Origin of the sequence: Achromobacter sp. NFACC18-2 (genome assembly GCF_900108985.1) — a bacterium.
Lineage (GTDB): Bacteria > Pseudomonadota > Gammaproteobacteria > Burkholderiales > Burkholderiaceae_B > Achromobacter.
Window position 1 is genome coordinate 53810 of the sequence record NZ_FNYM01000015.1, and the last position, 115343, is coordinate 169152.

The following is a 115343-nucleotide window of genomic DNA, read 5'->3' on the forward strand; positions in this document are numbered from 1 at the left end:
TAATAGCGGTGCCGGTGCAGAAAGCCGCGCGGGATGTCGTCGTGGTCCTGCAGGCGCACGAGATCGAAGTAGAAGGAACCCTCTCCCGAGAAATCGGACGATTCAAAGGTGGGAAACGTCTCCGGGGAGGGCGAATGCGTACCTGCGGACAAGCGGAGTCTCCTTGACGGCGCGCGGGGCGGCTCTGTTTTTCGCCATCATATAGGCAATCTCCGCCGTCACCGCGCGGCGCGCAGCAGCCGCAGGCCGTTGGCCACCACCAGCAGGCTGGCGCCCACGTCCGCAAACACCGCCATCCACAGCGTCGCGTGCCCGGTCACCGCCAGGGCCAGGAATACCGCCTTGATGCCCAGGGCCAGCGCGATGTTCTGGACCAGCACGCGATGCGTGGCGCGGGACAGGCGCAGGAAGGTGCCGATCTTGCGCAGGTCGTCGTCCATGAGGGCCACGTCGGCGGTCTCGATCGCCGTGCCGGTGCCGGCCGCGCCCATGGCAAAGCCGATGTCGGCACGGGCCAGCGCGGGCGCGTCGTTGATGCCGTCGCCCACCATGCCGACGCGGATCTCCGGCGCCAGCTTGCTTTCGATGGCGGCCAGCTTGTCTTCGGGCAACTGGTCGCCGCGCGCTTCGTCGATGCCGACCTGGCGCGCGATGGCCTGCGCGGTCGGCGTGTTGTCGCCGGTCAGCATCAGCGTGCGCACGCCCAGTCCGTGCAGGTCCGCGATGGCCTGGGCGCTGGTGGGCTTGACCGTGTCGGCCACGGCGGCCAGCGCCAGCACGCGGCGGCCATCGGTCAGCGCGATGGCGCTCTTGCCCTGGCTTTCCAGTTCATCCAGGCGGGCTTCCAGCCGGTCGCTGGACACGCCCAGTTCGCGCATCAGGCGGCGGTTGCCCAACTGGTACGTCACGCCGTCGAGCCGCGCGCTGACGCCGCGGCCGGGCAGGGCGGTGAAGGCGTCCACGTCCCGCAGTGCGCTGCCAGCCTCGCGCGCGGCGGTGGCCACCGCGAGCGACACGGGGTGATCCGACCGGGCGGCCAGGCTGGCCGCGACCAGGGCGGCGGGGGGGCGGCCCGGTTCGGCGGCCTCCCAGTCCTGGATGTCAGTCTGCACCGGCTTGCCATGCGTCAGCGTGCCGGTCTTGTCCAGCGCCAGCCATTTCAGGTTGCGGCCTTCTTCGAGATACACGCCGCCCTTGACCAGGATGCCGCGGCGCGAGGCCGCGGTCAGGCCGCTGACGATGCTGACGGGCGTGGAGATCACCAGGGCGCAGGGGCAGGCGATGATCAGCAGCGCCAGCGCGCGGTAGATGGCGTCGAACCAGGGCTGTGCCCACAGCAGCGGCGGCAGCACCGCCACCGCCAGCGCGACGGCGACTACGGCGGGCGTGTAGACGCGCGAGAAGCGGTCGATGAAGCGCTGGGTCGGCGCACGCGCGCCCTGCGCCTGCTCCACGGCGTGGATGATGCGCGCCAGCGTGGTGTTGCCCGCCGCGGCGGTCACGCGATAGTCGAAGGAGCCGGCCGCGTTGACGGTGGCGGCGAAGACGGGGTCGTCCTGGGCCTTTTCGACGGGCAGGCTTTCGCCGGTGATGGGGGACTGGTCCACGGCCGAGCTGCCGCTGACGATGATGCCGTCCGCCGCGATGCGCTCGCCGGGACGCACACGCACGATGTCGCCCGGTTGCAGGGAGGCGGCGGGCACCTCGGTCCAATTGCCGTCGGGCTGGCGCACCGTGGCGGTTTCGGGGGCGAGGTCCAGCAGGCCGCGCACGGCGTTGCGCGCCCGGTCCAGCGACCGCGCTTCGATCAGCTCGGCCACGTTAAACAGGAACATCACCATGGCGGCCTCGGGCCATTGGCCGATCAGGACCGCGCCGGTGACGGCGATGCTCATGAGGGCATTGATGTTCAGGTTGCCGTTGCGCACCGCGATCCAGCCCTTGCGGTAGGTGCTGACACCGCATGCCAGGATGGCCGCCACGGCCAGCGCCGCGGTCAGCAGCAGGGGGCCGCCGGCGAAGTGCGAGAACTCGGACAGCGCGGCCAGCACGCCTGCGCCGCCGATCAGCCACCAGTTCACCGCCTTGGCGGCGGGCGCGGGGGAGGGCGCCGCGCCGTCGGCCAGCGCCTCGGGCGTCATGTCGAGTGACTTGATGGCGGTGACGATGCGGTCCAGCGCGCCGTCGGCGTGGACCACCGTCAGCACGCGCTGCATCAGGTTGAAGTCCAGCGCATGCACCCCGTCCACGCCGGCCAGCTTTTTGCGGATCAGCGTTTCCTCGGTGGGGCAGTCCATCTGGCCGATGCGCAGGCGCGCCAGCCGCTGGCCGGGGCCGGCCGACAGGGCGCTGGGGCCGGGGTCGGCGGCGTCCAGGCTGGCGGGGGGATGGTCGTGGCCGCAGCACGGCGCGGCGGCGTGCGCGTGACGGTGCCCGGCGTCAGGCGCCGGGTCGTGGCGTTGTCCGCCGCCGCAGCCGGCGTGGCCATGATCATGGCCGTGGTCGGGCGCAGGGCCGTCCGCGCGGCGCTGCGTTTCGCACGCCTTCGGTTCCCGCGTGTGCCCGGCGCAGCAGGCGCCGCCGCGCTCGGCGGGCTGATGTTCGCGTTGTTTGACCGACGGTAAAGACATCTGCTTGACCCTTCAAATAAGCTGGTGACGCAATTCCACACCTTGGAGTTACTATAGGGTCAACCCCCTAACCATCGGATTTGATCCGGGAGGCAGCCATGCGTATCGGAGAATTGGCCACGGCGGCCGGCACCACGGTCGAAACCGTCAGGTACTACGAAAAGGAAGGGCTGCTGCCCGCGCCGGAGCGGGGACTGAACAATTACCGCAGCTACGGCCAGACGCACCTGGAGCGCCTGCGGCTGATCCGCAATTGCCGGGCGCTGGACATGACGCAGGACGAAATCCGCGCCATCCTGTCCGTGGCCGACAACCACCGGACCGGATGCGGCCCCATCAATGAACTGTTCGACGCGCACATCTCGCACGTCGATGCGCGCATCTCCGAACTGATGCAGTTGAAAGCCCAGTTGACCGAATTGCGCCAGCGCTGCGTGGCGGCGCGGCCCGACACGGACGATTGCGGCATCCTGCACGGCCTGAGCGAAATGCAGGTCGAAGAGCGGCAGGAGCGGCATACGCACCTGGGGTGAGGGCGCGGCGTCGATATCCTTGCTGCAGGCCGGGGGATGGCCGCCCCGGCCGGCCTCATCGCTTAATATGAGAATCTGTTTCTTTCCCATTTGCGCACGAATCCATGACCGAAAATCAGACCGCCGCCCCGATCCACGCCCTGACCACGCGCCGCTCCACCAAGTTCCTGCGCGCGCCCGCGCCCAAGCCCGACGAACTCCAGCAGATCCTGCAGGCCGCCATGTCGGCGCCCGATCACGGCGCGCTGCGCCCGTGGCGCTTCGTGGTGATCCAGGGCGAGGCCATCGGCAAGCTGGCGGACGTGGCGCTGGAGGCCGTCAAGCGCAGCGGCGATCCGCGCATGACGCCGGAAAAGGAAAAATCGGTGCGGGCATGGATGGCCGATGTGCCGCTGTTCATCGGCGTGGCGCAGAAGATCGCCCACGACAACACCAAGATCCCCGAGCAGGAGCAACTGCTGGCCACCGGTTGCTCGGTGATGAACATCCTGAACGCGGTGCACATGCTGGGCTACGGTGCCTTCTGGAGCACCGGCGTGGGCACGTACGTCGAAGACGTCCAGAACGCGCTGGGCTTTGACTCGCTGGATTACCGCTTCCTGGGCTTTTTGGCCGTGGGCACGCCTGCGTGCGCGGTCCCGCCCGCCAAGCGCCCGGACTACCGTGAATTCGTCACGGAGTGGACCGGCCCCGCCTAAGGAAAACCCGTAGTGCCACAAGGGCCCGCCAGCCCGCCGGGCCCGCTCATCCGCCCTGTCCCCTGTGCTACTCTCGTCAACGGCCGCGCCCAAGTATCCCCGGGCAACGGCCGACGACGGCAGCGTCCGAGGTCACACGCCTCTGGCAACGCCTTGGTAGGAAGAAAACGCATGACACGATCAAGCGTGGAGACAATACATGAGCCAATATGGGCCGCTGAAGTTGCACGTCCCCGAGCCGACAGGGCGACCGGGTTGCAAGACAGACTTTTCCTATCTGCATCTTTCGCCGCCCGGCGAGGTGCCCAAACCCCCCATTGATGTTGCCGCCGTTGACACCGGCCCCCTGGCGTACAGCCTGGTCCGGGTGATCGACGACGACGGCCGCGCGGTCGGGCCCTGGGCGCCCGAGATCAGCCACGAGATGCTGCGCGCCGGCATGCGGGCGATGCTCAAGACGCGCATCTTCGACGGGCGCATGCTGACTGCGCAGCGCAAGAAGAAGATTTCGTTCTACATGCAGAGCCTGGGCGAGGAAGCCATCGGCACCGCCCACGCCATGGCGCTGGAGAAGGGGGACATGTGCTTTCCCACCTATCGCCAGCAAAGCATCCTGCTGTCGCGCGACGTGTCGCTAGTCACCATGATGTGCCAGCTCATGTCCAACGAGCGCGACCCGCTCAAGGGCCGCCAGCTTCCGGTCATGTATTCCGACCGCAAAAATGGCTTTTTCACGATTTCGGGCAATCTGGCCACGCAGTTCATCCAGGCGGTGGGCTGGGCCATGGCCTCGGCCATCAAGGGCGATACCCGCATCGCGTCCGCCTGGATCGGCGACGGTGCCACCGCCGAAGCCGACTTCCATACCGCGCTGACCTTCGCGCACGTCTACCGCGCGCCGGTCATCCTGAACGTGGTCAACAACCAGTGGGCCATTTCCACCTTCCAGGCAATCGCCGGCGGCGAGGGCGCGACCTTCGCGGGCCGTGGCGTGGGCTGCGGCATTGCGTCGCTGCGGGTGGACGGCAACGATTTCCTGGCGGTCTATTCCGCCTCGCGCTGGGCCGCCGAGCGCGCCCGCCGCAACCTCGGTCCGACGCTGATCGAATGGGTGACCTACCGCGCCGGCCCGCACTCCACGTCGGACGACCCCTCCAAGTACCGCCCCGGCGATGACTGGAGCCACTTCCCGCTGGGCGATCCCATCGAGCGCTTCAAGAAACACCTCATCCTGTTGGGCATCTGGTCCGACGCCGAGCACGACGCGGTCCGCGCCGAGCTCGACGCCGAGATCCTGGCGGCCCAGAAGGAAGCAGAGAGCTACGGCACCCTGGTGGACGGCCACGTCCCCAGCGCCGCCAGCATTTTTGAGGACGTCTACAAGGACATGCCGGAGCACCTGCGCCGGCAGCGCCAGCAGCTCGGAGTCTGACCATGGCAATCGATAACAACGCTGGTCCGGCCTCGGCGCCGATGACCATGATCCAGGCATTGCGCTCGGCCATGGATGTAATGCTGGAGCGCGACAACAACGTGGTGGTGTTCGGGCAGGACGTCGGCTACTTCGGCGGCGTGTTCCGCTGCACCGAGGGCCTGCAGGCCAAGTACGGCAGCTCGCGCGTGTTCGACACGCCCATTTCCGAAGGCGGCATCGTCGGCGTGGCGGTCGGCATGGGCGCGTATGGCTTGCGCCCCGTGTGCGAGATCCAGTTCGCCGACTACTTCTATCCGGCTTCCGACCAGATCGTGTCCGAGGCGGCGCGCCTGCGCTACCGCTCGGTGGGCGAATTCATCGCGCCCATGACGATTCGCATGCCTTGCGGCGGCGGCATCTACGGCGGGCAGACGCACAGCCAGAGCCCCGAGGCGATGTTCACGCAGGTCTGCGGGCTGCGCACGGTGATGCCGTCCAACCCGTACGACGCGAAGGGCCTCTTGATCGCCGCCATCGAAAACGACGACCCGGTGATCTTCCTGGAGCCCAAGCGGCTCTACAACGGGCCGTTCGACGGGCACCATGACCGGCCCGTCACGCCCTGGACGGGCCGGCCGGGCAGCGTCGTGCCCACCGGCTACTACACCGTGCCGCTGGAATCGGCCGCCATCGTGCGGCCAGGGTCGGAACTGACGGTGCTGACCTACGGCACCACGGTGCACGTGTCGCTGACCGCGGCCGAAGAGACCGGCATCGACGCCGAGGTCATCGACCTGCGCAGCCTGTGGCCGCTGGATCTGGACGCCATCGTCAACTCCGTGAAGAAGACGGGGCGCTGCGTGGTGGTCCACGAGGCCACCCGCACCTGCGGCTTCGGGGCGGAGCTGATCGCCCTGGTGCAGGAACACTGCTTCCATCATCTGGAGGCGCCCGTCGAGCGCGTGACCGGCTGGGACACGCCGTATCCGCATGCGCAGGAATGGGCGTACTTCCCCGGCCCGCGCCGGGTCGGCGAAGCGTTCAAACGCGCGATGGAGGCATGACATGGGGATTCATATCATCAAGATGCCCGATATCGGCGAAGGCATCGCGGAAGTCGAACTGGTGGGCTGGCACGTCAAGGTGGGCGACACGGTCGCCGAGGACCAGCCGCTGGCCGACGTGATGACCGACAAGGCCACGGTCGAGATCCCGTCGCCGGTGGTCGGCAAGGTGATTTCGCTGGGCGGCGACGTCGGCCAAGTCATGGCGGTGGGCGGAGAGCTGATCCGCCTGGAGGTCGAGGGCGAGGGCAATGTGAAGGCGGGGGCGGCGGCGCCCGCGCCGGCCGCGCCCGGAAAGGCGGCTGAAAAGGCGGCTGAAAAGGCGGCGCCCGAAACGGCGGCGCCTGAAAAGGCAGGTTTCGAAAAGGCGCCATCCGAAAAGGCCGCACCGGCGGTATCCGCGCCGCAGCCGGCCGCGGCGTCGGCGCCGTCCCGGACGCCGGCCTCGCGCCAGTCGGGCGGCGCGCCCGCCGCGTCCCGCCAGCCGGGCGAAAAGCCGCTGGCTTCGCCCGCCGTGCGCAAGCGCGCGTGGGACCTGGGCGTGGAACTGCGCTTTGTGCAGGGCAGCGGCCCGGCCGGGCGCATCCTGCACGAGGACCTGGATGCCTGGCTGCAAGGGCAGGGCTCGGCCAGCAATGCGCGCGCCGGCTCGGCCTACGCCGAACGCAACGATGAAGACGCCGTGCCCGTCATCGGACTGCGCCGGAAAATCGCGCAGAAGATGGCCGAGTCCAAGCGCCGCATCCCGCATTTCAGCTACGTCGAGGAAATCGACGTGACCGAACTGGAAGACCTGCGCGTGCAGCTCAACGCCAAGTGGGGCGAGTCGCGCGGCAAGCTCACGCTGCTGCCGCTGCTGGCCCGGGCCATGGTGGTGGCGCTGCGCGACTTTCCGCAGATCAACGCGCGCTACGACGACGAGGCCGGCGTGGTGACGCGCTACGGCGCGGTGCACATCGGCATCGCCACGCAGAGCGACGGCGGGCTGATGGTGCCGGTGATGCGCCACGCCGAGGCGCGCGACGTATGGTCCATGGCGGCCGAGATCGCGCGGCTGGCGCAGGCGGTGCGCAGCGGGTCGGCCGGGCGCGACGATCTGTCCGGTTCGACCATCACCATCACCAGCCTGGGCCCCCTGGGCGGCATCGTCACCACGCCGGTGATCAACCATCCCGAGGTCGGCATCGTGGGCGTGAACCGCATCGTCGAGCGGCCCGCCTTCCGCAATGGCGCCGTGGTGGCGCGCAAGCTGATGAATCTGTCTTCGTCCTTCGACCACCGCGTGGTGGACGGCATGGACGCGGCGCGCTTCATCCAGGCCGTGCGCGCGCTGCTGGAACAACCCGCGCTGCTTTTCGTGGAGTAAGCATGAGCCAGATCACAAAGACAACGACATTGCTGGTGATCGGCGGCGGCCCCGGCGGCTACGTGGCCGCCATCCGCGCCGGGCAGCTTGGCGTACCGACCATCCTGGTCGAGGGCGCGCAGTTGGGCGGCACCTGCCTGAACATCGGCTGCATCCCGTCCAAGGCCCTGATCCATGCGGCCGAGGAATTCGACAAGGCGCGCCACTACGCGGGCGAGTCCGCACTGGGCATCGCCGTGGACGCGCCGCGCATCGACATCGCCAAGACCGTGGCCTGGAAGGACGGCATCGTCGGCAGGCTGACGGGCGGCGTGGGCGCGCTGCTCAAGAAGAACGGCGTGGAAGTCGTGCGCGGCTGGGCCACGCTGCTGGATGGCAAGACGGCGGAAGTCGACACGCCCGATGCGGGCCGCATCCGCATCCAGTGCGAGCACCTGCTGCTGGCGGCGGGCTCCGAGCCCACGCCGCTGCCGTCCATGCCGTTCGGCGGGAAGGTGGTGTCCTCCACCGAGGCGTTGTCGCCCGACAGCATCCCGAAGCAGCTCGTGGTGGTGGGCGGCGGCTACATCGGCCTGGAGCTGGGCACCGTGTACCGCAAGCTGGGCGCCGAGGTCGCCGTGGTCGAGGCGCAGGACCGCATCCTGCCCACCTACGACGCCGAGCTCACCAAGCCCGTGGCCGCCGCGCTGGCAAAGATGGGGGTGGCGCTGCACCTGGGCCGCAAGGTGCTGGGCCTCAATGGCAAAGGCGATGCGGTCCGGGTGCAGGACGCCAGCGGGGCCGAGACGCTCCTGCCGGCGGACCGCGTGCTGATCTCGGTGGGGCGCCGTCCGCGCACGCAGGGCTGGGGGCTGGAAAGCCTGCAGCTCGACCGCAAGGGCAACGCGCTGCGCATCGACGACCAATGCCGCACCTCGATGCGCGATGTCTGGGCCATCGGCGACATTGCGGGCGAGCCCATGCTGGCGCATCGGGCGATGGCGCAGGGCGAGATGGTGGCCGAACTGGTGGCGGGCAAGCGCCGCCATTTCCAGCCGGCTTCCATCCCCGCCGTCTGCTTCACCGATCCCGAGGTCGTGGTGGCGGGGCTTTCGCCTGGGGAGGCCGAAGGGGCCGGCCTGGACTGCGTCACGGCATCCTTCCCGTTCGCAGCCAACGGCCGCGCCATGACGCTGGAATCCACCGACGGATTCGTGCGCGTGGTGGCCCGGCGCGACAACCACCTGATCGTGGGTTGGCAGGCGGTGGGGCGCACGGTGTCGGAGCTGTCGACGGCGTTCGGCCAATCGCTGGAAATGGGCGCGACGCTGGAAGACGTGGCGGGCACCATCCACGCCCATCCCACGCTGGGCGAGGCCGTGCAGGAAGCGGCGCTCAAGGCGCTGGGGCACGCGCTGCATATCTAACGCGCGCAAGGGGTTGGCGCCTACCGGCGCACGCCGGAGTGCGCCAGCGCCGCCGTGAATCCCTCCAGGGCAGGGTTGCCCTGGTCCCGCAGCGCGGCCAGCACGATCTGCGCTTTTTCGCCTGCGATGTCGCGCAGCGGCAAAAAACGCAGCGAGTCCGGACGCATCCGGCTCAAGGACTGCGGCACGATCGCCGGCCCGACGCCGGCCTCCACCAGCGTCAGCAGGGTGGGGATGACGCTTTCCTGCGCGATCGATGGCTTTAGCTGCGCGCGCGCGAAAAGCCGCTGGATCATGCTGCGGAAGTAGGGAGAGATGTCCTGCCGGTATCCCACCATGGGGTACTCCAGAAGCTCCTGCAGCGACACGTCGCGCTGGTTCGACAGCGGGTGGTCGTGGCGCAGCGCCACGCACAGGGGCTCTTCATGGACAACCACCGTCTGGATGTCAGCGTCCAGCGGGTGCGGGCGCATCAGGGCAACCTCCACGACGCGCGAGCGCAGGGCGGGGTCCATGTCCACCGAGTTCATTTCGCGCAGATCGATCCGGACTTCCGGGTGCGCGTCGCGGTAATGGCTGAGAGCCGACACCAGCGGCGAACTGGCGGCGCTGGGCGTGATGCCGATGACCAGGGAACCGGTTTCGCCGCGCGCCGTGCGGCGCGCCTGGCGCAGCATTAACTGGGTGTCCGCGGAAATCCGCCGCGCCCGTTCGTACATGATCTCGCCGGCGGGCGTCAATTTGACCGAGCGCGTGGTGCGCTCGAACAAGGGCACGCCGACCAGCGTTTCCAGCCGCTTGATCTGCTGCGTGAGCGGCGGCTGCGTCATGAACAGGCGTGCCGCAGCCCGGGCGAAATGCAGTTCCTCGGCCAGCGTGCAAAACAGCACCAGCAGCCGGCCGTCCAGAAAGATTAATTCTGATTTCGACATAATTGATGCGAAATTACAAATTGGACGTGGATTAATTGTATTCCTAAGATTCGGCATCGAAGTTGTTCAGCCGTTTGCCGGAATACGTCATGCCTGTCGCGCCTTTTCCCCTGTCTGTCCACGAGATCTCCCGGCGCGTGCGTGCGGGCGCGGCCGCTCCGCTGGCTGCCGCCCGCGCCAGCCTGGCGGCTATCGACGAGATGGACAGCGTCATCCGGGCATGGAGCCATGTCGTGGGTCCGGACGCGCTGGAGGCGCCAGAAGAAGGGACGGGGGGCCGGCTGGCTGGCGTGCCGATCGGGGTCAAGGACGTGATCGATGTCGCGGGCATGCCCACGGGCTTCGGCGTGCCCGCGCTGACTGGCGGCGCTGCCCGGTTCGACGCGTGTTGCGTGGGTATGCTGCGCGCCGCCGGCGCAGTGCCGGTGGGCAAGACGGTAACGGCGGAGTTCGCCTTCAGGACGCCGGGAGCCACGCGCAATCCGCATGCCCTGGACCATACGCCGGGCGGTTCTTCCAGCGGCTCGGCGGCGGCGGTCGCCGCCGGCATGGTGCCTGCCGCGCTGGGCACACAGACCGGCGGCTCGATGATCCGGCCTGCGGCGTTCTGCGGCGTCGTGGGCTTCAAGCCCGGCTTCGGCCAGGTGTTCCGCGATGGCATGAAGCTGACCTGCGAATCACTGGACACCATCGGCTGGTATTCAAACACCGTCGAGGATGCGCAGGCGATCGCGCAGGTGCTGATCGCGGACGATGGCGACGACAACCGGGCGTCCGACCGGCCGCTGACGATCGCGGTGCAACTGGGCAATCCCAACGCCGCGCTGTGCCCGGAAAGCCAGCGGGAGATCGCACGGGCATGCGAGGCCTGGCGTGCACAGGGAGTGCGCTGCGAGTCGGTCGAGGCGGCCGCGGAAACGGGTCTGCTGCTGCGGGCGCACGACGTGATCATGCACTATGAATTCGCGCGCAGCCTGATGCCGGTGGTGGCGCGGCATGGCGATTGCCTGAGTCCGGTCCTGCGGCGGGCCGTGGCGCATGGGCTGGCCATCGGGGCGGGCGAGTACCGCGAGATGCTAGCGGTGCAGGCGTCGCTGCGGCATGCCTGGGGCCCGCGCTATGGGGGCGCGGACCTGATCCTGACGCCCAGCACGCCGGGGCCGGCGCCGCGGGGGCTCAGCCACACAGGCGACGGCGTCTTCAACAAGATCTGGTCGGTGTTGGGATGGCCATGCCTGCACCTGCCGACCGCGTTCAATCAGGCAGGCCTGCCCATAGGCATGCAACTGGTCGGCAATTGGGGAGACGACCGCAGGTTGCTCGCCATGGGCCGCAAACTACATCATCTGCTGACGCAGCAAGGGGAATGACATGGAGTTCAAGTTACTGAAGCAAGGTCTGCTGGGGCTGTTCGTGGCGGCAGCCGTCACGGGCGGCGCGCAGGCTGCGGGCGAATATCCCAACCGGCCGGTCAACGTGATCGTGCCCACGGCCGCGGGCGGCACCGTGGATATCGTGGCCCGCATCATGGCCGAAAAGCTGGGCCCCGAACTGGGCCAGCCCGTGGTCGTGATCAACAAGCCGGGCGCGGGCGGCGTGGTGGGCACCCAGGCGTTTCTGCGCGAGCCTCAGGACGGCTACACCGTGCTGTTCACCGCGAACAGCAACCAGCTGATCGTTCCCTGGGTCTACAAGGACGCGAAGTTCGATCCCATCAAGGATTTCGCGCCGATTGCGGCGGTGGGCGAGGTGCCCAATGTGCTGTGCGTGAATCCGGCGTTCCCGGCGAAGGACATGAATGAATTCATGGCGCTGGTCAAAGCCAATCCGGACACGTACCCGTACGCCTCGGCGGGTGCGGGCACCCTGAATCATTTGCTGGGCGTGATGCTGAACGAACTGGGCGGCCTGCGCATGCAGCATGTTCCGTATCGCGGTGTGTCGCCGGCGATGGCCGACGTCATGGGCAACCAGGTGCCGATGCTGTTCGCCAGCCTGCCGTCCGCATTGGAGAGCATCAAGGCTGGCAAGCTGCGTGCGCTGGGCGTCAGCAGCGCGGCAAGAAATTCCCTGTTGCCCGATGTCCCCGCCATCAATGAGTTCATTCCGGGCTTCACCGGTGACCTGTGGGTGGCGTTCTATGGCGCGAAGGATGTGCCCGAGGCCTCCGTTGCCCGGCTGCACCAGGCGATCCGCAAGGTCATGGTCGATCCCGCGCTGAAAGCGAAGTTCGATCAGTTGGGCGTCACGATGATGCAGGATGGTCCCGCAGAACTGGCTGCGCGCCAGCAGGTCGAATTCATGCAATGGAAGCAGATCGTGCAGGCATCGGGTGCCGCGCCGGACTGATCCCGTTTTCGCGATGCCTTACCGGCTGCCGTCGATATAGGGCCGCGCCTGCAGGATCAGGACCTTGTCCCCCTGCACGGCCCATTCGATGTCCTGGTCCCCATTTCCCAGCCGCTTCTTGACCTGCCGCCCCACGGCGGCCAGGCGTGCGACCAGCGCGTCGTCCAGCACCTGGCGGGCGCCGTCGATCGGCACTTCGCGCACGCCGCCGCCGGACGCGGCCACCAACTGCGTGTCTTCGGCCGAGCGGCTGAGCACCTGCACGGCCTTGGACCAGCTCGAATACATCACCTGTTCAGCCTGGCGTTTGCCTTCCACCACCTTGATGCCCAGCCCGCGCTTGGCCGACAGGTAGGTCACGTGGCGGCGCGAGGCGTCGAACGGGTCGCGCGTGATCATGACGCCGGAATTGTCCGAGGCCGCCGCCTGCTGCACCAGCACCGCCATCACCACGCCGGCCGCGCCGATGCCGGCCGCGCGGCGCGCCTCGTAGGCCTCGAAGTTGTAGACCGAGGCCCAGACCGTCTGCACCGCCCGCGCCAGCGCGTCGGCATGCGTGACGTTCGGCACGGTGGTGTACAGCCCCGCGCCGCTGAACCCGGGCAGGTCTTCGGAGTTGGACGAGCTGCGCACGAAGACGCCGCAGCCCTGCAGCTGCGTCTGCCAGTGGTCGCGCCACGCGGCGGCCTGCGCCGGGTCGGGCTGCGCGTCGATGATCTGCTGGCGCAAGGCGGCCAGTTCGGCGCGGCGCACGTTGGCGTCGCTGGCGAAGTCGGGGCGTCGCTCCAGCGCCGCCACGCGCGCGGGCACGTCCAACCGGTCCATGAACGCCGCGTACTGGGCGAACGGAATGCAAAAGCCGTCGGGCACGCTGGCCGCCGGTGGCAGGACGGCCTTCAGCGCGCCCAGGTTGGCCGCCTTCACGCCGCAATGGCGGCTGTCGCGCGTTGTCATGCCGGTCAGCGGCTTGATGGCGCGCACCGACAGGTCGGGCTTGGGCAGCGGCGCGCCGGCCGCCTTGGGCGCGGTCGCCGCGGGCTGGGCGATGCGCTGCACCTGGTAGCCGTTGCTGGAGACAGTCAGCTCGACCCACTGCCCGTCATGCTCGCGCAGGGTCGCCACCGCGTCGCGCACGTAGGCATTGGGAATGCGCCAGCCCTTGGCCAGCAGGTTCACGTGCGACAGCAGGGTGGATGGCCGCTGCGTGACCAGGCCCGCGACGGGCGTCAGCGCCACGGGCACTTCGTCCAGCACCACGATATCGGTGGGCGACAGGTCCGGCGTGTCGTCCACGGACTTCACGATGCGCAGCCGGCCTTGCGCGCGTCCAGTGTTCAGCGGCAGGAAGGCCTGTTCGCGCAGCAGCGCTTCCTGGGTGACGAAGTCGATGCCGGCGTTGCGCGCCGTCTGTTCCTGCAGTGTGGAATTGCTCTTGAAGCGCAGCGGCTCGTAGAAGGTGGCGGCCAGCCTGTCGCGGGTCAGCGCCAGCAGTTCCGGCGTCAGCAGGTCGCCTTCCCAGAATTCATAGGTATAGCCCGGCAGGCCGTTCTGCCAGCTCAGCGTGCCGAACAGCAGGCGCCGGTCCGGGGCCTTGTACTGGGCGATCAGCGCGGCCTTGTCGCCGGACAGCAGTCGCCGCTCGCGCGCGAAGGTCTCGTGCAGCGCGTAGCGCGGCGTGTGAAGGTAATAGATGCGGTTGGCGCGTTGGCGGTCGATCACGAACAGCACGTGCGGAATCTCCAGCGGGGTGCCGGCGTTGTAGACGCGGGCTAGTTGCTGGAATTCTGCCTGGGTGCGGATCTGCTCCAGGAAGCGGGGGCCGCCCCAGCGCGTGTCCTCGGTCTTGGGCGCTTCGACCTCGTCAGGGCGCAGGGGGCGGCCGTTTTCGTAGGGCGAAGGCTTGCGGGCACTCTGTGCCTGGGCCACCGGAGAGATTGCGCCCGCCAGAAGGCAAGACGCGGACACGGCGGCAAGGGACATGCACAGCGGTGCAAGGGGCTTGAGCGACGCGCGCATGAGGGACATGGTTTTGGGGACAGGTCCGTAAAGGCGCAATGATATCGGACCTTGCCCCTTGCCCGACGGCTCCTATCGGCCCATGACGGCGCTGGCGAACGCCTCGGGCGAGGGGCTTTCGGGCCAGCTGGGCACATCAGGCGGCACTTCCAGCCAGGCGTGCTTGCGGCGGGTCCAGATGTGCGCCACGGGCGCCAGCGCGGCCGCCTCGTCCAGCGTGCCCGCGCGCAGCACGCGCATGCCGGGCGCGGCGTCCGTCGTGTTGAAGATGCGGGTATGGCACTGCGCGCAGAGGTACTGGCGCGATTGCAGGCCGGCGTGTTCATGGCGGTACTCGGCTAGCGCACCGGTTATGCTCATCGCCGTTTCCGACAGCAGCATGTGCAGCCCGAAGGCGCTGCCGCTCCAGCGCTGGCAGTTCAGGCAGTGGCAGGCGTAGACGCGCGGCTTGCCGGCCGGCTCGACGGTATAGCGCAAGGCGGCGCAGCGGCATTGGCCAGTGAGGGTCATGGATGGGTTCCTTGAAGGGGGCGCCACAGGATGCGCTGGATGCCGGCCGCCGGGAACCGCCAGAATGAACCATCCGTTAGCAGGTTTTGTATGAGCATCGATTCTCTTGAATGGGAAAGCCAGCGCGTTTTTCTTGCCGTCCTGCGTAGCGGCAGCCTGTCCGGGGCGGCGCGGCTGTTGAACATCGCCCAGGCGACGGCGCGCCGTCGCATCGAAAAGCTGGAGGCCAGTGTAGGCGTGAGCCTGTTCCTGCGCACGCCCGCCGGCCTGCAGCCCACGGACGCGGCCCGCGAACTGAGCGACCACGTCGAAGCCATGGATGTGGCGGCTCGCGCCTTCAGCCGGCGGGCGGGGACTGGCGCGGACGCGGCCGAAGGGGTGGTGCGCGTCACCAGCAGTGAACTGCTGGGCGTCGAGGTGCTGCCGACGATGCTCCTGGGGGTCCGCCAGGCCATGCCCGGGGTGCGGCTGGAATTGAGCGTGCAGGACCGGCTGGAGGCCTTGCCCCGGCAGGAGGCCGACATCGCGGTAAGGCTGCAGCGCCCCAGCGAAGCGAACGTGGTCGCGCGGCGCACCGGCGCCTTGCGGGTGGGGCTGTACGCCGCGCCCGGCTGCATCCGCGCCTATGGGCTGCCGCAATCGCGCGCGCAGCTTCGCGGTCTGCCGATGATCGGACCGGATCGTCGCCTCTCTGACCGCCGCATGCTGGCCGAGCACGGCGTGATCGATCCCGACCAGGCCTTTGCCGTGGCCTGCGACCACCACGTGGCACAGTTCGCCGCCCTGAAGGCGGGGCTGGGCTTCGGTGTCTGTCCGGGCCAGCTTGCGCGGCCGTTGGGGCTGGTGCCCGTCCTGGAGCAGGAAATCGGCTTTGACGTCGACGTGTGGATTGCCATGCACGGAGACCTGCGGCGGGTGAAGCGGGTGGCGGGTGTATTCGATGCGCTGGCCCGGGAGCTGGACGCCTATTTGGCGGGCTAGAAACAACGAGGCCCCCGGAAAGGGGGCCTTGCAGGAGCGGCGCGCACCAAGGACGGAATCAGCCTTCGGCCGTCTCCGCCAGCACGCGGCGGGCTTCCTCGGCCACGCGCTCGGGGGCGGTGCCGCCCACGTGCTTGCGCGCGGCGACCGAGCCTTCCAGGGTCAGCACCTGGTGGACGTCTTCGCCGATGCTGGCGTGGTAGGCGGTCAGTTCGGCGGTGGACAGGTCGGCCAGGTCGCAGCCGCGCTGTTCGCAGTCGCGCACGGCGTGGGCCACGACTTCGTGGGCGTCGCGGAAGGGCACGCCGCGCTTGACCAGGTAGTCGGCCAGGTCGGTGGCGGTGGCAAAGCCCTGCAAGGCGGCGGCGCGCATGTTGTCGGCCTTGACCTTGATGCCGCCGGCCATGTCCGCGAAGATCGTGAGCGTGTCGCGCAGCGTGTCGGCCGTGTCGAACAGGCCTTCCTTGTCTTCCTGGTTGTCCTTGTTGTAGGCCAGCGGCTGGCCTTTCATCAGGGTCAGCAGGGCGACGAGGTTGCCGTTGACCCGGCCGGTCTTGCCGCGGGCCAGTTCGGGCACGTCGGGGTTCTTCTTTTGCGGCATGATCGAGCTGCCGGTGCAGAAGCGGTCGGCCAGGTCGATGAAGCCCACGCGCGGGCTCATCCAGAGCACCAGCTCTTCGGACAGGCGCGAGACGTGCGTCATGATCAGCGCGCCGGCGGCGCAGAATTCGATGGCGAAGTCGCGGTCGGACACGGCGTCCAGCGAGTTGCGGCACACGCCTTCAAAACCCAGGGTCTTGGCGACGCGCTCGCGGTCGATGGGGAACGACGTGCCGGCCAGGGCGGCGGCGCCCAGCGGCAGGCGGTTCACGCGGCGGCGGCAGTCGGCCAGGCGCTCGGCGTCGCGGCCGAACATTTCGGCGTAGGCCAGCAGGTGGTGGCCGAAAGTGACGGGTTGGGCCACCTGCAGGTGCGTGAAGCCGGGCATGATGGTGGCGGCGTTTTCCAGCGCCACCGTGGCCAGCGCGTGGCGCAGTTGGCGCAAGAGCACCTGCAGGGTGTCGATCTCGTCGCGCAGCCACAGGCGGATGTCGGTGGCGACCTGGTCGTTGCGCGAACGGCCGGTGTGCAGGCGCTTGCCCGCGTCGCCCACCAGTTCCACGAGACGCTTTTCGATGTTCAGGTGGACGTCTTCGAGGTCGAGCAGCCACTGGAAGCTGCCGGCGTCGATTTCAGACAGGATCTGGGTCATGCCGCGCTGGATGTCGGCCAGGTCCTGGGCGCCGATGATGCCCTGGGCGGCCAGCATGTCCGCGTGCGCGAGCGAGCCCTGGATGTCGTGGCGCGCCAGGCGCTTGTCGAAATCCACGGACGCCGTGTAGCGTTTGACGAGTTCGGAAACCGGCTCGGAGAACCGGGCGGACCAGGCCTGCGCCTTGTTGGCGAACTGGTTTTGATCGGGGGAGGGAGTCTTTGCCATGATGGGCGGGATTATAGGGCCTCGCGGCGCACCGGGCGCAGGCGGCCCCGGTTTCCCGGGGCCGGAACCCGCAGCCGGGGCGAGTTGGCGGATAATCCCCGCTTGGTTTCAATGATCTGAGAAGCGAGTACGGATCCATGCCCCTGGAATGGGAAGAGCTAGTCACCCAATTTGATGCCCACCTGCCGCGCGAGATCTGGGCGCAGACGCTGATCGGCATCGGCGCGCTCATCCTGGCCGCGCTGTTCGTGCAGTGGGTCGTGGCCCGGGTCGTGCTGCTGCTGGCGCACCGGCTGCTGGTCGTCAGCGGGCACGGGGACTGGGACAAGGCGCTGCAGCGCCGCCGCGCGTACCAGAACCTCTGGTACGCGGTGCCGTTCGCGGTGGTGTCGATGGGCATCGGCCTGGTGCCCCACGCGGAAAGCGTGGTCACCATCGTGGGCCGCCTGGCGCACGCGGGCGCCTGGATCTGCGTGTTCGTGGCGGTTTCGGGGGTGCTGAGCGCCTGGCAGGACACCTATTCGGCCACCACCCGCGCGCAGACCCGCTCCATCAAGGGCTACATCCAGATCGGCAAGCTGGTCCTGGCGGCGGTCTGCACCGTCCTGGTGCTGTCCATCCTGATCGACCGCTCGCCGCTGTGGATGATCTCCGGCCTGGGCGCGCTGTCGGCGGTGTTGCTGCTGGTGTTCAAGGACACGCTGCTGTCGCTGGTGGCCAGCACCCAGCTCACCAGCAACGACATGCTGCGCATCGGCGACTGGATCGAGATGCCGCAGTGCAACGCCGACGGCTTCGTCAAGGACATCGCGTTGCACACCGTGAAGGTGCAGAACTGGGACAACACCGTGACCACGGTGCCGACCTACAAGCTGTTCTCGGAAAGCTACCGCAACTACCGCCACATGTTCGAATCGGGCGGCCGGCGCATCAAGCGCACCATCCGCATCGACGCCGCCAGCGTGCGCTTCCTGACCGACGACGAGGCGCAGCGCCTGATGAAGTTCCGGCTGCTGCACGATTACCTGCAGACCAAGACGCAGGACATCGTGCAGGCCAACCAGACCTTGGGCGAGCTGGCCAGCGTGCCGGCCAACCGGCGCCGCCTGACCAACATCGGCACCCTGCGCGCCTACGCGCTGGCCTTTCTGAAGCAGAACCCGGAGATCCGCCAGGATATGGCGATGATGGTGCGCATGATGGAGCCCACCTCCGAGGGCATTCCGGTCGAGGTCTATTGCTTTACCGCCGTGACCGCGTGGGTCGAGTACGAACGCATCCAGGGCGACGTCTTCGACCACCTGCTCGCGATCCTGCCGGAGCTGGGCCTGCGCCTGTACCAGCAGCCGTCGGGGGCGGACATCGGCGCGATGGGCAGCTACCTGCGCGACAGCGCCATCCAGGCCGCGCTGACGGCCGAGCGCGACAGGCAAGGCCATGACGTGGACGGCGACCCGGCGCTGCCGTTCGAGCGGGGCCTGACCGACAGCAAGATGCCGCGCTAGGCGGGCAGGCAAGGCCGCGGCCCGGAGCCCGTGAGATAATCCGGCGGTTGATTCCAGGGCCTCTTAACACCAGGCAAACACCCCGCGAACCCCCAGGCGAAAACCCGATGTCGAACCCGTTCTTCAACCTGTATTCCCACGGCTTCGCCCGGGTCGCGGTCGGCGTGCCCGAGTGCCGGGTCGCCGATCCCGCGTTCAACGCCGCGCAGACCATCGCGCTGGCGCAGCAGGCCGCCCAGGGCGGCGCGGTGCTGGCGGCCTTCCCCGAGCTGGGCCTGTCGGCCTACACCTGCGACGACCTCTTTCACCAGAAGGCCCTGCTGGACGCCTGCGAGGCCGCGCTGGCCCGCGTGGTCGAGGCCACGGCCGAACTGGACATCGCCCTCATCGTGGGAGCGCCGCTGCGCGTGTCCCACCAGTTGTTCAACTGCGCCGTGGTCGCGGCGGGCGGGCGCATCCTGGGCGTGGTGCCCAAGACCTACCTGCCCAATTACGGCGAGTTCTACGAAGCCCGCCAGTTCAGCGCCGCCGATTGCGCCATCGATGCCGAGATCACCCTGCTGGGCCAGACCGTGCCCTTCGGCGCGGAGCTGCTGTTCCAGATGGAAAAGCTGCCGCTGTTCCAGTTCCACGTCGAAATCTGCGAAGACGTCTGGGTGCCCATTCCCCCGTCGTCCTATGCCGCGCTGGCGGGGGCCACGGTGCTGGTCAACCTGTCCGCCTCCAATATCGTCGTGGGCAAGGCCGAATACCGCCACCAGCTCGTCTCGCAGCAGTCGGCGCGCTGCCTGTCGGCCTACATGTACACGTCGGCCGGTCGGGGCGAATCGTCGACCGACCTGGCCTGGGACGGCCAGGCCCTCATCTACGAAAACGGCGAGCTGCTGGCCGAATCCGAACGCTTCCTGAGTCACTCCCATCTGCTGTTCTCGGATGTGGACCTGGAACGCCTGTCGCGCGAGCGCATGCGCCAGAGCACCTTCGGCCAGTCCGTGCGCCGTCACCAGGACGAGGTGCGCCGGTTCCGCCGCGTGGCGGTGCCGGTGAATCCCCCGCTGGAAGACGCCGAGCTGCCGCTTGAGCGGCGCGTGGCGCGCTTTCCGTATGTGCCGGCCGACCCGCAGCGCCGCGACGCGCGCTGCAAAGAGGTCTACAACATCCAGGTGCAGGCGCTGGCGCAGCGCCTGTCGGCCAGCGGCATGAAGAAGGTGGTCATCGGCATCTCGGGCGGGCTCGATTCCACGCATGCGCTGCTGGTCTGCGCCAAGGCCATGGACGCCCTGGACCTGCCGCGTTCCAACATCCTGGCGGTCACGATGCCGGGCTTTGCCACCAGCACCCGCACCCTGCAGCAGGCGCGCCGCCTGATGGCGGTGGTGGGCTGCACCGCGTCCGAAATCGACATCCGGCCGAGCTGCCTGCAGATGCTCAAGGACCTGGGCCATCCGTATGCGGACGGCGAGCCGGTCTACGACATCACTTTTGAAAACGTGCAGGCCGGCGAGCGCACCAATCACCTGTTCCGCCTGGCCAATTTCAGCAACGCCATCGTCATCGGCACCGGCGACCTCAGCGAGCTTGCACTGGGTTGGTGCACGTACGGCGTGGGCGATCACATGTCGCACTACAGCGTCAACGCGAGCGTGCCCAAGACGCTGATCACGCATCTGGTGCGCTGGGTGGCCGAATCCGGCCGCCTGGGCGACGACGGCGCGCAGGTGCTGCTGGACGTGCTGGGCACGGACGTCAGCCCGGAACTCGTGCCCGGTGGGGCGGACGACAAGCCCGAGCAGAAGAGCGAAGCCTCCATCGGCCCGTACGAACTGCAGGACTTCAACCTGTACTACACGCTGCGCTATGGCTTTGCGCCGAGCAAGGTCGCCTTCCTGTCCTGGACGGCCTGGCGCGACCGCGAGGCCGGCGCCTGGCCCGAGGGCGGCCACGTCGCCCGCAACCAGTACGACCTGGCCGCCATCAAGCGCAACCTGAAGATCTTCCTGGACAAGTTCTTCCGCCTCAGCCAGTTCAAGCGTACCTGCATCCCGAACGCGCCCAAGGTCGGTTCGGGCGGCTCGCTCTCGCCGCGCGGCGACTGGCGCGCGCCCAGCGATTCGGAATCGGTGGTGTGGATGCGCGAGGCCGACGGCATTCCCGACGAGGCGCCCAACACCTGACCGGCGGCGCCGCGCACCAAGTTGGGGCGGCCGCGTGAATGCGCGCCGCAGGCAGGCGCGGCGCGCGTTTCCCCGTAGCCGCGTCCGCCGCTGTGCGGTGTTATTCTCTTATCCATTGCGCCCGGCGCCCGTCCGGCAGGACTGCGGGCGGCGCGGCAGGGCGACGCAACACATTAAAAACCCAGGACGACCAACGTGAAACAAGTCACCGCCATCATCAAACCCTTCAAGCTCGACGAAGTCCGCGAGGCGCTGGCGGAAGTCGGCGTCAGCGGCCTGACGGTCACCGAAGTCAAGGGTTTCGGCCGCCAGAAGGGCCACACCGAACTCTATCGCGGCGCGGAATACGTCGTGGACTTCCTGCCCAAGATCCGCGTCGAAGTGGTCCTGCCCGATGACCAGGTTGAAGCCGCCATCGAGGCCGTCGTCAAGGCCGCCCGCACCGGCAAGATCGGCGACGGCAAGATCTTCGTGACGCCGGTCGAACAGGCCATCCGCATCCGCACCGGCGAGAGCGACGAAGAGGCGCTCTGATCCTCGCTTTCCGCGGGCCGCCGTCCAACGCGGTCCGCGCGCCTACCTGATCAACTGGTTCATCTCCAGGATCGGCATCATCACGGCCAGCACGATCAGCAGGACGAATCCCCCCATCAGCAATATCAGCGCCGGCTCCAAGAGGGCCGTCATGGCCATCGCGCGCCGCTCCAGGTCGCGCGAGAGGTTCTGCGCGCCCCGGTCCAGCAGCTCGGGCAGGCGCCCGGTCTTTTCGCCGCTGGCGATCAGGTGCACCAGCAGCGACGGAAAGACCTTTTGCGCGCCCAGCGACGCCGATAGCGCCGCGCCTTCGCGCACGCGGGCCGCGGCCTCGTCCACCGCCAGGCGCAGCACGTCGTTGCCGAGCGTGCGGCGCGCCGCCTCCAGGGCGGTCAGCAGCGCCACGCCGCTGCCGCACAGAATCGCCAGCGTGGACGCAAAGCGCGCGGCGTTCACGCCCAGCACAAAGCGTCCGGCCAGCGGCAGCCGCAGCACGCGCGCATGCCAGGCGCGGCGGGCGGCCGGCGCGCGCAGCGTGTAGCGCCACAGCGCAATCGCCGCCACCACGCCTGCGCCCGTCACCGCGCCCCATTCGCGCACATAGTCCGACAGCCCCAGCATGATCTGCGTCAGCATTGGCAGTTCCTGCTTGGCCTGGCTGAACGCCGACACTACCTGCGGCACGACATAGCCCAGCAGGAAGATGACGATGATGACCGAGACGCTCGCCACCACCGCCGGATAGATGAACGCGGTCATGACCTTGCTGCGCAAGGTGTTGCGTTCCTCGATGTAGTCCGCCAGCTTTTCCATCACCTGCGCCAGGTCGCCCGATTCCTCGCCCGCGCCGATCAGCGCGCGATAGATCTCGGGAAAGTCGCGCGGCCGCGAGGCCAGCGCGGCGGACAGCCGATGGCCGGCGCGCACGTCGTCGCGCACGCCGCCCAGCGTGGCCGCGATGTGTTTTTTCTCGGCCTGTTCCAACGTGGCGCTGAGCGCGGCATCCAGCGGCAGGCGCGCGGCGAGCAGGCTGGCAAGCTGGCGCGTCAGCCACGCGAGATCGGCATCCGACAGGCGCGTGCGCAGTGCAGCGCCCATGCCTTCGGCACGCGCCGCCAGGGAGGTCGACAGCGGCAGCAGGCCCCGTCCACGCAACTGGTTTCTGGCGCCGCGCTCGGAGTCGGCGTCGATCGTGCCGCGCACGATTTTCCCGAGCGCGTCGGTGGCTTCATAACGGAAGGAAGGCATGACTGTAATAAAGCGGAAGCACCTGCCGAAATCGCCAGGAGCCCCGAATTTAAAGGGTTTCCAGGGCGTTACCTTGCCTTGGAAATATGACCGGGATGTTGCAGTCACACCCCGTATACTCCGACGCGCTTTCACGTTTTTTCATACGACTTCACGTCTCGGGCACCTATCTCGTCATGCGTCACATCGCGCGTTTCAGTCTTGCATTCCTGCTTGCCGCAACCCAACTCGGACCGGCCGCCAGCACGGCCCACGCACAACAGGCGGACAACCGCGTCAGCCTGAATTTCGTCGACACGGACATTCCCGCCGTGCTGCGTGCGCTGTCCCTGTTCACGCAGCGCAACTTCCTGGTGGATCCTCGCGTCAAGGGCAAGCTCACGCTCGTCTCGGACCGTCCCGTCGATAGCGCGCAGGCGCTGTCCATGTTGACGGGCGCGCTGCGGCTGCAGGGCTTTGCGATCGTCGACGTGGACGGCGTGACGCGCGTGGTGCCCGAAGCCGACGCCAAACTGCAAGGCAGCGCGGTGGTGGGCGGGGCCAGGCCCGCATCCGGCGCGACGGCCGCGAGCTGGGCGCCCGTGCCGGTGTCGGCCTTCGCCAAAAATGGCGGCGGCAACAGCGGCGAGATGCTGACGCGCGTGTTCCCGCTCAAGTACGAAAACGCCGCGAATCTCGTGCCGGTGCTGCGCCCCATGGTGCCGCCCAACAATCCAATCAACGCCTATCCCGGCAACAACACGCTGGTCGTCACGGACTATGCGGACAACCTGGAGCGCATCGCGGCCGTCATCGCGCGCATCGACGTGCCCAGTTCGATGGACACGGACGTGGTGCCGGTGCAGTCCGGCATCGCGACCGACATCGCCATCCTGGCCTCGCAGTTGCTCGACACGCAGAGCAGCGATCCGACCCAGCGCATCGCAGTCGTCGCCGACCCGCGCAGCAACAGCGTGCTGGTGCGGTCGGGCAGCCCCGCGCGCACGCGCCTGGCCCGCGACCTGATCCAGAAGCTGGACGCCCAGCAGAACCGCGCCGGCAATCTGCACGTGGTCTACATGCGCAACGCGCAGGCCACGCGCATCGCCGAGGTGCTGGGCGGGCTGCTGACGGGCCAGGCCAATTCCGCGCCCGGCGCGGCGCCGGGCGCAAGCAGCAGCGGCACGACGCAAGGCGGCGCGCGCACGCAGAACACCGCCAACAGCACCAGCAACAAGGCCGGGCTGGGCATGTCCAGTTCGTCGGGGTCGTCGAGCGGCGGCCTGTCCGGCGAGCAGGAGCGCATCGCGCGCGAAGACAATTCCTCGCAGGCGGTGTCGTACTCCGCGGGCGGCGCCACCATCCAGGCCGACCCGTCGACCAATTCGCTCATCATCTCCGCGCCCGAGCCGCTGTACCGCAGCCTGCGCGAAGTGATCGACCAGCTCGACCAGCGCCGCGCGCAGGTGCTGGTCGAAAGCCTGATCGTGGAGGTCAGCGAAGAAAAGGCCGCCGAGTTCGGCATCCAGTGGATGACGGGCGCGGGCAGCCTCAACGGCAATGGCAGCAGCTTTGTCGGCGGCACCAACCTGGGCGGCAGCGGCATTACCGGCAACGGACCGACCTCGATCGACGCGCTGGGCGGCGGCCTGAGCCTGGGCGTGGTCAAGGGCACGGTGGACGTGCTGGGCAACGAGGTCATCAACCTGGGCGTGCTGGCGCGCGCCATGCAGAACACCGGCGAAGCCAACATCCTGTCCACGCCCAACCTGCTGACCCTGGACAACCAATCGGCCAGCATCCTGGTCGGCAAGACCGTGCCGTTCGTGACCGGGCAGTACGTGACCTCGGGCAGCAACGGCAGCTCCAACCCGTTCCAGACCATCGAACGCGAGGACGTCGGCCTGAAGCTGAACATCCGCCCGCAGATTTCCGAGGGCGGGGCGGTCAAGCTCGACATCTACCAGGAAGTCAGCAGCATCGACGAAAGCCGCTCGAACTCCACCACCGGCATCGTCACCAACAAGCGCGCCATCGACACCAGCGTGCTGATCGACGACGGCCAGATCATCGTGCTGGGCGGCCTGCTGGAAGACAACGTGACGCTCACCTCCAATAGCGTGCCGGGCCTGGGCTCGCTGCCGGTAATTGGCTCGCTGTTCCGCTACGACACCCGCAAGCGCACCAAGACCAACCTGATGGTGTTCCTGCGCCCCTACGTCGTGCGCGACGCGAATCGCAGCGCCAGCGTCACCATGGACCGCTACGATTACATGCGCCGCGCGCAGGGCGTGGTGCAGCCGGGCGAGCATTGGGCGTTGCCGGACATGCAGGCGCCCATGCTGCCGCTGCCGGGATCGGCCCCGTCGGTGTCCAACAACGCCTATGACCTGCGGCCCGAACAGCAGGCGGCCACGCTGCGCCGCCCGGCCCCCGCGACGGTGGAGACCTTTGCCGTGCGCCAGTATCCCGGCATGGCGCCCGCGCCCGCGCAGCAGCCCATCCGCGCGCCGCATCCCGTGATGATGACGGTGGCGGTGGACCCCGAGAAACTGCGATGAGCGCCCACCCGTTGCCCTATGCCTGGGCCCGCGCGCAGCGCGCGGTGCTGTCGCTGCGCGGCGGGCAGGCACAGTTGACGGTCAGCCCGCGCACGCCCGACTGGGCCGTGCGCGAGATCCGCCGCTGCCACGGCGACATCGCGCTCGCGCAGGTCGACGACGAGCAACTCGAAACGCTGCTGACCGCGGCCTACAGCCATTCGGAGGATGCAGCGTCGGTGATGGGTGTGGCCGAAAACGAAATCGACCTGGACCGGCTGCTGCAGGACATGCCCGAGGTGGCGGACCTGCTGGAAGCCCAGGACGACGCGCCCGTGATCCGCATGATCAATGCGCTCTTCGCCCAGGCCGCGCGCGACGGCGCCAGCGACATCCACATCGAACCCTTCGAAACCCATTCCGTGGTGCGCTACCGCGTGGACGGCACGCTGCGCGACGTGGTGTCCCCGCGCAAGGCGCTGCATGCGGCGCTGATCTCGCGCATCAAGATCATGGCGCACCTGGATATCGCCGAAAAGCGGCTGCCGCAGGACGGCCGCATCGCGCTGCGCGTGGGCGGTCGACCCATCGACGTGCGCGTGTCCACCTTGCCGACCGGTCACGGCGAGCGCGCCGTGCTGCGCCTGCTGGACAAGGAGGCCGGCCGCCTGCAGCTTGAAAAGCTGGGCATGAGCCCCGGCGTGCTGGAACGGCTGGATCGCCTGATCCGCCAGCCGCACGGCATCGTGCTGGTGACCGGGCCCACCGGCAGCGGCAAGACCACCACGCTGTACGCGGCGCTGAGCCGCCTGGATGCCTCCACCAGCAACATCCTCACCGTGGAAGACCCCATCGAATACGACCTGCCCGGCATCAGCCAGACGCAGGTCAACGCCAAGATCGACATGAGCTTCGCCCTGGCCCTGCGCGCCATCCTGCGCCAGGACCCGGACGTGATCATGATCGGCGAAATCCGCGACCTGGAAACCGCGCAGATCGCGGTGCAGGCGTCGCTGACCGGCCACCTGGTGCTCGCCACGCTGCACACCAACGATTCGGTGTCCGCGGTCACGCGCCTGACGGACATGGGCGTCGAACCCTTCCTGCTGGCCTCGTCCTTGCTGGGCGTGCTGGCGCAGCGCCTGGTGCGCAAGCTGTGCCCGGCCTGCAAGGCGCCGTCGATGCTGGACGGCGTGCAGGTGTTCCATCCCGTGGGCTGCGAGGCATGCAACCACACCGGGTACAGCGGCCGCTCGGGCATCCATGAGTTGTTCACGGTGGACGACGAGGCGCGCCGGCTGATCCACGAAGGGCGTGATGAGCGCGAACTGCGCCGGGCAGCGGCTGCGTCGGGCATGCGGAGCATGCGCGAGGATGGGCAGCGCTGGGTGGATGGCGGGCAGACCTCGCCGGAGGAAATCCTGAGGGTGACGCGGGACGCGTAGGGCGCATGGCGTCAGCGGGGCGGCCGACGTCGGCGCTCAAGGCGCCGGTCTCCGTCACGCTCATCATGCCCGCGACACCGCAGTTTCGAAATCATGAACAATTGCAATTTGTATGGCCTGCCCCTTGTTCTACAGGGGCAGCACAGGCCGTTAGAATATTCGGAACCACCGTTTGCGGGCCGACAACGGCTCTAAAGTGCACGGGGACATAGGTCCGAAAAATGGCTCGACATACGCACCATCCACGGGCTGCTGAGGCCCACCAGCCTGCACCGGCTCATCTGGCGGAAATGCTTGACAGCCTTAGCGACGGATTCATGTCGCTAGACAAGTCTTGGCGCTTCACGTATCTCAACAATACCGCCGAGCGGTATTTGCAGCAGGCGCGGAAAAACCTCCTCGGACGCGAAATCTGGCAGTGTTACCCGGACTTGGTGAACTCCGGCTACTACCAAATCTACCGGCACACAGCGGCGACAGGGCGTCCCGGCTGCCACACAGGCTATTACGCCCCGCTTCGAACTTGGTTTGAAGCCCGCTCATTTCGCCACGATGAAGGCATTACGGTACTTTTTCGCGACGTCACGCGCGAACACGAGCACGCCGCCCAGTTAGCGTTTGAAGCGAGTCACGATTATCTGACGGGGTTGGCGAATCGACGCAGTTGCATGGAAGCGCTGTCTCGTGCAGTAGCAGACGCTGCCTTGCCAAGCGGGCCGGATGGCGTCTCTGTCGCGGTGCTGTTTATCGACTTGGACCATCTCAAGGAAGTCAATGACGCGTTCGGCCATGTTGCCGGTGACGAACTGCTGCGTAGTTTCTCGGTAAGGCTGAAGGCAAGTCTCGGGCCTGCCTTTTTTGCAGCCCGCGTCGGCGGCGACGAGTTTGTTCTGCTGTTGCGCAACACCACAAAAAGCGCGGTGGAAGCGTGCGCATCTGCGGTGCTCAACGCGCTTGCGATGCCGTTTGAAATTTGCGGCCGAGCGATCTCTCTGTCCGCCAGCATTGGCATTGCGCTAATGGGAGAAGACCCCGAAACCGCCGAGACACTGCTGAGTCAGGCCGATACGGCCATGTACGCAGCCAAGTCTGCTGGCGGGCTTCAAGTACGTACGTATGACGTGATCCTGGACAGGGGCGTGCGCAACCGTGTCGCGTTGCGCTCCGACCTCCGTGCGGCGTTTGCGCAGAACCAGTTCGAGCTCCATTTCCAGCCCCAGATATCACTCGCGGATGCCTCCCTGATCGGTGCTGAGGCGCTTCTTCGCTGGCGTCATCCCGACCGGGGCCTGCTGACACCTGACGCATTCCTGGCTCTGCTGCTTGAGTCGCCCTATGAAGGCGCGCTGGTCGAATGGCTGCTCAATGCGGTTTGCCTGCAGATCGCCTCATGGCAACGGATGGGCGTCGCCGTACCGCGTATCAGCCTGAACCTATCGGCTCGGCAACTTCTCGATATGGGGCTCGTGGATCGGATTCACTCTGCCGTCAGTAAACACGACATCTCCGCCGCGATGCTCGATGTGGAAATCACGGAAGACTGCCTGGTAAGCGATATAGATAGGGCGACGTCAGTCCTCGCCACCCTGAAACGCGCCGGGCTATCCACGTCGCTCGACGACTTCGGTGCGGGATACTCAAGTTTGAGCTATTTAGTCCGACTGCCTATCGACACGCTCAAGATCGACAGGTCCTTTGTCCGCGGGCTGGCGGCGTCGGAGAAGGCCTCGGCGGTAATTCGAGGCGTCGTTGGTCTTGCTCGTTCGCTGGGCATGAAAACGATCGCCGAAGGTGTCGAGCACCAACATCAGGCCGACGAGTTAAAGGACGCCGGCTGCGACTCCATTCAGGGTTATCTGGTTAGCCGCCCGTTGAGCGCAGAGGCTTTCGAGGAGTTTGTGCGACAAGCGTGACGGCAGAGAACGGTAGTGAGGCTGTCCCGCCTATCGCGCGGAGGCACCCGTCCCGAACGTCACCGTGTCGCCTGACCGCCGGCCCAGCGTGGACATCAGGCCGTCCAGGGCGGCGCGATCGGCTTCGCTCGCCGACTTGGCGAACGTCGCTTCCCCCTGAAAGCTCAACCCACGGCCGCCCGCGCTGCCCTGGCCCTTCACATCCAGCAGTCCGCTCTCCGTGCTGAGGACCAGCGTGGCGCCGGCCTTGCCGCCGCCCTGCACGCGCAGCAGGTAAGTCCCTACCGGCGTCACCGGCGTGAGCGCGGTGCCGGCGTTGCGCCAGCGCAGGTCCACGGCCGGTCCCGGCGGCAGCGGGGCGCCCAGGCGCAGCGGCTGCCAGTTGATTTCCAGCATGCCCTGCGGGGCCAGCGTGTTCCACGGCGCGCCCAGCGCGGGCAGCACCGTGGCGGGCACGCGCAGGGATTGCGCCGGGACCGCTAGCCCGTTCCATCCGGGCCGCGCGCGCAGCGTGCCTTGCAGCCAGGGGTGGGAAAGGTCCAGCGCCATGGCGTCCCAGCGCCATTGCCATTGCACGGGCTGCGGCAGCACCCGGCGGGTGCCGGGCGGGCCGAGCGCGATCCACGCGCTGCCGCGCCACAGGGTGCCGCTGGCGTCGGCCAGCGTGACCGGCGCGTCGTCGGGCAGCAGCGCCAGCACCCAGCGCGCGGGCAGCACGGCCGCGCCCGCCGCCGCGGCGCATAGCGCTCCGGCCAGCCACAGCCCGGCGCTGCGCGGGAAGGGAAGTCTCCAGCGCATCAGCGGCTCCCTGCCGCCTGAGGCGGCAAGAGGACGACCTTGCCGTTGACCAGGCCCGGCAGCGGGCGTCCATTGGGGTTGGCGGCCCGCGTCAGGTCCACCTGCGCAATGGCCAGGCCCCAGTCGCGTCCCGCGCCGTCCAGCCAGCGCATGAGCGCCGACGACGGCGCCTGGTCCAGGGTCAGTTCCACGCCGCCCGCCTCGCCATCCGACAGGGTCCACAGCCCCGCGGGCAAGCCCGCGCGTTCCAGGCTGGCCGCCAGTTCCGTCCGGGCGGGCATGGACGCGGCGGGCGCGGCGCTGCGCTGGCGCAGGACCGTGGCCTGCGCCGTCAGGTCGGCGACGGTGGCGGCCTGCGCGCGCAGCCCGGGCAACTCTGCCTGCAGCGTGCGCATCGTCTTCAGGGCGGGTTCGATGAGGCCGACGAAGACGATCGCCGCGCCCAGCAGCAGCGCGGCGCCGGTGACGAGGCGGCGTTCGCGCGGCGCCATCGCGCCGTAGCGCTGCCGGGCGCGCGCCAGCGCGGGGTCCAGGGGTTTGCGGGCGGCTTGCCACGCGTTGTGCAGTCGGTCGAGCGGTTTCATGGTTGGCTGCGCACGATGCGCCAGGTGTTGTCGGTGTCGCCGCGTTCCAGCTTCAGCCCCAAAGCGGCGGCCTGCTGGATCAGCGCGGGGGTTTCGGCGACGCGCTGCGCTTGCGGGCCGGCGTCGGCGAGCTGCAGCGTGAGCGCCTGGTCGGCGTAGGTCAGGTGCGCGACCTTGTCGGCGGCGAAGGGCAGGGCCTGGGCCGTCGCGCGCGCGAGCGGCAGGAAGTCGCCGGCGCTGGCCGCGCCGCGATTGGCCAGCAGCGCGTCCAGGCCCTGCTGCGCCTGGCGTGCCGGGTCCAGCACGACGGGCAGGTTGGGAAAGGCGGCCAGCACCTGGTCGCGCATGCCGTTCTTCAGGGCATCGGCTTCGCTACGCAGTTGCGCGGCATGCAGGTTCAGGCCCGCGATCCACACGACGGCGGCCAGCGCGCCCCAGCGCCAGACCGGCCGCCAGCGCGACACGCTGGCCGGCGCAAGCTGCGGCATGGCCAGCGACCAGGGGGGCGAGGGCGCAAGCCAGCGCGGATCGGCCGGATCGCGCAAGGGCGCGTCCGTCGCCGGCGCCAGCGTCTGGGGCGCGATCAGCGCGCGCACGCGCAGGCCCTGGGCGTTGAGCAGGCTCCAGGCGCGCCGCACGGGCTCGCGCGGGGACCAGGCCAGCGCCACGGATCCATCGGCCGCGCGCGTGCCGTGGCCTACCGCCAATCCTTCCAGATCGCTCAGCACCAGCGGTTCCAGGGCGCCGCGCACGGCGGCGCCGAAATGCGCGCGCGCCACCGCCGGAATCTGCACGGTGGCCGCGATGACGTCGGCGGGGTGCAGCACGGCTTCGCACAGGGCCTGCGGCCAGGCGTGGCCGAGGGCGCGCAGCGCCAGCTCGCCTTGCCGCACGCAGCGCCCGCGCCGGTCGAACCAGGCATAGGGCAGGGGCGAATCGGCGCCAAATTCCTCAAGCAGGGGCAACGCGATGCGGAGGGTGTTTTTCACGGTGAGTCTCTTGTCCAGATCGTTTCGGGAGCGGCCGGCGGGACGCTGCGCAGCAGCGCCTGCATGGAGACGCGCGCCCGTTCGTAGACCACGGTGCCGCTGGCCAGGAACCAGCCGCTGTTGGTGGCGACCGACGGCGCGGGCGTCTTGATGCCCGTGCCCGTCAGCCGGTTGGCGAAGTCGCCGGGGTTGTTGAACCAGTTGCCGCGGTCGCGCTCGCCCGCCATGGCGCGCGCCTGTGCCAGCGACAGACCGGGCACCAGCGCGGCGATGACCTCTGCGGGCGCCGTGTTGACGTTGACGTTGGTGGCCGCCGGCAACAGCGTCATCGTGCGGCGCAGCGCATTGCGCATCGGCGGCTCCAGCGCCAGCAGCGCAGCCACTTCGTCCACGCCGCGCGGCAGCGGCGCGCGGGCCTGGGGCGCGGGGCGCGCCGGATTGGTCGGTGCGTCCGCCGCCAGGGCGGGCGGCTGCGCGGACGCGACGATGTCGACGATGCGGGCGGCCAGCGTATCGGGCAGCTCCAGCGTGGCCAGCAGGCGGCGCAGGATCTCTTCCTGCTCGGGCTGGGGCACGCCATTGCGCGCGAGGTTATAGAGGTTGTATTTGCCCTGTTCGTCCTGCACGGCGCCTGAAAACACCGCCACGCGGTCGTCGTCCGGGCGCTCGATGCGGGTGTCCAGCACGGGCGTGGCCCAGATCTGGTCGCCGCGCGTGATGGGTTCGCGCCGGCCGTGGTCGCGCACGACCAGCCGGGCCCAGTCGATGCCGCCCGCCAGCATCGCGCGCGCCTGCACGCGGGCCATTTCGTTCTCCACGCGCCGGGTGCTGGCGGTCTGCCGTTGGAAGAGGCTGGTGGTCAGCGCGGCCACGATCGCCACGATGATGAGCGCGCTGACCACGGCGGCGCCGCGTTCGCGGGGCGTGTGTCCAGGCGCGGTGGGCGCGCGGGCGAGGGCCGGCCTCATGGCAGCTCCAGGATGCGCGTGTAGCGCCGCAGGTCGCCCGGCACGCCGCGTTCGAAGGCGATTTCCAGGCCCGTGGGCGCCGCCGCGAACGAGGCGTTGGCGTCCACCCAGCCCACGCCCGGCACCCACGCGCGCAGCGCAAGGGTGCGCACGCCGGGCAGCAGCAGCACGCCCGCGTTGGCCGCGGGCAGGGGACTGCGCGGCGCGGACGGTCCGCTGGCGCGCCACAGGCCGTCTGCCCGCACCTGCCAGTGGACGCGCTGCCACAGGCCGTTGCCGTCGGGGTCGGGACGCAGGATTTCCAGGGTCTGGCCGCCCGCCGCGCGTGGCAGCAGGCGCAGCCCGGTCGTGAACGCCACCGCATCCAGGCCCGGGGAATCGAAGGCCGGGCCGGTGTAGGACAGCTCCACGTCGCGCGCCATCTGGCCCAGCGTGCGGACGATGGCGTCGGTGTCCTCGGCCTGCGCGGCGATGAGGTCGCGCGCGCCCGACACGCTGGCCAGGCCGCGCCAGGCCATCAGGCTGACCAGCGCCATCAGGGCCAACGCGACCAGCACTTCGATCAGCGTGAAGCCGGCCTGGGATCTGGGGGAACGGCGCATCGTCATCGCAGGCTGGACAGCAGCCCGTCGAGCTGCAGCAGGATCGCGCCTTCGCGCGCGGACGCCGCGTCGTGGACCTTGACGGCCACCTGGCGAAAGCTGCGGTTCATGGAGTTGGTGAAGACCAGTTCGCATTGCAGGGCCAGGCCGCCTTGCGGACAGGGCACGGTCTGCGAGCCGGCGCGCGGCAAGGCCTGTTCCAGCCGCAGCTGCGTCAGCGCGTTCTGCGCGGCCAGCAGCGCCAGCGTCTTGTCCTGCAGGGCCCGGTTGTTCGCGGCCATGACGCCCGTGGCCCGCAGGGCCGCGCCCATCGCCACGGCGATGATGGCAAGCGCCACCAGCACTTCGATCAGCGTGAAGCCGCGCTCGCGCCGGGACGCCGCGGGGAACGCGTTGATGGAATCGTCCGGGGATGCCTCAGCGGATGTCATAGCGTCCGGCGGCGTCGCGCTGCAGCGTGACGTGCGCGTCTCCCGCGCTCAGGTTCAGTGTCATGGGCGCGGCGACCCACTCCGTGTTGAATACCAGCGGCCGGTCGGGGTCCAGCCGCCACTGCACGGGGGCTGCCGACCACGCTTGCGGCCGCAGCACCTCGTCATGGTCGAACCGGTCGGCGGCCACGGGGATGTCGTCCTGCGCCGTGGGGCCGGGCGGTCGGCCCGCGCGCTCGAACGACCAGCCCTGGCCGTTGGCCAGCCAGCGGATGGATCGTCCGTCGCTGCGCGCCTCGCTCTGCGCCACGGTGAACGCGTCGGCCAGGCGCTCGGCGTCGCCGCGCAGGCGGTTGTCGCCGCGGCCGATGGACAGGCTCACCATGCTGGCGGCGATGGCCACGATCACCAGCACCACCAGGACTTCGACCAGCGTGAAGCCGCGCTCAGAGTTCCCACGAACCGATGTCGGCATCGCCGTTTTCTCCGCCGGGCTTGGTGTCGGCGCCGAACGAGAACACGTCGACGTCGCCTTTGACGCCGGGGCTCAGGTATTGATAGGGGTGGCCCCACGGATCGTTGGGCAGCTTGTCCAGGTAGCCGCGCCAGTTGGCGACGCCGTCGGGCTTTTGCGCCAGCGCGCGCAGGCCCTGGGCCGTGGTGGGATAGCGGCCGTTGTCCAGGCGGTAGAGCTTGAGCGCCTGCATGATGCCGCCGATGTCCTGGCGCGCCGCGGCCTGACGGGCCTGGTCGGGGCGGTCCAGGACGCGCGGCACCACCAGCGCGGCCAGGATGCCCATGATCACAATGACCACCATGATCTCGATCAGGGTGAAGCCCTGCTGGCGGGCAAGCCCGCGCGGTAACTGACGCACTTTCCGACTCCGGTCATTCTGTAGAAGCCCGGGATTGTGGACATGAAATATGACAGTAATGCGCACGCAGCCGGACGCCTGCGCAACGCGCGGGGCGCGCGCCTTCCTACTTTTCGCGGGTGATGCCGCCCGGCGCGTCCTGCGCCGCCGGCGCCGCCAGGCGGCTTGCGCGGCCCGACTGCTCGACCGTGACGGCATCGGCCGCGATGTCGCGCAGCACGATGCCCGGCGCCACTTCCGCGCCGGTGCGCCAGGCCAGCGGCGGACCGCCGTCCACGCTCAGTACCGCCGCGCCGTCGGGGCCGGCCGCGATCACGCCCAGCACGGTGATCTGCGTGCGCATGGTTTCGTCTTTGCCGAACCACTGCGCGACCGGCGTGTTGTCGGCCGCGCGCGGCGCGGCGGCCGAGACGGCGGGTGGCAACGGGCCGGGCCGTGGCGCGAGGAGGACCGAGGCCCACACGCCCACGCCTGCCGCAAAGGCCAGCACGGCAAGGACGCGCAACGCGGTGGGTGCGGAGGGCAGGGGCAGGCGCAGGGACAGGGGCATGGCAATCGATGGCGAACGAAACGACGCGGCCGACTATAGCGGCCTTTCATGACAGCCTTGCAATGGCGGGCCGCCGCGTGGCAAGCGCGCTCGCGGGCCTGCCCGGACAAGCGCTTCACCGCGCCCGCTGCCTAGCGTTGCGCGCAAACGGATCGCGCGTGCGGCGTCCCGGCCTTGCGTCTTGCGCAAAAGAATCCTGATCCAACGATCAAGGTTTCTCTTCTTTGTTTCACGGGTCTTTCACCTTGGACCGCCACCATGTCGGCCAGCGCAAGACCCCCTTCATAAACCGAGAAGAGAAGCAATGCAGACATTGAATTGGAGAAGATGGTGCGCCATGTTGCTGGCGACCAGCGCATTGGCCGGCTGTGGAGGCGGCGATGACGACGACGAGGAGCCCGTGGCCCCGCCGACGCAGCCGCCCGTGACTTCGCCCGGCGAGGCGAGCGTCGACAAAGTGCTGTTCGTGGGCGTCGACGGCCTGACTTACGACGCACTGCGCCGCGGCATGACCGACAAGACCCTGCCCAACATCGGCCAGCTCACCGCCACGCGCGCCTGGACGGGCGGGGTGACGGGCACGGTGACGCAGCAGCCCACGCTGGCCGCGCCGGGCTGGGCCACCTTGCTGACCGGGCAATGGGCCGACGTGCATGGCGTGCGCTCCAACGCGCAGGGCCAGGCCATGAAGGCGCCCAGCCTGTTCCAGCGCGTCAAGACCGCGCAGCCTGAGGCGCACATTGCCGGCGCCTTCAACTCGCCGCTGCTGGCCGGCCTGCTGGGCGTGGACCGCGACGCGGGCTACGTGCAGGTGGTGACGGACTGCGCCGGCGTGGACGACTGCGTCGCCTCGCAGGCCCGGGACCGCATCGCCGAGGGCTATGACGTGGTGGTGGCGCAGTTCGGCGCGCCGGAACGCGCCGCCGCCGAGAGCGGCTTCGGCACGACCTACGAAGCCGTCATCCGCCAGACCGACGCCGCGATCGGCGTGCTGGCCAAGCAGCTTGCCGACCGCCGCGCCGATCATCCCGGCGAAAACTGGCTGATGGTGGTGGCGTCCAGCCACGGGCTGGACAAGACCGGCGGCAGCGACGGCCTGCCGTTCTCGACCAACAAGACCATCCTGCTGGCGGCCAATCAGCCCGCCTTGTTGGGCGGCAGCGCCGACGACGCGTCGTTCGACGGCTTGTGGGACACCAACTGGTACGCGCTGCCCAGCGCCGCCGACGTGGCGCCCACGGTCCTGGCGCACCTGGGCGCGCTGCCCGCTGCCGACGCCTACGACATGGCCGGCACCTCGCTCAGCGAACCGCTGGCGCTGCGCCGCGTCGCCACCACCACGTCCATGGACAACAAGAGCGTGACCGTGACCTGGGTGCGCGTCGGCGAGCCCGAGGGCGACATCGTGGTCAGCCGCGACGGCGTGGAAGTGGCGCGCCTGCCCGGCACCGCCACGGAATACGTCGACACCGGCTTCACGTTCGACACCGAAGGCGTGCACGCGCTGCATTACAGCGTGTCGGCCGGCCGGGCGGTCAGCGCCGCGCGCGCCACGGTGGTCTACGCCAAGCCCGTGCCGCTGCTGGCCTCGCTGCGCACCGGCCTGACGATGTTCTTCCCGTTCGAGGGCGACGTGGCCGACAAGGCCGCGGGCGGCGGCGCGATCACGCCGTACGACGGCACGCAGGCGCCGGCCTATGCCGACCCCGGCGTGTTCGGCAAGAGCTTCCAGAACGAGCGCAGCGCGGCCGCCCTGGGCGCGTTCAAGCTGGACTATCCGGCGGGCCTGCTGGACAGCGTTCAGGCGTTCACCATCGGCTTCTGGTATCAGTCCGACGGCACGGCGAACGACCGCTCCATCGTGGGCAACAAGGACTACAACTCCGGCGGCAACCCCGGCATCACCATCGCCCAGTGGGCCGGCCCCGAGCTGCGTTTCAACATCGCGGGCGGCGGCAAGCGGGCGGATATCAACGGCGTGAAGTTCACGGCCAACAAGCCGGTCTACATCGCGATGACCATCGACAAGACGGCCAAGACGATGACGGCCTACCGCTACGACAGCGAGCTGGGCTTCGTGCGCACCGTCACGTCCACGGCCACGCCGGGCGTCGACCTGACCGCGGTGGCGGGCATCTTCGGTCCGCACATCGGCCTGAACGAAGACGGCAAGGGCACCTACGGCATCTGCTGCGCCGGCACCAGGGGCCCCTACACGATGATTTTTGATGACCTGGCGTTCTGGTCGCGAGCCTTGACCGAGGAAGAAGTGAAGTCCCTGGCCATGTCCGGCAAGTCCGTCTCCGAACTGTTTCCCTGATGTCCAAGGATAGACACCCCATGAGCAAGTCCATGATTCTGCGCGGTTTCCTGCGCGCCGGCGCGGTGCTGATGCTGACCGCCACCCTGGCCGCCTGCGGCGGCGACGACGGCGGCGACGATGACGCCGGCACCCCGGGCAACCCCACCCAGCCCGAGACGCCCACGACGCCGCCCACGCCGGCCAAGCCCGAACTGCGTTGCGCGCCCTGAGCCGCGCCCTCTGTAGACCCATAGGAAAACAATCCGTGAAGTCCGAAAAAGACACGATCCACGCCGGCAAACGCCGCTTCCTGCGCAACGCCGCCGCCTCCACCGCGGGGCTGACCGCGCTGTCGATGTTCCCGCCGGCCATCCGCCGCGCGCTGGCCATTCCGGCCAACAACCGCACCGGCACCATCAACGACGTCGAGCACGTGGTCATCCTGATGCAGGAAAACCGCTCGTTCGACATGTACTTCGGCACGTTCAAGGGCGTGCGCGGCTTTGGCGACCGCTTCACCATCCCGCTGCCGGACAATCGCTCGGTCTGGGAGCAGACGAACGGCACCCGCGTCGTGATGCCGTACCACCTGGACAGCACGCAGGGCAACGCCCAGCGCGTGGCCGGCACGCCCCACGATTACGTGGACGCGCAGATGGCCTGGGACGGCGGCCGCATGGACCAGTGGCCGCGCTACAAGCAGAACCAGTCCATGGGCTATTACCGCCAGAAGGAAGTGGACTTCCAGTTCAAGCTGGCCGACGCCTTCACGTTGTGCGACGCCTATCACTGTTCCACCCACGGCGGCACCAACACCAACCGCCTGTTCCTCTGGACTGGCACCAACGATCCGCTGGCACAGGGCAACGGCCCGTCCACCCGCAACCAGTGGGACAGCCTGGGCGCCTCGTCCACCGGCTGGACCTGGAAGACGTATCCGGAACGCCTGCAGGAAAACGGCGTCACCTGGAAGGTCTACCAGAACCTGCCGGAGAACTTCGGCGACAACTCGCTGGCCGGCTTCCAGCAGTACCGCCGCGCCAATGAACTGGCGGGCAACGCGAGCAATGGTTCGCCGTACCCGGCCTGGACGCCCAGCATGGACGCCGCCAACCCGCTGTACAAGGGCACGGCCAACACCATGCCGGACGGCGGCTTCCTGCAGGCCCTGCGCGACGACGCGTTGAACGGCACGCTGCCGCAGGTGTCGTGGATCGTGGCGCCCGCGACGTATTCGGAACACCCCGGCCCGTCCAGCCCCGTGCAGGGCGCCTGGTACATCCAGGAAACGCTGGACGCACTGACGGCCAACCCGGACGTCTGGAGCAAGACGGTCCTGCTCATCAACTTCGACGAGAACGACGGCTACTTCGACCACGTGCCGCCGCCCGCCGCGCCGTCGCTGAATGCCGATGGGTCGATGGCCGGCGCCTCCACCGTCAATACCGACCTGGAGCGCCACACCCACGCGTCCGCCCAGGATGCCGCCGACAACCGCGTCTACGGTCCGGGCCCGCGCGTGCCCATGTATGTGGTGTCGCCGTGGAGCCGCGGCGGCTGGGTCAATTCCCAGGCGTTCGACCACACGTCGGTGCTGCGTTTCCTGGAAGCGCGCTTCGGTGTGAAGGAAGAGAACATCAGCCCGTGGCGCCGCGCGGTGCTGGGCGACCTCACCTCGGCCTTCAACTTCGCCACGCCGAACGACGAGACGCTGCCGGACCTGAACCTGCTGACCCGATCCGGCGCTGATCAGGAACGCGCCGCGCAGCAAGCGCTGACCGCGGTGCCGCTGCCCGATCCGTCCACGCAGGCCAAGGGCGTGCAGGAGAAGGGCGTGCGCTATTCGCGTCCCCTGCCGTACGAACTGCACACGAGCGGCCGCAGCCAGCCCGAGACCGGCAACATGTGGCTGGTGTTTTCCAACACGGGCAAGCAGGCCGCGGTGTTCCACGTCTATGACCGCCTGCACCTGGACCGCCTGCCGCGCCGCTACACGGTGGAACCCGACAAGCAGCTCGAGGGCAGTTGGGACACGGCGGCCGACGGCGGCAAGTACGACCTGTGGGTGCTGGGTCCCAACGGCTGGCACCGCCACTTCGCGGGCGACCTGGCGCAGGACCGCACGGCGCAGCAGGATGCCGAGATCCGCGTCTGCTACGACATCGCCAACGGCGACGTCTACGTCAGCTTCATCAACGCCGGCAAGACGCCGTGCACCTTTGAAGTGACACCCAACGCCTACTACGCCAACCACGAACGCTGGACGTTCACGGTGCCGGCGGGCGGCCAGGTCGAGCAGCACTGGGCGCTGGCGGCCAGCCATGCGTGGTACGACTTCACGGTGCGGCTGGCCGAGGATCCGTCGTGGCTGCGCCGCTTTGCCGGCCGCGTCGAAACCGGCAAGGCGTCGGTGACCGACCCGGCGATGGCCGAGTAAGCCTCAGGCGGCGGCCTGCGGTTCGCGTGCGCGGAAGGCTTTCGCGCACGCCTCGCAGATCGCCGCCGTGATGCCCTGGCGGGCATGTTCACGCCGTTCCAGCATGCCGATGGAGCGCGACAGCGGTCCCAGGTCCGCAGGCAGGTGCAGGATCCGCAATTCCGGGCTGTGCTGCCAGTTCGCGCCGTTGATGAGCGGCAGCAGGGTCACGCCGACCTCCTGGCGCACCAGCTCCACCAGCGTCTCGATGGCGTTCAATTCCAGGAAATCGTTTACCGGCACCGCCATGCGGCGCAGCAGCCGGTCGATCTGCAGGCCGGTGCGCTGGGTGCGGTCAAAGCGCAGGAAGGGATTGCCTGCCAGCACCTGACGGGCGTCATCGCCGGCCGCCGAGCGCGGCGCGATCACCACCATCTGTTCTTCATAGAGCGGGGTCCAGCGCGTGCTGGCCATCTTGCGGCCGGCCTCCACCAGGAAGGCCGCGTCCAGCTCGCCGTCTTCCACCTTGCCCGCCAGCTCGCTGGCCTTGCCCGACAGGATGCGCACGTCCAGCTTGGGATGGGCTTTCTTCAGGCCCGAGATCACCTTGGACAGCGTGCCCATGCAGGACACGATGCTGCCGACCGAGACCGAGCCCGCCAGTTCGCCGGGCGCCGTGCTTGGCCGCCTCAGTTTGTCGTATAAATCCAGCAAGTGCTTGATTTCAGGAAGCAATTCGCGGCCGGCTGCGTTCAGCATGGCCAGGCGCCCGCTGCGGTCGAACAGTTCGCGTCCCAGCTCGGCCTCCAGCGACCGCATCTGGAAGCTCACGGCCGCCTGTGTCAGCGCCACCTGCTCGGCGGCTTCGGAGAAGGAGCCGTGGTGCGCGACCGCCAGAAAGGTGCGCATGAAGCGGATCGTACTCATAAAAAATTCTTTTATGACGGAACAAAAAATCAAATTGATTTAATTAAAGCACGAGAGTAACTTCGCCCGCTTAACCCTATGCCTTAAGAGCCTTAAGAGACCCGCCACATGAAATCCTTCGACTGGGGCAACCCGTATCCTTCCGTTCGCATCCCGCTGTTTGCCCGCAACGTGGTCTCCACGTCGCATCCGCTGGCGGCCCAGGCGGGGCTGCGCATGCTGCTCAAGGGCGGCAACGCCGTGGACGCCGCCATTGCGGCCGCGGCCACCATCGTCCTGGTCGAACCGGTTTCCTGCGGCCTGGGCGGCGACTGCTTCGCCATCGTCTGGGACGGCAAGGAACTGCACGGGCTGAATTCGTCGGGCGTCGCGCCCGCGGCCTGGAGCACCGAATACTTCAAGCGCAAGTACGGCACGGGCCCCGACGGCCTGGCCATCCAGCCCAAGCGCGGCTGGGACGCGGTCACCGTGCCCGGCGTGGTCGCCGGCTGGGCCGCGCTGCATGAAAAGCTGGGCAAGCTGCCGTTCGAGCAACTGTTCGAGGCCGCCATCGAGATCGCCGAGCGCGGCTATGCCGTGCCGCCCGTGGTGGCGCACAAGTGGGCCGCCGCCGCCGACGAACTGAAGTCGCAGCCGGGCTACGCCCAGGCCTTCCTGCCCGAGGGCCGCGCGCCCAAGGTGGGCGAACACTTCCGCTTCCCCGACGCCGCCAACACGCTGCGCCGCATCGCCGCGTCCAAGGGCCGCGACTTCTACGAAGGCGAACTGGCCGAGCGCATCGCCGCCTTCAGCAAGGAATGCGGCGGCGCGATGACGCAGGAGGACCTGCGCAACTACCGTCCGGAATGGGTCAAGCCCATCTCCAAGTCCTACCGCGGCTACGAGCTGCACGAGATCCCGCCGAATGGGCAGGGCATCGCCGCGCTGATCGCGCTGGGCATCGTCGAACGCTTCGACATGGCCGACATTCCCGTGGACTCGGTGCAATCGCAGCACATCCAGATCGAGGCCATGAAGCTGGCCTTCGCCGACCTCTACAAGTACGTGGCCGACCCGCGCGCCATGCAGGTCACGCCGGAACAGATGCTGTCGGACGCCTACCTGGACAGCCGCGCCAAGCTGATCCGCCTGGACCAGGCCACCCACTTCGAAGCCGGCCGTCCGCACGCCGGCGGCACCATCTACCTGACCGCCGCCGACGAAAACGGCATGATGATTTCGTTCATCCAGTCCAACTACATGGGCTTCGGGTCGGGCGTGGTCGTGCCGGGCACGGGCATCAGCATGCAGAACCGCGGCGTGGGCTTCTCGATGGATCCCAAGTCGGCCAACGTGGTCGAGGGCGGCAAGCGGCCCTTCCACACCATCATCCCGGGTTTCCTGACGCGCGGCGGCAAGCCGGTCATGAGTTTCGGCGTGATGGGCGGCGACATGCAGCCGCAGGGCCACATGCAGACCGTGATCCGCATGATCGACTACCACCAGAACCCGCAGGCCGCCTGCTGCGCCCCGCGCTGGAAGGTCAACCGCGATTTCACGCTCGACATCGAGACCAATATGACGGCATCTACGATTGCGGGACTGAAAGACCTGGGGCATGCTTTGAAATCCGTTGACGATCCCTACATGGACTTCGGCGCCGGCCAATTCATCTGGCGCATGTCCGAGAACGACAACGAACTGGGCTACGTCGCCGCCAGCGACAGCCGTCGCGACGGCCAGGCGGTGGGCTTCTAATCAACCGGCATGCAGCCACAAGGGGAAAAAACACAAATGAAACGCTTTGCCTTGACTTTCGGCGCCAGCCTGCTGGCGCTGGCCGCCGGCGCCGCCAGCGCCCAGAACATCCGCATCGGCCTGCAGGAAGACCCGGACGTGCTGGATCCGCATCGCGCCCGCACCTACGTGGGCCGCATCGTGTTCACGTCGCTCTGCGACAAGCTGGTGGACATCGATCCCAAGCTGCACTTCGTGCCGCAACTGGCGACCTCCTGGTCGTTCAGCGACGACAACAAGGTGCTGACCTTCAAGCTGCGCGATGACGCGTTGTTCCACGACGGCTCGAAGTTCGACGCCGCCGCGGCCAAGGCCAATCTCGAACGCGCCATGAGCCTGCCCGACAGCCTGCGCAAGGGCGAGCTGCGCTCGGTGGCCAAGGTCGACGCGCCCGACGCCACCACGCTGGTGCTGACCCTCAAGGAACCGGACGCCACGCTGCTTGCGCAACTGTCCGACCGCGCCGGCATGATGCTCTCGCCCAAGACCTTCTCGGACGACGTCGCCGCGGTGGGCCGCAAGCCGGTCTGCTCCGGCCCGTACAAGTTCGTCGAGCGCATCCAGAACGACCGCATCGTGCTGGAAAAATTCGACCAGTACTACGGCGCGAAGGACTACGTCTTCAAGCGCGTGACCTTCCTGCCCATTCCCGACACCACCGTGCGCCTGTCCAACCTGCGCGCCGGCGACCTGGACATGCTGGAACGCCTGAATCCGTCGGACGCGCCGCAGGTCAAGGAAGACGCCAGCCTGACGTTCGCGCCGGTCGCGGGCCTGGGCTTCCAGCAGTTCATGTTCAACGTGGACAACGGCAAGCGCGCCCAGGACAACCCGTTCAAGAACAAGCTGGTGCGCCAGGCGTTCCAGTTTGCGCTGGACCGCAACGCCATCAACGAAGTGGCCGGCGGCGGCATCTTCGAGCCGGCGCAGCAGCCGTTCCCGCCCGCCAGCCCCTATCACAGCGACAAGTTCCCCGTGACCAAGCGCGACGTGGCCAAGTCCAAGGCGCTGCTCAAGCAGGCGGGCTTTGACCGCGTGAAGGCCGAGCTGGTGTTCGGCAACAACACCACCACTTCGTCCATCGCCGAGATCGTCCAGGCGATGGCGTCCGAGGCGGGCTTCGACCTGTCGCTGCGTCCCACGGAATACGCCGCGCTGCAAAAGGAAGCCTCGGGCGGCAACTTCCAGATCGTGATGCTGGGCTGGTCCGGCCGGGTCGATCCCGACGGCAACATCCATGCCTTCGTGACCTGCAAGGGCGCCCTGAACGACGGCCACTACTGCAACCCGGAAGTGGACAAGCTCCTGAACCAGGCCCGCACCGTGCCTGACGAAACCAAGCGCAAGGCGATTTACGAGCAGGCGCAGACCATCATCCAGGACGAACTGCCCGGCGTGTACAACTACTACCAGCCGTGGCCCTTCGTGATGAGCAAGAAGGTCAAGGGCTTCACGCCCTATCCGGACGGCATGATCCGCCTGAAGGGCGTGACGTTCGCCCGGAATTGATGTTGGCGCGGCGATTGCCCGCCGCGCCCGCCGGACGCGCTTGCGCGTCCGGCTGTTGTTTTGCGGCGCCCGCTTGCCGCGCCCGATCCGTCCGGCGCCGTCCGCCGTTCCTGTTTTACGGTTTCCCACATGCTTAAACTCATCTTGCGCCGCGTGATCGTCGCGATCCCGACACTGATACTGGTGTCGATGATCGTCTTCATGCTGCAGAAAATCCTGCCCGGCGACCCCGTGCTGACCCTGGCCGGCGAAGAGCGCGATCCGGCCGTGCTGGACTACCTGCGCGACAAATACCGCCTGAACGACCCCTTGCCGATGCAATACGCGGCCTGGGCCGGACAGGTCCTGCAAGGCGACCTGGGCAAGTCCCTGCGCACCGACGTGCCTGTCACCACGCTGATCGCGCAGAAGCTGCCCGTGACGCTTCAACTGGCCGCCATGGCCATGTTCTTTGCGCTGCTGGTGGGGATCCCCATGGGCATCATCGCCGCCGTGCGCAAGGGCAAGCCCGTTGAAATGGGCGCCAACATCGCGGCGCTTTCGGGCATGTCCATTCCCAACTTCTGGCTGGGCATCATCCTGATCATGGTGGTGTCGGTGCAGTGGAAGCTGCTGCCGGCCTCGGGCTACGTGTCGCCGTCCGAAGACTTCTGGCTGTCGATCAAGACCATGCTGATGCCGTCGCTGGTGCTGTCCACCGCGATCGCGGCGTATCTCATGCGGCACACGCGTTCGTCCATGCTGGAGGCGCTGTCCGCCGATTACGTGCGCACGGCCCGCGCCAAGGGCGTGTCGCCGCGCGGCGTGGTGCTGCGCCATGCGCTGCGCAACGCGCTGATGCCGATCGTGACGCTGGTGACGCTGCTGTTCGGCGAACTGCTGGCGGGCGCCGTGCTGACCGAGCAGGTCTTCACGATCCCGGGCTTCGGCAAGCTGGTGGTCGACGCGGTGTTCACCCGCGACTACGCGGTGGTGCAGGGCGTGGTGCTCTGCGTGGCGGTGGGCTTCATCCTGATGAACCTGCTGGCCGACATCCTGTACATCCTGGTCAATCCCCGCCTGAGGCACTCATGAGCGCAATTCCTGCAACGGCCGCAGCCGTCACGCCGCCCCGCAGCCGCAATCGCGCGTGGGGCAAGTTCAAACGCAACCGCATCGCGATGCTCGGCCTGGGCATCGTGCTGTTCTTCGTGGTGGTGGCCGTGCTGGCCCCCTTGATCGTCAATCACGATCCGCTGCAGACCAGCTTCACGACCATCCGCAAGGCGCCGTCGGCGGCCCACTGGCTGGGCACGGATGAGCTCGGGCGCGACATCTTCAGCCGCATGGTGTATGGCGCGCGCGCCTCGCTGATGGCCGGCCTGGTATCGGTGCTGATCGCGCTGATCGTGGGCGTGCCGTTCGGCCTGGCCGCGGGCTACTTCGGCGGCTGGACCGACAGCGTGATTTCGCGCGCCACCGAGGCGCTGCTGGCGATTCCCTTCCTGATCCTGGCCATTGCGCTGGCCGCCTTCCTGGGGCCCAGCTTGACCAACGCGATGATCGCCATCGGCGTGTCGGCCGCGCCCAAGTTCATCCGGCTGACGCGCGGGCAGGTGCTGGCGGTCAAGAACGAAGACTACGTCCAGAGCGCCCGCGCGCTGGGCGCGTCCGACCTGCGCATCATCGGGCGGCATGTGTTTCCCAACGTGATGCCGCCGCTGATCGTGCAGGCCACCATCACAATCGCCACGGCCATCATCGCCGAGGCCAGCCTGTCCTTTCTGGGCCTGGGCCTGCAGCCGCCGACGCCGTCGTGGGGCTCGATGCTGAACACGGCCAAGAACTTCATGACCCAGGCGCCCTGGATGTCGATCTTTCCCGGATCGGCCATTTTCCTGGTGGTGCTGGGCTTCAATCTGCTGGGCGACGGGTTGCGCGACGCGCTCGATCCGCGTCAGGAAAAGTAATCACTATGGCAACCATGGACCCCAAGCGCGTCGTGCAGGTCAACGACCTGACGGTGCGATTCAAGACGCCCGAACGCATCGTGGAAGCGGTGCGCAATGTTTCTTTCCACGTCGACCGCGGCGAAACCCTGGCCATCGTGGGCGAGTCCGGTTCGGGCAAGTCGGTGACGTCGCTGGCGCTGATGCGCCTGGTGGAGTATGGCGGCGGGCAGATCGTCAATGGCGGCATGCTGCTGCGCCGGCGCAGCGGCGACGTGCTGGACCTGGGCAATGCGACCGATTCCACGTTGCAGCGTGTGCGTGGCGCCGACGTGGCCATGATCTTCCAGGAGCCGATGACGTCGCTGAATCCCAGCTTCACGGCCGGCAACCAGATCGCCGAGGCCCTGCAGCTGCACCAGGGACTGGACGCGGCGGCGGCGCGGGCGGAGACGCTGCGCATGCTGGAGCGCGTGCGTATCCCGGAGGCGCGCGCCATCCTGGACCGCTATCCGCACCAGTTGTCGGGCGGCATGCGCCAGCGCGTGATGATCGCGATGGCGCTGTCGTGCAAGCCGCAACTGCTGATCGCCGACGAGCCGACGACGGCGCTGGACGTGACGATCCAGGCGCAGATCCTGCAGCTCATCCGCCAGCTCCAGGAAGAAATGGACATGGGCGTGATTTTCATCACGCACGATATGGGCGTGGTGGCCGAAGTGGCCGACCGGGTGCTGGTGATGTACCGCGGCGACAAGGTGGAAGAGGGCGGTTCGGACGAGATCTTCGCGCGGCCGCAGCATGCCTACACGCGCGCTTTGCTGTCGGCCGTGCCGCGCCTGGGCGCGATGCAGGGCACGGACGAGCCGGCGCCGTTTCCGCTGTTGAAGGTGGACGAGGCCGCGCGGGTGCCGGATCCGGCCGGGCTGGTGGACACGCCCGTGGCCGAGCCGTCCACGGTGCGCCGCGAAAACGGTCCGGTGCTCAAGGTGCGCGATCTGACGACCAGCTTCGATATCCCGGGCGGCATCCTGGGCCGGGTGCAGAAGCGCGTGCACGCGGTTGAAAAGGTCAGCTTCGATCTGTACCCGGGCGAGACGCTGTCGCTGGTGGGCGAGTCGGGCTGCGGCAAGACGACGACGGGCCGTTCGTTGTTGCAACTGGTCAAGAGCAAGAGCGGGTCCATTGAATTCGACGGCAAGAATCTGGGCGCGCTGCGCGGCAGCGCGATGCAGACGCTGCGCCAGCACATGCAGTTCATTTTCCAGGATCCGTTCGCGTCGCTGGATCCGCGGATGACGGTGGGCTATTCGATCATGGAGCCGCTGCTGATCCACAAGGTGGCGCGCGGCAAGGAGGCGCAGGAGCGCGTGCGCTGGCTGATGGACAAGTGCGGGCTGCTGCCGGAAATGATCGACCGGTATCCGCACGAGTTTTCAGGCGGGCAGCGGCAGCGGATCTGCATTGCGCGGGCGCTGGCGTTGAATCCCAAGGTGGTGATTGCGGATGAGTCGGTGTCGGCGCTGGATGTGTCGATCCAGGCGCAGATCGTGAATCTGCTGCTGGATCTGCAGCGCGAGCTGGGGGTGTCGTTCCTGTTCATTTCGCACGATATGGCGGTGGTGGAGCGGGTGAGCCACCGGGTTGCGGTGATGTACCTGGGCCAGATCGTGGAGATCGGGCCGCGGCGGGCGATCTTTGAAAATCCGCAGCATCCTTATACGAAGAAGCTGATGGCGGCGGTGCCGATCGCGGATCCGCAGCGCCGGCATCGGGAGCGGTCGCTGCTGGTGGATGAGATTCCCAGTCCGGTGCGCCGGGTGGGGGATGATCCGCTGGTCGAGCCTCTGGTTGCGGTGGGGGATGGGCATTTTGTGGCTCGGCATGCTATTGGGGTTTATTGAGGCGGCATTTAGGTTGATGCTGCTGTATCTGTGTCTTTTAGATATAGCGGCGGCTGTTGTTGTCGCTATTGCCGTTTCCTGGGGGCTTGCTGGCAGGGGCCGGGGTTCTTGGGCCGCGGCCGGCGCCGGGCCGGGCGCGAGCGAGGGGCCACGATTGCGGTCCGGAGCCTTCGCTCCGGACGGACCCTGCGTCATCCTCGTTGCCGCCTGCGGCGGCGGCCTTCGGATTCCCTTGGGCGCATCGACGCCCCTCGCTCACGCCCGACCCGTCACCGACCGCTCCGTCGATTGCTGGCGCAGGGTGGCGGGGCGAGTTGTTTGCTTGGCGTTCTGGCGGCGGTCGGGGTGTTTAGGGAAGATCTTGCGGGGTCGCCAAAATCGGCCGCGCGGGCGGCCTTTTTTGGCGTTCGGGCGTCTTGCGTCGTGGGGATGACGCTGCGCGCCTTTTTCGGGGTCTGACGCCCTTGTGATCTCCGTCAATCCGCCGCGGGCATTCGCGGGTGTCAGACACCGTTGGCGGTGGTGTGCCCGGCCGCCGTGACGCCGGGGGCGGGCGGTTATCATGGCGGCCTTCCCGAAATTCGCTTTTTTGAACGGACTCTCGCCATGGCCCTGCGCGCCACCATCTACAAGGCCGACCTGAATGTCGCCGATACCGACCGTCACTATTACGGCAGCCACGGGCTGACGGTGGCGCGTCATCCTTCTGAAACGGATGAGCGGATGATGGTCCGCCTGCTGGCGTTTGCCTTGCATGCGCAGGAAGAGCTTTCGTTCACCAAGGGGCTGAGCGACACGGATGAACCGGATCTGTGGGTGAAGGATCTGACCGGCGAGGTCAAGCTGTGGATCGAGGTGGGCCAGCCGGAAGAGCGCCGCATCTTGCGTGCCTGCGGGCGTGCGGACGAGGTGATCGTGTATTGCTATGGCGGGTCGGCCAGCAAGATCTGGTGGGACGGGGTGCGCAACAAGCTGGAGCGCACGCGCAATCTGAAGGTGGTGAACCTGCCGGCGGAGCAGACGCGGGCGCTGGGCAAGCTGGCCGAGCGCACGATGCAGTTGAACGCCAATATCTCGGACGGCGTGGTGTATTTTTCGGCGGAAAAGGGCGAGGTCAGCATCGAGCCGGAGGCCTGGCGCTGAAATTGGGGCCGGGGGTTGCGCGGCGGGCGCGGGCAGGCTTAATATGACGATCATCATATTTTGATTGCCCCGATCATGGCCACTTCCCGCCGCAAGGAACAATCCCACGAACGCATCGTCGATGCGGCCGCGCGCGCCATCCGGCGTGGCGGGTATGCGGGGGTGGGCGTCGCGGACATCATGAAGGAGGCCGGGCTGACGCACGGCGGCTTTTATGCGCATTTCCCGTCGCGCGATGCGTTGCTGGCCGCGGCGATGGAACGTGCCGGGCAGGATGGCGCCGAGCGCCTGAACCAAGCCATGGCGCGCCGCCGTGCCGAAGGCGCCAGTGCGCTACGCGCCTGGGTGGAGTCCTATCTGGGGCCCGCGCATCTGGCGGGTTGCGAAACCGGCTGTCCGCTGGCCGCGCTGGCCTCGGAGATTCCGCGTCAATCCGAAGGCGTGCGCGAGGCCGCCGCGGGGCGCGTCGAGCGCCTGCTCGACACTATCCGGCGGCTGCTGCCGGCCAGCGCTGGCGAACACGCGGCGGCGGCGGTGCTCAGCACGCTGGTCGGCGCGTTGCAACTGGCCCGCGCGCTGGGCGACAACGACCGCGGCCGCGCGGTGCTGGCGTCGGCCCGCCAATCGATCCTGGACCAGTACGACCACGAGGGTCCCGCCGCCTCCCACTGATTGCCTATCCATTGGCCGCATGCGCGGCCTTTCTTTCATCCAAAAATATGATGATCATCATATTTGTGGATAGTCCCCCCCATCATCCGCTTACATCACCGATCAGGACTGACATCATGGAACTCAAGAACGCCGTTGTTTTCATCACCGGGGCCAATCGCGGCCTGGGGCTGACTTTTGCCCGCGAGGCGCTCGCCCGAGGCGCCCGCAAGGTCTACGCCGCCGCGCGCGATCCGTCTGGCATCACGCTGGAAGGGGTGGTGCCGGTCAAGCTGGACGTGACCCGCGCCGAGGACGTGGCCGCCGCGGCCGAGCAAGCCGGGGATGTGACGCTGGTCATCAACAATGCGGGCATTGCGGAGATGGGCGGATTCCTTGCGCCGGGCAGCGTGGCGTCGGTGCGGCGCCATCTGGACGTCAATCTGTTTGGCCCGCTGCTCGTGGCGCAGGCGTTTGCGCCGGTGCTGGCGGCGAACGGCGGCGGCGCGATGCTGAACGTGCTGTCGATCGCAAGCTGGACCAACAATCCGGTGCTGGGCGCGTACGGCCTGAGCAAGTCGGCCGCCTGGGCGCTGACGAACGGCCTGCGTCATGAGCTGCGCGGCCAGGGCACCCAGGTGCTGGGCCTGCACATGGGGTTCGTGGACACGGAAATGACCAAGGAGATCGACGCGCCGAAGTCCACGCCGCAGGCCATCGTGGCGCAGGCGCTGGACGCGCTGGAAGCGGGTGACGAGGAGGTGCTGGCCGACGAGCGGACCCGCCAGGTCAAGCAGGGCCTGTCCGCCAATCCGGCCGTTTATCTTTGATCGGGAGCCATCGGCCATCATGCGTGCCCATTCGACTTCCACCGCTTCTCTTCCTGGCGCCGGCGACAGCGCCGCGGCCGTGCCGCCCGCCACGTCTCCCTGGCCTGTGTTCTGGGTCGCCAGCATCGCGGTGTTCCTGGTGTCGCTGGACAGCACAATGCTGTACGCGGCGTTCGGCGCGTTGCGCGAGGGGTTTCCCCAGGCGTCGGCCGCCGACATGTCCTGGGTGCTCAATGCCTATACGGTGGTGTATGCCGCCATGCTGATCCCCGCGGGGGGACTGGCCGATACCCATGGCCGCAAGCGCATGTTCATGGGCGGGGTGCTGCTGTTCCTGGCGGCGTCGGCCGCCTGCGGGCTGGCCGGCACCGAACAGTGGCTCATCGCCGCGCGGGTGCTGCAGGCGGTTGGCGCGGCCCTGCTGACGCCGGCCTCGCTGTCGATCGTGCTGGCAGCGTTTCCGGCGTCGCAGCGTGCGGTCGCGGTCAGCCTGTGGGGCGCCGTGGGCGGGCTGGCGGCGGCGGTTGGGCCCAGTTTGGGGGCCTTCGTGGTGGACGTGGCGGGCTGGCCGTGGGCGTTCTACATCAACCTGCCGCTGGGCGCGGTGTCGCTGTGGTTCGGCGCGGGGCTGCTTCGGGAGTCGGTCAAGCCCGAGGCGCGCCGCCGCGTGGACGGCGTGGGCATGGCGCTCTTGATCGTGGGCGTGGGCGCGTTGGCGCTGGCCATCGTGCAGTCGGAATCGCCGTCATGGCGGCGCGGCGAGCTGGCGGTGGCGGCCGCGGTGGGCGTGATTTCTATGATCGCCTTCGTTGCATGGGCCCGCGCCACGCCGCACCCGCTGGTGGACCTGGCGCTCTTTCAGCACCGGACGTACCGCTACGTGAATCTGGCGACGTTCAGCTTCGGCATTGCGTTCGCCATGATGTTCTTCGCGTTCTTCTTCTACATGACGGGCGTGTGGCATTACAGCCTGCCGCGCGCGGGGCTGGCGGTCACGCCCGGGCCGCTGCTGGTGATGCCCACGGCGATCATCACCGGACGTCTGGCCGCGCGGATGGGCCATCGCCCGTTCCTGGTGGGCGGCGCGCTGGTGTATGCGGCCAGCGGGTTGTGGTTCCTGCTCGTGCCCGGCGCGGAACCGGCGTACCTGCGCGAATGGCTCCCCGGTCTGGTGCTGAGCGGCATCGGCGTGGGCATGGTGCTGCCGTCGCTGTCCGGCGCGGCGGTGAACCGGCTGCCGGCCCGGCATTACGCGGTGGGCAGCGCGGTGAATCAGGCCACGCGCCAGATCGGCGGGGTGCTGGGCGTGGCGATCACGGTGTTGTTGCTGGGGCAGGGGGCGGCCAGCCACGCCGATTTCTCGCTGATCTATGCCGGGCACGTGGCGTTGGCGCTGCTGACGGCGCTGCTGTGCCTGCCGGTGGATACGCGGCCGAAGGCGGCCTGAACGCGGTGGCAATGCGGGCGGGCCGGCGCGATTTCTGATCGGCGCGCCGGCGGCCATTTTTGCGGCCGCTTTCGGGGACAGCTGGACGGGACCGGCGCAGGCGCATGGCCTCGCGCCACGGATGGCTCTGAAACGCCGTTTGGGACGGGAACGATCGTACCGGCGCACCATCGAAATGATGCAATTTTGGTGCGGAACGTGACAGAATGTCAGCCACGCTCAGCTCGGCCGTATTGATGAATCCCGTATTGATCAGGTCCCGAAATGCCCGCTACCGGTGACGCGTCTCCATCCCCTGCGCGTGTCGACGACGCGGACGGCGCGCAGCCTGAAGCGGACGGCCCGTTGGACAAGCTGGCGCGCCTGGCCCGGCGCCTGTTTGGCGTGGACATGGCGCGGGTGGCCTGCACCGACGCCGATGGCGTGTGGCAGGCGGTGTCCGGCGCGCTGCCCTCCATGCCGGCCGATCTCCCCTGGTCCCTCGAATGCCCCGTGCGCGCCGCCGATGGCCGTCTGCTGGGCGCTTTCCGGCTGCTGCACGGAAAGCCGCGCGAGGTCACCGACGAGGACCGGCAGGCGCTGCAGGATCTGGCCAGCCTGGCCGCCACCGCGGTCGAAAAGCGCCATGCCCTGGCCTGCGAACGCGCCGACGAAGACACCTGGCGCGACGAGGCCCGCAAGCTGTCCCTGGCCATCGCCGGCAGCGGCACGGGCGTGTGGGACCGCAATGTGGTGACGGGCGAAATCACCTATTCGCCCGGCTGGAAGGCGCTGCTCGGCTACGGCGAATCCGAACTCTCGACACGCATCGAGGACGCCTACACCCGCCTGCATCCGGACGACCTGGCGTACGTCTGCGCGGCCATGCAGGACCACTTCGACGGCAAGACCGACAGCTACGAGGTCGAGCACCGCATCCGCTGCAAGGACGGCAGCTACAAGTGGATATGCAGCCGCGGCAAGGTGATCAGCCGCGACGAGTCGGGCAGGGCGCTGCGCATGATGGGCACCACGACCGACATCAGCGCGGTGCGCGCCATGTCCGAGCGCCTGCAGCGCACGGCGGACCTCGTCGTCAACCTGACCGACGCCGTGCCCGGCCTGGTCTTCCAGTGCCGCCCGGTGCCCGAGGGCGGGTCGTGGTTCTCGTACGTCAGCGCGGGCATCTGGGACATGTTCGAGCTCACCGCCGACGACGTGCGCGCCCGCACCACCGCCATCGAGCAGCGCATCCATCCCGAGGACCTGCCTGCCTACCTGTCGTCATTGCAGGCCGCGGCGGCGGCGCAGGCGCCCTGGCACCTGGAATTCCGCGTATGCCTGCCGCTGCAGGGCGTGCGCTGGCGGCAGGGCGATGCCAGCCCGCGGCGCGACGCGGACAACGGCGTGGTCTGGCATGGGTTCGTCACCGACATCACGGATCGCAAGCGCGCCGAACTCGAACTGCGCGAACTGGCGGCCACCGATGCGCTGACCACCTTGCCCAACCGCCGCCATTTCATGACGCGCATCGCCGCGGAGCTGGCGCGGCTCAAGGGCCACGGCGGCCCGGGATCGGCGGTGCTGATGTGCGACCTGGACCACTTCAAGCACATCAACGACACGTGGGGCCACGCGATCGGCGATGGTGTGCTGCAGCATTTCGCGGCCATGCTGCGCACGCAGTTGCGCGAGATCGACCTGGTCGGGCGCATCGGCGGCGAGGAGTTCGCCGTCGTGCTGCCCGACACCGACATCGCGCGCGCGCACGTATTCGCCCGCAACGTGCAGCGCCGCATCGCGGATACCCCGTATTCGTCGGGCGGGCGGGACATACCGCTGACGGTCAGCATTGGCATTTCCACGCTGCATACGAAGGACGACGACGCGGAGCTGGCGCTCAGCCGCAGCGACCGCGCGCTCTATTACGCCAAGCAACGAGGGCGCAACCGGATCGAATCCGTGTTTTTCCGATGATCCTGGCGTGGTTGCCTTGCTACGGCTGTTCCAGCGGCCACACTTCAACCACGCCGTGGGCAACGGCGCAGGGCGTGCGAGACGCCAGCGCGATCGCCTCGGCCAAGTCCGCGGCTTCGATAATGGCAAAGCCGGCCACCGGCAAGGCTGATCTCATATACGGCTCGTTCATCGTTTCCACCCGAACCGCGTCGGTGTTGCGCACCTGGACCGGGGCGCCCGCAATGCCCATCAACACGCCATCATCCTGCAATTGCTTGTCATGCGCGTGAGCGGCGTTTCTTACGTTGTGCGGGGTGCGGTCATAACCCGCTTGATCCCCATACCCGATGGTGATGAACGTTGGCATGAATCGTCTCCTGACGTTATTCCCTGTTGGGGTTATCCCTTGTCGGGAAATTCTTGAACAGGTGAGGTGATTTCGAGTAAATAGCTGGGCAGCCTACTTAATAGGGACGCAGACAACAATAAATCTGAAGCATCCCTAAATTTTCGCGCTGACCCGCCGATAACAGGGGTAGTCGGCGCACGGTTTTGTCATCAATCCGGCAATTTCCACGGATCGGAATTAGCCGCGCTGATTGAACAAGAACAGCGGCGCCCGGCAGGCCGCACTGACGGCCTTGCCGCATCCCCCCATGTTTGCTTCGCCTGTAGTGGCACGTCCGATTGAATATCCCGGCTAACAATAAACCTTGTATGCCGGGCTTGCTTACGTCAACAACAACAACCCTCTCACGTGAGACATTGCCCATGCGTACCCCCTCTGCCGCCCGCAAGCTGAGACTTAGCCCCGGCTATCTGGCGCTTGCCGCTGCAACCTGCATGCCTCTTGCTGTAACCCCGTCGTTCGCGGACAGCCTGCTGGTGGGCAACGGTGGCAATGGCGGCGTGGCGGCTGGCGCTTCTCCCGCTGGCAGTGGTGGAGGCGGTGGTATTGGTGGCGGCGGCGGCGGCGGCGGGGCTGCCGCCAGCGGCGGCGCGGGGGGTGGTTTGGCGCGCGGTGGCGATGGGACAGCTGGTGATGGCTCGAGCGGCGCAAGCAGCGGTGGTACCGACGGTGGCGCTGGCGGCGCATCTGGCACCTTAGGCGGGCAGAGCGGCGTTGGTGGCGGCGGCGGCGCAGGCGGCCCAACGGACGGTTCTGGAGGCGGCGGCAGCGGCGGTGGCGCGCTGGGGGCTGGCGGCGGCGTGGGCACCGGTGGGGCTGGCGCCGATGGCGGCGCTATTGTCCGCCTCGACGGAACGTCTTTTACGGGTACGGCAGGCCAGGGCGCCCAAGCGGCTTCCTCGGGCGCTCTCAACCCGCTACCCCCACTGTACGACTACATCGGTATTGGTGGTGGGGGCGGTGGTGCCGGTACATTCGCGGATGGTGGGGACGGCACGGCGGGCAGCCTGACGGCCAACGGTACGGTGTTGTTCGCATCCCGCTCAGTACTGGTGGGCGGGGCGGGCGGAGGTAACAGTCTGGGAGCCACCGGTGGCCGCGGCGGAGACGGCGAACTGACGCTGACAGGCTCCATGCTGGTTATTCAGAATGGGGCGCTACAGATCGGCGGCGCTGGCGGCGGTGGCTCGGCGTCCGTGCCGACAGGCGGCCAAGGCGGCAACGGCACGGTGACGGTAGACGGCAATTCCACCCTGCAATTCCTCGGCGCGGGGAGGGTGCTGGTGGTAGGCGGCGGAACCGGTGGCGGAGCCGGCGTGCTGAACCTGGGTCAGGGGGGGCTGAGCTTCATGAATAGTGGGACGTTCACCATTAACGCCAATGGCACCCTCAATATCGGAAACGCGTCGCCCAACGCAGCGACGGGCGGCACGATCAGCTTCCTGGCCCCCCTGATCAACAACGGAACGATCAACTTCAACCAGTCCGGGTACTACGCGCTGGGCATGGACATCACAGGTTCTGGTTCCTTGGTGGTCAACAGCAGCAGCGGGGGGGTGCTTACCGGCACTAACACGTATACGGGCGGAACGACCGTATCCGCGGGCACCCTGTACATCGGCCAGGGCGGCATCGCGGGCTCAATCGCGGGCGATATCGTCAACAACTCGTCGGTCGGTTTCAACAGAATCGGCACTATCGACTACGCCGGCAACATCAGCGGCTCTGGTTCGTTGATCAACCTTGGGACCGGCCTGCTGCGGCTGTCGGGTGCCAGCACCGCGACAGGTCAGATCATTGTTTCCAGAGGCGGCCTGGAGCTGACGGGCGCTTCGGCGCGGTTGGGAAGTGTGACGTCCGACGTATACGTCGGTGCGGACGCCGCTGCGCAATTGATTGTTAGCAACGGCGCACAATTGACGTCCCATGACGTGCAAGTCGCTTCCTCTTCTTATGGCGGTGACGCAACCGTTACGGGAGCAGATTCGACGTGGTCGGCCAACTACCTTGAGATCGGTGGGGCCCTGGGCGGGGATGGCTCGTTGCAAGTCATGGACGGCGCTCAGCTATCGGCCGCGAAGAGCTTCGTCGGCAGAGTTGCAAACGGGAGCGCCCTGGTCTCTGGCGCAGATTCACGATGGGACAGCCAATTCGGGTTGATCCTGGGCAGCGGAGCAGGCGGGACGGGCTCGGTGATCGTGGACGGGGGCGCCACATTGAGCGCCCAGCAGGTAGAGATCACCGGTATGGGCGGATCTGCGGAAATCTACGGTTCGGACGCGACCGGCCGAGGGGTTCTGCAGACAGCGTACGTTGAAAGACATGCCGGCACCCCGATAAGCACCGTCGACTTCAATGGCGGTGTGCTGCGGGCGACAGCCTCGCAAACCAACCTCTTCCAGGGCTTCACCGCCGGCGATATCACGCTGGGCGCGGGCGGCATGTACCTGGATTCCAACGGCTTCGACGTGGGCACCTCGACGGTGCTGGACGGCACCGGTCAGCTCACCAAAACCGGCGCGGGCACGTTGACGCTGTCCGGCGCCAACACGTATTCGGGCGGCACCGTTATCCAGGGCGGCACGCTGTCGGTATCGGCCGACGTCAGTCTGGGCGCGGCCATCGGCAACCTGGAGATGGCCGGTGGCACGCTGGCTACGACCGACAGCTTCGACACGAATCGCAACGTCTCCTTGGCGCAGAACGGCACATTCAATGTGGCAAACGGCACGGAACTGGGCTTGACCGGCACGGTCTCGGGCACGGGTGCTTTCGTCAAGGACGGCGCCGGCACGCTGACGCTATCGGGCATCAACACGCATGCCAGCACGCAGGTGCTGGCCGGCACCCTGATCGGCAACATCGCGTCGATCCGTGGCGACTTGCTCAACAATGGCTCGGTCGTCTTCGACCAGGGCGTGGACGGCAGCGCCGCGGGTTCGATGTCAGGCACCGGCAGCAATACCAAGCGTGGGGCGGGCGTCCTGACCCTGGCCGGCACGAACGCGCTGAACTGGAACATCGAACAAGGCACGCTTGCCAGCGAGGCCTCGCGCTATGACGGCAACGCCACCATCGGCGCCGCGGGCACGCTGCGCTTTGCGCAAGCGGCCAACGGCAGCTACGCCGGCCAGATCTCCGGCAGCGGCATCTTCGAGAAAACCGGCGCGGGCGCACTGACCCTCAGTGCGGACAACAGCGCCTACACCGGCACGACGCGCGTGCAGGCCGGCATGCTGACCGTGGCCAATCAACTGGGCGGCAATGCGGACGTGGTGGGTGGCCGCCTGCATGTGACGGGCGCGCTAAGCGGCAATGCCGCGATCGGCAATACCGCCATCCTGTCGGGCACCGGCACCATCGGCCAGAACGTCACGCTGACGGGCGGCACGCTGCAAGGCGCGCAAGGCGGCACGCTGACCATCAGCGGCGATCTCACGCTGGACAATGCCAGCCAGGTCAATGTGGCGTTGGGCAATGCCCCGTCCAACGCGCTGTTCGATGTGCAGGGCAACCTGGCCTTGGCCGGCACGCTGAACGTCACCGACGATGGCGGGTTTGGCCCCGGCGTCTACCGCCTGTTCGACTATGGCGGCACGCTGACCGCGAACACGCTGGCCATCGGCGCCGCACCCACAGGTGTTACGGCCGCTGACCTGCGCATCCAGACGGCCGTCAACGGCCAGGTCAACCTGATGTCCAGCGCCGGCGCCACGCTGAGCTTCTGGGACGGCAGCAATGTCGCGCAGCGTGACAACAGCGCTATTGATGGTGGCTCGGGTGCCTGGCGCACCGATGGCATGAACTGGACCAACGCCGACGGCACCCTGAACGGCCGCTTCCAGCCCAACCCCACCTTTGCCGTGTTCCAGGGCCAGGCAGGCACCGTGACGGTGGACGACACGGCGGGTGCGGTGAGCGTGACGGGCATGCAGATCGCGTCGAACGGTTACCGCATTGAAGGCGATTCGATTGCGCTGGCTGGCGGCGCGGAAACCATCGTGCGCGTGGGCTCGGGCGATGTGTCCGGCGCGGCCATCACCGGCACCATCGCGTCGAACCTGACCGGGGCAAGCAAGCTTGTGAAGGCCGACTACGGCACGCTGGTGCTGACGGGCGCCAACGCTTATACGGGCGGCACCGAAGTCCGCACGGGTACCTTGGTGGGCAATGCGGCGTCGATTCGGGGCAATCTGCTGAACAACGGCGCTGTCGTGTTCAACCAGGCTACCGATGCTGCCTACGCGGGCATTGTGTCGGGCACGGGCACGATGGCCAAGCAAGGCGCGGGCACGCTGCAACTGTTGGGCGACAGCAGCGCCTTTACCGGCCAGACGCAGGTCCAATCCGGGATGCTGTGGCTGTCGGGCATGCTGGGCGGCGACGTCACCGTAAGCGGCGCGGGCATCCTGTCTGGCATCGGCCGCGTTGACGGCAACGCCACGCTTGCGGGCGGCGTGCTGGAAGGCGTGCAAGGACAGGCGCTGACCATTGGTGGCGACTTGTCGCTGTCCGGCACCAGCCAGGTCAACGTGACGCTGGACCGGTCGTCGAACAACGCGCTGTTTGATGTCGGCGGCAACCTGACCCTGGCCGGCACGTTGAACGTGACGGACCAAGGCGGCTTTGGCGCAGGCGTTTATCGCTTGTTCGACTACGGTGGCAGCTTGGTCAACAACGGCCTGACCGTGGGCACCACGCCCGCTGGTATCGATGCCAGCACGTTGGCCGTGCAGACGGCGGTGGGCGGACAAGTGAACCTGGCCTCGATATCCGGCGTAACGCTGGGCTTCTGGGACGGCGATGACACTGCCCGCCACGATAACGGCGCCATCGACGGCGGCGCGGGCTCCTGGCGCGCCGATGGCCGCAACTGGGCCAACACGAACGGCACGCTGAACGGTCCGTTCCAACCCAACCCCACCTTCGCGGTCTTCCAGGCGCGGGCGGGAACGGTCAGGATGGACGCCTCGGCCGGCGCGATCGGCATCACCGGCATGCAGATTGCCACCGATGGCTATCGCATTGAAGGCGACGCCATCGCGCTGCAAGGCGCGGGCGGTGAGAGCATCATCCGAGTGGGGGCGGGATCGTCGGCGGACGCCAGCATGACGGGCACCATTGCCTCAACCCTGACCGGCGCCAGCAAACTGGCCAAGGCCGATTACGGCCGCCTGGTGCTGACCGCCGACAACACCTACACCGGCGGCACGGATGTGCGCCTGGGCACGTTGTCGGTGTCCAGGGACGCCAACCTGGGCGCGGCCACGGGCGGTGTGACGCTGAGCGGCGGCGTGCTGGCCACGACGGCCAGCTTCACGACAAACCGCGCCATCACGCTGACGCAGTCCAGCGGCATCGATGTGTCGTCCGGCACCACGCTCGGCTTGTCCGGCGCGATCAGCGGCAGCGGTGACTTGAGCAAGGCAGGGGCGGGCGTGCTTACCGTGTCGGGCGACGGCAGCGGCTACACCGGCAGCATGCTGGTGCAGGAAGGCGCGTTGAACCTTGCATCGACCGGCAAGCTCGGCGGCGCCTTGACCTTGGGCAGCGGCACGCTGTTGCAAGGCGCGGGCCAGGTCGGCACGACCACGCTGCAAAGCGGCGCCATTCTGGCGCCGGGCAAGGTCAACGGCACCTTGAACGTGGCGGGCAATCTGACCTTCATGCCGGGGTCCGTCTATCAAGTGGCGGCCGATCCGGCGTCATCCGACAGCGCCCGCGTGGCCGTCAGCGGCGTTGCCAATCTGGCCGGCTCCGTGGTGCACGTCGGGCCGGAAGGCGGGTTTGAAACCACGCGCCAGTACACCATCCTGAGCGCCAACGCCATCAACGGCCAGTTCGACAACGTGTCGTCGAACTACGCCTTCGTGGCGCCAGCCCTGCGCTACGGCGCGCAGGATGTCACGCTGCAACTCGGGCGCAAGCAGGTGCCGGCAGAGCCTGGCACGCCCTCTCGCCCCATCGCCTTTGCCGACGCCGCGCGCACCGGCAACCAACGCGCCGTCGCCAATGCGCTGGACAGCCTGCCGGCCGACAATGCGCTGCACCAATACATCCTGACCTTGCCCGAAGGCGCGCCGCCTGCCGCCTTCAACAGCCTGTCCGGCGAAGCGCACGCCAGCGTCGCGTCCAGCTTGATGGGTTCCAGCAGCATTACGCGCACGCTACCGCTGTCGTACCTGCGGGCGAACCTGAACGCTGGCATGAGTCCGGGCGCGCCCACGGCGCAAGCGGGCGGCACGCTGTCCGCGTCCGCCTTGCCGTCGTCGAATGCCCGGCCCGCGTGGGCCGAGCTGGTCGGCAACTGGCAAACGCAGAACGCCACGGACAACACCGCGCAAGTCCGTCAGCACACCGGCGGCGTCTTCGTTGGCGCCGACCATGCCGTGGGCAACGGCTGGCGGGTGGGCGGGGCCGTCGGCTACACCGACAGCAAGATCCGGGTTGACGATCGCTCGTCGAACGCCGACGTGTCCGGCTACAGCGCGGCCATCTATGGCGGCAAATCGTTTGAGGCGGGTGCGGGCAAGCTGAACCTGCTGGTCGGCACGTCGTACACCTGGCACGACGTCAGCACCGAACGCTACGCCACCGTGGCCGGCGCATCGCAAAAGCTGACCGCCGACTACGGCGCCAGCACCACCCAGCTCTTCACCGAACTGGGCTATGCCATGCCCTTGTCAGACCGCGCCACGCTTGAGCCCTTCGTGGGGCTGGCCTGGAGCGACCTGCGCAGCCGCAGCTTCAAGGAATCGGGCGGTTCGGCGGCGTTGAGCGGCCAAAGCAGCCGCGACAAGCAAACCAGCAGCACGCTGGGCATGCGCGCACAAACGGACTTCACGGTCAGTGGCGCCGAAGGCCGCTTGCAAGCCACGCTGGGCTGGCGCCATGCGTTTGGCGATGTGTTGCCGCAATCCACCATGGCGTTTGATGGCGGCCAGGCGTTCACGGTGTCGGGTGCACCGATTGCGCGTAACGCGGCGGTTGCCGAGCTGGGCGCGGAAGTGGCGGTGTCCAAGAATGCGTCACTGGGCTTGAACTACAGCGGACAGTACGGCGGCGGAAGTCGCGAACACGCGGGGTCGTTGAACGCGCGCTGGCGGTATTGAGGACATAGGGTGCAGGAAATAGGGGGTCAGACTGCAATTCCCAGGTGATATTGCAGTCTGACACCTTAAAACAAACACTCCAGCCCCTCATCGCCAGCGTCCGCGTCGATCCCCGCCGCCCAGGTTTCGCGCGTGATGCCGTCAGTGTTTTCCCGATAGAACAACCCGCCCGGTCATTTGTTCCATTGACGGTACATTAGGACACCCCTAGAGTTCCCGTCATGGGAACCTCATTACCGCTTCCGAAATACCACCAGATCTATCTCGTCCTGCGCGAACAGCTGCAGGAGGGGCGGTTTGACCAGGACGGCGTGCCCGGCGAACACGCGCTGGCCGACCAGTTCGACGTGGCGCGCATCACCATCCGCAAGGCGATGGAGATGCTGGTGGCCGACGGCCTGGTGTCGCGCCGGCCGGGCCTGGGCACTTGGCCCCTGCGCGGTGCGACCAGCGCCCAGAGCGCCGCGGCGCCCACCGCGCAGCAGAAGGCGCACCTGACCGGCCTGCTCGAAAACATCGTGAACATGGGCCTGCGCACCTCGGTGCAGGTGCTGGACAGCACGCTGGTGTACGCGCCGCCCGCCGTGGCCGAGGCGCTGCATATCGCGACAGGCACGCCCGTGCACAAGAGCCTGCGGGTGCGCAGCACCGAGGCCGGGCCGCTATCCCACATCACGACCTACGTGCCGCAAACCGTGGCCGACTTCACGCGCGAGGACCTCGAACGCGAGCCGCTCCTGATGCTGCTGGAAGCGGCCGGCGTGGAATTCGGCGGCGCGACGCAGACCATTTCGGCGCGGCTGGCCGATGCACAGGTGGCGCGCCACCTGGACGTATCGGTCGGGTCGGCGCTGCTGGCGGTGACGCGCCTGGTGCGCGACGTCGATGACCGGCCCGTGCAGTTGCTGCAGGGCCTGTACCGCCCCGATCGCTATCAATATCAGTTGCAGCTATCGCGCGTCGGCAGCATCGACGCCAAGGTCTGGGTCAGCGAAGAGCTGTCGGCCCAATTTCATTGAACCCCGTCGGAGATCCCCCCATGAATTCGCGCCGCACTTTCCTCTATCAATCCGCCGCCGCGGCGGCCCTCGTGTCCGCGCCCTGGGTGGCCCGGTCGCAGGGCGCCACGCCCATCAAGGTCGGCGTGCTGCACCCGGTGACCGGCGCGCTGGCGTATTCCGGCCAGCAATGCCGCCTGGGCGCGCTGCTGGCGATCGAAGACATCAACAAGGCGGGCGGCATCAAGTCGCTGGGCGGCGCGCCGCTGCAGGCCGTGCTGGGCGATGCGCAGTCGCGCCCCGAGGCGGGGTCGGCCGAAGTCGAGAAGATGAACGAGGCGGGTGTGGCGGCCATCGTGGGCGCCTATGCGTCGGCAATCTGTCTGGCCACGACGCAGACGGCCGCCAAGTACAACCTGCCCCATGTGGTGGACGTGGGCGTGGCCGACCAGATCGTCGAGCGCGGCCTGAAGAACACCTTCCGCTTCGGGCCGGGCTACCGCGCCTGCAGCGAACGCGCCATCCTGGACCTGGCGGCGCTGAACGAAGCCGCCGGCAAGCCGGCCAAGACCGTGATGATCGTGCACGAGGACTCGCTCTTTGGCACCGGCACGGCGGCCCTCTTGTCCAAGTCGCTGCCGCAGCATGGTTTCGAGGTGAAAGAGGTGGTCAAGCACCCGAACCCGACGCGCGACTTCAACAACATCGTGCTGCGCATGCGGTCGGTCAATCCCGACATCGTCATTCCGGCCAACTACTACAACGAATACGCCTTGCTGCTGCGCGCCATGAAGCAGCAGAAAGTGCAGCCCAAGGCCATCTACTCGGTCCTGGGCGGGGCGGCGTCCAGCTACAAGTTCCTAAAGGAATTCCCGGACATCGCCAACGGCATCATCGACTGCAACCACTGGTTCAACCCCAAGGATGCGCGCGTGGCGCCGCTCAAGGCCCGCGTCGAAGAGAAGGGCGCCTACTTCAGCTACGAGGTCTTCATGACCTACACGGCGATGCTGCTGCTGGCCGACGCGCTGGAGCGCGCCAAGTCCGCCGACCGCGCCGCCATCATCGAGGCGCTGGCGTCCAGCACGTTCCAGGACAACCTGATGCCCTACGGCCCGACCAAGTTCGTCAACGGCCAGAACACCGGCGCCCAGCCGCTGCTCACGCAGGTGATCGGGGGCGACATCAAGGTGATCTTCCCGGCCGAGTTCCGCCAGGCCGACGCCGTCTTCCCGCTGAAGGCCTGATCCGACCCATGCTCGATCCCGCCATCCTCTTTTCCTCGGTGCTGAACGGCCTGACGACGGGCGCGGTGTACGCGCTCATCGCCCTGGGCCTGACCCTGATCTACGGGGTGCTGCACATCATCAACTTTGCCCATGGGGCGGCGCTCATGGTGGCGCTGTACGCCGTATACCTGCTCAAGGACCGCCTGGGCATCGACCCGTACGCGGCCCTGCCGCTGGTGGTGCCCGGGATGTTCGCGCTGGGCTATGCGCTGCAGCGCTTTGTCATCAACCGCGCCAGCCATGGCAAGGACGAGAACATCCTGCTGGTGACGCTTGGCCTGGCCATCGTGCTGGAGAACCTGGCGCTGGTCTGGTTCAAGTCCGACACCCGCAGCGTCGACACCGCGTACACGCTGTCCACGGTCGAGATCGGGCCCGCCCTGATCGCGCTGCCCAAAATCATCGCGTTCTGTGGCGCGCTGGCGGTGGCGGCGGTGCTGTTCTGGATCATCCGCAGCACCGACCTGGGCCGCGCGATCCGGGCCGTGGCCCGGGAAAAGCAGGGCGCCAAGCTGATGGGCATCGACGTCGAGAAAGTCTATGCGGTGTCCTTCGGCATCGGCATGGCCTGTCTGGGCGCCGCGGCCTGCTTCCTGCTGCCCGCGTATTACGTCAATCCGCAGGTGGGCAGCGGCTTCGTGCTGGTCGCCTTCACCATCGTGGTGCTGGGCGGCATGGGCAGTTTCGTGGGGGCGCTGGTGGGCGGTCTGCTGATCGGCGTGGTGGAGTCCATCGGGGGCCTGTTCCTGGGCGACTCGCTGGGCCAGATGGGCATCTTCGCGATCTTCATCGCGGTGCTGCTGTTTCGCCCGCAGGGGCTGTTCGGGGCGAGGGGCTGAGCATGAAACGGGATCTCTGCGCAATCGCGCTCTTTGCTGTGGCCCTGGCGGCCGTGGCCACGTTCGCCCAATCGGGCGTGCTGCTGACCTTCGTGATGATGTCGCTGTATGCGGCCCTGCTGTCGCAGGCCTGGAACATCCTGGGCGGATATGGCGGCCAGTTGTCGTTCGGGCATGCGCTGTTCTTTGGCGTGGGCGCGTATGCGCAGGCGCTGGGCCAGCTCAACCTGGGCCTGAATCCCTGGCTGGTGCTGCCGATGGCGATCGCCCTGGGCGCGCTGGTCGGGCTGGCGGTGGGCGGGCTGACGTTCCGCTACGGGCTCAAGGGTTCGTACTTCGCGCTGGTGACGCTGGCGTTCGCCGAAGTGTTCCGCATCCTGGCGTTGTCCGTGTCCTTCACCGGGGGCGGGGTGGGGCTGATGGTGCCGCTGCAGGAAGGCGTGGCCAACATGCAGTTCGGCTCGCGCCGCGGCTACATCTACCTGCTGCTGGGCTTCGTGCTGCTGGCGCTGCTGGTGACGGCGTGGCTGCGCCATTCGCGCTTCGGCGCCTACCTGCAGGCGGTGCGCGACAACGAGGACGCGGCGCGCGCCATCGGCGTGAATCCGCTGCGCGTGAAGCTGGGCGGCATCGCGCTGTCCGCGGCGTTCATGAGCGTGGCGGGAGCCTTCTACGTGCAGGTCTTCCAGTACATCGACCCGGGCATCGCCTTCGGCTCGGCCGTGTCGGTGGAGGCCCTGGTGGGCGCCATCGTCGGCGGCATGGGCACCCTGTGGGGCCCGCTGCTGGGCGCGGTCACGCTGCATGCGCTGGCCGACCTGACCCGCAACCTGTTCGGCGAACTGCCGGGCATCAGCATGGTGATCTACGGCGTTGTGCTGATCCTCATCGTGATGTTCATGCCGCGCGGCATCACCGGCGGCGGCCAGTCGCTGGGCCGCCTGATTGGAATGAAGGAGCGCGCCCGTGTCTGACATCCTGCTGCAAGCGCGCAATCTGTCCATCACCTTCGGCGGCCTGAAGGCCGTGCAGGACGTGAGCCTGGACGTGCCGCAAGGCTCGCTCACCGCGCTGGTGGGCCCCAACGGCGCGGGCAAGACCACGCTGTTCGGCCTGCTGTCGGGCTTTCTCAAGCCCGGTTCGGGCACCGTGCATTTCGCGGGCCAGGACATCACCGGCATGGCGCCGCACGAATCCGCGCGGCTGGGCCTGACCCGCACTTTCCAGATCGTGCAGCCGTTCGGCGCGCAGACCGTGCGCCAGAACATCGCCGTGGGCGCGCACCTGCGCCTGGCGGACCGGCAGGAGGCGCTGGCCGCCGCCGAGGCCGTGGCCGCGCGCGTCAACCTGCAGGCCTCGCTGGACAAGCCGGCCGCCGACCTGACGGTGGCGGGACGCAAGCGCCTGGAACTGGCGCGCGCGCTGGCCACGCGGCCGCGCCTGCTGCTGCTGGACGAAGTGCTGGCGGGGCTCAATCCCAGTGAGATCGACGAGATGATTCCGGTGGTGAAAAAGCTGGTGGACGATGGCGTCACCGTGCTGATGATCGAACACGTGATGCGCGCGGTGATGAGCCTGGCCGAGCACGTGTGGGTGCTGGCGCAGGGGCGCCTGATCGCCTCGGGCACGCCCGGCGAAGTCACGCGCGATTCCAAGGTGGTCGAGGCCTATCTGGGCCACGGCGCGGCGGCGCGGCTGGCCGCGCAGGGAGCGCCGGCATGAGCGCGCTGCTGGAGGTCAAGGGCCTGCGGGCAGGCTACGGGCGCATGGAAGTGCTGCGCGGCGTGGACCTGGAGGTGGGCGCGGGCGAGATCGTGGTGCTGCTGGGCAGCAACGGCGCCGGCAAGTCCACGCTGAACAACACGGTGTGCGGACTGTACCGGCCGTGGGGCGGCGCCGTGCGCTTCGAGGGCCAGGACCTGACCGGCCGCCACTACCGCCAGGTGGTGCAGGCCGGCCTCATCCAGGTGCCCGAAGGGCGCCGCATCTTCCCCAACCTGAGCGTGCGAGAGAACCTCGAACTGGGGTCGTTCACCCGGGCGCGCGAGCGCCGGGCGCAGAACCTGGACAAGGTGCTCGACATCTTTCCGCGGCTGCGCGAACGCCTGGAACAACTGGCCGGCACCATGTCGGGCGGCGAACAGCAGATGCTGGCCATCGGCCGCGGCCTCATGGCCGAGCCGCGCCTGCTGATCCTGGACGAGCCCTCGCTCGGCCTGTCGCCGCTGATGGTCGAGGAACTGTTCAGCCTCATCAAGCGGCTGCACGGCGACGGCCTGGCCATCCTGCTGGTCGAGCAGAACGTGGGCCAGTCGCTGGAAACCGGACAGCGCGCCTATGTGCTGGAGAACGGCGCCGTGCGCTACAGCGGCGCCTGTTCCGACCTCTTGGCCAGCGACGACGTGCGCCGCGCCTATCTGGGGATGTGATCATGGCCCAGCCTCAAACCCTGGCCCAGAAGCTGATCGCCGCCGCCTGCGGGCGCGAGGCGGTGGCCGAGGGCGAAATCGTGACCTGCGCGGTGGACCTGGCAATGTTCCACGATTCCAGCGGTCCGCGCCGGCTGCAGCCCATGCTGCAGGAGCTCGGCGCCACGCTGTGGGATCCGGCCAAGGTCGTGCTGGTCATCGACCACTACGTGCCGGAGTCCGACGACGAATCGCGCCGCATCGTGCGCATCGCGCGCGACTGGGCCGCGGAAAAGCAGTTGCCCAACGTGTACGACTCCGTCGGCATCTGCCATGTGGTGGTGCCGCAGCACGGCCACATCCGGCCCGGCATGTTCTGCGTGGGCGGCGATTCGCATTCGCCCACGGGCGGGGCGTTCGGCGCCTATATGTTCGGCATTGGCAGCACCGAGATGCTGGGTGTGGCGGTCACCGGCCAGATCTGGGTCAAGGTGCCCAAGACGCTGATGATGGATTGGCGCGGCCGGCTGGCCGACGGCGTCACGGCCAAGGACATGATGCTGCACATGATCGGCCGCTACGGGATGAATGGCGGACGCTACCAGGCCGTGGAGTTCTGCGGCGAAGCCGTGCGCGCGCTGTCCATGCAGGAGCGCATGACGCTGTCGAACATGAGCGCGGAGCTGGGCTCTCAGGTGGGCCTGATCGCCCCGGACGAAACCACCGCCGCCTACCTGCGGGCGGCGGGCGTCACGGCGGAACTGGACCTGGCGCGCTGGCAGGGCGACGCGGATGCCGACGCCGAATGGCACGACTTCGATGCGGCCGCGCTGGCGCCGCAGGTCGCCGCGCCGCACAGCCCCGCCAACGCGCGCGCCGTGGACGAATACCCGGACGTGCCGCTGCAGGTGGCCTACATCGGCGCCTGCACGGGCGCCAAGCTGGAGGACCTGCGGGCCGCGGCCAACGTGCTGCGCGGCCGCCGCCTGGCCGACGGCATGCAGTTGATGGTGGCGCCGGCCAGCCGGCAGGACCAGGAACAGGCGGACCGCGAAGGCGTCATGCAGGTGCTGCGCGACGCCGGCGCGCAGGTGCTGGCCACGTCGTGCGGCGCCTGTGCGGGCTACGGCGGCTCCATCCCGGATGGCGCCAGCGTCATCTCCACCACGGCCCGCAATTTCAAGGGGCGCATGGGCTCGGAGACGGCCCAGGTCTACCTGGCGTCGCCCTACACGGTCGCGGCCTCGGCCGTGGCCGGCCGCGTCGCCGATCCCCGGGAGTTCCTGGCATGAACGATCAGACCACGACGCACCGCGTCTGGCGCGTGGGCGCGGACATCGACACCGATGCGCTGGCGCCCGGCGCCTACATGAAATTCGGCATCGACGAGATCGCCCGCCATTGCCTGCAGCGCGTGCGGCCCGAATTCGCCAGCCAGGTCCAGCCCGGCGACGTGCTGGTGGCGGGCCCCAACTTCGGCATCGGCTCGTCGCGCGAACAGGCCGCCGCGGCGCTGGTGCGGCTGGGCGTGGCCGCGGTGATCGCCCCGTCCTTCAACGGCCTGTATTTCCGCAATGCCTTCAACGTGGGCCTGCTGCTCCTGACCTGCGAACAGGCCGGGACGCTGGCCGAAGGCGAGCGCGTCACGCTGGACCCGGTTGCGGGCCGCATCGGCCGGCCGGGCGGCGCGCCGGATGCATTGCACTGCGAGACCGTGCCCGGCTTCCTGCTTGACATGGTGCAGGCCGGCGGACTGCTGAATCTGCTGAAACAGCGTCAAACCTCTTAGGAATCACATCATGCTCGACCCCGTCACCCTGGCGGTCCTGAAGGGCCGCCTGGAACAGATCGCCGACGAAATGGACGCGACGCTGTACCGCAGCGCATTCAATCCCATCATTGCCGAGGCCCACGACGCCTGCCACGGCATGTACGACGCCGCCACCGGCGCCACGCTGATCCAGGGCAAGTCGGGCCTGCCCGTCTTCGTGGGCGCGATGGCGTTCGCGGTGAAGGCCGCGGCCAAGGCCGCGTCCGAGCGCGGCGGCATGGTGGACGGCGACGTGTGGCTCTTTAACGATCCGTACGAAGGCGGCACGCACGCCAACGACTTCAAGCTGGTCAAGCCGGTGTTTCGCGGCGGCAGCCTGTTCTGCTTCCTGGCGTCGGCGGCGCACTGGCACGACGTGGGCGGCGCGGTGCCCGGAAACTACAACCCGGCCGCCACGGAATGCTGGCAGGAAGCGGTGCAGATCCCGCCCGTGCGCATCGTGCGCGCGGGCGTCCTGGACCAGGACGTGCTGGCCATCCTGAAGGCCAACACGCGCCTGCCCGACAGCCTGTGGGGCGACCTGAACGGCCAGCTCGCGGCGCTGGAACTGGGCGCGCGCCGGTTGGACGGGCTGCTGGACGAATACGGCGACGCCACCGTGCTGGAATCCCTGGACACGCTGCGCGAGCGGGCGCGCCGCCTGATGCGCGACCATATCGCCAGCCTGCCGGACGGCGAATACGTCTTCGAGGACATGCTGGACAACGACGGCGTGCGCGACGCGCCGCTGCGCATCGCGCTCAAGCTGTCCATTGCCGGCGACCGCCTGTCGCTGGACTTCACCGGCACGTCGCCCGCCTGCGCCGGCCCGGTGAACATCTCGCGCGCCACGGCCATCGCGGCCTGCTACGTGGCGCTGAAACACCTGTTCCCGGACGTGCCGGCCAACGCCGGCGTGCTGGACGCGGTGGACGTGGTCCTGCCCGACGGCCTGGTGATCTCGGCCGACCGGCCGCGCCCGGTGGGCGGCTATACCGAGACCATCCTGCGCATGATCGACGTGATCTTCTGCGCCATGGCCCAGGCCGCGCCGGAACGCGCCATGGCCCAGGCCTACGGCACCATCAACGCGCTGTCCATCGCCGGCTACCGCAGCGATGCCGCCCGCAAGGGCCAGCGCTGGGTGATGTTCAGCTTCTTCGGCGGCGGCCACGGCGGGCATTCGGATGGCGACGGGCTGAGCCACGGCAACGCGCCCATCTCCACCGCCACCATCCCGCCGCTGGAAATCCTGGAGGCGGCCTATCCGGTGCGCTTCACGCAATGGGCGCTGCGCCCGGATTCGGCCGGCGACGGCACGCACCGCGGCGGCCTGGGCGCCATCTATGAAATCGAATTGCTGGAAGACAGCGCGGAGGCCTTTATCTTCGGCGAACGCGGCCGCAGCGCGCCCAAGGGCATCGCGGGCGGCGGCCAGGCCGCGCTGAATGTCTTCCGTTACCAGCAGGACGGCCAGTGGCTGTCCCCGCCCATGAGCTCCAAGATGCTGGGCATCCGGCTGCAACGCGGCGACCGCGTGCGCCTGGAAACGCCGGGCGGAGGCGGCTACGGCGAGCCCGCGCGGCGCGATCCGGCGGCCCGCGAGCACGACCGCAAGATGGGCTATGTCAGCGATATTCAGAAGGAGCAGTCGGCATGAGCGCGGCGCAAGGATTGGTGGTGGGGGTGGACGTGGGCGGCACGTTCACGGATCTTTTCGTGCTGGACGAGGCGGGCGGCAGCGCGCGCGTCGTCAAGGTGCCGTCGACCCGCGGCGAGGAAGCGCGCGGCTTCATGAACGGCATCGCCCGGGTGGCCGACGGCGCGGGCGACATCGCGACCATCGTGCACGGCACCACGGTGGGCACCAATGCCCTCCTGGAGCGCAAGGTGGCGCGCACCGGCATCATCACGACGGAAGGTTTCCGCGACGTGCTGGAAATGCGCCGGCGCGACCGGCCCCAGACCTGGGGTCTGCGCGGCAACTATGAACCGGTGGTGCCGCGCGACCTGCGGCTGGAAGTGCGCGAACGCGTGCTGGCCGATGGCGCGCTGCACACGCCGGTGGACCTGGATCAGGTCGAGGCCGCCGCGCGCACGCTGCTCGAACAGGGCTGCGATGCGGTCTGCGTGTTCTTCGTCAATGCCTACGCCAACCCGGTCAACGAAGCCCAGGCCGCGGCGCGCGTGCGGGCAATCTGGCCGAACGGCAACGTCACGGCGGCGACCGAGGTGCTGCCCGAGATCCGGGAATTCGAGCGCTGCTCGACGGCCGTGCTGAACGCGGCGCTGCAGCCCGTGGTGGGCAGCTACCTGACGCGGCTGGAATCGGACCTGCAGCAGCATGGATTCGAGGGCGAGCTGCTGGTGGTGCAGAGCAACGGCGGCGTGATGTCGCGCCAGACGGCCTGCGACGTGCCCGTGCGCACGGCCCTGTCGGGGCCTGCGGCCGGCGTGATCGCCTGCGCGGCCATCGCGCGCGCCGCGGGCTTTCCCAATGTGGTCACGGGCGACATGGGCGGAACCTCGTTCGACGTGTCGCTGGTGGCCGAGGGCGAGGCCTCGCTCTCGGCGCAGACCGCCATCGACTTCGGCATGGTGGTGCGCGCCCCGATGATCCAGATCGAAACCATCGGTGCGGGCGGCGGGTCGATCGCCAGCGTGGACGCGGGCGGCCTGCTGCAGGTCGGACCCGAGTCCGCCGGCAGCATCCCCGGCCCCGCCTGCTACGGCCGCGGCAACACGCGCCCCACGGTCACCGACGCGAACGTGCTGCTGGGCCGCATCGCGGCCGAGCGCCCGCTCGGCGGCGGCCTGCTGGCCAAGATGGATGTGGAACTGGCGCGCGCCGCCATCGAGGAACACGTGGCCCGCCCGCTGGGCCTGGACGTGCATGCGGCGGCCGAAGCCATCCTGACCGTCGCCAACGCCAAGATGGCGGGCGCGATCCGCGTGGTCTCCATCGAACGCGGCCACGATCCGCGCAAGTTCGCCTACATGCCGTTCGGCGGCGGCGGCGCCTTGCACGTGTGCGCCATGATGAATGAAGTGGACGCCGCGCATGGCATCGTCCCGCGCTATCCGGGCGTGACCTCGGCGCTGGGCTGCGTCATGGCCGACATGCGCCATGACGGCGTGCAGACCCTGAACGTGGCGCTGGACGCGCTGGACGCCGCCGACCTGCTGGCGCGCATCGACGCGCTGGCGAACGCCTGCCAGGAACGGCTGGATTCGGCCGGCGTGTCGTTCGAAGGCATCCGCGAGAGCATCGAACTCGACATGCTGTACGTGGGCCAGAGCCACACCGTGCGCGTGGAAGTGTCCCGCGCGGACCTGCACCGCGACGGCATCGCCGCCGCGTTCGACCGCGCCTATCGCGCCGCCTTTGGCCGCAGCCTGACCGGCATCGCCGTGCGCATCCTGAACCTGCGCTATGCCCGCATTGGCCAGCGCCCCAAGTTCGACCTTGCGCTGCTGGCGCCCACGGGCAAGGACATGCCGGCCTCGCTGGGCACGCAGCGGGTCTTTCACGCCGGGCAATGGCGCGAGGCCGTGCGCTTTGCGCGCTTGGACCTGCCGGTCGGCGCCGAGGTGGCGGGCCCCGCCATCCTGGAGCAGCCGGACACCACCATCTGGATCGAGCCGGGCTTTGCCGGCCGGGTCGATTCCCTGGGCAATCTGCTGATCGCCCGGACCGATTCGTAGGAGCGGACCATGCATTCCTTCGATCCCCGCACGACCGCGCTGGTCATCATCGACCTGCAGAACGACTTCCTGGCGCCGGGCGGCGCCTATGACCGCGGCGGCGCGGTCAGCCCGCAGGCGCGGGCGCTGCCGGCGCGCGTGGCGCCGGTGGCCCGCGCGCTCAAGGCGCAGGGCGGCTTCGTGGCCGCCAGCCAGTTCACGCTGTGGCCCGACGCGCACGGCGAGCCCATGATCTCGCCGCATCTCAAGCAGTTGCGGCCGTTTCTTCGCAAGGGCGACTTCGTGGCCGGCTCGCCCGGCCAGGCCAATGTGGCCGAGCTGGACGGGCTGGTCGACGTGTCGGTCTGGAAGGTCGCGTATTCGGCATTCTTCAACACGCAGCTCGACTGGGTGCTGCGGCGCGCGGGCATCTCCAGCGTCGTGGTGGCGGGTATCGTCACCAACGGCGGGGTCGCCAGCACGGCGCGCGACGCCCACATGCGCGACTACCACGTGACGGTGCTGGCCGACGGCTGCGCCGCGCCCACGCCCGCCATGCACGATGCCGCGCTGGCGGACCTGCGCACGGTGGCCGACGTGGTGTCGTGCCAGGACCTGCTGGACAGGCTGGCGCCGTGAGCGCGCCGGTCGTCAGAAGCGGCGCCGCGCCCGGCGCGGACGCGATGCACGTGCCGGTGGTCATCATCGGCGCGGGCGCCTGCGGCCTGACCGCCGCGCTGCGCCTGGCCAGCGCCGGCATCGAGACGGTGCTGATCGAACGCGACGCGGCGCCCAGCGGCTCGACGGCGCTGTCCTCGGGCTTCATTCCCGCGGCCGGTTCCGCGGTGCAGCGCGCCGCCGGCATCGAGGACGATGCGGCGCGCTTTGCCGCCGACATCCAGGCCAAGGCGGGGGGCACGGCGTCGCCCGAACTGGTGGCCGCCTACACGGGCGCCGCCGCCGCGGCCATGGACGCGCTGGCGCGGCACGGCCTGCGGTTCGAAGTGCTGGACGGATTCCTGTACCCGGGCCACACCGCGCGGCGCATGCACACGCTGCCCGAACGCACGGGCGCGGCGCTGGTGGCGGCCCTGGAACGCGCGGCCACCGAGGCGGGCGCCTATCTGCTGACGCGCGCGCTGGCCCGCGAACTCTGGACCGACGCCGACGGCCGCGTGACCGCCGTGGGCTGCGAACGTCCGGACGGCTCGGTCGACGTGATCGGCTGCGACGCGCTGATCCTGGCCTGCAACGGCTTCGGCGGCAATGCCGCGATGGTGGGCCAGTACCTGCCCGCCATGCGCGAGGCGGTCTACGGCGGACACGTCGGCAACGACGGCAGCGCCATCCAGTGGGGCACGCAGCTCGGCGCCCGGCTGGCCGACCTGGGCGGCTACCAGGGCCACGGGTCCTGGGCCACGCCCCAGGGCGCATTGATCTCCTGGGCCGTGATGATGGACGGCGGCGTGCAGATCAACCGCGACGGCCGGCGCTTTCACGACGAGACCCACGGGTATTCCGAGGCGGCGGTCCACGTGCTGGCGCAGCCGGGCTCGGTGGCCTGGAACGTGTTCGACGACCGCACCCTGGCGCTGGCGCGCGGGTTCCCCGATTTCGTGCAGGCCGAGACGGGGCATGCGCTCAAGACCTGCGCCGACGTGACGGCGCTGGCCGCCCTGATCGGCTGCGATCCGGACGTGCTGCGCCAGACGCTGGACGCGGTCCGGCCTGACGAACCGGACCCGCTGGGCCGCCGCTTCGAACGGACGCTGCAGGCGCCGTATTACGCGGTCAAGGTCACCGGCGCGCTCTTTCACACGCAGGGCGGACTGGATATCGACGCGCATTGCCGCGTCCTGGACACCGCGGGTCGGGCGCTGCCCAATCTGCTGGCCGCGGGCGGCGCCGCCCGCGGCGTTTCGGGCAACGACGTGTCGGGCTACCTGTCCGGCAACGGCTTGCTCAGTGCGGTCGCGGGCGGCCATATCGCCGCGGCGACCGCGGCGGCGCTGCTTGGGCGCCGCCTGGATTAGGAGTCAACGATGCAGACACAGAACCTGAAAGCGCAATTGGCGGCCGGCCCGGTGCTGGCCCCCGGCGTCTACGACGCCCTGTCCGCGCTGGTGGCCGAGCAGGCGGGCTTTTCCGCGCTGTACCTGTCGGGCGCGTCCATTGCCTACACGCGGCTGGGCCGCTCGGACATCGGGCTGACCACATACACCGAGGTGCAAGACACGCTGGCCCGCATCGCCGAGCGCGTGTCGGCCGCCGTCATCGTCGATGCCGACACGGGCTTTGGCAACGCGCTGAACACGCAACGCACGGTGCGCGGCTTCGAGCGCGCCGGGGCGGCGATGATCCAGCTCGAAGACCAGACCTTTCCCAAACGCTGCGGCCACCTGGACGGCAAATCGGTGATTCCGGCTACCGAGATGTGCGGCAAGCTGCGCGCCGCCGTCGACGCCCGCGTGAACGCGTCCACGCTGATCCTGGCGCGCACCGACGCCCTGGCGTCCGAAGGCCTGGAGGCGGCGCTGGACCGCGCCGAATCCTATCTGGAGGCCGGGGCGGACGCGCTCTTCATCGAAGCCCTGCGCACGCCCGACCAGATGCGCGCGGCCTGCGACCGCTTCGCGGCGCGCGTGCCGCTGCTGGCCAATATGGTGGAGGGCGGCAAGACGCCGGTGCAGGACGCGCAGGCGCTGTCCGAGTTGGGGTTTCGCATCGTCATCTTTCCGGGCGGCACCGCGCGCGCCGTCGCGCACACGCTGCAGGGGTATTACGGCAGCCTGCGAGAGCACGGCACGACGGGGCCCTGGAAGGACAGAATGCTGGACTTCGATGGGCTGAATGACGTGATCGGGACGCCCGAGCTGCTGGAACAGGGGCGGCGCTACGAGGGCTGATCAGTTGGAGGGTGCGGCGTCTCTCATGGGTGTCTGACACCCATGAACCGCCCGCGCATGATGAAGTTCGTCTCGCCCGGGTGTCAGACACCGCTGAGTTGCGGAGCCCGTATCCGTGACGTGACGCCTGCCACGCCACCCCGGTCGCCGTCGTCAGCGCGCCGTGCGTTGGTGCGGCACGAGCGGCGGCACGGGCTGGCCGGCGATCAAATCCCAGAAGCCCGGCAGGAACGCTTCGGCCACCAGCAGGGGCTGGCCCTGGCGCCAGAACACCGAGCGGCGCGCCCAGATGCGGCCGGCCTCCCGGGCGTGCCGTTCGGGCGCCAGCGCGCCCGAGGCGGTGGCGTAAAACGGCACGGGCGAGGCCAGGCGGCGGCAGGCAAAGGGCGACCGGATGACGGTGCTGTCGTGATACAGCATGTCGGCCAGCGGCCGGGTCAACAGGCGGCGCATGCCTTGCCAGGCGCCGTGCGAGGCCGTCAGCGGGGTCAGGCTGCGCGCCGGCACGCTGTCAATGCCGTTCACCGACATCAGCACCTCGCGGATCCACACGGGCGAACCCGGGGCGATATGCATCGCCCGCGCCTCGTCGGCCGGGGCGCCGTCGGCGTACTCTGCCAGCACCCGCAGCCGCACCTGGCCGACCTGGCGCAGGCCCGCGGTGAGCGCGCCCGGACGGAACAGCCAGTGTCGTTGGGCAGGGGACAGAATGGCCGGGGCGTGCGCCAGCCAGCCGGCGGCGAGAGGGGGGCGATGGGCTGCGGGTGTCGTCATGGCTGCGTATTATGCCAAGCCCCGGGGGCCGGCCGTCTGCGTCGCAGTGCCGCAGGGCGGGGCGCACAAGCCCTGCGCATACAATACGGCCCATGGAAAAAGTACGTATCTCCAAGCTCATGTCCGAGCGCGGACTCTGTTCCCGCCGCGAGGCGGACAGCTATATCGAGCGCGGCTGGGTCCGCGTCGACGGCGTCGTCGTGTCCGAACTGGGCGCGCGGGCCTATCCCGACCAGGTCATCACCCTGGAGCGCGCCGCGCATGCGCGCCAGACGTCCCGCGTCACCATCCTGATCAACAAGCCGGTCGGCTATGTGTCCGGCCAGGCCGAAAAGGGCTACACGCCCGCCGTGGCCCTGATCGACGCGCGCTCGCGCTTCGCCGGAGACCGCGCGCCCCAGCGCTTTGAACGCGCGCACCTGGACGGGCTGGCGGTGGCGGGACGCCTGGACATCGATTCGCAGGGCCTGCTGGTGCTCACGCAGGACGGCCGCGTCGCCAAGCAATTGATCGGCGAGGATTCCACGATCGACAAGGAATACCTGGTCCGCGTGCAGGGCGACCTGTCCGACAACGGCCTGGCCCTGCTCAATCATGGCCTGTCGCTGGACGGCAAGGCGCTCAAGCCGGCACAGGTGCGTTGGCAGAACCACGACCAGTTGCGTTTCGTGCTGCGAGAAGGCAAGAAGCGCCAGATCCGTCGCATGTGCGAACTGGTCGGGTTGAAGGTGGTGGGCCTGAAGCGCGTGCGCATCGGCCGCGTGGCCCTGGGCGACCTGCCGCTGGGCCAATGGCGCTACCTGCGCGAGGACGAATCGTTCTGAGCCGGTGTCTGACACGGCCTCAGGCCCAGGCATTGGTCATTTCTCCCGACATCTGATGTCGGCGGCTTCTGGATTTTTCAGTCGGTTTCGGGCTCAGACGGACCGCATGAAAACAGGGGTATCCTTCGCCTGCCAGTGACTGCCCAGCCGCTCCATCAGGAACTCGATGAAGATCCGCGTCTTGGCGGGCAGCAGCCGCGTCTCGGTGACGGCATGGACCGGAAACGGCCCTAGCTGCCAGTCCGGCAACACGCGCTGCAACTGGCCGGATTGCTGCTCCGCCAACTGCCCCCCGACCAGCACCGCGATGCCCGCGCCCAGCATGGCCAGGCGGCGCGCCATGGCGACGCCGTTCACGGAAAACCGATTGCCCGGCGTGAACTCGATGTGCTGCTGGCCATTGGTCAGCGGCCAGCGCGTCACGCGGCCGGCGCCTTCCGCGCGGAACTCGATGCACTCGTGGCGGGTCAAGTCGCTGGGATGCTTCGGTTCGCCGTGCTTTTCCAGGTACTCGCGCGAGGCGTACAGGTAGGCGGGCAGCATGCCCAGCAGTCGTGCAATCTGGGTCGAATCGGGCAGGTCGCCGATTTCGATCGACACATCGCAGGTCTGGAACACGCGCGAGGCGTGGTCCGGATTGGCGAGGTCAAGGAAAAACGTCACATCGGGATAGCGCCGGGAAAACTCCATGAATGACTCAGCCAGGAAGTCCGTGCCGAAATCCGCGGGCATGTTCACCCGCAGCGGTCCGGTCGGCGTATCGACCAGCTTCTGCAGTTCTTCATGGGCGATCTGCGCCTCGGCCACGATGCGCTGGCAGCGTTCGAAATACAGCCGGCCGGCATCGGTGAGCTCCACTTTGCGCGTGGTGCGGCTCAGCAGCCGCAGCCCCACCGATCGCTCCAATTCGGCCACCTGGCGAGACAAGGTCGACTTCGGCACGCCCAGCGTTGCCGCAGCGCGGCTAAAACTGTGCGTCTTGGCGACCTCGACGAAGAGTTCCATACCCTGTAGGCGTTTCATGTCGGCATTTTGTCACAGTGGGGGGAGTTCCAGATTGTCCCATAAATGGAATGATGTTTTCTCAACATGCCCCTTTGTTTCTAAAGCGGGATAACTCAGAATGCGAGTTCTGCAATGCAGCAATGCGATAAGTAAGTGTCCAGCCTTGCGTGTTCAACGCGACTCCACCAAAGCCGAGCCACGCGGTCCGCGTCAAAGCGGTCTGACGGGCTGATGTTCTTCGCAGGATCGCCCCAACTGATCAGGCCCGTCCAGGGCAACCGGGCACGCGGCGCATGCGCCGCGTGGGGCTACTTTTATTGAAATCGGGAATGCAATCTATGAATAAGAAAAGCGCTATGTGGCGCGGCGCGGCTGTTTTTGCGCTGACGGCATCGGCTCTCACACTGGCCGCTTGCGGCAAGAAGCAAGAGGCGCCCCAGGCGGGCAAGCCGCAAGTGACGGTCGTCACGTTGGCGACGCAACCCGTTTCCCTCACCACCGAACTGCCGGGCCGCACGTCGCCATTCCGTGTGGCGGAAGTGCGTCCGCAGGTCAACGGCATCGTCCAGAAGCGTCTCTTCACCGAGGGCGGCGAGGTCAAGGCCGGGCAGCAGCTCTATCAAATCGATCCCGCCCTCTACCAGGCCGATTTCGACAGCCAGAAGGCCGCGCTGGCGCGGGCCCAGGCCCAGCAGAAGACGGCGGCCCTCCTGGCCGAGCGCTACAAGCCGCTGGTCGCGACCCGCGCGGTCAGCCAACAGACCTACGACAACGCCGTCGCCTCGCGCGACCAGGCGGCCGCCGACGTGCTGGCGGCCAAGGCGGCGCTCGATACGGCGCGCATCAACCTGGTCTACACCAAGGTGCTGTCGCCGATCGCCGGCATCATCGGCCGCTCGGCGGTCACCGAAGGCGCGCTGGTCACGGCCAACCAGACCAACGCATTGGCTGCGGTGCAGCAAATCGATCCGATCTACGTCGACGTCACCCAGTCCAGCGTCCAGCTCCTGCGCCTGCAGGATGCCCTGGCCAGCGGCCAGTTGAAGAAGGCGGACGGCGAGCAGGCCGCGCTGGTCACGCTGACCCTGGAAGACGGCTCGCAATACAAAGAGACCGGCAAGCTCCAGTTCTCGGAAGTGACCGTGGACCAGGGCACGGGCTCGATCACGCTGCGCGCGGTGTTCCCCAATCCGGACCGCCGCCTCTTGCCGGGCATGTTCGTGCGCGCGCGCCTGGCCGATGGCGTCGCCGCCGACGGCCTGCTGGTGCCGCAACGCGGCGTGACCCGCAACCAGCGCGGTCTGCCGACGGCGCTGGTGGTCAATGCCAAGAACCAGGTCGAACTGCGTGACCTGAAGACCGATCGCGCCATCGGCGACAAGTGGCTCGTCACCGAGGGCCTGGCTGCTGGCGACCGGGTCATCGTGGAAGGCCTGCAGATGGTCCGTCCCGGCGTCGAAGTGGTCGCCACCGAGGCCAGCGCCCAGGCGCAGCAGCAGCCGCAGCAGCAGGCCGCCAATGGCGCGGCCAATGCCGCGCCGGCCAAGCAGTAATCAGGGAGCCATGCATGGCAAAGTTTTTTATCGACAGGCCGGTATTTGCCTGGGTGATCGCGATCGTGCTGATGATGGCCGGCGCGCTGTCCATCCTGCAGTTGCCGGTCGCCCAGTACCCCAATATCGCCCCGCCCGCCATCGGCATCGCGGTGACCTACCCGGGCGCGTCCGCGCAGACCGTGCAGGACACCGTGGTGCAGGTGATCGAACAGCAGATGAACGGCCTTGACGGCCTGCAGTACATCTCGTCGGAAAGCAACTCCGACGGCAGCATGTCGATCACGCTGACCTTCAAGCAGGGCACCAACCCCGACACCGCCCAGGTGCAGGTCCAGAACAAGCTGTCGTTGGCGCAGCCGCTCCTGCCGCAGGAAGTGCAGCAGCAGGGCATCCGCGTCACCAAGGCCACCAAGAACTTCCTGATCGTGGCGGGCTTCGTGTCCACCGACGGCACGATGACCAAGGACGACCTGGCCGACTACGTCGCGTCCTACATCCAGGATCCCATCAGCCGCACGCAGGGCGTGGGCGACTTCCAGCTGTTCGGCTCGCAGTACGCGATGCGCATCTGGCTGGATCCGGCCAAGCTCGTCAATTACGGACTGACCACGGTCGACGTCACCACCGCGATCAAGGAGCAGAACGTCCAGGTGTCCTCCGGGCAGCTGGGCGGCCTGCCGTCCGTGCGCGGCCAGCAGCTCAATGCCACCATCATCGGGCCGTCGCGCCTGGAAACGGCCGAGGATTTCGGCCGCATCCTGCTCAAGGTCAACACCGACGGCTCGCAGGTGCGCCTGGCCGATGTCGCCACGATCGAACTCGGCGGCCAGACCTACGCCATCGACAGCTTCTACAACGGCAAGCCCGCCGCGGGCCTGGCGATCAAGCTGGCGCCGGGCGCCAATGCGCTGGACACGGCGCAGGCGGTGCGTGACACCATCAACAACCTGAAGCCGTATTTCCCGCCGGGCATGGACGTCGTCTATCCGTACGACACGACGCCGTTCGTCAGCCTGTCGATCCATGAAGTGTTCAAGACGCTGGTCGAGGCCATCATCCTGGTGTTCCTGGTGATGTACCTCTTCCTGCAGAACTTCCGCGCCACGCTCATCCCCACGCTGGCCGTGCCGGTGGTGCTGCTGGGCACGTTCGGCGTGCTGGCGGCGTTCGGCTTTTCCATCAACACCCTGACCATGTTCGGGATGGTGCTGGCCATCGGCCTCCTGGTGGACGATGCCATCGTGGTCGTGGAAAACGTCGAGCGGGTCATGGCCGAGGAAGGGCTATCCCCCAAGCAGGCCACCCGCAAGTCCATGACCCAGATCACCGGCGCGCTGATCGGCATCGCCATGGTGCTGGCCGCCGTGTTCATCCCCATGGCGTTCTTCGGCGGCTCCACCGGCGTGATCTACCGCCAGTTCTCCATCACCATCGTGTCGTCCATGGTGCTGTCGGTGATCGTGGCCATCGTCTTCACGCCGGCCCTGTGCGCGACGATGCTCAAGCCCATCCCCAAGGGCCATCATGGCGCCAAGAAGGGCTTTTTCGGCTGGTTCAACCGCACGTTCGAGCGCAGCAGCAACGGCTACGCCAACACCGTGGCGCGCGGCCTGAACCGCACCAAGCGGCTGATGGTGGTGTATCTGGCGCTGGTCATCGCGATGGGTTGGATGTTCACGCGCATCCCGACCGCGTTCCTGCCGGCCGAAGACCAGGGCATCCTGTTTGCCCAGATCCAGACGCCCGCCGGCACCACCGCCGAAGGCACCAAGGCCGTCATCGACGACGCGACCAACTACCTGCTGACCGAGGAAAAGGACGCGGTCACGTCGGTGTTCGCGGTCAACGGCTTCAACTTCGGCGGCCGCGGCCAGAACGCGTCCATCCTGTTCATCAAGCTGCGCGACTGGGAAGAACGCGGCGACGCCAGCCTGAAGGCCGGCGCCGTGGCGGCGCGCGCCAACGCCCACTTCGCCAAGACCGAGCGCCGCGCGCAGATGTTCGTCGTGCCGCCGCCCTCCGTGATGGAACTGGGCAACGTCACCGGCTTTGACTTCCAGCTCATGGACCGCGCCGGCGTGGGCCACGAAAAGCTGCTTGCCGCGCGCAACCAGTTGCTGGGCGAAGCGGCCAAGAGTCCGGTGCTGGTGGGCGTGCGCCCCAACGGCATCGAAGACGCGCCGCAGTACCAGTTGGACATCGACCGCGAAAAGGCGCGCGCCCTGGGCGTGGCCGTCTCGGACATCAACAGCACGCTCGCCACCGCATGGGGTTCGTCGTACGTCAACGACTTCATCGACCGCGGCCGCGTGAAGAAGGTGTTCGCGCAGGGCGAGGCCTCCTCGCGCATGCTGCCGGAAGACCTGAACAAGTGGTACGTGCGCAATAGCGCCGGCGACATGGTGCCGTTCTCGGCCTTCTCCAAGGCGACCTGGAGCTTCGGCCCGCAGAAGCTGAACCGCTACAACGGCGTGCCGTCCTACAACATCCAGGGCCAGGCGGCGCCGGGCTACAGCTCGGGCGCGGCGATGGAGGAAATGGAACGCCTGGCGGCCAAGCTGCCCGTGGGCGTCGGTTTCGAATGGACCGGCCTGTCGTTCGAAGAACGCCTGTCCGGCGCCCAGGCGCCCGCGTTGTACGCGATCTCGCTGATCGTCGTGTTCCTGTGCCTGGCGGCGCTCTATGAAAGCTGGACCATTCCGTCCGCGGTCATGCTGGTGGTGCCGCTGGGGATCATCGGGGCGCTGCTTGCCACGATGCTGCGGGGCCTGTCCAACGACGTGTACTTCCAGGTAGGGCTCTTGACGACCATCGGGTTGGCGGCCAAGAACGCCATCCTGATCGTGGAGTTCGCCAAGGAGCACTACGAGGCGGGCGCCAGCCTGACGGAATCGGCCATCCACGCCGCGCGCCAGCGCCTGCGTCCCATCCTGATGACGTCCCTGGCGTTCATCCTGGGCGTGACCCCGCTGGCCATTTCGTCCGGCGCGGGGTCGGGCAGCCAGAACGCCATCGGCACGGGCGTGATCGGCGGCATGCTGACCGGCACCTTCCTGGCCATCTTCTTCGTCCCGGCCTTCTTCGTGATCATGCTGCGCGTGTTCAAGGTCAAGCGCATGAGCGAAAACGTCGACAAGCACGACACCAGCGCCAAGACCGCGCACGACGTGCCGGCGGAGGGTCAACCGTAATGAAACTCCAGATGAGAACCTTGCTGTCTGTATCCCTGGCGGCGGCCCTGGCGGGCTGCTCGCTGGCCCCCACGTATGAGCGTCCCGACGCGCCCATCGACGCGGCCTATCCCACGGGCGCCGCCTACAACGCGGCCCAGGTGGCCGCGCCGGGCGGACGGGCGGTGGCCGACATCGGCTGGCGCGACTTCTTCGGCGATCCGCTGCTGCAACAGCTCATCGAGCAATCGCTCGCCAACAACCGCGATCTGCGCGTGGCGGCGCTGAACGTCGAGGCGGCGCGCGCGCAGTACCGCATCCAGCGGGCAGACCTTGCGCCCAGCATCGGCGTGGCGGGCCAGAACTCGGCCCAGCGCACGCCGGCCGACCTGTCGCCCAGCGGCCAGGCCAGCACCAGCCACAGCTACCAGGTCGGCGCCGCGATGTCCGCCTGGGAGCTCGACCTCTTTGGCCGCATCCGCAGCCTGAGCGAGCAGGCGCTGGAATCCTACCTGGCGCTGGACGAGACCCGCACGGCCACGCAGCTCACGCTGATCGCCGAGGTCGCCAACGCCTACCTGACGCTGCGCGCGGACCAGGAACTGCTGAGCCTGACGCGCGAAACGCTCAAGAGCCAGGAAGATTCCTACCAGCTCACCAAGCAGAGCTACGACCAGGGCCTGTCCACGGCGCTGGACCTGAGCCAGGCCGAGGTGTCGCTGCGCACGGCCCAGCGCAACCTGTCGCAATACACGCGCCAGGCGGCGCAGGACCGCAACGCGCTGGTGCTGCTGGTGGGCCAGCCCCTGTCTCCCGAGATGACGGCGGCGCTGGACGGCGCGACCACGCTGGACGACGGCATGCTGCCGACCGCGCTGCCCGCCGGCCTGCCGTCGGACCTGCTGGCGCGCCGCCCGGACATCCGCGCGGCCGAACATCAGCTCAAGGGCGCCAACGCCAACATCGGCGCGGCGCGCGCGGCGTTCTTTCCGACCATCAGCCTGACCGGCTCGGCAGGCACCGCCAGCGCCAGCCTGGGCGGCCTGTTCGAGGGCGGTTCGGGGGCGTGGAGTTTCGTGCCCCAGATCACCGTGCCGATCTTCGCGGGCGGCTCGCTGCTGGCGGGGCTGGATCTGGCGAAGGTGCAGAAGAACATCCAGGTGGCGCAGTACGAGAAAGCCATCCAGACGGGATTCCGCGAAGTCGCCGATGCGCTGGCGGGCCGCGGCACGCTGGACGAGCAGATCCAGGCCCAGCGCCTGCTCGTGGACGCCAACCAGCGCGCCTACGACGCCTCTGAGCAACGTTTTCGCCAGGGCATCGACGACTACCTGAGCGTGCTGGATTCGCAGCGCTCGCTGTACTCGTCGCAACAGGCGCTGGTGGACACGCGCCTGGCGCGCCTGTCCAACCTGGTCACGCTGTACAAGGTGCTGGGCGGCGGCTGGACCGAGCGCACCGAGGCAAATGCCGGGCTGCCGGCGACGCCGGCGACGCCAACCGCGCCGGCTGCGACTGCGGGCTGATCCCCGGCGCTTGGTGCGCAGGCAGCAAAATGCGCAAGCAACAAAAAACGGGCCGATCGCAAGGATCGGCCCGTTTTTTTGTCCGCCTGGCGGCGGACGTCAGGTGCGCTTCTTGGCGATCAGGCCCACCACGAACAGCACGATGATCGCGCCCACGACGGATGCGATCCAGCCTGCGGGCTCGCCGGGTTGATACCAGCCGAGCGACTGGCCCAGGAAGCCGGCGACGACGGCGCCGACGATGCCCAGAATGGTGGTCATGATGATCCCCATGTTCTGGTCCCCGGGCATGATGGCGCGGGCGATCAGGCCCACGATGAACCCGACGATGATCATGATGATGATGCTCATGCGCGTACTCCTGTTAGGGAAAAAAGGGGGCGATGTGGCCTGATGATACCCACGCCCCGCGCGCCGTCGCTGTAACAACTGGTGTGCAGACCCTGCCCGGGCCGGTTCGCGCCGTGCCCCGTCAGGAGGTGAGGTCGATGAGCTGGCGCACGTCCTTGGTCAGCGCCTCGATGCTGTCGGTGTCCGACGCCAGCAGGCGCGCATGGCCGTCTTTGTCGAAAATGTACACGCCGCGGCTGTGCGTCACTTCGTACATGTCGGCGTCGTCGCCGGGGCGGGGCTTTTCGATCTGGTAGGCCACGCGGTAGCGGCGCGCCAGGTCGGCGATCTGCCGTTCGTCGCCGGTCACGCCAATGGCGTTGTTGTTGAAGGCATTGACGTAGGCCTGCAGGATGTCCGGCGTGTCGCGGTGCGGATCCACGCTGACGAAGAGGATGCGCACGTCCTTGGCCTTGTCGCCCAGGTTCTGCAGCACCGCGGTCAGCTGCGCCATGGTCGTGGGGCAGATGTCCGGGCAACTGGCGTAGCCAAAAAACAGCAGCACCGTCTTGCCCTTGAGGTCTTCGCTGCTGACCGTCTTGCCGCCCGCGCCGGGCAGCGAGAACTTCAGGTCCGGCAGATGCCCCTTCACGTTATAGAGCGTCCAGTCCACGTTCCTGTCGCCGCAGGCGGCGAGAAACACACACAAGGCCAACAGCAGTCCGCGAAAGGCGCGGCCGGTAATCAGGTGTCGCATGGGTCCAGTAGCCGGAAAGGGGTAAACCTCCCGGATTCTACCCGCTGGGGTCCACGCGGGCGCAGCCAGCGGCGCGGCGGCTTGTGCGGGCGCAAGGGCCGGTCGAAAAAACGGCCCGCGCGGGGGCGGGCCGTATCAGGCGGTCAAGCGGTGTCTGACACCCTCCAGGAAGCGCTCTGCAATCAACAACAGCATTCCAAGGGTGTCAGACACCGCCGGGGGGGCTGACACCGCCGACCGCAGTCAGCAGTCAGCAGTCAGTCGTCAGCCCGCCGTCATGCCGCTGTGGCGCAGCAGCGCGTCGATGCGCGGGGCGCGGCCACGGAACGCGGCGAAGGACTCGGCCGCCGGGCGTGAGCCGCCCACGGCCAGCACTTCGCGGCGGAAACGCGCGCCGGTTTCCGGGTCCAGCGTGCCCAGGGCGTTGCCGGCCTGTTTTGCGGCGGCCTCCTCAAAGGCCTCGTAGGCGTCGGCCGACAGCACTTCCGCCCACTTGTAGCTGTAGTAGCCCGCGCCATAGCCGCCCGCGAACAGGTGCGAGAAGGCGTGCGGCAGGCGATGCCAGGCGGGCGGGAACAGCACCGCCACTTCCTGGCGCACTTCCTGCAGCAGGGCCAGCACTTCGGAAATCGACGCGCCCTTGCTGCGGTCGTGCATCAGCATGTCGAAGAGGGCGAATTCGATCTGGCGCACGGTCTGCATGCCGCTCTGGTAGTTGCGCGCGGCAACGAGGCGGTCGTAGAGCGCGCGCGGCAGCGGCTCGCCGGTGTCCACATGCGCCGACAGCTTCTGCACCACGGCCCATTCCCAGCAGAAGTTCTCCATGAACTGCGAGGGCAGCTCGATGGCATCCCACTCCACGCTGGCGAACGCGGCGGCGCCGGGCTCGTCCACTTCGGACAGCAGCGCATGCAGCGCGTGGCCGGTTTCATGGAAGAGGGTGATGACGTCGTCGTGCGTCAGCACGGCGGGACGGTCGCCATTGGGACGCGAGAAATTGCACGTCAGGTAGGCGATGGGCGTCTGCACCTTGCCGGCCACGACGCGGCGCGTGCGTTCGCTGTCCACCCAGGCGCCGTTCTGCTTGCCGGCGCGCGCGTACAGGTCCAGGTACAGGTGGCCGATGAGCGCGCCGTCAGGGCTTTCCACCCGCACGCCGCGCACGTCGCCGTGCCACGAGGACACGGGCGTTTCCGCCAGGCGCACGCCGAACAGGGTCTCGATGACCTCGAACAGGCCCGCCAGCACACGGGGCTCGGTGAAGTACTGCTTGACCTCGTCTTCCGAGTAAGCGTAGCGCGACTCGCGCAGGCGCTCTGAGGCATACGCCACGTCCCAGGGCTGCAGGCTGTCCAGACCCAGTTCGCCGGTCGCGTAGGCCGTCAGTTCCGCCAGATCGCGCTGCGCGAACGGCTTGGCGCGCGCGGCCAGGTCGCGCAGGAAGACGGTGACTTCCTGGGCGTTGCGGGCCATGCGCGTCTGCAGGCGCAGCGCGGCAAAGGTGCCCAGGCCCAGCAGGCCGGATTCCTCGGCGCGCAGCGCCAGCAGTTCTTCGATCAGCGGGGAGTTGTCGAACTTGGCGTCGCCCTGCTCGGAGGCGACGGTGCCGTAGCCGCGGTACAGCGCCTCGCGCAACGACCGGTCCTGCGCGTACTGCATGACGGGCAGGTAGCAGGGCATCTTCAGCGTGAGCTTCCAGCCGGCCTTGCCGTCTTCCTCGGCGGCGGCGCGGGCGGCGGCGCGCACGTCAGCCGGAATGCCGGCCAGGCGGGCTTCGTCTTCGACCAACAGCGACCAGGCGTCGATGGAATCGAGCACGTTTTCGGAGAATTTCTGCGAGGCCTGGGCTTCGCGGTCGGAGATCGCGGCATAGCGTTCGCGGTCCGCGCCTTGCAGTTCGACGCCGCTCAGGCGGAAATCGCGCAGGGCCATTTCCACGATGCGGCGGCGCACCGGCGTCCAGGACGCGAAATCGGGGGCGGCGGCCAGGCGCTGGTATTGCTTGTACAGGCCTTCGTGCAGCCCGACCCAGGTCGAGAATTCGGTGACCAGGGGCAGGGCGGCGTTATAGGCTTCGCGCAGCTCGGGCGTGTTGACGACGGCGTTCAGGTGCCCGGCGACCGACCAGGCGCGCCACAGCCGCTCGGAGGCGGTATCCAGCGGCTCCACCACGGCCTCCCAGGTGGGCGCGAGCGCGGGATCGGCGGCCTGGTCGACGGCCTGGCGGGCAATGCCCAGCAGTTCCTCGACGGCAGGCACGATATGCCCGGGCTTGACGGCCGCGTAATCGACCAGTTCGGAAACGGGAGCGAGCAGGGGGTTCTGGGTCATGGTGTTACCGGCTTATAGGGTGGCGGGCGGCGCGGTCAGCGCGCCGGCAAAGGAGATAAGGATCAGGTAGGGGCGATCCGGCCAAACGCAAGGTGCGGACTGACGGCCGCGCCGGGGCGGGTTTCGGGGCGGGTTTCGGGGTGGGTTTCGGGGCGGGTGTCAGGCACCGAGTTGCAGCAAATCGGCAGGTGCCGGTGTCTGACACCGGGAAACGATGGTTCGGGCTGGAACGCATCTCACGCGGTGTCAGACACCGCGCGGCCCCCCCCCCCCCGTGCCTTCAGCCAGCGGCCCGTTCAGCCGCTTCGACCGTATTGACCAGCAGCATGGCGATGGTCATGGGACCCACGCCGCCCGGCACGGGCGTGATCGCGCCGGCCACTTCCTTGGCGGAGGCGAAGTCCACGTCGCCGCACAGCTTGCCGTCCGCGCCGCGGTTGATGCCCACGTCGATGACGACGGCGCCGGGCTTGATCATCGAGCCGTCGATCATGCCGGGCTTGCCGGTGGCCACGACCAGCACGTCGGCGCGGCGGGTCTGGGCCGCCAGGTCGCGCGTCTTGGAATTGCAGATCGTGATGGTGGCGCCCGCCTGCAGCAGCAGCATCGCCATGGGCTTGCCCACGATATTGCTGGCGCCCACGATGACCGCCTCGGCGCCGCGCAGCGTCACGCCTTCGGCCTCCAGCATCTTCATCACGCCATACGGCGTGCAGGGACGGAACAGCGGCTGGCCGGTCATCAGCAGGCCCGCATTGCTGACATGGAAGCCGTCCACGTCCTTCTCGGCCGCGATGGCTTCGATGACCTTGTGGGCGTCCATGTGCTTGGGCAGGGGCAACTGCACCAGGATGCCGTGAATGGAAGGATCCTGGTTCAGGACCTCGATGCGGGCCAGCAGTTCGGCCTCGGTCATCTCGGCAGGGTACTGCTCTTTCACGGAATGCAGGCCGGCCTTCTCGCAGGCCGCGACCTTGTTGCGCACGTAAACCTGCGACGCGGGGTCCGCGCCCACCAGCACCACGGCCAGGCCGGGGCGGGTGCCCTTGTCGGCCAGGACCGAAACACGTTGGGCGACTTCTTCGCGAATGCGCTGCGACAGGGCCGCGCCGTCAATAATCCTTGCGGTCATGCATGTGCCTCAGGTTTGGCCAAGGCCACTTTCATCAAATCAGCAACGGTAGTCACTTCCAGTTTTTCCATAATGTTGGCGCGGTGCGCCTCGACGGTCTTGATGCTGATGCCCAGGTCGTCGGCGATCTGCTTGTTCAAGCGGCCGGCGACGATGCGCTCCAGCACCTGCTGCTCGCGCGCGGTCAGGCGCGCCAGCATGGCTTCGTGGTCCTTCTGGGCCTGGTGCTTGCTCACGCGCTGCGTGGCCTGCTCCAGCATGCGCGCCACGATCTCGCGCAGGTCGGATTCGTTGAACGGCTTTTCCAGGAAGTCGACGGCGCCTTTCTTCATGGTCGACACGGCCATGGGCACGTCGCCGTGGCCCGTGATGAACACGATGGGCAGCGGCGCATTGCGGGCGATGAGCTGCTCCTGGAGTTCCAGGCCGCTCATGCCGGGCATGCGTACGTCGGCGATCAGCACGCCAACCTGGCTGGCGTCGTAATCTTCCAGGAAAGATTCGCCGCTGGCGTAGGCGCGAACGCGATATCCGTTGGCTTCCAGCAGCCAGCGCAGCGAATCGCGGACCGCTTCGTCGTCGTCAACAATGAATACCGTGCTCGACAGGTGGGGCGTGTTCATGCGTGCAACTCCTCTGACTGATCGTTCTGGGCCTGCGTCTGGGTCGCAGCGCAGGGCAGGGTAAAGCGGAAGATAGTACCGCCGGCGGGATTCGGGTCGGCCCACAGGCGGCCGTGGTGCGATTCAATAATGGTACGGCAGATGTTCAGCCCCATGCCCAGGCCTTGGGACTTGGTGCTGAAGAAGGGTTCGAACAGGCGCTCGGGCTCGGCCAGGCCATGGCCGCGGTCCACCACGGCCACCTCGATATGCTGCTCGTGCAGAATTACGGCAACCTTAAGCTCGTCGGACTCGCTCTTTTCCATGGCTTCCAGGCCATTCTTGAGCAGGTTCAGCAGGACCTGTTCAATCAGGATGGGGTCGGCCAGGACGTCCGGGGCGTTGGACGGCACGAAGCTGTCGATGCGGATGCGGCGCTTGCGGGCGTCGATTTCGGCAAAGCCGATGGCGTTGTCGACGATGCGGCCGATCGCCACGCGCTGGCGGCGCGGCTCGCTGCGCTTCACGAATTCGCGGATGCGGCTGATGATCTTGCCCGCGCGCTCGGCCTGCGAAGCGGCCTTTTCCAGCGCCGGCAGCAGCATGTTGGGGCTGGTGTGGCCGGCCTTGACCAGGGCCACCGCGCCCATGCTGTAGTTGGCGATGGCCGTCAGCGGCTGGTTCAGTTCGTGCGCCAGCGACGAGGCCATCTCGCCCATGGTGGTGAGGCGGCTGGTGAGCTGGATCTTCTCCTGTTGCACGCGCGACGCTTCCTCGTGGCCGCGGCGTTCGGTGATGTCGCGCGCCACCTGCATGCGCACTCGGCGCCCGTCCGTCCAGGCCAGCATGCGGTGGTGCACTTCAAACCAGCGCTGCACGGACGGCGCGAAGACTTCGACCGATTCGTCGGTGAAGCGGCCGCGGCGGCCGGCCAGGAGTTCGTCGTGGCCGCCCGTCTGCGCGCCGAACACGCGGCGGTACGTGCGGTTGGCGAACAGCAGCTCCAGCCCGTCGTGGGTGTCGGCGGTGACGGAAATGGCGTCGTCCAGGCCTTCCAGCACGGTCATGAAGCGTTCGTGCGCGGCGGTCAGGGCCTCGCGGATGCGCTTGGGCTCGGTGATGTCGGTCATGGACGTCATCCAGCCGATCTGGTTGCCATTGGGGTCCAGCAGCGGCGACACATACATGCGCGCCGTGAAGCGCGAGCCGTCGCGGCGCTGCGCCTCGACCTCCAGGCCGCTGCTGGGCGTCTTGCCCGACATCAGCACGTCCAGCGTGTGCTGGTGCTGCTCGTGGCGGCCCGGCACCCAATAGGGGAAGGGCGGGCTGCGGCCGATCAGGTCGGCTTCGTTCCAGCCGATCATCCGGCAGAAGGCGGGGTTCACGTAGGCAATGCGGCCCTCCATGTCGAGCACGCGCATGCCCGTGGACATGGAGTTCTCCATGGCACGCCGGAAACCGGTTTCGGCGATGAGCGCGGCCTCGGCGGTGGACCGGAAGCGGGTATAGCGCCAGAGCATCAGCAGGCTGATGACGATGACGCAGGACAGCGCCAGCACCACCCAGATCAGGCGTTGCTGGCGCAGTTCCTGGTCTATCGTGACAAACATGACGCTGTCGTCATGGATGCGCTGCAGCCAGAAGAAGACGCCCATCACACAGATATAGAGGATCAGCACCATCGCGGGCGTGACCCAGTACACCCCGCGCCGCCGGGTACGGGCGTGGTCGTGGAAAGGCGTAGGAATGTTGGACTTGGGCGCGCTGGACATGGAATTCGGGCCGGATAGACCGCGCATTTTAGTGCGTGTTGGAAGGGAATTGCCGGGAATCAAGCCCTGCGTTCGGGCTAGGCCATAAAAAGTATGGCGTTCCGGCATTCAGCTTCGGGTCAACTTTCCATATTATGAAATGCCGTACCGCAACATGAAATTTTCCTTGCGACCGGTTAATCTTCTTTCTTAGAATGCCGCCTGATAGGGAAACCGGCCCTGGCAGGTCCTTAGAACACCCCGACCCCATGCATCACATGGTAGCCCGGATGATCCCGGCTACCATGCAATGTCCGCGAGTAGATAAATAAGCGGGTGTGTGGTCACGACGAACCCCAACAGGAGACACACGATGTCCTCTAACGCCCAGGCTGGCGCCGTGCAGGCCGCCAACGACGAAGACACCCTTGAAACCCAGGAGTGGCTCGAAGCCCTGGCGGCAGTCCTCGACCGCGAAGGACCGCAGCGCGCCCATTACCTGCTGGAACGCCTGATCGACGAAGCCCGTCGCTCCGGCGCCCATATCCCGTTCTCGCCCAACACCGCTTACGTCAACACGATTCCGCCCGGCCTGGAGCCGGCGCATCCCGGCAACCTGGAACTGGAATCGCGCATCCGCTCGTACGTGCGCTGGAACGCCATGGCCATGGTGGTCAAGGCCAACAAGCACAACCCGCCCGATGGCGGCGACCTGGGCGGCCACATCGCGTCGTTCGCCTCGCTGGCCACCATGATCGGCTGCGGCCAGAACCACTTCTGGCACGCTGAAGACGAAGGCCACGGCGGCGACCTGGTCTACTTCCAGGGCCACACCTCGCCCGGCATGTACGGCCGCGCCTACCTCGAAGGCCGCCTGACCGAAGAACAGCTGAACCACTTCCGCCAGGAAGTCGACGGCAAGGGCCTGTCCTCGTACCCGCATCCGAAGCTGATGCCGGACTTCTGGCAGTTCCCGACCGTGTCGATGGGCCTGGGCCCGCTGATGGCCATCTACCAGGCCCGCTTCCTGAAGTACCTGCACGCCCGCGGCATCGCCGACACCAGCAAGCGCAAGGTCTGGGTGTTCTGCGGCGACGGCGAAATGGACGAACCCGAGTCGCTGGGCGCCATCGCCCTGGCCGCGCGTGAAAAGCTCGACAACCTGATCTTCGTCGTCAACTGCAACCTGCAGCGCCTGGACGGGCCGGTGCGCGGCAACGGCAAGATCATCCAGGAACTGGAAGGCGACTTCCGCGGTTCGGGCTGGAACGTCATCAAGCTGATCTGGGGCGGCTACTGGGATCCGCTGCTCGCGCACGACAAAGAAGGCATCCTGCGCCAGATCATGGAAGAAACCGTCGACGGCGAGTACCAGGCGTACAAGGCCAACGACGGCAAGTTCGTCCGCGAACACTTCTTCGGCAAGCATCCGAAGCTCTTGGAAGCCGTGTCGCGCATGAGCGACGAGGACATCTGGCGCCTGAACCGCGGCGGCCATGATCCCCACAAGGTGTACGCCGCCTTCAAGTCGGCCAGCGACCACACCGGCCAGCCGACCGTCATCCTGGCCAAGACCATCAAGGGCTACGGCATGGGCCACGTGGGCCAGGCCAAGAACCCGACCCACCAGCAGAAGAAGCTGGAGCTGGACTCCATCCGCGAATTCCGCGACCGCTTTGGCATCCCCATCCCGGACGACAAGCTGGCCGACCTGCCGTACTTCAAGCCGGCCGAAGACTCGCCCGAAATGAAGTACCTGCACGAGCGTCGCGCCGCGCTGGGCGGCTACCTGCCGCGCCGCCGCGCCAAGGCCGACGAGCAACTGAAGGCGCCCGCGCTGGACGCCTTCAAGGCCGTGCTGGAGCCCACCGCCGAAGGCCGTGAAATCTCCACCACCCAGGCCTTTGTGCGCATCCTGAACCAGGTGTTGCGCGACAAGGAACTGGGTCCGCGCGTCGTGCCGATCCTGGCCGACGAATCGCGCACCTTCGGCATGGAAGGCCTGTTCCGCCAGATCGGCATCTACGCGCCGGAAGGCCAGAAGTACGTCCCGGTCGACAAGGACCAGGTCATGTACTACAAGGAGTCGGCCGACGGCCAGCTCCTGCAGGAAGGCATCAACGAAGCGGGCGCGATGAGCTCGTGGATTGCGGCGGCCACGTCGTACTCCTCGAACAACCGCATCATGATCCCGTTCTTCATCTACTACTCGATGTTCGGGTTCCAGCGCATCGGCGACCTGGCCTGGGCCGCCGGCGACATGCAGGCGCGCGGTTTCCTGCTGGGCGGCACCGCCGGCCGCACGACGCTGAACGGCGAAGGCCTGCAGCACGAAGACGGCCACAGCCACATCCTGGCCTCGACCATCCCGAACTGCGTGTCCTACGACCCGACGTTCGGCCACGAGCTCGCCGTGATCATCCAGCATGGCCTCAAGCGCATGGTGGAAGACCAGGAAAACGTCTATTACTACCTGACGGTGATGAACGAAAACTACCCGCAGCCCGGTCTGACCAAGGGCGACGAGGAAGGCATCATCAAGGGCATGTACAAGCTCAAGTCGCACGGCAAGGGCAAGAACCGCGTGCAGCTCATGGGCTCGGGCACCATCCTGCGCGAAGTCATGGCCGCGCAGGAACTGCTGGCTTCCGATTGGGATGTCGCGTCGGACCTCTGGAGCGTCACCAGCTTCACCGAGCTGCGCCGCAACGGCCTGGACGTCGAACGCCACAACATGCTGCACCCCGACGAGAAGAAGCCGCAGGTCGCTTACGTCACGGAACAGCTGGCCAAGACGGAAGGCCCGATCATCGCGTCGACCGACTACATGAAGCTCTTTGCGGACCAGATCCGTCCGTTCGTGCCCAAGGGCCGCGAATACAAGGTGCTGGGCACCGATGGTTTCGGCCGCTCGGATTTCCGCGCCAAGCTGCGCGAGCACTTCGAGGTGGACCGCCACTTCGTCGTGGTCGCCGCCCTGCGCGCGCTGGCCGACGAAGGCAAGGTGCCGGTCGCCAAGGTGGCCGAAGCCATCAAGAAGTACGGCATCAATCCGAACAAAGCCAACCCGCAATACGCCTGAGGGTAAAGAGACATGAGCAACATCGTGCAAATCAAGGTTCCCGACATCGGCGACTTCAAGGAAGTGGAAGTCATTGAAGTGCTGGTTGCCGTGGGCGACACGATCAAGGCGGAACAGAGCCTGATCACGGTCGAATCCGACAAGGCCTCGATGGAGATCCCGGCGTCGCAGGGCGGCGTCGTGAAGTCCATCGCCGTGAAGGTCGGCGACAAGGTCGCCGAAGGCGCGGTCGTGCTGGAAGTGGAAGCCGCCGACGCCGGCGCCGCCAAGGAAGAGGCTCCCAAGGCCGAGTCCAAGCCGGCTGCCAAGGAAGAACCCAAGCAGGCTGCCGCCGCTGCCCCCAAGGCCGAAGCGTCGGCCTCGGCCCCGGCCGCCTCCACGGGTCCGGTCGAGATCGAAGTGCCCGACATCGGCGACTTCAAGGAAGTGGAAGTCATCGAAGTCATGGTCGCCGTCGGCGACACCATCAAGGCCGAGCAGAGCCTGATCACCGTCGAGTCCGACAAGGCCTCGATGGAGATCCCGGCCTCGCAGGGCGGTGTGGTCAAGGAAGTGAAGGTCAAGGTCGGCGACAAGGTCGCCAAGGGTTCGGTCGTGGTGGTGGTGGAAGGCGGCGCGCAGCAAGGCGCGGCGCCCGCAGCCAAGGCCGAAGCCGCGCCGGCTGCCAAGTCGGAAGCCAAGACCGAAGCCAAGACCGAAGCCGCGCCCGCCGCTGCGCCTGCCTCGCGCCCGGCGCCTGCCGCCGCGCTGGAAGACGCCAACCTCAAGCCCGGCCAGTTGCCCCACGCCTCGCCGTCCGTGCGCAAGTTCGCGCGCGAACTGGGCGTGAACCTTTCCAAGGTGAAGGGCACGGGTCCCAAGGAACGCATCACCGCCGACGACGTCCGCGGGTTCGTCAAGCAGGCCCTGTCCGCGGCTCCGGCGGCTGCCGCCGCTGGCGGCTCGGCCGATGGCGCCGCGCTGGGCCTCCTGCCGTGGCCGAAGGTCGACTTCACCAAGTTCGGCCCCATCGAAGCCAAGCCGCTGTCGCGCATCAAGAAGATCTCGGGCGCCAACCTGCACCGCAACTGGGTCATGATCCCGCACGTCACCAACAACGACGAAGCGGACATCACCGACCTGGAAGCGCTGCGCGTCACGCTGAACAAGGAAAACGAGAAGTCGGGCATCAAGGTCACGATGCTGGCCTTCCTGATCAAGGCCGTGGTCGCGGCCCTGAAGAAGTTCCCCGAGTTCAATGCGTCCCTGGACGGCGACAACCTGGTGCTCAAGCAGTACTACCACATCGGTTTTGCGGCCGACACGCCCAACGGGCTGGTGGTGCCGGTGATCCGCGATGCCGACAAGAAGGGCATCCTGCAGATCGCCCAGGAAATGACCGACCTGTCCAAGAAGGCCCGCGACGGCAAGATCTCGCCCGCCGAAATGCAGGGCGGCTGCTTCTCGATCTCGTCGCTGGGCGGCATCGGCGGCACCTCGTTCACGCCCATCATCAACGCGCCTGAAGTCGCCATCCTGGGCGTGTCGCGTTCCGCGCACAAGCCCGTGTGGGACGGCAAGCAGTTCGTGCCGCGCCTGATGGTGCCGCTGTCGCTGTCCTACGACCACCGCGTCATCGACGGCGCCTCGGCTGCCCGCTTCAACGCCTATCTGGGCGCCTTGCTGGCCGACTTCCGCCGCATCGCGCTGTAAACGGGGAGCCCTATGAGCAATACCGTTCAAATCAAAGTGCCGGACATCGGCGACTTCAAGGAAGTGGAAGTCATCGAGGTGCTGGTGGCCGTGGGCGACACGATCAAGGCCGAACAAAGCCTGATCACCGTGGAATCCGACAAGGCCTCGATGGAAATCCCCGCGTCGCAGGGCGGCGTGGTGAAGTCCATCGCCGTGAAGGTCGGCGACAAGGTTGCCGAAGGCGCCGTCGTGCTGGAAGTGGAAGGCGCCGGCGCCGCCAAGGAAGAAGCCCCGAAGGCGGATGCCAAGTCCGACTCCAAGGCGGCCGCAAAGGACGCTTCCAAGTCTGAAGCGCCCGCCGCCAAGGCTGCCGCCCCTGCCGCCGCCACCTACAGCGGCTCGGCCGACGCCGAATACGACATGCTGGTCCTGGGCGCGGGCCCCGGCGGCTACTCCGCCGCCTTCCGCGCCGCCGACCTGGGCCTGTCCGTGGTCCTGGTCGAACGCTACAGCACGCTGGGCGGCGTCTGCCTGAACGTGGGCTGCATCCCGTCCAAGGCGCTGCTGCACAACGCCGCCATCATCGACGAAGCCCGCGAACTGGCCGCCCACGGCATCAGCTTCGGCGAGCCCAAGATCGACCTGGACAAGCTGCGCGGCTACAAGGACAGCGTGGTCGCCAAGCTGACCGGCGGCCTCGCGGGCATGGCCAAGGCGCGCAAGGTCACCGTGGTCACCGGCGTGGGCGAATTCGCCGACGCCAATCACCTGACCGTCAAGTCCGCCGACGGCAAGACCCAGACCCTGCGCTTCAAGCAGGCCATCATCGCCGCTGGCAGCCAGTCGGTGAAGCTGCCGTTCCTGCCCGAAGACGACCGCATCGTCGACTCCACCGGCGCGCTGCTGCTGCGTGAAGTGCCCAAGAAGATGCTCATCATCGGCGGCGGCATCATCGGCCTGGAAATGGGCACGGTGTACTCCACGCTGGGCGCGCGCCTGGACGTGGTGGAAATGCTGGACGGCCTGATGCAGGGCGCCGACCGCGACCTGGTCAAGGTGTGGCAGAAGAAGAACGCCTACCGCTTCGACAACATCATGTTGAAGACCAAGACCGTGGGCGCCGAAGCCAAGAAGGACGGCATCTACGTCTCCTTCGAAGGCGAGGGCGCGCCCAAGGAACCGCAGCGCTACGACCTGGTCCTGCAGGCCGTGGGCCGCAGCCCCAACGGCAAGAAGATCGGCGCCGACAAGGCGGGCATCGCCGTCACCGACCGCGGTTTCATCGAGGTCGACCGCCAGATGCGCACCAACGTGCCGCACATCTACGCCATCGGCGACATCGTCGGCCAACCCATGCTGGCCCACAAGGCCGTGCATGAAGGCCACGTCGCCGCCGAAGCCGCCGCGGGCCAGAAGTCCTTCTTCGACGCGCGCGTCATTCCGTCGGTGGCCTACACCGATCCGGAAGTGGCGTGGGTCGGCCTGACCGAAGACGAAGCCAAGAAGCAAGGCATCAAGATCGAGAAGGGCGTCTTCCCGTGGGCCGCCTCCGGCCGCGCCATCGCCAACGGCCGCGACGAAGGCTTCACCAAGCTCATCTTCGACGCCGAAACGCATCGCATCCTGGGCGGCAGCATCGTGGGCACCCACGCGGGCGACCTGATCAGCGAGCTGGCCCTGGCCGTGGAAATGGGCGCCGACGTCGTCGACATCGCCAAGACCATCCACCCGCACCCGACCCTGGGCGAATCGGTGGGCATGGCCGCGGAAGTCGCCGAAGGCGTCTGCACGGATTTGCCGCCGATGAAAAAGAAGTAACGTGCCACAGTGACGCGCCGCGGCTTGCCGCGACCGCCACCCGAAAAGCGCCGGCCCTTGCGAGGGCGCGGCGCTTTTTTTATTGGGACGATTTCATGCGGCGATCCGACGGTACGAGGCGGGCGAAAACCGCAGGGCAAGCGTCAACAGGACAATGGCGCCGCCAAGCATCACGACCCAGGCCTGGCTCAGGCTGGAAAACCGGTCGCGCAGCACGCCCGCCAGCAGCGGCATGAAACTCGCGATCACATAGCCCCCGCCCTGCACAAACGCCGCCAGCATCCCGGCCTGGGCCGGATCGTCCACATGGTCCATCGCCACGATCAGCGACAGCGGAAAGAGCGCGCCGATGCCCACGCCCAATAGCAGGCAGGCAAGCAGCGCCAGTTTGAGCGGGGCAAGGATCAGGCACACCAGCCCGCAGATCAGGATGACGAGGACCGCCGCAAGCGGTGTGCGGCGATCGGGAAACCTGCCGATCCAGGCCGAGACGGCAAGGCCGGCCATGACTTCCGCCAACGTCAGGCCGCCCAGCAGAAAGCCTGCGGCGGAAGGCGCCCAACCCAGACTGGTGTAGAACGGCGGCAACCACGCCAACACCAGCGTGTAGGCGCCGGTGCCGATGCCGAAAAACAGCATCAGCTCCCACGCCCGCAAGTTGCGCCAGAAACTGTGCGGCGCCGGGCGCGAAGCGGGCAGGCGTTGCGATGCGCGGCGGGCCGACTGGCCGCGCGCCGCGTTCAGCCACAGGGGCAGCGCCACCACCGCGGGCAGGCTCCAGAATGCCAACGCGGCTTGCCAGCCCATCTGGCCGGCCAGCCCAGCGGCGCCCGCCGCCGCGATGGCCGCGCCCGCCATGATGCCGGTCGTGTAAAGCCCGAAAACCCGTCCCACCTCATGCGCGAAATGGCGCTTGATGAAGGCCGGAAGCAAGGTCTGCACCAACGCAATGCCCACGCCCGCCACCGCTGCCGTCAGCAACAGCCCATAGGTGTCCACCGCCACGTACCGGGCCAGGCAGGCGAGGGCCACCAGTGCAAGTCCCAGGCCGATTCCGCCGCGTTCGCTCAACCGGCCGGTGACGTGCCGCCCGGCCAGCGCGCAAAGGCCCATCACGAACACGGGCAAGGTGGTCAGCAGGCTGGCCTGCGTGTGGGTCGCGCCCGTGGCCGCCTGGATCATGTCCAGCAGCGGCCCGATCGCCGCCAGGGCGGGACGCAGATTCAGCGCCACCGCCACAATGGCGACGACGACCAGCAGGGGGCGAACCGGCAGGCTCCGCATAAACTATCTCGACATAAAGTTATTTGATATCGAAGTATATAGATGGGGTTGCATGTCCGGCAACGGGATATCATTGCTTCCATCCCAAATAGCTTCATATAAAGGCAACCATGAAAGACCGCGCAAGGCGTGCCCGGGAAGAATGGCAGCGCGAACGGCCAGACATCGACGCCAACGTGATGGCGTTGGTGGGACGCCTGCTGGAAGCCACGCACCTGCTGGAGCGCCACTGGTTCCTGCCGCTGGCCGCGCAGTTCGAGCTGCATCAAGGCGAGTTCGACGTCATCGCCACGCTGCGGCGCTCGGGCCACCCCTATGCCATGACACCCACCGAGCTGCATGAAGGCTTGATGCTGTCGTCAGGCGCGATGACCAGCCGGCTCGACCGGCTCGAGCGCAAGGGACTCATCGAACGCGTGCCTTCCCCCAACGACCGGCGCAGCACCCTGGTACGGCTGACGCCGGCCGGCCTGGCGCTCATCGACAAGGTGCTGCCGCTGCACGTCGCGAACGAGCAGCAGGCGCTGTCGTCCTTGACGCAGAAGGAGCAGGGGCAACTGGATGCGCTGCTGGCCAAACTGATCGTGGGGTTGGCGGCAAAACCGGCGGATTGACGGGGGGCGGCGCGTGGAGGCGGGGGTGGGGGTGGGTGCGAGTCGAGGCATCGGCAGGACGTCCGGGCACCACCAGCCGGACATAAAAAAGCCGCCCCATGCGGGCGGCTGATCTTCAATCCGGGACTACGCGGCATGGCGCCGCGCGATGCGGGTTCAGGCGTGCGTATTGATGCGCGAACCCAGCTTGCCGTCGATCGCCAGGACCGGCAGCGATTGCATCAAGGTCGCCACCGAATCGGCCTGCGCATTGATTGCCTTCTTCGTTACGCTGGCCTGAACCTCCATCATGAGGTTCGCGTCGCGCAGGGCCAAGGCGGAATTGACGGTGTTGTTGACGGAAGCATCCATGGTCTAGGTGTCCTGGTGATGTGAGGCCGATTCATTGGCCGAAGCAAGTGGCATTATGCGGCACGCCCTTGGAATGATGCAAAACATTTCGCAATGATTGCGGGCCGCGGTGCATTGTGGCGCGGGTTCGTGGCTGGCATGTGACAGGGGCGGCCCGATGCATCAAGGCTGCGCCGGGCATTCCTTCACGACGCCCCAGCCGTTGTTGGCCTCGCAATACTGCTTGCGGGCCGTCCACGCGCAGTCGGGACGCTCGAAAAATCCGAGTTCCGCGCAACGCGCCAACTCGCCGTCGAGCGCCACAACCCAGGCCATCGGGTCGGGGGCGGGGATTTCGGTGATGCGCAGGGTGGGGTGCGGGGCCGAAGGAGCGTGCGGCGATTCGGCGGTGGCCGGCCGGTCCTGCGCGGCAGAAGCCGCAGGCTCTGGCGCAGGGGAAGCACTGTCCGTGGTGTCCGGCGTGGCAGGAGCATGCTCCACTGCCGGGGCGGAGGGGGAAGTGTCGGCCGCCGGCGATGCGGTTCGGGACGGCTCGTCCTGTCTCGCGCCATCGGGCGTCGCGTCCGCGCCCTTGCTGCCCACATCCGGCTCCGGGGGCATGGGCTGCGGCGGCGGCGCCAGCGGCACGCGCACCGGGCTGGCGGCGGTCGCGCCCGAGTTCGGGGTGCTGGGCGAATTCCATGACACCACGAGCAGCACCAGGGCGGCATAGATGGCCAGCGTATAGAGCACGGTCAACGTCGCGCACCCAACACGGCGGCGCGTCATGGGTTCGGCCTCATCGCGTCCGAGCAGACTGCGCCACCCGACCAGCGCCGCGCCCGGTGCCGAAATCAGCCACCAGCACAGCCGCTTGAACCAGCCGGGCTCCTGCCGGGGCAGCGAGGCATGCACCTGGGCGGCCAGCAGCTCGCGCAAGGCGCGGTTTTCTTCGCGCAGACGCCGGGTCTGCGAGTCCGCGGGCCCCTGGTCATCGTGATCCGGAGTGCTGTCGTGCTGCGTAGCGAGTGGATCGGGAGGCGTGGCGGTCATGTCGTGAAAAATATAGATACAAACGTGCGGAGGTAATTATGAAGTAAGTCCGCAGTCGGGAACCGGCGAATAGGCAGGGAAAAGGTGGGATTGGTCGGGATTGACGGCGCGCCTGGCGTTCCCAAATCGGTGCGGAAATAGTTGAATTGCCATGTTGCGTGGCCAACGTACATGTCTCGTGCCAGAGGCCGCAGAATCGTCGTATAGCAAGGCAGCCGAGCCTGGACGCTCTGAGCGACATGGCGCGGGGAGGGAGAAGGTACGTAAGCTATTGCACGGAAAGCGGCGAAACTGCGCCGCAATCGTGTAATAGCTTCGCCCTCCGTGCTGTACGCCAGCTATCGGACTCGCTTGAGGAAACCGTCCTGCGCCACCGTGATTTGCAGCTTATGCTGCATGGTGAAGTCCTGCTCGAACTGCGGATTATGGGGCAGCCACGCCTGCACGGCTGTCTTTGGACTATTGCCCTTGCCCCACGGTCGGTGAGCGCACAGTTCCGGCGGCATGTCTTCAACGACGGTGTCAAACACGACGCAGTAGCTGCCAGGCGTTGTCAGGGGAGCGTAGGCCTCTAGTTCCGCCAAGACGTGATCATGGGTGTGATTGGAGTCCAGGCATACGAGCACACGCTTGGCATCGCCCACTAGGTGACGGACCTGATTCACGACGTCCGCCGATATGCTGGACCCTTGGACCATTTTGATGAGATGGCTCATGGGATGCGCCTCGATCGCCTGCCGATTGTGTGCCCGGATATCGATATCCACACCGATGACTCGACGGTTCGATTTTCCTGGCAGCAATGCTGTCTGGTTCACCTGGGCGTCGCAGTAATCCAGCATCGCAAGCATCGACGCGCTCAGGACCAGCGAGCCGCCGTGCGCAATCCCCGTTTCCACGATCACATCAGGTCGAGTCGCCCAGATGATTTCCTGCATCGCCTGGATGTCTTGCGGATACTGGATGATGGGGCGCCCGAGCCACTGGAAGTTATAGGTATAGGCCCCAGACGTGCCGGCCTTGATCATCCATGCAAGCGTGTCAGCGGCCAATGCCTTGTCTTCGCCCAGGCGTTGGATATTGGCTTGTACTTCATTCTTGAACTGTGTAATCGCGTCCATGGTCTTGATTCTCTAGGTCTGGATGATTCTGACGCTGTCGACTCTTCCGCCGATCTGCGCGCCTTTGTAAAGGTTCTCGTAGCAAAACGGCTCGAAGCCCGCGGCTTTCATGGCGTTGGCGGTCCGGTCGATGTCATAGGGCACCCGGTGCAGCATGACATGACCAGCATCAAGCGTCGCATAGGCAGCCCGACTGTCGCCGTCGCGAGGTTGGCCCGTGGAACCTGGGTTGCAATAGCGTTGTTCGCCAAATTCGGCGAGTACCTGCACGTGGGTATGTCCGGAAAACATCAGGCTCACATCGGCCGGTATCTTGTCGCGGGATATCGTGTACAGATACTGGTCGCGTGGGTCTTCCGGCCCACCGTGCACGAACAGGCAGTCTCCTTCGCGGATGAACTCGTGCGAGCCTTTCAGCCAGTCGATCTGGTCCGCGCGCAGTATCCCTTTCTGGTAGTCGATGATCTGTGTGACCACGCGAGAGCGGGGACAGTTCTGATCAAGCGTGATGTAGCTGTCGTGGTTTCCCAAGACGTTGGGTGCGCCCAGTTCGCGCAGTAGGTCGATGCATTCGCCAGGCTGCGAGCAATAGCCGGCGACGTCGCCCAGCGAGATGAATCGCGAGCAGCCGCGCGCCTTCGCATCGGCAACCACCGCCTCCAGCGCGGGAAGATTGCCATGGATGTCAGAGAGTATGGCCAGCATGGGTGACAAAGTCCTCGGTATAACGCCAAGCCTTGCCCACGCCGGTGCGCGGTTCGTCTGGCCGAATGCCCAGCAAATACAGTTGAATGGCCATCTCGGCCTCGTTGAAGCCAAAGGCTGTGCGCAGCGAATTGCTGCTCGAAAAGCGCGGGTTGATTTCCAGCAGGTAGGGTGTTTCGCCTTCGACGCGAAATTGGAAATTCGTCGGACCCTGCGGCTGGAAATGCCGGCACAACCTTTCGGTCGCGGCTTCGATGACAGCGTGCTCGCGCAATGCTTCAGCTACAAGCGTATTGCCAGCGCCAGACAAGCGCCGCCGAAAAATAAGGGGCGACAGGGAGCTCCCATCTCCCAAGCCGAAGACGCCGACCGTATATTCTTCACTGGCGCTTCCGACTATGCGTTGCAGCATCCACGGCACGATGGTCTTCTGCCGCCAATAATTGAAGTCGGCCTCATCTTCGAGCAGGACGATCCCGCGCGATCCATTGCCACGGCGGGGTTTAAGCAGCAACGGCGCCGGACCCAATTCTTTGAGTGCCTGCGGCCAGGAACTCGGGAGAGCCGATGGAATCCCCGGGTATCCGATGGAGAGCAGTTCCTGGCCAAAATCCCATTTGTCTGCCGTTTTCTGAATCAACTCGGCGGAGTTGAGTGCCAATTTGACGTTCAGCCCTGAAAAAAACTCGCGGTGGGCGTCCAGGAAGGTCATGTCCAGTTCGAGACCCGGCATGATTAGGTCAATGCCATGTGTTTGGACGATGCGAGCCCAATAATCCAGATAAGCCTGGCTGTCCTCGGATGCACCCGGCTTCTGTTCGAAGGCATCGCAAAAGTGGGGGCCGGGCGAGTCCGCACTCCGATCTATGCCGATGATCCGCGGCGCATACCGGCTTTGTCTCAGGCTTTTTACGATGCCTTGACCGATGATCGCGCCCACCCCGGTGACGGCAACCGTCAAACCGCGCGCAGGGTGGCCTGACGGTTGCGAGGAGCCGATGGCTTTCGTGTTCATTTCACTTCCAGTTCCATCAGCAGCGCTACACACAAATCCGGAAAGTCGACCCCCACCTTCAGCATGGCGTGCAGGTTGGCATCAAAATCCGGCAACGTCTTGAGGACATTCAACGGCAACGGCTTAAGGTAAATTCCCTCTTCGTGTGTAATGCGGTAACCCGCATGGCGCACGGCCGCTCCAAGAGTTTCCCTGCAGTACTGTCGTTGATGGCCAAGTGCGACATCGTTGGCATTCAGGCTGTAGATATCGTCGATAAGTCCCAGTTCCAACCCAAGTCGGCGGTTCATCGACTTCGCGTTGGGCACGGCCACGTACACCCGACCGCCAGGTTCAAGGAAGTCTCGATAACGACGCAGGATCAAGTCGGGGTCGTCGACGTGTTCCAGAATGAACCCCATGACAATGATGTCGAATCGACGGTCAGGAACAAAATCCTCAAAGAACGCTTCGACGATCTGTCCTTGAAAATCGGGCGTGTTTTGTTGGAATTGCTCGATCACCACGCTCGCGCCGTCGACGATGATGTGATTGTCGGACGCCTTTGCGAAAATGCGGGAGGTGTACCCATGACCAAGCCCCAACTCCAACAGGGAGCGGGCCCGGCCAAATCGATCAATGATTCTGTGGGGATACCAGTTGAGAATCAGATTGTTCTCAATTTCCGTCGCGCCATTCGGCCTGTACTCGGAAGATACAGCGTTCAAGTCGTTTTTCATTTTTTGCCGGGCATGCGTGCGGCGCGGTCCAGAAATTCGCGCCAAGGGCAGGTTTGTGAACCGATTTCCGCGGCTCCCGAGGGACCCCGGTTTGCGATCAGGTCCAGCGCGCTGACATAGGGTGTGAATTCACCATGGAGCTGCGGATAAGGGTTGAGCGCGTAGTCCATGTAAAAGACCGAGACACCGATCTCCTCGAACGCTTCGTGGTCGAGATAGTTTCGTGCGCCGTGTCCAGTCACGTATTTACTTACGTCCAAAGCATTGCATAGCTCAATCAGCCGCTGCGTACTTGTGCCAGGTATGTTCAGCGCCGAAGACTTCAGGATGCGCGTGTTCTCCCCTAGGCCAGGGAAATACCGAATCAGTGCTTCCATTGAAGCCTGCGTCAGATCGGCAAGTGTCTTGTTGGGAAGCGAGAAAACGCTGTCGACGACGTCGAGCATGTCGCGCTTGAAAGGAGCCGCGGCGTAGGCCTGCTTTAACTGTTCAATGTGGCTGCGCTGCCAATTGGCGGTCTTATCGAGTAGTACTTCATTGATGTTTTGACCGAGCTTCTGTCCCGGCAATGGAACCGTCAACCACCGTATACCCTGCTGCGTCTTTATCTGCACTCGATTGCAGAATCCTCCGCGCGAGAACTGCACGTCGTCGTAATGCACAAAGATGTCGCTGCATCGGACCTGCTCGAGCATCCCAATCCAAGGAAAGTACATGGGTTGGGAAACCACAAGGCAAGTCTGCAATTTATGCTGGCCGGTGTCCACAACGGGCCTCCCGATGAATCCGCCGCACCGTCGCCGCGACGCGCTCGATGTCTTCTGCCGTCATATCGTGATAGCTCGGCAGATTAATGGCGCGCTGGGGGATGTCGTACGCAAGCACATTACGCGGGCAAGGTTCGAACATGGGCAGGCTGGATAGCGGATGGAAGAATACCCGTGCGTCGATGCCTTCCGGATTCAGGGCAGCCTGGAGGTGTTCACGCGTGATGCCAAGCTCGCGTCCGAAGACCGCAGTCGGCATCCAGTAACCGTTGCGAACACCCTCAGGTTCCGGATTCATTGTCACGTCCGACAGCCCGCCCAGTGCGGCCTGGTATGCGTCGAAGACGCGCCTTTTCCCGGCGATCAGTTCGTCGATGCGTTCTAGTTGTGCGCATCCGATCGCCGCCTGGATGTTCGACATCTTGTATTTGAAGCCCAGAAGATCAGGCCAGAACTGCTTGGATTGCCTGGCGTGCCGTCCATGGTTCGACAGCGTGACCGCTGTCTCATAGAGCGTCGGGTCGTTGGTGACGAGCATGCCGCCCTCTCCCGTGGTTAGCGTTTTCGTTCCGTGGAACGAAAAGGCGCCAAACACGCCCATGCTGCCCGCCCGTCTGTCGCGGTAAGCTGAGCCGATGGCTTCGGCCGCGTCTTCGATGACGGGGATGCCGTAACGCTCGCCGATGGCAAGCAACCGGTCCATGTCGCAGAGATTGCCGTAAAGGTGGACAGCCAGGATGGCTTTCGTTCGCGGTGTGATCGCTGCTTCGACCCGGGCGGGGTCGATGCACCACGAATCAGGCAGGATGTCGACGAAGACGGGCTTGGCGCCTAAATGGACGATCGGCGCGGCGCTGGCGATCCAATTGGTGTCCGCCATGATGACTTCATCGCCCGGGCCGATGCCCAGCGCCGCCATGCCGATGTGCAGCGCGCCGGTGCAACTGGACGTGGCAATGGCGTACTGCGTCCCGATGTGTGTCTTGAAACCCTGTTCGAAGCGGCCCAGATATTCATAACAGCGCTCGCCCCACCCATTGCGGGCTGCGTCGGCCGCGTATTCGACCTCAAGGTCAGTGATCGACGGCTTGGTGTAATGGATGCGTGCGTTCATCGTACTTCCAGGGAAGGTACCGCCGTCACGAACTTGCCACCCCACTCTCGGATATAGGCATTCTGGTTGACGATTTCTTCAACGATGTTCCATGGGAACACAACCACGTAATCGGGACGCGCCTGCCTCAGCGCTGTCGGCGCGAGAATGGGAATGCGGCTGCCCGGCAGAAATTTTCCTTGCTTGTATGCGGCGGCGTCGCACACGAAGGGCAGCAGATCCGGCTTGATGCCGGCATAGTTGAGCAGCGTATTGCCCTTGGCCGCCGCGCCGTAGGCGGCGACGACCTTTCCCGCTCGCTTCTGCTCGATCAGGAATTGAATGAAATTGTCCTTGATCTGGTCGACGCGCGATTGGAAATTCAGATAGGCCTGAGGATCCTGCAATCCGCCTTGTGCCTCTACCTGTAGGATTTGGGCTACCGCCTCGCTGTCCGTGCGCCGATCATCGGCATGGCATCCATATACGCGCAGGCTTCCGCCATGGGTCGGAATTTCTTCCACGTCCGTGATGCGCAGCCCGCAGGCCGAAAAAATTCGGCCGACGGTATAGAGTGACAGGTACGAGTAGTGCTCGTGATAGATGGTATCGAACTGCGATTGATCAAGCAGGCGAAGCAAGTGCGGAAACTCGAGGGTGAGGGTTCCTCCCGGTTTCAGCGCGGCTTTCATGCCCAGCGTGAAGTCGTTGATGTCGGGAACATGCGCGTAAACGTTGTTTCCCACGATCAGGTCGGCCTGTCGGCCTTCAGTACGAAGGCGCTTGCCCATTTCGTGGCCGAAGAATTCGCGCAGGACCGATATGCCCAACGCCTCGGCGGCGTCGGCGGTGCTGGCGGTTGGCTCGATGCCAAGGCACGGAATGCCGGCGGCCACGAAATTCTTCAACAGGTAGCCGTCATTGGAAGCCAGTTCGATCACGAGGCTTTGATCGTTCAGGTTGAATCGCTGTATCGCCATGTCGCTATAGCTGGCGGCATGGGAAAGCCAGCTTGCGGAAGTCGACGAAAAGTACGCGTAGTCTTTGGTGAACAGCGCGTCCGCCTGCGTATAGTCTTCGGTTTGCACGAGCCAGCACATATGGCAGACCCGGACCTTGAGCGGATAGTGGGTCTCTGGTTTGGTCAGATCCTGCTCGGTCACGTAGGCGTTGGACGGCGGCGCTGTTCCCAGATCCACGAACGTCTGCTGCAAAGGGGTGGCGCAATGGCGGCACTTCATACTTGAATTCCTGCGAAATCGTCTGGGAGCAGGGGGTGCGACCTGTCCCTGGAAGAAAGCTCGATTGGCTCGAGGGGCCACCTGATGGCCAACGTCGGATCATCGTGCCGCAGACCGCCTTCTGCCAAAGGGGTATAGAAAGCGGTGTGCAGATATATCAGCTCGCTGTCCGGTTCGAGCGCCTGGAATCCATGGGCACACCCTTCCGGAATGACGAGCATGCGGGCGGATTCCATGTCAAGCTCTTGGGCATGCCATTTCAGAAACGTGGCAGAGCCCGCGCGCAAATCCACCACGACATCCCACACCCGGCCCCGGATGCAGCGCACGAGCTTCATCTCTGCATACGGCGGGCGCTGGAAGTGCATTCCTCTAACCGCGCCGGCGCGGGTCGTCCGCGAATGATTGATCTGGACGATCTGTCGCGAGCCCATGAGCTCGGCCAGGCTTTGCGCGCAGTAAACACGCGTGAAAGCGCCGCGCGAATCCGCGTGCGTGCGGGTTTCGACGACGAATGCGCCCGCGATGGGGGTAGGGATGACGTTCACGCCTGCACCCAACGGCAGCCGGCACGCGCCGCCTGCTCGACGTATTGCCGCAATTGCGCGGGCGTGCTCGCCGAACCGGTTTCATGGTGGCGACGGTACCAATCGGCCGTCATCGCGAGGGCGTCATCGAGCCGCAGTGCCGGCCGCCATCCCAGGGATTGGCGCGCCTTGGCGCACTCCAGCAAGAGCAGACCTGCCTCATGAGGGCCGGACGACGGCTGGGCATTCCAGGCCAGGTCCGGCCAGTGGTGACTCAGCCTGCCAAGCAACTCGGCTACGCTGCGGTTGTCTTCGGCCGCCGGCCCGAAGTTCCAGCTTCCCGAGAAGGCGCGATCGCCATCCAATAGCCGCTGGCCCAGCATCAGGTAGCCGGACAGGCAATCCAGCACGTGCTGCCAGGGTCGGGTGGCGGCAGGGGAGCGGACGTCGAGCGCGCGGCCGTCGTACACTGCCCTGACCAGGTCAGGCACCAGCCGGTCCCGAGCCCAGTCACCGCCACCGATGACGTTGCCCGCGCGAGCGCTGGCAACCAGCACTGGCGTGCCGGCGTTCCAGAACGATTTGCGATAACTGTCTACCAGGATCTCGCAGGCGGCCTTGGATGCGCTATAGGGGTCATGCCCTCCCAGCGCGTCGTTCTCACGGTATCCCCAGTGCCATTCCTGGTTGGCATAAACCTTGTCGGTAGTGATGATTACGACTGCCCGCACGCTGGGGATGTTACGGCAGGCCTCGAGCACATTTGCCGTGCCCATCACGTTGGTGGACCAACTATTCAGTGGGTCGCCATACGACTCGCGGACGAGGGTCTGTGCGGCCAAATGGAAAACAATCTCCGGCTGGGCCTGCGCCATGGCGTCGGCCACCGTTTGAACGTTGCGGATGTCGCCTCGCAGATCGGTCGTCCGCGTATGCAGGAGGTCCCAGTGGTTCATCGTCCCGGCGGGCGCGAGCGACAGACCGGTAACACGGGCCTGCAACTGGTCGAGCCACGCCGCCAGCCAGCTTCCCTTAAAGCCGGTATGCCCGGAAAGGAAGACGCGTGTGCCTTCGTAAGCGCCGCCGAATAGGGTCAGGCCCATTTTTTCCATGGAGGGTTTCCTTGGGCCCACAGCTGTTCAAGCTGATTCTTGTCCCGCATGGTGTCCATGGGTTGCCAAAAGCCCAGATGTTCGTACGCCTGCAACTCGCCCTGCCGGCTGAGCGTTTCCAGGGGAACGCCCTCCCACGGGCTGTCGTCGCTTTCGATCAGCGACAGCACGCTGGGCGACAACACGAAGAAGCCGCCATTGATCAGACCGCCGTCTCCACGCGGCTTTTCAGTGAATCCGGTTACCGTGTCGCCTTCGCGGCGCAGAGCGCCATAACGGCCCGGAGGCTGAACCGCCGTAACCGTTGCGGCTTTGCCGTGGCTGCGGTGAAAGGCGATCAGCTTGCCGATGTCGATGTCGGAAACCCCGTCGCCATACGTAAAGCAAAACGCCTCTTCTTCCTTGACATAGTTGGCGACGCGCTTCAAACGACCACCGGTCATCGTGTTTTCGCCCGTGTCGACGAGCGTTACCCGCCAGGGCTCGGCTTTGCGCTGATGCACTTCCATGCGATTGTCCGCCATGTCGAACGTCACGTCGGACATGTGCAGGAAGTAGTTGGCGAAGTACTCCTTGATCATGTAGCCCTTGTAGCCGCAGCAGATCACGAAATCATTCACGCCGTAGGCGGAATAGGTCTTCATGATGTGCCAAAGGATCGGGCGTCCGCCGATTTCGATCATGGGCTTGGGGCGAGCTTGGGACTCTTCCGATATCCGCGTCCCCAGTCCGCCGGCGAGAATGATGGCTTTCATGCTTGGGTCTCACACCATTGAGTAAACATTTTCCTGAGATCAGTCTCAAACCGTCGGGTGAAGCCGACCTCGTCCATTAGGGCGCTGTTTCGCATGTCCTGCCGAAGGTTCCTGCGGATTTCTGCTAATGCCGACAGGTCGGTTGCCAGCGAAACCGCCTTCTCAACGTATTCGTCTTCGGTTTCGCATATCCATTCCGGATGGCCGATCGTGCTGAGAATCGAGCTGCCCACACGTCCGACGCTCGGGCGATCCGCCAGCGAGACAAACGGCACACCCATCTGGATAAACTCCACGAGCGTGACGCCCGAGTTGTGGGGAAAGCAATCCAGGCCGATGTCGATGCTCCTGAGCACATCCCACGGGGGGCTGTTGAAGCCGATCAGGAGTCTGTTGCGACTGACCCCTTGCGCCTCGAATCGCGCCGCAAGCGCATCGGCCATGGCCGCGTCGCGGTAGCTGCCGCTGTTCACGACCAAGCGGGCAGTAGGCAACCGTCGCAGGATCGCGGCCCACGTTCGAATGGTGCGATGGTTGATCCGGATGGCGCGGGACAGGGTGCCAAAGGTGACGCCCTCAGCCGAAAGCGCGGGAAGTTCGTTGACCTCGCCCATGGCTTCGCCGGGCCGGTAGGGGCAACCGGGCTTCAGGCGCCAAATCTTTTCTGAGAAAAGGTGCTCGGAACCCTCGGGGGCCATCACATCGTCCATGACGATGTAGTCGATTGCCGAGAGGCCCGTCGTGTAGCCGTAACCCATCCATGTCAGCGACACGGGCGCCGGTTTTCTTGCGAAAACGCTCAGCTTGTTGCCTTGAGTATGACCGGCCAGATCTATCAGAATGTCGATCCCGTCCGCACGGATTCTTTCCGCAAGCTCAGCGTCCGTTAACTTCAGGGTGGGAACCCAGTGGTCGAAGTAGGTTCGCAGGCGCGTCGTGACTTCGTCTTCGGTGTCCAGCTCCGCGTAAGCCGTCAGTTCGAATGCCTGCCGGTCATGGTGAATGAGAACAGGTTCTAGGAAGTTGTTGCCGGAATGCTTGCGAAAGTCCGGGGAGACGTAACCTATCCTCAGCCGTCGATCTGCAACCTTCGGGTTCTTGTGTTCCCGCCAGGTTTTCCGTAGTGGCACGCACACGTCACGGTCATAAGTTTGGTAAGCGGCGAAAATCTCCTCCGCGGTCTTGTCGACGGAGTAGTTCAACGCAAACATGCGGTTGTTGCGGGCTGTTATGTCCTGGGGGAACAGGACAAGGGCTTCCTGGAGCACCCGTTCAGCGGCGCTGGCGTCGCCGGCGTCGATCAGCGTCTTGGCCAGATTGATCCAAGCCTTGCGATGCATGGGATCCAACGAAATGGCGGTCCGGTTGCTCTCTTCGGCCTCTTTGTAACGCCGTTCTGTAGCCAATCCGCTTGCCAGGGCGGAGTGCGCTTCCGCGCTCGCCGGCGCCAACTCGATGGCACGGCGACCGGCGGCGATGGATTCGGCCGTGCGTCCCAGGCGCGCCATTGCCACTGCCAAAACGATGTAGCTCTGGGCGTCCGCTGGCGCGAGCTCGATCATCCGCATGGCGGGCAGGACTGCGTCGGGCACGCGTCCAGTGCTGAGAAGCGTAATAGCCAGGGCTTCCCACGCATCCCAGAACTTTGGCGCCGCCTTTGTCAGGCGTCGGGCTATCGGCTCCGCTTCCAAATAGGCCTGCCGCGTCATCAGCTCGTGCAATTGCTTGGCCTGGGGGATGATCGTGGGGCCGGGGTTAGGCTGGTGTCCACTTTGGGTCAGAAGCCCTGCTTGCAGATTCAGAAGCGCCTGCGCGGCGACATACATCCCGAAAACAGGCGCCTTACGCTCCGTGGCGACCAGCACACCATGCAGCAGGTCGAACCATGCCCTGGTCGACCCGTCAGCCAATCCATATCGCTTTATCAGCGCGAGCGTCGATGCCACTTCTCCCAGCTCCACCGGCGTGTCATTTAGCTTGGCCTGCTGGGGTGCAAGCCCGGCAGCGATGGTGCGCAGGATGGAAGCCTGAACGGCAGACGTGGTCACGCGGATCCTTTCGTGCCACAGATTGAATGTCGGCCAGGGCGCGGCGGTCTCGGCTTGCTTCTTCAGGTCGAGGCACGGCAGAAGGCGTAGCGGGGCGTCGCCGGCGCGCTCGTACGGGCTCGCATCCAGACAATAGTTCAGTAGATCCTCTTCAAGCAGGGTGCGCAGGCATTTTTCCAGCGCCTTGCGCCCCGTGGCGTCGTCCCACTGGTTCTTGTGCAGCAATACCGCCAGCAACGTGGTGTATGGCAGGGAGGCGGGCCACGCATGGGCCAGCAGGTCCACCACGTTGATCAAGTCGGGATCGACGGTGGTCAGGCCACGGTCCTGTCCATTGACATAGGTAACGCCGCGCTCTGGGCCGTTGCCAGCCAAGCGCGTCAGGCCGGCCGCGAAACGCAGGTGTTGCAGGCGGGTCAGATCGGGCTGAGCCAGGACGTCGCCGGCACGATCCTGGGACACCCAGAGGCATTGGCGGAAGGCCCGGCCCGTGGCAAAGTCCAGATATTGCTGACGAACGGTCGCGGGCTGCCCCATGGTGAGCAGGCTGTGATTGAGGGATACGCCTTGACCGAAATTGAGCGGTATCTCGCTCATGGGCCGGGCGTCGCCGACGTACGCCAGTCCGGCCGTGGATGCGCGCCCGGCCAGTTCGACGAAGTAGCACCCGGTATTGGCAAGGGGGTTTCGCTGGGCACCGGCATTTGCTGGACCTGCGTTCAAGGCCCTTTCAAAATGCGACGCCGCTGCTGAAAGCTGTGTCCGCTGCGGGTTGGAGGCAGACATGCCATTCTTGAACAGGGTTAACGCGGCCAGCGCGCTTTGCCGCAGTTCCTCGTCCGTCTGCGCGGCATGCCCATGAAGCATGATCGCGTCGCGGACGACATCCAGGCTCTTGGCGCCTGGATATACAGGACTGTCCAGATAGAGCAGCCCTTGTGGCGAAAGCAGCGTGGCGCACACGGCCAGTAGCTCTTGAGCACTGTCCGGCGGAAGGTAGCCGTACATGCCGCTGACAATTATGTAGTCGAACAGTCCCAGTTGAGTACCCAGGTCGCCCGGATTGCCGACGTACAGCGTCAGGTTCTTCAAACCCATGTCCTGCGCGACCGAGGCTCCCTGTGCGATAAGCGCTTCGGAGGCGTCGACGCCGACCGCCTGTGCTTCGGGGTAGGCCACGGCAAAGGGCAACAGGCCCTCGCCCGAGCCGCAACCCAAGGCCAGCACCCGAGCCCGATCTAGCGGAGCCGTTTCCACGCCATATAAGTGCGCTGTGCCGCGCAACCGGGTGGGCGAGAGGGAAGGGGCCAAAGGCTCCGGCTCTGCGACGGAAAGGCTGTGGGAAGAGACCAGATAGGACATATGGCGAGTCGGGGCAGGGCGAAATGGGATGATTCTGTGGCAAGAATTTTACGAATCGCCTCGGCGGTCCATTCGTAGAATCAGCATCGGAATTCGCCACCAGTTTGGGCAAAGCCTTCCTTTGGCCTGCCAAAAAGAAAAAACCCGCCGAAGCGGGTTTTGGAGGTATCCAGGACCGGTGCGAAGGACCGATCCTGGCTGCCGGGGGAAGCCAGGGCTTCCCCTGCCGTCTGTGCTGAATTAACGCAGCAGCGACAGAACGGTTTGCGGCACTTGGTTGGCTTGCGCCAGAACCGAGGTGCCAGCCTGTTGCAGGATCTGAGCCTTGGACATGTTCGACACTTCCGTGGCGTAGTCGGCGTCTTGAATGCGCGAACGAGCGTTGGAGAGGTTGTTGACCACGTTGTTCAGGTTGGCAATCGTCGATTCCAGACGGTTTTGCACGGCACCCAGTTCGCCGGTCAGCTTGTCCAGCTTCGTGAAGGCGGCGTCCAGCGTCTTCATCGGATCGGTGGTCTTCGTACCCGCGCTGGTGTCTTCCGTCGTCAGGTTGCCGGAGCTGTTGACCTTGGCTTCTTCGCCGATCTTGGGAGCGTAGTCGCCGGTGCCCGTGCCGCTCTTGACCGTGACCTTGCCCGTGTTGGGATCGACCGAGTAGTTGGTCGTGTAGGTGTCGGTCGTGGTGAACGTGCCCTTGTCGTCAACGTAGGTGTCGGTCGATTCGCCAGCGGTGAAGGAAATCGTCGCGCTGGTGATGCCGCTGCCGATCTTGATGGTGACGTCGTCGGCGGTGGCGTTGGCGTTCACGGCAGCCAGCAGAGCATCGCTGCTGATGGTGTTCGTGAAGGTCAGTTCGTCAGCGTTGCCGGTGCTGGCGTAAACCTTGCCGCCCAGGGAAACCGACGAGGAGCCAGCGGCGCCGGTGCCGTTGGCGGCAGCGGTGAACACGCTGTCCAGCGTGGCAGCGGTGCCGCCGGCGCTGTTGGTCGTCAGGTTGTTGTCGGTGTCCAGGTAGGCTTGTTGGCCGCCGATGGTGACCTTGCCAGTGGCATCGACTTCAAACGAGGCCGTGGCGTTGCCGGTGTTCGAGTACGTGCCGGTCAGGGTGCCGGTGGCGGGCTTGAGCGAGTTGGCCAGCGCGGTAACGGCGGCAGCGTCGGAAGCCGAGGTGTCGGTGAACGTGAAGTTCTTGTTGGCGGCGTCATACGTGTAGGTGATGCCCGAGGTGGCATCGCTAACGGTGTTGCCGTTTTCCAGCTTGCCGAACACTTGGTCGGCCTTCACGGCGGCGTGCGTCGTGGTGACTTGCCATTCGTTGGCGGCGACGGTCGTGCCACCAGCAGCCTGCAGGTCGGACACGGTGGCCGAACGGTTCTGGGTCACGCCCGAGCCGTTGACGTTGAAGCCGTCCAGACCCAGGGTCTTGACGCTGATTTCGGTCAGGTTCAGGGTGATGGTTTCGCCGTCGTTGGCGCCGACTTGCAGCGTCAGGGGCTTGGCCGAATCCGACAGAACCTTCACGCCGTTGAAGTCGGTTTGTTGCGAAATGCGGTCGATGTCCGACAGACGCTGGTTGATTTCGTCTTGCATCGAGTTCAGCTGTTCTTGCGAGTAGCTGCCGTTCGACGCTTGCACCGACAGTTCGCGAACGCGCTGCAGGTGGGTGTTGATTTCGGAGGCGGCGCCTTCCGTCGTCTGGGCCAGCGAGATACCGTCGTTGGCGTTACGAGCGGCTTGGGTCAGGCCCTTGACGTTCGCGGTGAAGCGGTTGGCAATGGCCATACCGGCGGCGTCGTCCTTGGCGCTGTTGATGCGCAGGCCCGACGACAGGCGCTCGATGGCGGTGCCCAGGGAGGATTGCGACTTGTTCAGGTTGTTCTGAGCAACGAGCGACAAGTAGTTGGTATTGATGACTGCAGCCATGTTGAGGCTCCCAAGAGAGAAAGGCTTCTTCAAACCGGGCAGCTAGGCCGCCCATCGTGTTAACGGGAGAATTCGCTTTCTTGCGTCTTCGAATTTCTCCGTTGCCAGGATTACGGCAGGCCAAAATCAATCTTTAGGCCTATTTCGCGAAAGTCGAACTTATTGTTGTGTCTGCCACTGCCTGGGGGGGGGGGCCGGGCTGGAAATGCTGCGGGCGCCTGAGGCGCCCGCATGTTGTAGATCTGCATCCATATGGAAACAGCAATCAAATAATCTGCGCGATCTGCCCCTCAACCGGCAACTCCTGCCAGGCCTGATCCTTCAACCTCGCCCGGATCCGCGCCGTTGCCTGCGACCGCAGCTGACAAACCCGCGCTTCGGTCACATTCATGATTGCCCCGATTTCCTTCAGATTCAGACCCTGCTCGTAACACAGCGACAGCAGCAGCTTTTCGCGGTCGGGCAGGGCGTCGATGGCGTGGACCAGGGCCTGGCGGAAGTCGCCGGCCAGCAGCGCGTCCAGCGGGTTGCCGCTCGCCGAGCCGTGATTCAGGGTGGCGGACCAGTCGGCCTGGCTGGAAGACGAGTCGGGTTCGGTCGTG

Annotated in this window: 92 protein-coding genes (2 of these 92 running past the window's edge); 50 read left to right on the forward strand and 42 right to left on the reverse strand. The window is 66.9% G+C overall.

What is annotated here, in order from left to right:
• Nucleotides 1-152 carry the 5' portion of a helix-turn-helix domain-containing protein gene (locus BMW75_RS21460; protein WP_092581778.1) on the reverse strand. It extends 748 nt beyond the left edge of the window, so the window shows 152 of its 900 coding nt (coding positions 1-152); it begins with the start codon at nucleotides 150-152; its stop codon lies beyond the left edge, outside the window.
• 66 nt (nucleotides 153-218) lie between these two features.
• Nucleotides 219-2630, reverse strand: a complete 2412-nt coding sequence (locus tag BMW75_RS21465; protein WP_175493242.1) for a heavy metal translocating P-type ATPase — start codon at nucleotides 2628-2630, stop codon at nucleotides 219-221.
• A 98-nt stretch (nucleotides 2631-2728) separates the two neighbouring features.
• On the opposite strand from BMW75_RS21465, the gene cadR reads away from it, so the two are divergent.
• The 6 genes from cadR (at nucleotide 2729) to lpdA (BMW75_RS21495) (ending at nucleotide 9111) form a co-directional block, all read left to right on the forward strand.
• On the forward strand, nucleotides 2729-3163 hold the full coding sequence (gene cadR / locus BMW75_RS21470) for a Cd(II)/Pb(II)-responsive transcriptional regulator (RefSeq protein ID WP_092581779.1): 435 nt from the start codon (nucleotides 2729-2731) through the stop codon (nucleotides 3161-3163).
• Nucleotides 3164-3267: 104 nt separating this feature from the next.
• On the forward strand, nucleotides 3268-3861 hold the full coding sequence (locus BMW75_RS21475; protein WP_092581780.1) for a nitroreductase family protein: 594 nt from the start codon (nucleotides 3268-3270) through the stop codon (nucleotides 3859-3861).
• 199 nt (nucleotides 3862-4060) lie between these two features.
• A complete protein-coding gene (locus BMW75_RS21480; protein WP_092581781.1) occupies nucleotides 4061-5293 on the forward strand; it encodes a 3-methyl-2-oxobutanoate dehydrogenase (2-methylpropanoyl-transferring) subunit alpha in 1233 nt (410 codons plus the stop codon).
• A 2-nt stretch (nucleotides 5294-5295) separates the two neighbouring features.
• Nucleotides 5296-6339 carry an alpha-ketoacid dehydrogenase subunit beta gene (locus BMW75_RS21485; protein WP_092581782.1) on the forward strand — a complete coding sequence of 348 codons (1044 nt, stop codon included), beginning with the start codon at nucleotides 5296-5298 and terminating at the stop codon, nucleotides 6337-6339.
• A 1-nt stretch (nucleotide 6340) separates the two neighbouring features.
• Entirely contained in the window at nucleotides 6341-7705 is a 1365-nt protein-coding gene (locus tag BMW75_RS21490; protein ID WP_092581783.1) for a dihydrolipoamide acetyltransferase family protein, read from the forward strand.
• Nucleotides 7706-7707: 2 nt separating this feature from the next.
• Nucleotides 7708-9111 carry a dihydrolipoyl dehydrogenase gene (gene lpdA / locus BMW75_RS21495; protein ID WP_092581784.1) on the forward strand — a complete coding sequence of 468 codons (1404 nt, stop codon included), beginning with the start codon at nucleotides 7708-7710 and terminating at the stop codon, nucleotides 9109-9111.
• 20 nt (nucleotides 9112-9131) lie between these two features.
• Here the strand turns inward: lpdA (BMW75_RS21495) and BMW75_RS21500 are convergent, their stop codons facing one another.
• A complete protein-coding gene (locus tag BMW75_RS21500; protein WP_092581785.1) occupies nucleotides 9132-10043 on the reverse strand; it encodes a LysR substrate-binding domain-containing protein in 912 nt (303 codons plus the stop codon).
• 89 nt (nucleotides 10044-10132) lie between these two features.
• Between BMW75_RS21500 and BMW75_RS21505 the strand changes: the two genes are divergently transcribed.
• Nucleotides 10133-11413, forward strand: coding sequence for an amidase (locus BMW75_RS21505; RefSeq protein ID WP_092581786.1), 1281 nt, complete (start codon nucleotides 10133-10135; stop codon nucleotides 11411-11413).
• Between the two features lies 1 nt (nucleotide 11414).
• Nucleotides 11415-12392: a Bug family tripartite tricarboxylate transporter substrate binding protein gene (locus BMW75_RS21510; protein ID WP_092581787.1), complete on the forward strand. Its 978-nt coding sequence runs from the start codon at nucleotides 11415-11417 to the stop codon at nucleotides 12390-12392.
• An 18-nt stretch (nucleotides 12393-12410) separates the two neighbouring features.
• Here BMW75_RS21510 and BMW75_RS21515 read toward each other — a convergent pair whose 3' ends face one another.
• On the reverse strand, nucleotides 12411-14417 hold the full coding sequence (locus tag BMW75_RS21515) for a PEP/pyruvate-binding domain-containing protein (protein WP_092581788.1): 2007 nt from the start codon (nucleotides 14415-14417) through the stop codon (nucleotides 12411-12413).
• 63 nt (nucleotides 14418-14480) lie between these two features.
• Nucleotides 14481-14918, reverse strand: coding sequence for a GFA family protein (locus BMW75_RS21520; protein WP_092581789.1), 438 nt, complete (start codon nucleotides 14916-14918; stop codon nucleotides 14481-14483).
• A gap of 90 nt (nucleotides 14919-15008) precedes the next feature.
• Here BMW75_RS21520 and BMW75_RS21525 point away from each other — a divergent pair, with 90 nt between their 5' ends.
• Nucleotides 15009-15899 carry a LysR family transcriptional regulator gene (locus BMW75_RS21525; RefSeq protein WP_092581790.1) on the forward strand — a complete coding sequence of 297 codons (891 nt, stop codon included), beginning with the start codon at nucleotides 15009-15011 and terminating at the stop codon, nucleotides 15897-15899.
• Nucleotides 15900-15957: 58 nt separating this feature from the next.
• Here BMW75_RS21525 and argH read toward each other — a convergent pair whose 3' ends face one another.
• A complete protein-coding gene (gene argH, locus BMW75_RS21530) occupies nucleotides 15958-17379 on the reverse strand; it encodes an argininosuccinate lyase (protein WP_092581791.1) in 1422 nt (473 codons plus the stop codon).
• Nucleotides 17380-17516: 137 nt separating this feature from the next.
• On the opposite strand from argH, the gene BMW75_RS21535 reads away from it, so the two are divergent.
• The 3 genes from BMW75_RS21535 (at nucleotide 17517) to BMW75_RS21545 (ending at nucleotide 21592) form a co-directional block, all read left to right on the forward strand.
• Entirely contained in the window at nucleotides 17517-18884 is a 1368-nt protein-coding gene (locus BMW75_RS21535) for a mechanosensitive ion channel family protein (protein ID WP_092581792.1), read from the forward strand.
• Between the two features lie 107 nt (nucleotides 18885-18991).
• On the forward strand, nucleotides 18992-21058 hold the full coding sequence (locus BMW75_RS21540; RefSeq protein WP_076521424.1) for an NAD(+) synthase: 2067 nt from the start codon (nucleotides 18992-18994) through the stop codon (nucleotides 21056-21058).
• 195 nt (nucleotides 21059-21253) lie between these two features.
• On the forward strand, nucleotides 21254-21592 hold the full coding sequence (locus tag BMW75_RS21545; protein WP_006386376.1) for a P-II family nitrogen regulator: 339 nt from the start codon (nucleotides 21254-21256) through the stop codon (nucleotides 21590-21592).
• 42 nt (nucleotides 21593-21634) lie between these two features.
• Here the strand turns inward: BMW75_RS21545 and gspF are convergent, their stop codons facing one another.
• Nucleotides 21635-22840 carry a type II secretion system inner membrane protein GspF gene (gene gspF / locus BMW75_RS21550; RefSeq protein WP_092581793.1) on the reverse strand — a complete coding sequence of 402 codons (1206 nt, stop codon included), beginning with the start codon at nucleotides 22838-22840 and terminating at the stop codon, nucleotides 21635-21637.
• 176 nt (nucleotides 22841-23016) lie between these two features.
• Here gspF and gspD point away from each other — a divergent pair, with 176 nt between their 5' ends.
• From gspD to BMW75_RS21565, 3 genes are all read left to right on the forward strand, one after another.
• On the forward strand, nucleotides 23017-25380 hold the full coding sequence (gene gspD / locus BMW75_RS21555) for a type II secretion system secretin GspD (RefSeq protein ID WP_092581794.1): 2364 nt from the start codon (nucleotides 23017-23019) through the stop codon (nucleotides 25378-25380).
• On the forward strand, nucleotides 25377-26804 hold the full coding sequence (gene gspE, locus BMW75_RS21560; RefSeq protein ID WP_092581795.1) for a type II secretion system ATPase GspE: 1428 nt from the start codon (nucleotides 25377-25379) through the stop codon (nucleotides 26802-26804). The genes gspD and gspE overlap by 4 nt, the downstream gene beginning before the upstream one ends.
• Nucleotides 26805-27094: 290 nt before the next feature.
• Nucleotides 27095-28717: a sensor domain-containing protein gene (locus tag BMW75_RS21565; protein WP_092581796.1), complete on the forward strand. Its 1623-nt coding sequence runs from the start codon at nucleotides 27095-27097 to the stop codon at nucleotides 28715-28717.
• Nucleotides 28718-28747: 30 nt separating this feature from the next.
• Here BMW75_RS21565 and gspN read toward each other — a convergent pair whose 3' ends face one another.
• The 9 genes from gspN to BMW75_RS21610 form a co-directional block, all read right to left on the reverse strand.
• On the reverse strand, nucleotides 28748-29515 hold the full coding sequence (gene gspN, locus BMW75_RS21570; protein ID WP_092581797.1) for a type II secretion system protein N: 768 nt from the start codon (nucleotides 29513-29515) through the stop codon (nucleotides 28748-28750).
• The gene (gspM, locus tag BMW75_RS21575) at nucleotides 29515-30099 is read right to left on the reverse strand and encodes a type II secretion system protein GspM (protein ID WP_092581798.1); all 585 of its coding nucleotides are present in this window, start codon (nucleotides 30097-30099) and stop codon (nucleotides 29515-29517) included. Before gspM ends, gspN begins: the two co-directional genes overlap by 1 nt.
• Complete coding sequence (gene gspL / locus BMW75_RS21580) at nucleotides 30096-31088, reverse strand: type II secretion system protein GspL (RefSeq protein ID WP_092581799.1); 993 nt, start codon at nucleotides 31086-31088, stop codon at nucleotides 30096-30098. Before gspL ends, gspM begins: the two co-directional genes overlap by 4 nt.
• Nucleotides 31085-32056, reverse strand: a complete 972-nt coding sequence (gene gspK, locus BMW75_RS21585; protein WP_092581800.1) for a type II secretion system minor pseudopilin GspK — start codon at nucleotides 32054-32056, stop codon at nucleotides 31085-31087. Before gspK ends, gspL begins: the two co-directional genes overlap by 4 nt.
• Nucleotides 32053-32658: a prepilin-type N-terminal cleavage/methylation domain-containing protein gene (locus tag BMW75_RS21590; protein WP_092581801.1), complete on the reverse strand. Its 606-nt coding sequence runs from the start codon at nucleotides 32656-32658 to the stop codon at nucleotides 32053-32055. Before BMW75_RS21590 ends, gspK begins: the two co-directional genes overlap by 4 nt.
• Nucleotides 32659-32660: 2 nt before the next feature.
• On the reverse strand, nucleotides 32661-33089 hold the full coding sequence (gene gspI / locus BMW75_RS21595) for a type II secretion system minor pseudopilin GspI (RefSeq protein WP_092581802.1): 429 nt from the start codon (nucleotides 33087-33089) through the stop codon (nucleotides 32661-32663).
• Nucleotides 33076-33564 (reverse strand): type II secretion system minor pseudopilin GspH, encoded by a 489-nt coding sequence (gene gspH / locus BMW75_RS21600; RefSeq protein ID WP_076521415.1) that lies wholly within the window; start codon nucleotides 33562-33564, stop codon nucleotides 33076-33078. The genes gspI and gspH overlap by 14 nt, the downstream gene beginning before the upstream one ends.
• Nucleotides 33536-33964 carry a type II secretion system major pseudopilin GspG gene (gene gspG / locus BMW75_RS21605; RefSeq protein ID WP_092581803.1) on the reverse strand — a complete coding sequence of 143 codons (429 nt, stop codon included), beginning with the start codon at nucleotides 33962-33964 and terminating at the stop codon, nucleotides 33536-33538. The genes gspH and gspG overlap by 29 nt, the downstream gene beginning before the upstream one ends.
• Nucleotides 33965-34070: 106 nt before the next feature.
• Nucleotides 34071-34514, reverse strand: a complete 444-nt coding sequence (locus tag BMW75_RS21610) for a general secretion pathway protein GspC (protein ID WP_092581804.1) — start codon at nucleotides 34512-34514, stop codon at nucleotides 34071-34073.
• 304 nt (nucleotides 34515-34818) lie between these two features.
• Here BMW75_RS21610 and BMW75_RS29235 point away from each other — a divergent pair, with 304 nt between their 5' ends.
• Genes BMW75_RS29235 through BMW75_RS21625 form a run of 3 tightly spaced genes read left to right on the forward strand, consistent with a single transcriptional unit; the run spans nucleotide 34819 to nucleotide 39253 of the window.
• Nucleotides 34819-36834 carry an alkaline phosphatase family protein gene (locus BMW75_RS29235; protein ID WP_254792095.1) on the forward strand — a complete coding sequence of 672 codons (2016 nt, stop codon included), beginning with the start codon at nucleotides 34819-34821 and terminating at the stop codon, nucleotides 36832-36834.
• A 20-nt stretch (nucleotides 36835-36854) separates the two neighbouring features.
• Nucleotides 36855-37046, forward strand: coding sequence for a hypothetical protein (locus BMW75_RS21620; RefSeq protein ID WP_083714346.1), 192 nt, complete (start codon nucleotides 36855-36857; stop codon nucleotides 37044-37046).
• Nucleotides 37047-37081: 35 nt separating this feature from the next.
• Nucleotides 37082-39253 carry a phosphocholine-specific phospholipase C gene (locus BMW75_RS21625; RefSeq protein ID WP_092581805.1) on the forward strand — a complete coding sequence of 724 codons (2172 nt, stop codon included), beginning with the start codon at nucleotides 37082-37084 and terminating at the stop codon, nucleotides 39251-39253.
• Between the two features lie 3 nt (nucleotides 39254-39256).
• Here BMW75_RS21625 and BMW75_RS21630 read toward each other — a convergent pair whose 3' ends face one another.
• Entirely contained in the window at nucleotides 39257-40159 is a 903-nt protein-coding gene (locus BMW75_RS21630; protein WP_076521410.1) for a LysR substrate-binding domain-containing protein, read from the reverse strand.
• 108 nt (nucleotides 40160-40267) lie between these two features.
• Between BMW75_RS21630 and ggt the strand changes: the two genes are divergently transcribed.
• The 10 genes from ggt (at nucleotide 40268) to BMW75_RS21680 (ending at nucleotide 53303) form a co-directional block, all read left to right on the forward strand.
• The gene (ggt, locus tag BMW75_RS21635; protein ID WP_092581806.1) at nucleotides 40268-41896 is read left to right on the forward strand and encodes a gamma-glutamyltransferase; all 1629 of its coding nucleotides are present in this window, start codon (nucleotides 40268-40270) and stop codon (nucleotides 41894-41896) included.
• Nucleotides 41897-41932: 36 nt separating this feature from the next.
• Nucleotides 41933-43444: an ABC transporter substrate-binding protein gene (locus tag BMW75_RS21640; protein WP_092581807.1), complete on the forward strand. Its 1512-nt coding sequence runs from the start codon at nucleotides 41933-41935 to the stop codon at nucleotides 43442-43444.
• A gap of 129 nt (nucleotides 43445-43573) precedes the next feature.
• Nucleotides 43574-44518, forward strand: a complete 945-nt coding sequence (locus BMW75_RS21645) for an ABC transporter permease (protein ID WP_076521407.1) — start codon at nucleotides 43574-43576, stop codon at nucleotides 44516-44518.
• Nucleotides 44515-45393 carry a nickel transporter permease gene (gene nikC, locus BMW75_RS21650; RefSeq protein WP_076521406.1) on the forward strand — a complete coding sequence of 293 codons (879 nt, stop codon included), beginning with the start codon at nucleotides 44515-44517 and terminating at the stop codon, nucleotides 45391-45393. Before BMW75_RS21645 ends, nikC begins: the two co-directional genes overlap by 4 nt.
• A 14-nt stretch (nucleotides 45394-45407) precedes the next feature.
• On the forward strand, nucleotides 45408-47276 hold the full coding sequence (locus BMW75_RS21655; protein ID WP_092581859.1) for a dipeptide ABC transporter ATP-binding protein: 1869 nt from the start codon (nucleotides 45408-45410) through the stop codon (nucleotides 47274-47276).
• 606 nt (nucleotides 47277-47882) lie between these two features.
• Nucleotides 47883-48419: a YaeQ family protein gene (locus tag BMW75_RS21660; RefSeq protein WP_092581808.1), complete on the forward strand. Its 537-nt coding sequence runs from the start codon at nucleotides 47883-47885 to the stop codon at nucleotides 48417-48419.
• A 75-nt stretch (nucleotides 48420-48494) separates the two neighbouring features.
• A complete protein-coding gene (locus BMW75_RS21665; RefSeq protein WP_092581809.1) occupies nucleotides 48495-49091 on the forward strand; it encodes a TetR/AcrR family transcriptional regulator in 597 nt (198 codons plus the stop codon).
• 116 nt (nucleotides 49092-49207) lie between these two features.
• Nucleotides 49208-49900, forward strand: coding sequence for an SDR family oxidoreductase (locus BMW75_RS21670; protein ID WP_092581810.1), 693 nt, complete (start codon nucleotides 49208-49210; stop codon nucleotides 49898-49900).
• Between the two features lie 19 nt (nucleotides 49901-49919).
• The gene (locus BMW75_RS21675) at nucleotides 49920-51347 is read left to right on the forward strand and encodes a DHA2 family efflux MFS transporter permease subunit (protein WP_092581811.1); all 1428 of its coding nucleotides are present in this window, start codon (nucleotides 49920-49922) and stop codon (nucleotides 51345-51347) included.
• A 264-nt stretch (nucleotides 51348-51611) separates the two neighbouring features.
• Nucleotides 51612-53303 (forward strand): GGDEF domain-containing protein, encoded by a 1692-nt coding sequence (locus BMW75_RS21680; protein WP_092581812.1) that lies wholly within the window; start codon nucleotides 51612-51614, stop codon nucleotides 53301-53303.
• A 19-nt stretch (nucleotides 53304-53322) separates the two neighbouring features.
• Here the strand turns inward: BMW75_RS21680 and BMW75_RS21685 are convergent, their stop codons facing one another.
• Entirely contained in the window at nucleotides 53323-53652 is a 330-nt protein-coding gene (locus BMW75_RS21685) for a YciI family protein (RefSeq protein WP_092581813.1), read from the reverse strand.
• Between the two features lie 1175 nt (nucleotides 53653-54827).
• On the opposite strand from BMW75_RS21685, the gene BMW75_RS21695 reads away from it, so the two are divergent.
• From BMW75_RS21695 to BMW75_RS21760, 14 genes are all read left to right on the forward strand, one after another.
• Nucleotides 54828-60806, forward strand: coding sequence for an autotransporter domain-containing protein (locus BMW75_RS21695; protein ID WP_092581815.1), 5979 nt, complete (start codon nucleotides 54828-54830; stop codon nucleotides 60804-60806).
• A 221-nt stretch (nucleotides 60807-61027) separates the two neighbouring features.
• A complete protein-coding gene (locus BMW75_RS21700; RefSeq protein ID WP_092581816.1) occupies nucleotides 61028-61825 on the forward strand; it encodes a GntR family transcriptional regulator in 798 nt (265 codons plus the stop codon).
• Between the two features lie 20 nt (nucleotides 61826-61845).
• Nucleotides 61846-63051 (forward strand): ABC transporter substrate-binding protein, encoded by a 1206-nt coding sequence (locus tag BMW75_RS21705; protein WP_092581817.1) that lies wholly within the window; start codon nucleotides 61846-61848, stop codon nucleotides 63049-63051.
• 8 nt (nucleotides 63052-63059) lie between these two features.
• A complete protein-coding gene (locus tag BMW75_RS21710) occupies nucleotides 63060-63932 on the forward strand; it encodes a branched-chain amino acid ABC transporter permease (protein ID WP_092581818.1) in 873 nt (290 codons plus the stop codon).
• A gap of 2 nt (nucleotides 63933-63934) precedes the next feature.
• On the forward strand, nucleotides 63935-64906 hold the full coding sequence (locus BMW75_RS21715) for a branched-chain amino acid ABC transporter permease (protein ID WP_092581819.1): 972 nt from the start codon (nucleotides 63935-63937) through the stop codon (nucleotides 64904-64906).
• Nucleotides 64899-65654, forward strand: a complete 756-nt coding sequence (locus BMW75_RS21720; protein WP_092581820.1) for an ABC transporter ATP-binding protein — start codon at nucleotides 64899-64901, stop codon at nucleotides 65652-65654. The genes BMW75_RS21715 and BMW75_RS21720 overlap by 8 nt, the downstream gene beginning before the upstream one ends.
• Complete coding sequence (locus tag BMW75_RS21725; protein WP_092581821.1) at nucleotides 65651-66361, forward strand: ABC transporter ATP-binding protein; 711 nt, start codon at nucleotides 65651-65653, stop codon at nucleotides 66359-66361. The genes BMW75_RS21720 and BMW75_RS21725 overlap by 4 nt, the downstream gene beginning before the upstream one ends.
• Nucleotides 66362-66363: 2 nt before the next feature.
• A complete protein-coding gene (locus BMW75_RS21730) occupies nucleotides 66364-67632 on the forward strand; it encodes a 3-isopropylmalate dehydratase large subunit (RefSeq protein ID WP_092581822.1) in 1269 nt (422 codons plus the stop codon).
• Nucleotides 67629-68129, forward strand: coding sequence for a LeuD/DmdB family oxidoreductase small subunit (locus BMW75_RS21735; RefSeq protein WP_092581823.1), 501 nt, complete (start codon nucleotides 67629-67631; stop codon nucleotides 68127-68129). Before BMW75_RS21730 ends, BMW75_RS21735 begins: the two co-directional genes overlap by 4 nt.
• Nucleotides 68130-68139: 10 nt before the next feature.
• The gene (locus tag BMW75_RS21740) at nucleotides 68140-69810 is read left to right on the forward strand and encodes a hydantoinase B/oxoprolinase family protein (RefSeq protein WP_076521390.1); all 1671 of its coding nucleotides are present in this window, start codon (nucleotides 68140-68142) and stop codon (nucleotides 69808-69810) included.
• Nucleotides 69807-71855 carry a hydantoinase/oxoprolinase family protein gene (locus BMW75_RS21745; RefSeq protein ID WP_092581824.1) on the forward strand — a complete coding sequence of 683 codons (2049 nt, stop codon included), beginning with the start codon at nucleotides 69807-69809 and terminating at the stop codon, nucleotides 71853-71855. The genes BMW75_RS21740 and BMW75_RS21745 overlap by 4 nt, the downstream gene beginning before the upstream one ends.
• Nucleotides 71856-71864: 9 nt before the next feature.
• Nucleotides 71865-72473 carry a cysteine hydrolase family protein gene (locus tag BMW75_RS21750; protein ID WP_092581825.1) on the forward strand — a complete coding sequence of 203 codons (609 nt, stop codon included), beginning with the start codon at nucleotides 71865-71867 and terminating at the stop codon, nucleotides 72471-72473.
• The gene (locus BMW75_RS21755) at nucleotides 72470-73867 is read left to right on the forward strand and encodes an FAD-dependent oxidoreductase (RefSeq protein ID WP_092581826.1); all 1398 of its coding nucleotides are present in this window, start codon (nucleotides 72470-72472) and stop codon (nucleotides 73865-73867) included. The genes BMW75_RS21750 and BMW75_RS21755 overlap by 4 nt, the downstream gene beginning before the upstream one ends.
• A 9-nt stretch (nucleotides 73868-73876) precedes the next feature.
• Nucleotides 73877-74740, forward strand: coding sequence for an isocitrate lyase/PEP mutase family protein (locus tag BMW75_RS21760; protein WP_092581827.1), 864 nt, complete (start codon nucleotides 73877-73879; stop codon nucleotides 74738-74740).
• A 153-nt stretch (nucleotides 74741-74893) separates the two neighbouring features.
• Here BMW75_RS21760 and BMW75_RS21765 read toward each other — a convergent pair whose 3' ends face one another.
• A complete protein-coding gene (locus tag BMW75_RS21765; RefSeq protein ID WP_092581828.1) occupies nucleotides 74894-75514 on the reverse strand; it encodes a chorismate--pyruvate lyase family protein in 621 nt (206 codons plus the stop codon).
• A 92-nt stretch (nucleotides 75515-75606) separates the two neighbouring features.
• Between BMW75_RS21765 and BMW75_RS21770 the strand changes: the two genes are divergently transcribed.
• Nucleotides 75607-76338: a pseudouridine synthase gene (locus BMW75_RS21770; RefSeq protein ID WP_076521384.1), complete on the forward strand. Its 732-nt coding sequence runs from the start codon at nucleotides 75607-75609 to the stop codon at nucleotides 76336-76338.
• A gap of 93 nt (nucleotides 76339-76431) precedes the next feature.
• On the opposite strand, the gene BMW75_RS21775 is transcribed toward BMW75_RS21770, so the two are convergent.
• Complete coding sequence (locus BMW75_RS21775; RefSeq protein ID WP_076521383.1) at nucleotides 76432-77343, reverse strand: LysR family transcriptional regulator; 912 nt, start codon at nucleotides 77341-77343, stop codon at nucleotides 76432-76434.
• A gap of 338 nt (nucleotides 77344-77681) precedes the next feature.
• Here BMW75_RS21775 and BMW75_RS21780 point away from each other — a divergent pair, with 338 nt between their 5' ends.
• From BMW75_RS21780 to adeC, 3 genes are read left to right on the forward strand one after another with little or no spacing between them, the layout of a single operon-like run.
• Entirely contained in the window at nucleotides 77682-78896 is a 1215-nt protein-coding gene (locus tag BMW75_RS21780; protein WP_076521382.1) for an efflux RND transporter periplasmic adaptor subunit, read from the forward strand.
• A 14-nt stretch (nucleotides 78897-78910) separates the two neighbouring features.
• Entirely contained in the window at nucleotides 78911-82090 is a 3180-nt protein-coding gene (locus BMW75_RS21785) for an efflux RND transporter permease subunit (RefSeq protein ID WP_092581830.1), read from the forward strand.
• On the forward strand, nucleotides 82090-83595 hold the full coding sequence (gene adeC / locus BMW75_RS21790; protein ID WP_139208578.1) for an AdeC/AdeK/OprM family multidrug efflux complex outer membrane factor: 1506 nt from the start codon (nucleotides 82090-82092) through the stop codon (nucleotides 83593-83595). The genes BMW75_RS21785 and adeC overlap by 1 nt, the downstream gene beginning before the upstream one ends.
• A 99-nt stretch (nucleotides 83596-83694) precedes the next feature.
• Here the strand turns inward: adeC and BMW75_RS21795 are convergent, their stop codons facing one another.
• The 6 genes from BMW75_RS21795 to BMW75_RS21820 all read right to left on the reverse strand — a co-directional run bounded on the left by BMW75_RS21795 (nucleotide 83695) and on the right by BMW75_RS21820 (nucleotide 90519).
• The gene (locus BMW75_RS21795; RefSeq protein WP_076521379.1) at nucleotides 83695-83946 is read right to left on the reverse strand and encodes a GlsB/YeaQ/YmgE family stress response membrane protein; all 252 of its coding nucleotides are present in this window, start codon (nucleotides 83944-83946) and stop codon (nucleotides 83695-83697) included.
• Between the two features lie 121 nt (nucleotides 83947-84067).
• Nucleotides 84068-84682 (reverse strand): SCO family protein, encoded by a 615-nt coding sequence (locus BMW75_RS21800; RefSeq protein WP_076521378.1) that lies wholly within the window; start codon nucleotides 84680-84682, stop codon nucleotides 84068-84070.
• Nucleotides 84683-84946: 264 nt separating this feature from the next.
• Complete coding sequence (locus BMW75_RS21805; protein WP_092581831.1) at nucleotides 84947-87013, reverse strand: M3 family metallopeptidase; 2067 nt, start codon at nucleotides 87011-87013, stop codon at nucleotides 84947-84949.
• 280 nt (nucleotides 87014-87293) lie between these two features.
• Complete coding sequence (gene folD / locus BMW75_RS21810; RefSeq protein WP_092581832.1) at nucleotides 87294-88145, reverse strand: bifunctional methylenetetrahydrofolate dehydrogenase/methenyltetrahydrofolate cyclohydrolase FolD; 852 nt, start codon at nucleotides 88143-88145, stop codon at nucleotides 87294-87296.
• Nucleotides 88142-88768, reverse strand: a complete 627-nt coding sequence (locus BMW75_RS21815; protein ID WP_043545730.1) for a response regulator transcription factor — start codon at nucleotides 88766-88768, stop codon at nucleotides 88142-88144. Before BMW75_RS21815 ends, folD begins: the two co-directional genes overlap by 4 nt.
• Nucleotides 88765-90519: a PAS domain-containing sensor histidine kinase gene (locus tag BMW75_RS21820; RefSeq protein ID WP_076521375.1), complete on the reverse strand. Its 1755-nt coding sequence runs from the start codon at nucleotides 90517-90519 to the stop codon at nucleotides 88765-88767. The genes BMW75_RS21815 and BMW75_RS21820 overlap by 4 nt, the downstream gene beginning before the upstream one ends.
• 352 nt (nucleotides 90520-90871) lie before the next feature.
• Between BMW75_RS21820 and aceE the strand changes: the two genes are divergently transcribed.
• The 3 genes from aceE to lpdA (BMW75_RS21835) are packed head-to-tail and all read left to right on the forward strand — an operon-like array spanning nucleotide 90872 to nucleotide 97072.
• A complete protein-coding gene (gene aceE, locus BMW75_RS21825; RefSeq protein ID WP_092581833.1) occupies nucleotides 90872-93580 on the forward strand; it encodes a pyruvate dehydrogenase (acetyl-transferring), homodimeric type in 2709 nt (902 codons plus the stop codon).
• Between the two features lie 12 nt (nucleotides 93581-93592).
• Nucleotides 93593-95272 carry a dihydrolipoyllysine-residue acetyltransferase gene (gene aceF, locus BMW75_RS21830; protein WP_092581834.1) on the forward strand — a complete coding sequence of 560 codons (1680 nt, stop codon included), beginning with the start codon at nucleotides 93593-93595 and terminating at the stop codon, nucleotides 95270-95272.
• A 12-nt stretch (nucleotides 95273-95284) separates the two neighbouring features.
• A complete protein-coding gene (lpdA, locus tag BMW75_RS21835; protein WP_092581835.1) occupies nucleotides 95285-97072 on the forward strand; it encodes a dihydrolipoyl dehydrogenase in 1788 nt (595 codons plus the stop codon).
• 93 nt (nucleotides 97073-97165) lie between these two features.
• Here lpdA (BMW75_RS21835) and BMW75_RS21840 read toward each other — a convergent pair whose 3' ends face one another.
• Nucleotides 97166-98356 (reverse strand): MFS transporter, encoded by a 1191-nt coding sequence (locus BMW75_RS21840; RefSeq protein WP_092581836.1) that lies wholly within the window; start codon nucleotides 98354-98356, stop codon nucleotides 97166-97168.
• A gap of 110 nt (nucleotides 98357-98466) precedes the next feature.
• Between BMW75_RS21840 and BMW75_RS21845 the strand changes: the two genes are divergently transcribed.
• Nucleotides 98467-98970, forward strand: a complete 504-nt coding sequence (locus BMW75_RS21845) for a MarR family winged helix-turn-helix transcriptional regulator (RefSeq protein WP_092581837.1) — start codon at nucleotides 98467-98469, stop codon at nucleotides 98968-98970.
• Between the two features lie 156 nt (nucleotides 98971-99126).
• Here the strand turns inward: BMW75_RS21845 and BMW75_RS21850 are convergent, their stop codons facing one another.
• From BMW75_RS21850 to BMW75_RS21920, 15 genes are all read right to left on the reverse strand, one after another.
• Complete coding sequence (locus BMW75_RS21850; RefSeq protein ID WP_092581838.1) at nucleotides 99127-99321, reverse strand: putative motility protein; 195 nt, start codon at nucleotides 99319-99321, stop codon at nucleotides 99127-99129.
• A 162-nt stretch (nucleotides 99322-99483) separates the two neighbouring features.
• Complete coding sequence (locus BMW75_RS21855; RefSeq protein WP_092581839.1) at nucleotides 99484-100353, reverse strand: hypothetical protein; 870 nt, start codon at nucleotides 100351-100353, stop codon at nucleotides 99484-99486.
• A gap of 338 nt (nucleotides 100354-100691) precedes the next feature.
• Nucleotides 100692-101474 (reverse strand): cephalosporin hydroxylase family protein, encoded by a 783-nt coding sequence (locus BMW75_RS21860; protein ID WP_092581840.1) that lies wholly within the window; start codon nucleotides 101472-101474, stop codon nucleotides 100692-100694.
• Between the two features lie 12 nt (nucleotides 101475-101486).
• Nucleotides 101487-102179, reverse strand: a complete 693-nt coding sequence (locus tag BMW75_RS21865; RefSeq protein ID WP_092581841.1) for a metallophosphoesterase family protein — start codon at nucleotides 102177-102179, stop codon at nucleotides 101487-101489.
• Nucleotides 102160-103194, reverse strand: coding sequence for an ATP-grasp domain-containing protein (locus BMW75_RS21870; RefSeq protein ID WP_092581842.1), 1035 nt, complete (start codon nucleotides 103192-103194; stop codon nucleotides 102160-102162). The genes BMW75_RS21865 and BMW75_RS21870 overlap by 20 nt, the downstream gene beginning before the upstream one ends.
• Nucleotides 103191-103901, reverse strand: a complete 711-nt coding sequence (locus BMW75_RS21875) for a class I SAM-dependent methyltransferase (RefSeq protein ID WP_254792097.1) — start codon at nucleotides 103899-103901, stop codon at nucleotides 103191-103193. The genes BMW75_RS21870 and BMW75_RS21875 overlap by 4 nt, the downstream gene beginning before the upstream one ends.
• Nucleotides 103902-103909: 8 nt before the next feature.
• Complete coding sequence (locus BMW75_RS21880; protein ID WP_092581844.1) at nucleotides 103910-104629, reverse strand: WbqC family protein; 720 nt, start codon at nucleotides 104627-104629, stop codon at nucleotides 103910-103912.
• 31 nt (nucleotides 104630-104660) lie between these two features.
• The gene (locus tag BMW75_RS21885; RefSeq protein ID WP_092581845.1) at nucleotides 104661-105794 is read right to left on the reverse strand and encodes a DegT/DnrJ/EryC1/StrS family aminotransferase; all 1134 of its coding nucleotides are present in this window, start codon (nucleotides 105792-105794) and stop codon (nucleotides 104661-104663) included.
• A complete protein-coding gene (locus BMW75_RS21890; RefSeq protein WP_092581846.1) occupies nucleotides 105791-107014 on the reverse strand; it encodes a class I SAM-dependent methyltransferase in 1224 nt (407 codons plus the stop codon). Before BMW75_RS21890 ends, BMW75_RS21885 begins: the two co-directional genes overlap by 4 nt.
• Nucleotides 107011-107562: a dTDP-4-dehydrorhamnose 3,5-epimerase family protein gene (locus BMW75_RS21895; RefSeq protein WP_092581860.1), complete on the reverse strand. Its 552-nt coding sequence runs from the start codon at nucleotides 107560-107562 to the stop codon at nucleotides 107011-107013. The genes BMW75_RS21890 and BMW75_RS21895 overlap by 4 nt, the downstream gene beginning before the upstream one ends.
• Entirely contained in the window at nucleotides 107559-108653 is a 1095-nt protein-coding gene (gene rfbG / locus BMW75_RS21900; protein WP_092581847.1) for a CDP-glucose 4,6-dehydratase, read from the reverse strand. The genes BMW75_RS21895 and rfbG overlap by 4 nt, the downstream gene beginning before the upstream one ends.
• Nucleotides 108635-109408, reverse strand: coding sequence for a glucose-1-phosphate cytidylyltransferase (rfbF, locus tag BMW75_RS21905; RefSeq protein ID WP_092581848.1), 774 nt, complete (start codon nucleotides 109406-109408; stop codon nucleotides 108635-108637). Before rfbF ends, rfbG begins: the two co-directional genes overlap by 19 nt.
• Nucleotides 109405-112818 carry a bifunctional class I SAM-dependent methyltransferase/glycosyltransferase gene (locus BMW75_RS21910; RefSeq protein ID WP_092581849.1) on the reverse strand — a complete coding sequence of 1138 codons (3414 nt, stop codon included), beginning with the start codon at nucleotides 112816-112818 and terminating at the stop codon, nucleotides 109405-109407. The genes rfbF and BMW75_RS21910 overlap by 4 nt, the downstream gene beginning before the upstream one ends.
• A 240-nt stretch (nucleotides 112819-113058) precedes the next feature.
• Nucleotides 113059-114741 (reverse strand): flagellin N-terminal helical domain-containing protein, encoded by a 1683-nt coding sequence (locus BMW75_RS21915; RefSeq protein ID WP_092581850.1) that lies wholly within the window; start codon nucleotides 114739-114741, stop codon nucleotides 113059-113061.
• Nucleotides 114742-115006: 265 nt separating this feature from the next.
• Nucleotides 115007-115343, reverse strand: the 3' end of a protein-coding gene (locus tag BMW75_RS21920) for an RNA polymerase sigma factor FliA (RefSeq protein WP_092581851.1). It continues 419 nt past the right edge of the window; the window shows 337 of its 756 coding nt (coding positions 420-756); its start codon lies beyond the right edge, outside the window; it ends in the stop codon at nucleotides 115007-115009.

What these genes read in the sequence shown, in the direction of transcription:
- BMW75_RS21665 (WP_092581809.1), top strand. Translation starts at nt 48,495, where the DNA reads ATGGCCACTTCCCGCCGCAAGGAACAATCCCACGAACGCATCGTCGAT.
- BMW75_RS21820 (WP_076521375.1), bottom strand. Translation starts at nt 90,519, where the DNA reads ATGTCCAGCGCGCCCAAGTCCAACATTCCTACGCCTTTCCACGACCAC.
- cadR (WP_092581779.1), top strand. Translation starts at nt 2,729, where the DNA reads ATGCGTATCGGAGAATTGGCCACGGCGGCCGGCACCACGGTCGAAACC.
- BMW75_RS21675 (WP_092581811.1), top strand. Translation starts at nt 49,920, where the DNA reads ATGCGTGCCCATTCGACTTCCACCGCTTCTCTTCCTGGCGCCGGCGAC.
- ggt (WP_092581806.1), top strand. Translation starts at nt 40,268, where the DNA reads ATGAAATCCTTCGACTGGGGCAACCCGTATCCTTCCGTTCGCATCCCG.
- BMW75_RS21870 (WP_092581842.1), bottom strand. Translation starts at nt 103,194, where the DNA reads ATGAACACGAAAGCCATCGGCTCCTCGCAACCGTCAGGCCACCCTGCG.
- aceF (WP_092581834.1), top strand. Translation starts at nt 93,593, where the DNA reads ATGAGCAACATCGTGCAAATCAAGGTTCCCGACATCGGCGACTTCAAG.
- BMW75_RS21700 (WP_092581816.1), top strand. Translation starts at nt 61,028, where the DNA reads ATGGGAACCTCATTACCGCTTCCGAAATACCACCAGATCTATCTCGTC.
- BMW75_RS21610 (WP_092581804.1), bottom strand. Translation starts at nt 34,514, where the DNA reads ATGCCCCTGTCCCTGCGCCTGCCCCTGCCCTCCGCACCCACCGCGTTG.
- adeC (WP_139208578.1), top strand. Translation starts at nt 82,090, where the DNA reads ATGAAACTCCAGATGAGAACCTTGCTGTCTGTATCCCTGGCGGCGGCC.
- BMW75_RS21590 (WP_092581801.1), bottom strand. Translation starts at nt 32,658, where the DNA reads ATGCGCCGTTCCCCCAGATCCCAGGCCGGCTTCACGCTGATCGAAGTG.
- BMW75_RS21520 (WP_092581789.1), bottom strand. Translation starts at nt 14,918, where the DNA reads ATGACCCTCACTGGCCAATGCCGCTGCGCCGCCTTGCGCTATACCGTC.
- aceE (WP_092581833.1), top strand. Translation starts at nt 90,872, where the DNA reads ATGTCCTCTAACGCCCAGGCTGGCGCCGTGCAGGCCGCCAACGACGAA.
- BMW75_RS21805 (WP_092581831.1), bottom strand. Translation starts at nt 87,013, where the DNA reads ATGACCCAGAACCCCCTGCTCGCTCCCGTTTCCGAACTGGTCGATTAC.
- BMW75_RS29235 (WP_254792095.1), top strand. Translation starts at nt 34,819, where the DNA reads ATGCAGACATTGAATTGGAGAAGATGGTGCGCCATGTTGCTGGCGACC.
- BMW75_RS21680 (WP_092581812.1), top strand. Translation starts at nt 51,612, where the DNA reads ATGCCCGCTACCGGTGACGCGTCTCCATCCCCTGCGCGTGTCGACGAC.
- BMW75_RS21860 (WP_092581840.1), bottom strand. Translation starts at nt 101,474, where the DNA reads ATGGACGCGATTACACAGTTCAAGAATGAAGTACAAGCCAATATCCAA.
- BMW75_RS21500 (WP_092581785.1), bottom strand. Translation starts at nt 10,043, where the DNA reads ATGTCGAAATCAGAATTAATCTTTCTGGACGGCCGGCTGCTGGTGCTG.
- BMW75_RS21510 (WP_092581787.1), top strand. Translation starts at nt 11,415, where the DNA reads ATGGAGTTCAAGTTACTGAAGCAAGGTCTGCTGGGGCTGTTCGTGGCG.
- BMW75_RS21780 (WP_076521382.1), top strand. Translation starts at nt 77,682, where the DNA reads ATGAATAAGAAAAGCGCTATGTGGCGCGGCGCGGCTGTTTTTGCGCTG.
- folD (WP_092581832.1), bottom strand. Translation starts at nt 88,145, where the DNA reads ATGACCGCAAGGATTATTGACGGCGCGGCCCTGTCGCAGCGCATTCGC.
- BMW75_RS21845 (WP_092581837.1), top strand. Translation starts at nt 98,467, where the DNA reads ATGAAAGACCGCGCAAGGCGTGCCCGGGAAGAATGGCAGCGCGAACGG.
- BMW75_RS21800 (WP_076521378.1), bottom strand. Translation starts at nt 84,682, where the DNA reads ATGCGACACCTGATTACCGGCCGCGCCTTTCGCGGACTGCTGTTGGCC.
- nikC (WP_076521406.1), top strand. Translation starts at nt 44,515, where the DNA reads ATGAGCGCAATTCCTGCAACGGCCGCAGCCGTCACGCCGCCCCGCAGC.
- BMW75_RS21915 (WP_092581850.1), bottom strand. Translation starts at nt 114,741, where the DNA reads ATGGCTGCAGTCATCAATACCAACTACTTGTCGCTCGTTGCTCAGAAC.
- BMW75_RS21685 (WP_092581813.1), bottom strand. Translation starts at nt 53,652, where the DNA reads ATGCCAACGTTCATCACCATCGGGTATGGGGATCAAGCGGGTTATGAC.
- BMW75_RS21705 (WP_092581817.1), top strand. Translation starts at nt 61,846, where the DNA reads ATGAATTCGCGCCGCACTTTCCTCTATCAATCCGCCGCCGCGGCGGCC.
- BMW75_RS21885 (WP_092581845.1), bottom strand. Translation starts at nt 105,794, where the DNA reads ATGAACGCACGCATCCATTACACCAAGCCGTCGATCACTGACCTTGAG.
- BMW75_RS21660 (WP_092581808.1), top strand. Translation starts at nt 47,883, where the DNA reads ATGGCCCTGCGCGCCACCATCTACAAGGCCGACCTGAATGTCGCCGAT.
- BMW75_RS21655 (WP_092581859.1), top strand. Translation starts at nt 45,408, where the DNA reads ATGGACCCCAAGCGCGTCGTGCAGGTCAACGACCTGACGGTGCGATTC.
- BMW75_RS21730 (WP_092581822.1), top strand. Translation starts at nt 66,364, where the DNA reads ATGGCCCAGCCTCAAACCCTGGCCCAGAAGCTGATCGCCGCCGCCTGC.
- BMW75_RS21815 (WP_043545730.1), bottom strand. Translation starts at nt 88,768, where the DNA reads ATGAACACGCCCCACCTGTCGAGCACGGTATTCATTGTTGACGACGAC.
- BMW75_RS21515 (WP_092581788.1), bottom strand. Translation starts at nt 14,417, where the DNA reads ATGTCCCTCATGCGCGCGTCGCTCAAGCCCCTTGCACCGCTGTGCATG.
- gspH (WP_076521415.1), bottom strand. Translation starts at nt 33,564, where the DNA reads ATGCCGACATCGGTTCGTGGGAACTCTGAGCGCGGCTTCACGCTGGTC.
- gspF (WP_092581793.1), bottom strand. Translation starts at nt 22,840, where the DNA reads ATGCCTTCCTTCCGTTATGAAGCCACCGACGCGCTCGGGAAAATCGTG.
- BMW75_RS21760 (WP_092581827.1), top strand. Translation starts at nt 73,877, where the DNA reads ATGCAGACACAGAACCTGAAAGCGCAATTGGCGGCCGGCCCGGTGCTG.
- gspD (WP_092581794.1), top strand. Translation starts at nt 23,017, where the DNA reads ATGCGTCACATCGCGCGTTTCAGTCTTGCATTCCTGCTTGCCGCAACC.
- BMW75_RS21485 (WP_092581782.1), top strand. Translation starts at nt 5,296, where the DNA reads ATGGCAATCGATAACAACGCTGGTCCGGCCTCGGCGCCGATGACCATG.
- BMW75_RS21850 (WP_092581838.1), bottom strand. Translation starts at nt 99,321, where the DNA reads ATGGATGCTTCCGTCAACAACACCGTCAATTCCGCCTTGGCCCTGCGC.
- BMW75_RS21490 (WP_092581783.1), top strand. Translation starts at nt 6,341, where the DNA reads ATGGGGATTCATATCATCAAGATGCCCGATATCGGCGAAGGCATCGCG.
- gspK (WP_092581800.1), bottom strand. Translation starts at nt 32,056, where the DNA reads ATGAGGCCGGCCCTCGCCCGCGCGCCCACCGCGCCTGGACACACGCCC.
- BMW75_RS21715 (WP_092581819.1), top strand. Translation starts at nt 63,935, where the DNA reads ATGAAACGGGATCTCTGCGCAATCGCGCTCTTTGCTGTGGCCCTGGCG.
- BMW75_RS21670 (WP_092581810.1), top strand. Translation starts at nt 49,208, where the DNA reads ATGGAACTCAAGAACGCCGTTGTTTTCATCACCGGGGCCAATCGCGGC.
- BMW75_RS21725 (WP_092581821.1), top strand. Translation starts at nt 65,651, where the DNA reads ATGAGCGCGCTGCTGGAGGTCAAGGGCCTGCGGGCAGGCTACGGGCGC.
- BMW75_RS21880 (WP_092581844.1), bottom strand. Translation starts at nt 104,629, where the DNA reads ATGTACTTTCCTTGGATTGGGATGCTCGAGCAGGTCCGATGCAGCGAC.
- BMW75_RS21640 (WP_092581807.1), top strand. Translation starts at nt 41,933, where the DNA reads ATGAAACGCTTTGCCTTGACTTTCGGCGCCAGCCTGCTGGCGCTGGCC.
- BMW75_RS21910 (WP_092581849.1), bottom strand. Translation starts at nt 112,818, where the DNA reads ATGTCCTATCTGGTCTCTTCCCACAGCCTTTCCGTCGCAGAGCCGGAG.
- BMW75_RS21865 (WP_092581841.1), bottom strand. Translation starts at nt 102,179, where the DNA reads ATGCTGGCCATACTCTCTGACATCCATGGCAATCTTCCCGCGCTGGAG.
- BMW75_RS21855 (WP_092581839.1), bottom strand. Translation starts at nt 100,353, where the DNA reads ATGACCGCCACGCCTCCCGATCCACTCGCTACGCAGCACGACAGCACT.
- BMW75_RS21735 (WP_092581823.1), top strand. Translation starts at nt 67,629, where the DNA reads ATGAACGATCAGACCACGACGCACCGCGTCTGGCGCGTGGGCGCGGAC.
- argH (WP_092581791.1), bottom strand. Translation starts at nt 17,379, where the DNA reads ATGGCAAAGACTCCCTCCCCCGATCAAAACCAGTTCGCCAACAAGGCG.
- rfbG (WP_092581847.1), bottom strand. Translation starts at nt 108,653, where the DNA reads ATGGAAAAAATGGGCCTGACCCTATTCGGCGGCGCTTACGAAGGCACA.
- BMW75_RS21475 (WP_092581780.1), top strand. Translation starts at nt 3,268, where the DNA reads ATGACCGAAAATCAGACCGCCGCCCCGATCCACGCCCTGACCACGCGC.
- lpdA (WP_092581835.1), top strand. Translation starts at nt 95,285, where the DNA reads ATGAGCAATACCGTTCAAATCAAAGTGCCGGACATCGGCGACTTCAAG.
- BMW75_RS21535 (WP_092581792.1), top strand. Translation starts at nt 17,517, where the DNA reads ATGCCCCTGGAATGGGAAGAGCTAGTCACCCAATTTGATGCCCACCTG.
- BMW75_RS21710 (WP_092581818.1), top strand. Translation starts at nt 63,060, where the DNA reads ATGCTCGATCCCGCCATCCTCTTTTCCTCGGTGCTGAACGGCCTGACG.
- BMW75_RS21765 (WP_092581828.1), bottom strand. Translation starts at nt 75,514, where the DNA reads ATGACGACACCCGCAGCCCATCGCCCCCCTCTCGCCGCCGGCTGGCTG.
- BMW75_RS21840 (WP_092581836.1), bottom strand. Translation starts at nt 98,356, where the DNA reads ATGCGGAGCCTGCCGGTTCGCCCCCTGCTGGTCGTCGTCGCCATTGTG.
- BMW75_RS21890 (WP_092581846.1), bottom strand. Translation starts at nt 107,014, where the DNA reads ATGAAGTGCCGCCATTGCGCCACCCCTTTGCAGCAGACGTTCGTGGAT.
- BMW75_RS21740 (WP_076521390.1), top strand. Translation starts at nt 68,140, where the DNA reads ATGCTCGACCCCGTCACCCTGGCGGTCCTGAAGGGCCGCCTGGAACAG.
- gspE (WP_092581795.1), top strand. Translation starts at nt 25,377, where the DNA reads ATGAGCGCCCACCCGTTGCCCTATGCCTGGGCCCGCGCGCAGCGCGCG.
- BMW75_RS21465 (WP_175493242.1), bottom strand. Translation starts at nt 2,630, where the DNA reads ATGTCTTTACCGTCGGTCAAACAACGCGAACATCAGCCCGCCGAGCGC.
- BMW75_RS21775 (WP_076521383.1), bottom strand. Translation starts at nt 77,343, where the DNA reads ATGGAACTCTTCGTCGAGGTCGCCAAGACGCACAGTTTTAGCCGCGCT.
- BMW75_RS21795 (WP_076521379.1), bottom strand. Translation starts at nt 83,946, where the DNA reads ATGAGCATCATCATCATGATCATCGTCGGGTTCATCGTGGGCCTGATC.
- BMW75_RS21525 (WP_092581790.1), top strand. Translation starts at nt 15,009, where the DNA reads ATGAGCATCGATTCTCTTGAATGGGAAAGCCAGCGCGTTTTTCTTGCC.
- gspM (WP_092581798.1), bottom strand. Translation starts at nt 30,099, where the DNA reads ATGAAACCGCTCGACCGACTGCACAACGCGTGGCAAGCCGCCCGCAAA.
- rfbF (WP_092581848.1), bottom strand. Translation starts at nt 109,408, where the DNA reads ATGAAAGCCATCATTCTCGCCGGCGGACTGGGGACGCGGATATCGGAA.
- BMW75_RS21645 (WP_076521407.1), top strand. Translation starts at nt 43,574, where the DNA reads ATGCTTAAACTCATCTTGCGCCGCGTGATCGTCGCGATCCCGACACTG.
- BMW75_RS21620 (WP_083714346.1), top strand. Translation starts at nt 36,855, where the DNA reads ATGAGCAAGTCCATGATTCTGCGCGGTTTCCTGCGCGCCGGCGCGGTG.
- gspN (WP_092581797.1), bottom strand. Translation starts at nt 29,515, where the DNA reads ATGCGCTGGAGACTTCCCTTCCCGCGCAGCGCCGGGCTGTGGCTGGCC.
- BMW75_RS21565 (WP_092581796.1), top strand. Translation starts at nt 27,095, where the DNA reads ATGCTTGACAGCCTTAGCGACGGATTCATGTCGCTAGACAAGTCTTGG.
- BMW75_RS21505 (WP_092581786.1), top strand. Translation starts at nt 10,133, where the DNA reads ATGCCTGTCGCGCCTTTTCCCCTGTCTGTCCACGAGATCTCCCGGCGC.
- BMW75_RS21630 (WP_076521410.1), bottom strand. Translation starts at nt 40,159, where the DNA reads ATGAGTACGATCCGCTTCATGCGCACCTTTCTGGCGGTCGCGCACCAC.
- BMW75_RS21770 (WP_076521384.1), top strand. Translation starts at nt 75,607, where the DNA reads ATGGAAAAAGTACGTATCTCCAAGCTCATGTCCGAGCGCGGACTCTGT.
- BMW75_RS21750 (WP_092581825.1), top strand. Translation starts at nt 71,865, where the DNA reads ATGCATTCCTTCGATCCCCGCACGACCGCGCTGGTCATCATCGACCTG.
- BMW75_RS21695 (WP_092581815.1), top strand. Translation starts at nt 54,828, where the DNA reads ATGCTGGTTATTCAGAATGGGGCGCTACAGATCGGCGGCGCTGGCGGC.
- gspI (WP_092581802.1), bottom strand. Translation starts at nt 33,089, where the DNA reads ATGACATCCGCTGAGGCATCCCCGGACGATTCCATCAACGCGTTCCCC.
- BMW75_RS21480 (WP_092581781.1), top strand. Translation starts at nt 4,061, where the DNA reads ATGAGCCAATATGGGCCGCTGAAGTTGCACGTCCCCGAGCCGACAGGG.
- BMW75_RS21540 (WP_076521424.1), top strand. Translation starts at nt 18,992, where the DNA reads ATGTCGAACCCGTTCTTCAACCTGTATTCCCACGGCTTCGCCCGGGTC.
- BMW75_RS21785 (WP_092581830.1), top strand. Translation starts at nt 78,911, where the DNA reads ATGGCAAAGTTTTTTATCGACAGGCCGGTATTTGCCTGGGTGATCGCG.
- BMW75_RS21745 (WP_092581824.1), top strand. Translation starts at nt 69,807, where the DNA reads ATGAGCGCGGCGCAAGGATTGGTGGTGGGGGTGGACGTGGGCGGCACG.
- lpdA (WP_092581784.1), top strand. Translation starts at nt 7,708, where the DNA reads ATGAGCCAGATCACAAAGACAACGACATTGCTGGTGATCGGCGGCGGC.